Source organism: Ruegeria sp. SATB027, from assembly GCF_059613825.1.
On record NZ_JBXWTH010000032.1, the window covers coordinates 110,861 to 219,766 of the forward strand.

Annotated in this window: 112 protein-coding genes (1 of these 112 running past the window's edge); 54 read left to right on the forward strand and 58 right to left on the reverse strand. The window is 58.1% G+C overall.

What is annotated here, in order from left to right:
• The 3 genes in view from AC2FPW_RS08200 to AC2FPW_RS08210 are tightly spaced (each overlapping or abutting the next) and all read left to right on the forward strand, a layout consistent with a single transcriptional unit that may run on beyond the window.
• Positions 1–175: the 3' portion of a cell division protein FtsX gene (locus tag AC2FPW_RS08200; RefSeq protein WP_480483124.1), read on the forward strand. The gene continues 725 nt to the left of window position 1, outside the view; only the last 175 of its 900 coding nucleotides appear in the window; its start codon lies beyond the left edge, outside the window; its stop codon occupies positions 173–175.
• Complete coding sequence (locus tag AC2FPW_RS08205; RefSeq protein ID WP_267363220.1) at positions 175–915, forward strand: lysophospholipid acyltransferase family protein; 741 nt, start codon at positions 175–177, stop codon at positions 913–915. Before AC2FPW_RS08200 ends, AC2FPW_RS08205 begins: the two co-directional genes overlap by 1 nt.
• The gene (locus AC2FPW_RS08210; protein ID WP_480483127.1) at positions 902–1,507 is read left to right on the forward strand and encodes a pyridoxamine 5'-phosphate oxidase family protein; all 606 of its coding nucleotides are present in this window, start codon (positions 902–904) and stop codon (positions 1,505–1,507) included. Before AC2FPW_RS08205 ends, AC2FPW_RS08210 begins: the two co-directional genes overlap by 14 nt.
• A gap of 19 nt (positions 1,508–1,526) precedes the next feature.
• Here the strand turns inward: AC2FPW_RS08210 and AC2FPW_RS08215 are convergent, their stop codons facing one another.
• Complete coding sequence (locus tag AC2FPW_RS08215) at positions 1,527–2,120, reverse strand: NAD(P)H-dependent oxidoreductase (RefSeq protein ID WP_480483129.1); 594 nt, start codon at positions 2,118–2,120, stop codon at positions 1,527–1,529.
• Positions 2,121–2,222: 102 nt separating this feature from the next.
• On the opposite strand from AC2FPW_RS08215, the gene AC2FPW_RS08220 reads away from it, so the two are divergent.
• Positions 2,223–2,801, forward strand: a complete 579-nt coding sequence (locus AC2FPW_RS08220) for a TetR/AcrR family transcriptional regulator (protein ID WP_480483131.1) — start codon at positions 2,223–2,225, stop codon at positions 2,799–2,801.
• A 21-nt stretch (positions 2,802–2,822) separates the two neighbouring features.
• Here the strand turns inward: AC2FPW_RS08220 and lpdA are convergent, their stop codons facing one another.
• From lpdA to mdh, 11 genes are all read right to left on the reverse strand, one after another.
• On the reverse strand, positions 2,823–4,211 hold the full coding sequence (gene lpdA / locus AC2FPW_RS08225; protein ID WP_480585542.1) for a dihydrolipoyl dehydrogenase: 1,389 nt from the start codon (positions 4,209–4,211) through the stop codon (positions 2,823–2,825).
• 72 nt (positions 4,212–4,283) lie between these two features.
• On the reverse strand, positions 4,284–4,553 hold the full coding sequence (locus AC2FPW_RS08230) for a hypothetical protein (protein ID WP_480483134.1): 270 nt from the start codon (positions 4,551–4,553) through the stop codon (positions 4,284–4,286).
• A 2-nt stretch (positions 4,554–4,555) separates the two neighbouring features.
• Entirely contained in the window at positions 4,556–6,061 is a 1,506-nt protein-coding gene (gene odhB, locus AC2FPW_RS08235) for a 2-oxoglutarate dehydrogenase complex dihydrolipoyllysine-residue succinyltransferase (RefSeq protein WP_496813181.1), read from the reverse strand.
• Between the two features lie 3 nt (positions 6,062–6,064).
• Positions 6,065–9,022, reverse strand: a complete 2,958-nt coding sequence (locus AC2FPW_RS08240) for a 2-oxoglutarate dehydrogenase E1 component (RefSeq protein ID WP_496813182.1) — start codon at positions 9,020–9,022, stop codon at positions 6,065–6,067.
• Positions 9,019–9,561: a DUF805 domain-containing protein gene (locus AC2FPW_RS08245; RefSeq protein WP_496813184.1), complete on the reverse strand. Its 543-nt coding sequence runs from the start codon at positions 9,559–9,561 to the stop codon at positions 9,019–9,021. The genes AC2FPW_RS08240 and AC2FPW_RS08245 overlap by 4 nt, the downstream gene beginning before the upstream one ends.
• Positions 9,562–9,586: 25 nt before the next feature.
• Positions 9,587–9,940 carry a hypothetical protein gene (locus AC2FPW_RS08250; RefSeq protein ID WP_496813185.1) on the reverse strand — a complete coding sequence of 118 codons (354 nt, stop codon included), beginning with the start codon at positions 9,938–9,940 and terminating at the stop codon, positions 9,587–9,589.
• Positions 9,937–10,818 carry a succinate--CoA ligase subunit alpha gene (sucD, locus tag AC2FPW_RS08255; protein WP_209506539.1) on the reverse strand — a complete coding sequence of 294 codons (882 nt, stop codon included), beginning with the start codon at positions 10,816–10,818 and terminating at the stop codon, positions 9,937–9,939. Before sucD ends, AC2FPW_RS08250 begins: the two co-directional genes overlap by 4 nt.
• A gap of 13 nt (positions 10,819–10,831) precedes the next feature.
• Positions 10,832–11,659, reverse strand: a complete 828-nt coding sequence (locus AC2FPW_RS08260; RefSeq protein WP_496813186.1) for a glycosyltransferase family 25 protein — start codon at positions 11,657–11,659, stop codon at positions 10,832–10,834.
• A gap of 131 nt (positions 11,660–11,790) precedes the next feature.
• Positions 11,791–12,324: a hypothetical protein gene (locus AC2FPW_RS08265; protein WP_480506734.1), complete on the reverse strand. Its 534-nt coding sequence runs from the start codon at positions 12,322–12,324 to the stop codon at positions 11,791–11,793.
• Between the two features lie 79 nt (positions 12,325–12,403).
• A complete protein-coding gene (gene sucC, locus AC2FPW_RS08270; RefSeq protein WP_267363198.1) occupies positions 12,404–13,597 on the reverse strand; it encodes an ADP-forming succinate--CoA ligase subunit beta in 1,194 nt (397 codons plus the stop codon).
• Between the two features lie 308 nt (positions 13,598–13,905).
• Complete coding sequence (mdh, locus tag AC2FPW_RS08275; protein ID WP_267363196.1) at positions 13,906–14,868, reverse strand: malate dehydrogenase; 963 nt, start codon at positions 14,866–14,868, stop codon at positions 13,906–13,908.
• Positions 14,869–15,029: 161 nt separating this feature from the next.
• Here mdh and AC2FPW_RS08280 point away from each other — a divergent pair, with 161 nt between their 5' ends.
• The gene (locus AC2FPW_RS08280) at positions 15,030–15,785 is read left to right on the forward strand and encodes a sulfite exporter TauE/SafE family protein (protein WP_496813188.1); all 756 of its coding nucleotides are present in this window, start codon (positions 15,030–15,032) and stop codon (positions 15,783–15,785) included.
• Here the strand turns inward: AC2FPW_RS08280 and AC2FPW_RS08285 are convergent, their stop codons facing one another.
• Complete coding sequence (locus AC2FPW_RS08285; protein WP_496813190.1) at positions 15,786–16,091, reverse strand: hypothetical protein; 306 nt, start codon at positions 16,089–16,091, stop codon at positions 15,786–15,788. It abuts the gene before it with no gap.
• Between the two features lie 169 nt (positions 16,092–16,260).
• Between AC2FPW_RS08285 and AC2FPW_RS08290 the strand changes: the two genes are divergently transcribed.
• From AC2FPW_RS08290 to AC2FPW_RS08345, 12 genes are all read left to right on the forward strand, one after another.
• Positions 16,261–17,118 carry an HpcH/HpaI aldolase/citrate lyase family protein gene (locus tag AC2FPW_RS08290; RefSeq protein WP_496813191.1) on the forward strand — a complete coding sequence of 286 codons (858 nt, stop codon included), beginning with the start codon at positions 16,261–16,263 and terminating at the stop codon, positions 17,116–17,118.
• A 6-nt stretch (positions 17,119–17,124) separates the two neighbouring features.
• A complete protein-coding gene (locus AC2FPW_RS08295; RefSeq protein ID WP_209506524.1) occupies positions 17,125–17,679 on the forward strand; it encodes an NnrU family protein in 555 nt (184 codons plus the stop codon).
• Between the two features lie 12 nt (positions 17,680–17,691).
• Positions 17,692–17,898, forward strand: a complete 207-nt coding sequence (locus AC2FPW_RS08300) for a DUF1737 domain-containing protein (RefSeq protein ID WP_496813192.1) — start codon at positions 17,692–17,694, stop codon at positions 17,896–17,898.
• Positions 17,898–18,926: a MaoC family dehydratase gene (locus tag AC2FPW_RS08305; RefSeq protein ID WP_480483154.1), complete on the forward strand. Its 1,029-nt coding sequence runs from the start codon at positions 17,898–17,900 to the stop codon at positions 18,924–18,926. The genes AC2FPW_RS08300 and AC2FPW_RS08305 overlap by 1 nt, the downstream gene beginning before the upstream one ends.
• Positions 18,927–18,980: 54 nt before the next feature.
• Entirely contained in the window at positions 18,981–19,643 is a 663-nt protein-coding gene (locus tag AC2FPW_RS08310; RefSeq protein ID WP_480585574.1) for a DUF1194 domain-containing protein, read from the forward strand.
• 215 nt (positions 19,644–19,858) lie between these two features.
• Positions 19,859–20,245 (forward strand): succinate dehydrogenase, cytochrome b556 subunit, encoded by a 387-nt coding sequence (gene sdhC / locus AC2FPW_RS08315; protein ID WP_267363810.1) that lies wholly within the window; start codon positions 19,859–19,861, stop codon positions 20,243–20,245.
• Positions 20,246–20,258: 13 nt separating this feature from the next.
• The gene (gene sdhD / locus AC2FPW_RS08320; protein ID WP_267363812.1) at positions 20,259–20,630 is read left to right on the forward strand and encodes a succinate dehydrogenase, hydrophobic membrane anchor protein; all 372 of its coding nucleotides are present in this window, start codon (positions 20,259–20,261) and stop codon (positions 20,628–20,630) included.
• 18 nt (positions 20,631–20,648) lie between these two features.
• Positions 20,649–22,454, forward strand: coding sequence for a succinate dehydrogenase flavoprotein subunit (gene sdhA / locus AC2FPW_RS08325; RefSeq protein ID WP_496813194.1), 1,806 nt, complete (start codon positions 20,649–20,651; stop codon positions 22,452–22,454).
• A gap of 96 nt (positions 22,455–22,550) precedes the next feature.
• Positions 22,551–23,177: a sulfotransferase gene (locus AC2FPW_RS08330; RefSeq protein ID WP_496813195.1), complete on the forward strand. Its 627-nt coding sequence runs from the start codon at positions 22,551–22,553 to the stop codon at positions 23,175–23,177.
• A gap of 31 nt (positions 23,178–23,208) precedes the next feature.
• Positions 23,209–23,988, forward strand: coding sequence for a succinate dehydrogenase iron-sulfur subunit (locus tag AC2FPW_RS08335; RefSeq protein ID WP_152456842.1), 780 nt, complete (start codon positions 23,209–23,211; stop codon positions 23,986–23,988).
• A 122-nt stretch (positions 23,989–24,110) separates the two neighbouring features.
• Positions 24,111–24,251: a hypothetical protein gene (locus AC2FPW_RS08340; RefSeq protein ID WP_267363816.1), complete on the forward strand. Its 141-nt coding sequence runs from the start codon at positions 24,111–24,113 to the stop codon at positions 24,249–24,251.
• 290 nt (positions 24,252–24,541) lie between these two features.
• A complete protein-coding gene (locus tag AC2FPW_RS08345) occupies positions 24,542–25,405 on the forward strand; it encodes an urea carboxylase-associated family protein (protein ID WP_480585582.1) in 864 nt (287 codons plus the stop codon).
• A 24-nt stretch (positions 25,406–25,429) separates the two neighbouring features.
• On the opposite strand, the gene deoD is transcribed toward AC2FPW_RS08345, so the two are convergent.
• From deoD to AC2FPW_RS08360, 3 genes are all read right to left on the reverse strand, one after another.
• Positions 25,430–26,140 carry a purine-nucleoside phosphorylase gene (gene deoD / locus AC2FPW_RS08350; RefSeq protein ID WP_496813197.1) on the reverse strand — a complete coding sequence of 237 codons (711 nt, stop codon included), beginning with the start codon at positions 26,138–26,140 and terminating at the stop codon, positions 25,430–25,432.
• Positions 26,141–26,158: 18 nt separating this feature from the next.
• Positions 26,159–26,476 carry an H-NS histone family protein gene (locus AC2FPW_RS08355; RefSeq protein WP_496813199.1) on the reverse strand — a complete coding sequence of 106 codons (318 nt, stop codon included), beginning with the start codon at positions 26,474–26,476 and terminating at the stop codon, positions 26,159–26,161.
• A gap of 124 nt (positions 26,477–26,600) precedes the next feature.
• Positions 26,601–28,661 (reverse strand): methylmalonyl-CoA mutase family protein, encoded by a 2,061-nt coding sequence (locus AC2FPW_RS08360; RefSeq protein ID WP_496813201.1) that lies wholly within the window; start codon positions 28,659–28,661, stop codon positions 26,601–26,603.
• A 51-nt stretch (positions 28,662–28,712) separates the two neighbouring features.
• On the opposite strand from AC2FPW_RS08360, the gene AC2FPW_RS08365 reads away from it, so the two are divergent.
• The 6 genes from AC2FPW_RS08365 (at position 28,713) to AC2FPW_RS08390 (ending at position 35,620) form a co-directional block, all read left to right on the forward strand.
• A complete protein-coding gene (locus AC2FPW_RS08365; RefSeq protein ID WP_496813203.1) occupies positions 28,713–30,077 on the forward strand; it encodes a 1-acyl-sn-glycerol-3-phosphate acyltransferase in 1,365 nt (454 codons plus the stop codon).
• Positions 30,078–30,210: 133 nt separating this feature from the next.
• Positions 30,211–31,494, forward strand: coding sequence for a crotonyl-CoA carboxylase/reductase (ccrA, locus tag AC2FPW_RS08370; protein ID WP_480475116.1), 1,284 nt, complete (start codon positions 30,211–30,213; stop codon positions 31,492–31,494).
• A 367-nt stretch (positions 31,495–31,861) separates the two neighbouring features.
• Positions 31,862–32,581 carry a helix-turn-helix transcriptional regulator gene (locus AC2FPW_RS08375; RefSeq protein ID WP_209506490.1) on the forward strand — a complete coding sequence of 240 codons (720 nt, stop codon included), beginning with the start codon at positions 31,862–31,864 and terminating at the stop codon, positions 32,579–32,581.
• Between the two features lie 82 nt (positions 32,582–32,663).
• The gene (locus tag AC2FPW_RS08380) at positions 32,664–33,302 is read left to right on the forward strand and encodes an acyl-homoserine-lactone synthase (RefSeq protein WP_496813205.1); all 639 of its coding nucleotides are present in this window, start codon (positions 32,664–32,666) and stop codon (positions 33,300–33,302) included.
• 60 nt (positions 33,303–33,362) lie between these two features.
• Positions 33,363–34,904, forward strand: a complete 1,542-nt coding sequence (locus AC2FPW_RS08385) for an ATP-dependent DNA helicase (RefSeq protein WP_496813207.1) — start codon at positions 33,363–33,365, stop codon at positions 34,902–34,904.
• Positions 34,892–35,620, forward strand: a complete 729-nt coding sequence (locus tag AC2FPW_RS08390) for an SDR family oxidoreductase (protein WP_496813209.1) — start codon at positions 34,892–34,894, stop codon at positions 35,618–35,620. Before AC2FPW_RS08385 ends, AC2FPW_RS08390 begins: the two co-directional genes overlap by 13 nt.
• A gap of 3 nt (positions 35,621–35,623) precedes the next feature.
• Here AC2FPW_RS08390 and AC2FPW_RS08395 read toward each other — a convergent pair whose 3' ends face one another.
• The 14 genes from AC2FPW_RS08395 to trpS all read right to left on the reverse strand — a co-directional run bounded on the left by AC2FPW_RS08395 (position 35,624) and on the right by trpS (position 47,976).
• Positions 35,624–36,391 (reverse strand): TIGR02186 family protein, encoded by a 768-nt coding sequence (locus tag AC2FPW_RS08395; RefSeq protein ID WP_496813211.1) that lies wholly within the window; start codon positions 36,389–36,391, stop codon positions 35,624–35,626.
• 2 nt (positions 36,392–36,393) lie between these two features.
• Complete coding sequence (locus tag AC2FPW_RS08400; RefSeq protein ID WP_209506479.1) at positions 36,394–37,314, reverse strand: sulfite exporter TauE/SafE family protein; 921 nt, start codon at positions 37,312–37,314, stop codon at positions 36,394–36,396.
• Between the two features lie 91 nt (positions 37,315–37,405).
• A complete protein-coding gene (locus AC2FPW_RS08405) occupies positions 37,406–38,329 on the reverse strand; it encodes a sulfite exporter TauE/SafE family protein (protein WP_496752264.1) in 924 nt (307 codons plus the stop codon).
• A 90-nt stretch (positions 38,330–38,419) separates the two neighbouring features.
• Complete coding sequence (locus AC2FPW_RS08410) at positions 38,420–39,388, reverse strand: ABC transporter permease (RefSeq protein WP_267363835.1); 969 nt, start codon at positions 39,386–39,388, stop codon at positions 38,420–38,422.
• Entirely contained in the window at positions 39,388–40,482 is a 1,095-nt protein-coding gene (locus AC2FPW_RS08415) for an ABC transporter permease (RefSeq protein ID WP_267363837.1), read from the reverse strand. The genes AC2FPW_RS08410 and AC2FPW_RS08415 overlap by 1 nt, the downstream gene beginning before the upstream one ends.
• Position 40,483: 1 nt before the next feature.
• Positions 40,484–42,013: an ABC transporter ATP-binding protein gene (locus AC2FPW_RS08420; protein WP_480558831.1), complete on the reverse strand. Its 1,530-nt coding sequence runs from the start codon at positions 42,011–42,013 to the stop codon at positions 40,484–40,486.
• 95 nt (positions 42,014–42,108) lie between these two features.
• Positions 42,109–43,107, reverse strand: coding sequence for a BMP family lipoprotein (locus AC2FPW_RS08425; protein ID WP_480483186.1), 999 nt, complete (start codon positions 43,105–43,107; stop codon positions 42,109–42,111).
• Positions 43,108–43,265: 158 nt separating this feature from the next.
• Positions 43,266–43,664 carry a GNAT family N-acetyltransferase gene (locus AC2FPW_RS08430; protein WP_496813213.1) on the reverse strand — a complete coding sequence of 133 codons (399 nt, stop codon included), beginning with the start codon at positions 43,662–43,664 and terminating at the stop codon, positions 43,266–43,268.
• 11 nt (positions 43,665–43,675) lie between these two features.
• Positions 43,676–44,266 (reverse strand): tRNA (adenosine(37)-N6)-threonylcarbamoyltransferase complex dimerization subunit type 1 TsaB, encoded by a 591-nt coding sequence (gene tsaB, locus AC2FPW_RS08435; protein ID WP_496813215.1) that lies wholly within the window; start codon positions 44,264–44,266, stop codon positions 43,676–43,678.
• Positions 44,256–44,819, reverse strand: a complete 564-nt coding sequence (locus AC2FPW_RS08440; RefSeq protein WP_267366253.1) for a NifU family protein — start codon at positions 44,817–44,819, stop codon at positions 44,256–44,258. The genes tsaB and AC2FPW_RS08440 overlap by 11 nt, the downstream gene beginning before the upstream one ends.
• Positions 44,820–44,888: 69 nt before the next feature.
• Positions 44,889–45,482 carry a 2-hydroxychromene-2-carboxylate isomerase gene (locus AC2FPW_RS08445; RefSeq protein WP_496813217.1) on the reverse strand — a complete coding sequence of 198 codons (594 nt, stop codon included), beginning with the start codon at positions 45,480–45,482 and terminating at the stop codon, positions 44,889–44,891.
• Between the two features lie 9 nt (positions 45,483–45,491).
• Positions 45,492–45,947 (reverse strand): universal stress protein, encoded by a 456-nt coding sequence (locus AC2FPW_RS08450; RefSeq protein WP_267366250.1) that lies wholly within the window; start codon positions 45,945–45,947, stop codon positions 45,492–45,494.
• 77 nt (positions 45,948–46,024) lie between these two features.
• On the reverse strand, positions 46,025–46,888 hold the full coding sequence (locus AC2FPW_RS08455; RefSeq protein WP_496813219.1) for a branched-chain amino acid aminotransferase: 864 nt from the start codon (positions 46,886–46,888) through the stop codon (positions 46,025–46,027).
• A 59-nt stretch (positions 46,889–46,947) separates the two neighbouring features.
• Positions 46,948–47,976: a tryptophan--tRNA ligase gene (gene trpS / locus AC2FPW_RS08460; RefSeq protein WP_496813221.1), complete on the reverse strand. Its 1,029-nt coding sequence runs from the start codon at positions 47,974–47,976 to the stop codon at positions 46,948–46,950.
• An 86-nt stretch (positions 47,977–48,062) separates the two neighbouring features.
• On the opposite strand from trpS, the gene AC2FPW_RS08465 reads away from it, so the two are divergent.
• On the forward strand, positions 48,063–48,749 hold the full coding sequence (locus AC2FPW_RS08465) for a rhomboid family intramembrane serine protease (protein ID WP_480773313.1): 687 nt from the start codon (positions 48,063–48,065) through the stop codon (positions 48,747–48,749).
• Here AC2FPW_RS08465 and murJ read toward each other — a convergent pair whose 3' ends face one another.
• The 3 genes from murJ to AC2FPW_RS08480 are packed head-to-tail and all read right to left on the reverse strand — an operon-like array spanning position 48,750 to position 54,239.
• The gene (gene murJ / locus AC2FPW_RS08470) at positions 48,750–50,291 is read right to left on the reverse strand and encodes a murein biosynthesis integral membrane protein MurJ (protein WP_496813223.1); all 1,542 of its coding nucleotides are present in this window, start codon (positions 50,289–50,291) and stop codon (positions 48,750–48,752) included. It abuts the gene before it with no gap.
• Entirely contained in the window at positions 50,288–53,107 is a 2,820-nt protein-coding gene (locus tag AC2FPW_RS08475; RefSeq protein WP_496813225.1) for a [protein-PII] uridylyltransferase, read from the reverse strand. Before AC2FPW_RS08475 ends, murJ begins: the two co-directional genes overlap by 4 nt.
• Positions 53,067–54,239 carry a penicillin-binding protein activator gene (locus AC2FPW_RS08480; RefSeq protein WP_496813227.1) on the reverse strand — a complete coding sequence of 391 codons (1,173 nt, stop codon included), beginning with the start codon at positions 54,237–54,239 and terminating at the stop codon, positions 53,067–53,069. The genes AC2FPW_RS08475 and AC2FPW_RS08480 overlap by 41 nt, the downstream gene beginning before the upstream one ends.
• An 88-nt stretch (positions 54,240–54,327) precedes the next feature.
• Between AC2FPW_RS08480 and rsmI the strand changes: the two genes are divergently transcribed.
• The 3 genes from rsmI to gshB all read left to right on the forward strand — a co-directional run bounded on the left by rsmI (position 54,328) and on the right by gshB (position 56,552).
• Positions 54,328–55,185 carry a 16S rRNA (cytidine(1402)-2'-O)-methyltransferase gene (gene rsmI / locus AC2FPW_RS08485; RefSeq protein ID WP_480538969.1) on the forward strand — a complete coding sequence of 286 codons (858 nt, stop codon included), beginning with the start codon at positions 54,328–54,330 and terminating at the stop codon, positions 55,183–55,185.
• Between the two features lies 1 nt (position 55,186).
• Positions 55,187–55,558 (forward strand): YraN family protein, encoded by a 372-nt coding sequence (locus AC2FPW_RS08490; RefSeq protein ID WP_496813229.1) that lies wholly within the window; start codon positions 55,187–55,189, stop codon positions 55,556–55,558.
• Between the two features lie 61 nt (positions 55,559–55,619).
• Positions 55,620–56,552 carry a glutathione synthase gene (gene gshB, locus AC2FPW_RS08495; RefSeq protein ID WP_496813230.1) on the forward strand — a complete coding sequence of 311 codons (933 nt, stop codon included), beginning with the start codon at positions 55,620–55,622 and terminating at the stop codon, positions 56,550–56,552.
• On the opposite strand, the gene AC2FPW_RS08500 is transcribed toward gshB, so the two are convergent.
• The 4 genes from AC2FPW_RS08500 to cobU are packed head-to-tail and all read right to left on the reverse strand — an operon-like array spanning position 56,549 to position 60,149.
• Positions 56,549–58,063, reverse strand: a complete 1,515-nt coding sequence (locus AC2FPW_RS08500) for a YifB family Mg chelatase-like AAA ATPase (RefSeq protein WP_496813232.1) — start codon at positions 58,061–58,063, stop codon at positions 56,549–56,551. The genes gshB and AC2FPW_RS08500 overlap by 4 nt on opposite strands.
• 46 nt (positions 58,064–58,109) lie before the next feature.
• Entirely contained in the window at positions 58,110–58,994 is an 885-nt protein-coding gene (locus AC2FPW_RS08505; RefSeq protein WP_496813234.1) for a glutathione S-transferase, read from the reverse strand.
• Between the two features lie 58 nt (positions 58,995–59,052).
• Positions 59,053–59,631 (reverse strand): histidine phosphatase family protein, encoded by a 579-nt coding sequence (locus tag AC2FPW_RS08510; protein WP_496813236.1) that lies wholly within the window; start codon positions 59,629–59,631, stop codon positions 59,053–59,055.
• Positions 59,628–60,149 carry a bifunctional adenosylcobinamide kinase/adenosylcobinamide-phosphate guanylyltransferase gene (gene cobU / locus AC2FPW_RS08515; RefSeq protein WP_496813238.1) on the reverse strand — a complete coding sequence of 174 codons (522 nt, stop codon included), beginning with the start codon at positions 60,147–60,149 and terminating at the stop codon, positions 59,628–59,630. The genes AC2FPW_RS08510 and cobU overlap by 4 nt, the downstream gene beginning before the upstream one ends.
• A 100-nt stretch (positions 60,150–60,249) precedes the next feature.
• Here cobU and AC2FPW_RS08520 point away from each other — a divergent pair, with 100 nt between their 5' ends.
• The 6 genes from AC2FPW_RS08520 (at position 60,250) to AC2FPW_RS08545 (ending at position 66,820) form a co-directional block, all read left to right on the forward strand.
• A complete protein-coding gene (locus AC2FPW_RS08520; protein WP_267365420.1) occupies positions 60,250–61,128 on the forward strand; it encodes an RNA polymerase factor sigma-32 in 879 nt (292 codons plus the stop codon).
• A complete protein-coding gene (locus AC2FPW_RS08525; protein ID WP_496813240.1) occupies positions 61,125–61,949 on the forward strand; it encodes a ChaN family lipoprotein in 825 nt (274 codons plus the stop codon). The genes AC2FPW_RS08520 and AC2FPW_RS08525 overlap by 4 nt, the downstream gene beginning before the upstream one ends.
• 63 nt (positions 61,950–62,012) lie before the next feature.
• Positions 62,013–63,209 carry a bifunctional phosphopantothenoylcysteine decarboxylase/phosphopantothenate--cysteine ligase CoaBC gene (gene coaBC, locus AC2FPW_RS08530; RefSeq protein ID WP_496813242.1) on the forward strand — a complete coding sequence of 399 codons (1,197 nt, stop codon included), beginning with the start codon at positions 62,013–62,015 and terminating at the stop codon, positions 63,207–63,209.
• Between the two features lie 15 nt (positions 63,210–63,224).
• On the forward strand, positions 63,225–63,680 hold the full coding sequence (gene dut, locus AC2FPW_RS08535; RefSeq protein ID WP_267365417.1) for a dUTP diphosphatase: 456 nt from the start codon (positions 63,225–63,227) through the stop codon (positions 63,678–63,680).
• Entirely contained in the window at positions 63,680–64,729 is a 1,050-nt protein-coding gene (locus AC2FPW_RS08540) for a HesA/MoeB/ThiF family protein (RefSeq protein WP_496813244.1), read from the forward strand. The genes dut and AC2FPW_RS08540 overlap by 1 nt, the downstream gene beginning before the upstream one ends.
• A gap of 75 nt (positions 64,730–64,804) precedes the next feature.
• Entirely contained in the window at positions 64,805–66,820 is a 2,016-nt protein-coding gene (locus tag AC2FPW_RS08545) for a M3 family metallopeptidase (RefSeq protein WP_496813246.1), read from the forward strand.
• Between the two features lie 2 nt (positions 66,821–66,822).
• On the opposite strand, the gene AC2FPW_RS08550 is transcribed toward AC2FPW_RS08545, so the two are convergent.
• Genes AC2FPW_RS08550 through AC2FPW_RS08575 form a run of 6 tightly spaced genes read right to left on the reverse strand, consistent with a single transcriptional unit; the run spans position 66,823 to position 73,389 of the window.
• Positions 66,823–67,755 (reverse strand): 2-hydroxyacid dehydrogenase, encoded by a 933-nt coding sequence (locus AC2FPW_RS08550; RefSeq protein WP_496813248.1) that lies wholly within the window; start codon positions 67,753–67,755, stop codon positions 66,823–66,825.
• A gap of 15 nt (positions 67,756–67,770) precedes the next feature.
• On the reverse strand, positions 67,771–68,910 hold the full coding sequence (gene rodA, locus AC2FPW_RS08555; protein ID WP_209506418.1) for a rod shape-determining protein RodA: 1,140 nt from the start codon (positions 68,908–68,910) through the stop codon (positions 67,771–67,773).
• Positions 68,907–70,856: a penicillin-binding protein 2 gene (gene mrdA, locus AC2FPW_RS08560; RefSeq protein ID WP_496813250.1), complete on the reverse strand. Its 1,950-nt coding sequence runs from the start codon at positions 70,854–70,856 to the stop codon at positions 68,907–68,909. Before mrdA ends, rodA begins: the two co-directional genes overlap by 4 nt.
• Positions 70,853–71,389 (reverse strand): rod shape-determining protein MreD, encoded by a 537-nt coding sequence (locus AC2FPW_RS08565; protein WP_496768276.1) that lies wholly within the window; start codon positions 71,387–71,389, stop codon positions 70,853–70,855. The genes mrdA and AC2FPW_RS08565 overlap by 4 nt, the downstream gene beginning before the upstream one ends.
• The gene (gene mreC / locus AC2FPW_RS08570; RefSeq protein ID WP_209506411.1) at positions 71,382–72,284 is read right to left on the reverse strand and encodes a rod shape-determining protein MreC; all 903 of its coding nucleotides are present in this window, start codon (positions 72,282–72,284) and stop codon (positions 71,382–71,384) included. Before mreC ends, AC2FPW_RS08565 begins: the two co-directional genes overlap by 8 nt.
• A gap of 58 nt (positions 72,285–72,342) precedes the next feature.
• On the reverse strand, positions 72,343–73,389 hold the full coding sequence (locus tag AC2FPW_RS08575; RefSeq protein ID WP_039523195.1) for a rod shape-determining protein: 1,047 nt from the start codon (positions 73,387–73,389) through the stop codon (positions 72,343–72,345).
• Positions 73,390–73,544: 155 nt separating this feature from the next.
• Here AC2FPW_RS08575 and AC2FPW_RS08580 point away from each other — a divergent pair, with 155 nt between their 5' ends.
• Positions 73,545–74,330: a 23S rRNA (adenine(2030)-N(6))-methyltransferase RlmJ gene (locus AC2FPW_RS08580; protein ID WP_496813252.1), complete on the forward strand. Its 786-nt coding sequence runs from the start codon at positions 73,545–73,547 to the stop codon at positions 74,328–74,330.
• Positions 74,331–74,435: 105 nt separating this feature from the next.
• Here the strand turns inward: AC2FPW_RS08580 and AC2FPW_RS08585 are convergent, their stop codons facing one another.
• A complete protein-coding gene (locus tag AC2FPW_RS08585) occupies positions 74,436–76,004 on the reverse strand; it encodes a 2-isopropylmalate synthase (protein WP_267365497.1) in 1,569 nt (522 codons plus the stop codon).
• Between the two features lie 290 nt (positions 76,005–76,294).
• Here AC2FPW_RS08585 and AC2FPW_RS08590 point away from each other — a divergent pair, with 290 nt between their 5' ends.
• Entirely contained in the window at positions 76,295–76,960 is a 666-nt protein-coding gene (locus AC2FPW_RS08590; protein ID WP_496813254.1) for an SDR family NAD(P)-dependent oxidoreductase, read from the forward strand.
• A 4-nt stretch (positions 76,961–76,964) separates the two neighbouring features.
• Here the strand turns inward: AC2FPW_RS08590 and AC2FPW_RS08595 are convergent, their stop codons facing one another.
• Complete coding sequence (locus tag AC2FPW_RS08595; RefSeq protein ID WP_496813256.1) at positions 76,965–78,446, reverse strand: MORN repeat-containing protein; 1,482 nt, start codon at positions 78,444–78,446, stop codon at positions 76,965–76,967.
• Positions 78,447–78,599: 153 nt separating this feature from the next.
• On the opposite strand from AC2FPW_RS08595, the gene AC2FPW_RS08600 reads away from it, so the two are divergent.
• The 3 genes from AC2FPW_RS08600 (at position 78,600) to AC2FPW_RS08610 (ending at position 82,259) form a co-directional block, all read left to right on the forward strand.
• A complete protein-coding gene (locus AC2FPW_RS08600; RefSeq protein ID WP_480483248.1) occupies positions 78,600–80,258 on the forward strand; it encodes an NAD+ synthase in 1,659 nt (552 codons plus the stop codon).
• Between the two features lie 308 nt (positions 80,259–80,566).
• Positions 80,567–80,791, forward strand: coding sequence for a hypothetical protein (locus AC2FPW_RS08605; protein ID WP_245220582.1), 225 nt, complete (start codon positions 80,567–80,569; stop codon positions 80,789–80,791).
• Positions 80,792–80,927: 136 nt separating this feature from the next.
• A complete protein-coding gene (locus AC2FPW_RS08610; RefSeq protein WP_496813258.1) occupies positions 80,928–82,259 on the forward strand; it encodes an NAD(P)/FAD-dependent oxidoreductase in 1,332 nt (443 codons plus the stop codon).
• A gap of 4 nt (positions 82,260–82,263) precedes the next feature.
• On the opposite strand, the gene AC2FPW_RS08615 is transcribed toward AC2FPW_RS08610, so the two are convergent.
• A complete protein-coding gene (locus tag AC2FPW_RS08615) occupies positions 82,264–83,196 on the reverse strand; it encodes an MBL fold metallo-hydrolase (protein ID WP_496813260.1) in 933 nt (310 codons plus the stop codon).
• A 116-nt stretch (positions 83,197–83,312) separates the two neighbouring features.
• Here AC2FPW_RS08615 and AC2FPW_RS08620 point away from each other — a divergent pair, with 116 nt between their 5' ends.
• Together AC2FPW_RS08620 and gltX are read left to right on the forward strand one after the other, a co-directional pair.
• Positions 83,313–83,747, forward strand: coding sequence for a DUF1801 domain-containing protein (locus tag AC2FPW_RS08620; protein WP_496813262.1), 435 nt, complete (start codon positions 83,313–83,315; stop codon positions 83,745–83,747).
• Between the two features lie 75 nt (positions 83,748–83,822).
• Entirely contained in the window at positions 83,823–85,148 is a 1,326-nt protein-coding gene (gene gltX, locus AC2FPW_RS08625) for a glutamate--tRNA ligase (RefSeq protein WP_496813264.1), read from the forward strand.
• A gap of 47 nt (positions 85,149–85,195) precedes the next feature.
• Here the strand turns inward: gltX and AC2FPW_RS08630 are convergent, their stop codons facing one another.
• Positions 85,196–85,765, reverse strand: a complete 570-nt coding sequence (locus tag AC2FPW_RS08630; protein WP_496813266.1) for a gamma-glutamylcyclotransferase family protein — start codon at positions 85,763–85,765, stop codon at positions 85,196–85,198.
• 93 nt (positions 85,766–85,858) lie between these two features.
• Here AC2FPW_RS08630 and AC2FPW_RS08635 point away from each other — a divergent pair, with 93 nt between their 5' ends.
• Positions 85,859–86,305 (forward strand): RrF2 family transcriptional regulator, encoded by a 447-nt coding sequence (locus tag AC2FPW_RS08635; RefSeq protein WP_267366061.1) that lies wholly within the window; start codon positions 85,859–85,861, stop codon positions 86,303–86,305.
• Positions 86,306–86,307: 2 nt separating this feature from the next.
• On the opposite strand, the gene AC2FPW_RS08640 is transcribed toward AC2FPW_RS08635, so the two are convergent.
• Positions 86,308–88,836 (reverse strand): ABC transporter permease, encoded by a 2,529-nt coding sequence (locus tag AC2FPW_RS08640; protein WP_496813268.1) that lies wholly within the window; start codon positions 88,834–88,836, stop codon positions 86,308–86,310.
• On the reverse strand, positions 88,833–89,528 hold the full coding sequence (locus tag AC2FPW_RS08645) for an ABC transporter ATP-binding protein (RefSeq protein WP_496813269.1): 696 nt from the start codon (positions 89,526–89,528) through the stop codon (positions 88,833–88,835). The genes AC2FPW_RS08640 and AC2FPW_RS08645 overlap by 4 nt, the downstream gene beginning before the upstream one ends.
• A gap of 66 nt (positions 89,529–89,594) precedes the next feature.
• Between AC2FPW_RS08645 and AC2FPW_RS08650 the strand changes: the two genes are divergently transcribed.
• Positions 89,595–90,221, forward strand: a complete 627-nt coding sequence (locus tag AC2FPW_RS08650) for an arylesterase (RefSeq protein ID WP_496813304.1) — start codon at positions 89,595–89,597, stop codon at positions 90,219–90,221.
• 18 nt (positions 90,222–90,239) lie between these two features.
• Here AC2FPW_RS08650 and AC2FPW_RS08655 read toward each other — a convergent pair whose 3' ends face one another.
• Together AC2FPW_RS08655 and AC2FPW_RS08660 are read right to left on the reverse strand one after the other, a co-directional pair.
• Entirely contained in the window at positions 90,240–90,794 is a 555-nt protein-coding gene (locus AC2FPW_RS08655; RefSeq protein WP_496813271.1) for a L,D-transpeptidase, read from the reverse strand.
• 168 nt (positions 90,795–90,962) lie between these two features.
• The gene (locus AC2FPW_RS08660) at positions 90,963–91,169 is read right to left on the reverse strand and encodes a cold-shock protein (RefSeq protein WP_209506380.1); all 207 of its coding nucleotides are present in this window, start codon (positions 91,167–91,169) and stop codon (positions 90,963–90,965) included.
• 534 nt (positions 91,170–91,703) lie between these two features.
• Between AC2FPW_RS08660 and AC2FPW_RS08665 the strand changes: the two genes are divergently transcribed.
• Positions 91,704–92,141, forward strand: a complete 438-nt coding sequence (locus AC2FPW_RS08665) for a hypothetical protein (protein WP_496813273.1) — start codon at positions 91,704–91,706, stop codon at positions 92,139–92,141.
• A 136-nt stretch (positions 92,142–92,277) separates the two neighbouring features.
• Positions 92,278–92,877, forward strand: a complete 600-nt coding sequence (locus AC2FPW_RS08670) for an REP-associated tyrosine transposase (protein ID WP_496813275.1) — start codon at positions 92,278–92,280, stop codon at positions 92,875–92,877.
• A gap of 525 nt (positions 92,878–93,402) precedes the next feature.
• Here AC2FPW_RS08670 and ettA read toward each other — a convergent pair.
• Positions 93,403–95,070, reverse strand: coding sequence for an energy-dependent translational throttle protein EttA (ettA, locus tag AC2FPW_RS08675; protein WP_480604818.1), 1,668 nt, complete (start codon positions 95,068–95,070; stop codon positions 93,403–93,405).
• 137 nt (positions 95,071–95,207) lie between these two features.
• Between ettA and AC2FPW_RS08680 the strand changes: the two genes are divergently transcribed.
• The 3 genes from AC2FPW_RS08680 (at position 95,208) to dacB (ending at position 97,876) form a co-directional block, all read left to right on the forward strand.
• Positions 95,208–95,678: an MOSC domain-containing protein gene (locus AC2FPW_RS08680; protein WP_496813277.1), complete on the forward strand. Its 471-nt coding sequence runs from the start codon at positions 95,208–95,210 to the stop codon at positions 95,676–95,678.
• Positions 95,679–95,710: 32 nt separating this feature from the next.
• Positions 95,711–96,331 carry a nicotinate-nucleotide adenylyltransferase gene (locus tag AC2FPW_RS08685; protein ID WP_209507910.1) on the forward strand — a complete coding sequence of 207 codons (621 nt, stop codon included), beginning with the start codon at positions 95,711–95,713 and terminating at the stop codon, positions 96,329–96,331.
• Between the two features lie 66 nt (positions 96,332–96,397).
• Positions 96,398–97,876, forward strand: a complete 1,479-nt coding sequence (dacB, locus tag AC2FPW_RS08690; RefSeq protein ID WP_496813278.1) for a D-alanyl-D-alanine carboxypeptidase/D-alanyl-D-alanine endopeptidase — start codon at positions 96,398–96,400, stop codon at positions 97,874–97,876.
• Between the two features lie 26 nt (positions 97,877–97,902).
• Here dacB and AC2FPW_RS08695 read toward each other — a convergent pair whose 3' ends face one another.
• The 3 genes from AC2FPW_RS08695 to AC2FPW_RS08705 all read right to left on the reverse strand — a co-directional run bounded on the left by AC2FPW_RS08695 (position 97,903) and on the right by AC2FPW_RS08705 (position 99,536).
• Positions 97,903–98,325 carry a tellurite resistance TerB family protein gene (locus AC2FPW_RS08695; protein WP_496813280.1) on the reverse strand — a complete coding sequence of 141 codons (423 nt, stop codon included), beginning with the start codon at positions 98,323–98,325 and terminating at the stop codon, positions 97,903–97,905.
• A gap of 102 nt (positions 98,326–98,427) precedes the next feature.
• Positions 98,428–98,802 carry an EamA family transporter gene (locus AC2FPW_RS08700; protein ID WP_496813282.1) on the reverse strand — a complete coding sequence of 125 codons (375 nt, stop codon included), beginning with the start codon at positions 98,800–98,802 and terminating at the stop codon, positions 98,428–98,430.
• Positions 98,799–99,536, reverse strand: coding sequence for a class I SAM-dependent methyltransferase (locus tag AC2FPW_RS08705; protein ID WP_480506785.1), 738 nt, complete (start codon positions 99,534–99,536; stop codon positions 98,799–98,801). Before AC2FPW_RS08705 ends, AC2FPW_RS08700 begins: the two co-directional genes overlap by 4 nt.
• 388 nt (positions 99,537–99,924) lie before the next feature.
• Between AC2FPW_RS08705 and AC2FPW_RS08710 the strand changes: the two genes are divergently transcribed.
• The 6 genes from AC2FPW_RS08710 (at position 99,925) to AC2FPW_RS08735 (ending at position 105,876) form a co-directional block, all read left to right on the forward strand.
• The gene (locus AC2FPW_RS08710; protein WP_496813284.1) at positions 99,925–101,499 is read left to right on the forward strand and encodes a lysine--tRNA ligase; all 1,575 of its coding nucleotides are present in this window, start codon (positions 99,925–99,927) and stop codon (positions 101,497–101,499) included.
• 48 nt (positions 101,500–101,547) lie between these two features.
• Complete coding sequence (locus AC2FPW_RS08715) at positions 101,548–101,949, forward strand: DUF4864 domain-containing protein (RefSeq protein ID WP_496813286.1); 402 nt, start codon at positions 101,548–101,550, stop codon at positions 101,947–101,949.
• A gap of 138 nt (positions 101,950–102,087) precedes the next feature.
• Entirely contained in the window at positions 102,088–104,376 is a 2,289-nt protein-coding gene (locus AC2FPW_RS08720; protein WP_496813288.1) for a glycosyl hydrolase family 28-related protein, read from the forward strand.
• Between the two features lie 140 nt (positions 104,377–104,516).
• A complete protein-coding gene (locus tag AC2FPW_RS08725) occupies positions 104,517–104,843 on the forward strand; it encodes an antibiotic biosynthesis monooxygenase family protein (RefSeq protein WP_209507893.1) in 327 nt (108 codons plus the stop codon).
• 64 nt (positions 104,844–104,907) lie between these two features.
• Entirely contained in the window at positions 104,908–105,315 is a 408-nt protein-coding gene (locus AC2FPW_RS08730) for a universal stress protein (protein WP_267366111.1), read from the forward strand.
• 132 nt (positions 105,316–105,447) lie between these two features.
• Positions 105,448–105,876 (forward strand): excalibur calcium-binding domain-containing protein, encoded by a 429-nt coding sequence (locus AC2FPW_RS08735; protein WP_480558898.1) that lies wholly within the window; start codon positions 105,448–105,450, stop codon positions 105,874–105,876.
• 20 nt (positions 105,877–105,896) lie between these two features.
• Here the strand turns inward: AC2FPW_RS08735 and AC2FPW_RS08740 are convergent, their stop codons facing one another.
• The gene (locus AC2FPW_RS08740; protein WP_496813290.1) at positions 105,897–106,604 is read right to left on the reverse strand and encodes an ORF6N domain-containing protein; all 708 of its coding nucleotides are present in this window, start codon (positions 106,602–106,604) and stop codon (positions 105,897–105,899) included.
• 110 nt (positions 106,605–106,714) lie between these two features.
• Positions 106,715–107,506: a formate/nitrite transporter family protein gene (locus AC2FPW_RS08745; RefSeq protein WP_496813292.1), complete on the reverse strand. Its 792-nt coding sequence runs from the start codon at positions 107,504–107,506 to the stop codon at positions 106,715–106,717.
• A 256-nt stretch (positions 107,507–107,762) separates the two neighbouring features.
• Here AC2FPW_RS08745 and AC2FPW_RS08750 point away from each other — a divergent pair, with 256 nt between their 5' ends.
• Entirely contained in the window at positions 107,763–108,053 is a 291-nt protein-coding gene (locus tag AC2FPW_RS08750; RefSeq protein WP_209507883.1) for an antibiotic biosynthesis monooxygenase family protein, read from the forward strand.
• Positions 108,054–108,179: 126 nt separating this feature from the next.
• Here the strand turns inward: AC2FPW_RS08750 and AC2FPW_RS08755 are convergent.
• The coding region (locus tag AC2FPW_RS08755; protein WP_496813294.1) for a hypothetical protein at positions 108,180–108,906 on the reverse strand (727 nt) is incomplete at its 5' end.

Sequence of the window (108,906 nt, forward strand, 5' to 3'; positions counted from 1 at the left end):
AATGACTGGTGTCTTGCTTTTGCCCGAAGCTTCGGACGCGGGCGGATTTCTGACCGGAGTTGGATTTCAGGGTAAAGACTGGGTGTTGCCGGTTCTTATCCCCGTCCTTGGGGCAGCCGTTGCCTTTGTTGCCACATGGGCCGCAGCCCGACGCAAGTTGAAGGAGCTTTCCTGATGTTGATGGCAATTCAGTGGGTTCGTTCCCTCATCTTCATGATTGTGATCTATGCCTGGATGCTGATCCTTGGCATCGCGTTTCTTCCTTATGCTCTGTTTTCTAAAAACGGTGCGCTGAAAGCGTGTAAAACCTACGCCAAAAGCACCATGTGGCTGGCCCGGTGGATGGTTGGTATTCGCTGTGAGGTGCGGGGCAATGCCCCAACGAATGAAGTGGTCATCGGGGCCAAACATCAGTCGTTCCTTGATATCATCATGATTTTCGACGCCATTCCGCACGGCAAGTTTATCATGAAGCGCGAGCTGTTGTTCACACCGGTCATTGGCATGTATGCACGACGCCTTGGCTGTATCCCGGTCAATCGCGGCAAGCGCGGTGCGGCTGTGGCAAAAATGGTCAAGGACGTCTCAAAAGAGTTTTCCGAACCCGGTCAGCTGGTGATCTATCCGCAGGGCACGCGTGTGGCACCGGGAGTAAAGAAACCCTACAAGGTTGGTACAGCGGTCCTGTATGAAGGCCTTGGTTTTCCATGTGTTCCGGTTGCTACGAATGCTGGCGTGTTCTGGCCCCGCACAGGCGTGATGCGTAAGCCCGGCCTTGCCATTGTAGATTTTCTGGAGCCGATCAAACCAGGTGTTGCCCGCGATGAGTTCCTCGCGCGGTTGGAGGAAGTCATCGAAACACGCTCGAACGAATTGATGCGCGAAGTGGGGTTTGATCCTGATGGAATTCATTGAAAAAGTAGAAGATCTCGAGGCGTTGTACGGAACGCCGGGTGCTGCTTCGTTGCGAAAGGTCGTTCGACACTTAACTCCGCTCTATCGCAAGTGGATTGAAGCCGCGCGCCTTTGTGTTCTCAGTACAGTTGGTCCCGAGGGTGTGGACGGAAGCCCACGTGGGGACGACGGTGCTGTTGTGCGCGAATTGAACCCAAAAACACTGGCGCTGCCTGACTGGCGGGGAAACAACCGCCTGGACAGCTTGCGCAACATTGTTCGGGACCCGCGCGTTTCGCTGATGTTCTTTGTGCCGGGTTCTGACAATGTCGTTCGGGTTAACGGAACAGCCCGATTGACCGCAGACGCGGCATTGCGCAACCAGTTCGAAAAGGCTGGCAAGGTTCCGGCGACGGTTATCGTCGTGCAGATTGACGAGATTTACAGTCAGTGCGCGCGTGCACTGATGCGCGCCCGCACTTGGACTTGTGGCGACGAAAGCAAGGACCTTCCGACGATTGGGCAGCTTTTGTCGGAGGCGTCAGAGGGTGAAGAGGGCGGCGCGCAATATGACAAAGACTGGGCTGCACGCGCCGCCAAAACAATGTGGTAGGTAGCGGACGGTTGTTCAGTCAAGCTGCGGCGGCTCCGATTCTGGACACCTTTTTGATCCAGCGATCAACGCTGCCCGGTTTGGGATAGCTTGCGCCTGCAAAGTAAGTGAATCGCGTTGGTTTGAAGCCAACAAACCCGAGGATCTGGCCCCGAACCTGTCGAATAAGCGCTTGCCTGTACATCAGGCGCATGAACCAGCCCGGCGTATCTGAGGTCAGGATAACGCGTGCCGTGCGTCCGGTCAGCATCGGGGCTGGCAGGCCAGCCATCGTCGTGTTTCGGGTGTCGAATGTCCGCCCCGGTATGAACATCCGGTCAATCAATCCCTTGAGTTTTGCAGGCAGCCCGCCCCACCACATAGGTGTGGTCAGGACCAGATGGTCGCTCCATTCGAAGTCCTGCAACACGTGTTCCAGAACCGGTTCAAGCGGCTTGAAGTCGTGATAGTTGCCCTGACCGAAATCAAAATCGAATTGCAGGTCGCTCAGATGGACTATTCGGACATCATGTCCGTTTTTGCGGGCTGCCTCGCCATAGGTTTCTGCGAATGTGCGTGACAAGCTGCTTTCTGCCGGATGTCCATCGAGGATGAGGATTTTCTTGGGGTGCATCGGGGTTCTCCTAAAAATGACCGCGGTCAGTTTATAGAATCAAAAAATGACCACGGTCAATATTAAATTTGACCACGGTCAAAAAATGTGCGATTGGGCGTTATGCAAAAAACGATCCAGAAACGTACCATCAAGACCCGCGCCAAGCTTCTATCAGCTGCGGAAGAGGTTATCCGACATGGCGGATATGAAGCCTTGCGGGTGGATGAAGTTGTAAAGGCCGCGGGTGTTGCCAAGGGGACCTTCTTTGCACACTTCCGCGACAAGGATGCGCTGATGGAAATCTTGATAGCGGACAAGCTGAATGCTTGCCTGGATCAGGCCCAATCCGGTACCCCACCCAAAACGGTACCAGAGATTATCGCTTCGCTGGAACCGGTCCACGAATTCATGACGTCCGAACGGTACGTGTTCGATCTGTTGATCAGATACTCGGGGGCAACGGCTATCGCAGATATTGGGCCGATTGCCTATTGTTTTGAACGGTATTTCCGGGTCGTGATGATGTGGCTTGAAACCGCAGAGGTACGCAAGGATGTACCATCCGAGCTGTTAGCAGAAGGCGTGCAGGCCTTTGCCATTCAGGCCATGTCCTTACAGTATTGCGCGCTGCATTCAGCGACAACGTTCACAGACAGACTGGAAACATATCTGGATGCATGGCTGACCCCGGCAAGCTGATCGCCGCCGGGGTCAGGGGTGTTAGCTGTGGATCGGGCCGTCTCCGCAGGCCAGGGCAGCCTCGCGCACCGCTTCGGAATACGTCGGATGCGCGTGGCAGGTGAGCGCCAGATCCTCGGCAGAAGCACCGAATTCCATCGCCACACAGACCTCGTGGATCAGATCACCCGCGCCGGGGCCGATGATATGGGCACCCAGGATGCGATCAGTTTCCTTGTCGGCCAGAATCTTGACGAACCCGTCTGCCGCAAAATTCGCCTTGGCACGCCCATTGCCCATGAACATGAACTTGCCGACTTTATAGGCACGACCCTGTTCCTTGAGCGTCGCTTCGGTTTCACCGACATTGGCAACTTCGGGCCAGGTGTAGATCACGCCCGGAATCACGCCATAGTTCACATGACCGTGCTTGCCTGCAACCTGTTCGGCAGCGGCCATTCCTTCGTCTTCGGCCTTGTGTGCCAGCATCGGGCCTTCGGTCACGTCGCCAATTGCATAGATGCCCGGCACGTTGGTCTGCCAGTCGGCACCAACCTTGATCTGACCACGTTGGGTCATCTCGACGCCCAAAGCGTCCAGTCCCAGACCATCCGAATAGGGTTTGCGGCCTGTGGCAACCAGCACAGTGTCGGCGTCGATCACATGTTCACTGTCGTCTTTGAGCAGCTTGTAGGTAACTTTGGCCTTGGTCTTGGTCGCTTCGGTTTTCTGCACCGCTGCACCCATGATAAAGGTCAGGCCCTGTTTTTTTAGAATGCGCTGGAAGGTTTTTTGCACCTCAGGGTCCATGCCCGGCGTGATCTCCTTGAGGAACTCGATCACGGTAACTTCAGCGCCCAGGCGGCTGTAAACTGATCCCAGTTCCAGCCCGATCACACCCGCGCCGATCACAACCATTTTCTTCGGGACTTTGTTCAGCGACAAAGCACCGGTCGAAGTCACGACAACCTTCTCATCAACTTCAACACCGGGCAGGGAAGATGGTTCCGATCCAGAGGCGATGATAATGTTCTTGGTCTCGTGGACCTCATCACCCACCTTGACCTGACCTGCGGCTGGGATTGATCCCCAGCCTTTCAGCCAGTCGATCTTGTTCTTCTTGAACAGAAATTCGATGCCCTTGGTGTTGCCGTCGATGACCTCGTCCTTGTAGGCCTGCATCTGCTTCCAATCGACCGAAGGCGCTTTGCCCTTCAGGCCCATCTTGGCAAAGTTATGCTCGGCCTCGTGCAGTTGATGGCTGGCATGCAGCAGCGCCTTGGAGGGAATGCAGCCCACGTTCAGGCAAGTACCGCCCAGTGTTTCGCGCCCTTCGACCACGGCGGTTTTCAAACCCAGTTGAGCGCAGCGGATCGCGCAGACATAGCCGCCGGGCCCGGCGCCGATTACGATGACGTCATAATTTGCCATTACATTCTCCTAAATCGACCGGACGTTCCGGCGCTTCCCCGACCCGATTTGGCGGGTCGGAAATAGTCATTGTCAAACAGGTTCCAGCAGCTTGATCGAGATATGGGCAATTCCGCCCCGCTCGTGATGCATCGCCAATTCTTCGGAACCAAAGAAGGCTTTGGCCTTGTCCAGGTTTGTAACCTCGAACATCGCGATGGCGTGGTCTTTTTGGTCGGGGTCGCGCCAGACATGCAGGTCGCGGATACCCGCCGCCTTGCGCATCGGTTTGTCCTCGCGGAACACTTTCAGCCAGGCGTTGAAATCGGCCACGTCGGCTTGCCAAAGGACATGCGTTGCCATGCTTACAGGTCCATCAGCAGGCGGCGCGGATCTTCCAGCGCCTCTTTCACACGAACGAGGAAGGTAACGGCACCTTTGCCGTCGACAATCCGGTGGTCATACGACAGGGCCAGATACATCATCGGGCGGATCTTGATATCACCATTGATGACCATCGGGCGGTCCTGGATCTTGTGCATGCCCAGAATACCCGACTGAGGGGGATTCAGGATCGGCGAGGACATCAGCGAGCCATAGACACCACCATTCGAGATGGTGAAGGTGCCACCCTGCATCTCAGCCATGCTCAGCTTGCCGTCACGGGCGCGCTTGCCCTTTTCGGCGATGGCTTTTTCGATCGCGGCAAAGGACATGCTGTCGGCATCACGGATCACGGGAACTACCAGACCCTGCGGCGTACCGGCGGCAACGCCCATATGCACGAAGTTCTTGTAGACGATGTCGGTTCCATCAATCTCGGCATTGACCTCGGGCACTTCTTTCAGCGCGTGGCAGCAGGCCTTGGTGAAGAAGGACATAAAGCCCAAACGCACACCATGCTTCTTCTCGAACTGGTCTTTGTACTGATTGCGCAGGGCCATGACCTCGGTCATGTCCACCTCGTTGTAGGTGGTCAGGATCGCAGCGGTGTTTTGTGCGTCCTTGAGACGTTTGGCAATGGTTTGGCGCAGGCGGGTCATCCGCACGCGTTCTTCGCGGGCCTCGTCCTCGGCAGCCACAGGGGCGCGTGGGGCTTGGGCCACAGGGGCGGGCGCAGCCGCCGCAGGTACCGGGGCTGAAACTGCTGCAACGGCTTTGGCTACGTCTTCCTTCATGATGCGACCGTCGCGGCCTGTTCCGGTGACCTGATCAGCCGACAGTCCGGCTTCGGCCATTGCTTTCTGGGCGGACGGTGCGTTTGCGACGTCTTTTCCGGTGCTTGTTGCTGCGGGCGCCGCCGCTGCTGCCTGTGCCGGCGCGGCTGCTGCACCAGCGGCAGCTCCGGTGATGACGGCCAGCTTGGCAGCCGCATCCACGGTCGATCCTTCTGGAGCAACGATTTCCGCAAGAACACCCGAAGTCGGTGCGGGAACTTCAACCGAGACTTTATCGGTTTCCAATTCGCACAGCATCTCATCCTGCGCGACGTTGTCGCCAACCTTCTTGAACCAGGTCGAAACGGTTGCCTCCGTCACAGACTCACCAAGTGTCGGAACCATCACGTCAACCGACCCACCTGATGCGGCAGGTGCCGCTGCCGGGGCTGCGGCTGGCGCCGGGGCTGCGCCTTCGCCCGCCGCAATCGTTGCCAGCAAGGCGTCAACACCGACGGTTTCGCCTTCGGCTGCCACGATTTCACCCATGACACCCGCTGCCGGCGAAGGAACCTCGACGGTGACCTTGTCTGTCTCCAGCTCACACAGCATCTCATCCATGGCGACCGCATCACCGGGCTTTTTGAACCAGGTTGCAACTGTGGCTTCGGTGACCGATTCGCCAAGCGTGGGAACACGAACTTCAATCGTCATCGCTTACTTTCCTTCAATGCTCAGCGCTTCGTTAACCAGCGCTTCTTGTTGGGCTTTGTGTTGGCTGGCCAGCCCCGTTGCGGGCGAGGCCGATGTGGCGCGACCGGCATAGGTCGGGCGAGTGTGTTTAGCATCGATACGGGACAGGACCCATTCGATGTTGGGTTCGATAAAGGTCCACGCACCCTGGTTCTTGGGCTCTTCCTGACACCAGACCATCTCGGCATTCTTGAACCGTTCGAGTTCGTTGATCAGTGAATGTGCCGGGAACGGATAGAATTGTTCGATCCGCATCAGGTAGATGTCATCGATGCCACGCGCGTCGCGTTCCTCCAGCAGGTCGAAATAGACCTTGCCGGAACACATGACGACGCGCTTGATCTTGTCATCAGCCACCAGCTTGGTGTCAGAGTTGCCCTTCTGCGCGTCATCCCACAGCACCCGGTGGAAGCTGGAGCCTGTGGTGAAGTCGTCCGCCGTGCTGACGGCCAGCTTGTGACGCAGCAGCGACTTCGGTGTCACCAGGATCAGCGGTTTCCGGAAAGTCCGGTGCAACTGACGGCGCAGGATGTGGAAATAGTTCGCGGGTGTCGTACAGTTCGCCACGATCCAGTTGTCCTGACCGCACATTTGCAGGAACCGTTCCAGACGCGCTGACGAGTGTTCCGGGCCTTGCCCTTCAAAGCCATGCGGCAGCAATGTGACAAGACCGGACATCCGCAGCCACTTGCTTTCGCCCGAGCTGATAAACTGGTCGAACATGATCTGCGCACCGTTGGCAAAGTCGCCGAACTGCGCCTCCCACAGAACCAGAGCGTTCGGTTCTGCTAGCGAATAGCCGTATTCGAAACCCAGCACCGCGTATTCCGACAGCATCGAGTCGATGACATCGTATTGGGATTGCCCGGCACGGATGTTGTTAAGCGGGTAATACCGTTCTTCGGTTTCCTGATGAACAAACCCAGAGTGACGCTGGCTGAAGGTGCCCCGTGTTGCGTCCTGTCCGGCCAGACGCACGGGATATCCTTCGGTCAGCAACGAGCCAAACGCCAGTGCCTCGCCCGTGGCCCAGTCGAAGCCTGCACCAGTCTCGAACATCTGTTTCTTATGTTCCAGCAACCGCTCAACGGTTTTGTGCATTGCGAAATCGCCAGGAGCCTTGGTCAGCGCGGCTCCGATTTCTGCCAGTGTCTCTGCCGAGATCGCTGTTTCACCCCGGACATAGTCATCCTTGTTCTTGTCAAGATGCGACCAGCGCCCATCCAGCCAGTCGGCCTTGTTGGGTTTATAGTCTTTCCCGGCCTCGAACTCGTCGTTCAGGTGGGCCTGAAAAGCGGCCTTCATATCTTCGATCTCACCCTCGGGGATCAGCCCGTCCTTGACTAGCCGCTCGGTGTACAAGGAAAGCGTAGTTTTATGGGTTTTGATCTTCTTGTACATGATCGGGTTGGTGAACATGGGCTCATCGCCCTCGTTATGGCCAAACCGGCGATAGCAGAAGATGTCCAGAACCACGTCTTTATGGAACTTCTGGCGGAACTCGGTCGCCACCTTCGCGGCGTGAACCACCGCCTCGGGGTCGTCGCCGTTCACATGGAAGATCGGGGCCTCGACCATCAGCGCGATATCGGTCGGATAGGGGCTCGAGCGGCTGAAATGCGGCGCGGTAGTGAACCCGATCTGGTTGTTCACCACGATATGCATGGTGCCGCCGGTTCTGTGCCCTTTCAGGCCAGACAGGCCAAAGCCTTCGGCCACCACACCCTGACCGGCAAAGGCCGCGTCACCGTGCAGCAAAATGGCCATGACCCTTGTGCGATCTGTATCGCCCAGTTGGTCCTGCTTGGCGCGGACCTTACCCAGAACCACCGGGTTTACCGCCTCAAGGTGAGAGGGGTTGGCGGTCAGTGACAGGTGCACACTGTTGCCATCGAATTCGCGATCGCTGGAGGCGCCGAGGTGATATTTCACGTCGCCAGAGCCATCCACGTCTTCGGGCTTGAAGCTACCGCCCTGGAATTCGTTGAAAATCGCGCGATAAGGCTTGCCCATCACGTTGGCCAGAATGTTCAGGCGACCCCGGTGCGGCATCCCGATGACGATGTCACTAAGGCCAAGCGCACCACCGCGCTTGATGATCTGTTCCATCGCCGGGATAAGCGCCTCGCCACCGTCCAGACCGAACCGCTTGGTACCCATGTACTTGACGTGCAGGAACTTCTCAAAGCCCTCGGCCTCGACCATCTTGTTCAGGATCGCCTTGCGGCCTTCCTTGGTGAACTGGATTTCCTTGCCATAGCCCTCGATCCGCTCCTTCAGCCAGGCGGCCTCTTCCGGGTTCGAGATATGCATGTATTGCAGTGCGAAGGTGCCGCAATATGTACGTTTCACGATTTCAACGATCTGCCGCATCGAAGCGACCTGCAATCCCAGCACGTTGTCGATAAAGATCGGGCGATCCATGTCGGCATCGGTGAAACCGTAAGTCTTCGGGTCCAGCTCAGGATGTGTGCTGGCAGCACGCATGCCCAGCGGGTCCAGATCCGCGGCCAGATGGCCCCGGATGCGATAGGCCCGGATCAGCATCAGTGCCCGCAAACTGTCCAGCACGGCGCGTTTGATCTGGTCGTCGCTGACCTCAGCGCCTTTTTCAGCCGCCTTGTCCTTGATCTTTTTGCCCGCCGCTTTGGCGTCAATCTCGGCCCATTCACCAGTCAGCGCACCAGTCAGGTCGTCTGCTGGCATTGGCGGCCAGTCGGTGCGCGCCCAGGACGGACCGTCGGCTTCGCGTTGAACATCGGGTGCGGCATCGCCCATGGCATCAAAGAACGCGCCCCATGCGGCATCCACCGCCCCGGGGTTCTTTGTGTATTGCGCATAAAGCTGCTCTAGATATTCGGCATTATGCCCCTGCATGAAGCTTGAGGCATGAAAGGCGGAATTGGGCGAATGTTCGGTCATAGGGCTACCTCTGTTGGGTTGGGACCGTATTGATTGGTGCCTGGCTGGCTGGGGCGTGTCAGCCACCATAGAACCAGGAGGGGCGACACCACCAGTACCAGTAGTGTCGGAAGAACGATGAGCAACGTGGCGCGGGTGAACAGGATATCCAGCCTGCCGCCATGCTGGAAATGAGAGGCCAGGCCGATACCGAAAACGAGCACGGCTCCGGCGCCAAGGATCAACAGGATCGGCAGCAGAGCATACAGCCCGCTGCGACCGGTATCATGCATCCGTCGGAAAGCGACCGCCAAATGAGGAAAGAAGACAATCAGGCCGACAATGCCCTGCACCGGTTGTGAGGACGTGGCTGACACGGATTTCGAGGTTTCGGTTTCCGTCACCGCGACCTGCGTGAAGAACTGCCAATCAATGATCCCAGCGATGATGTTCCAGATAACGATGAACAGAAAAAAGAACCAGTATTCGGGCCGCGAAGCACGGCCCGAGAAGGTGAAAACCTGGGCAAAACAGGTGCGGATGGCGTCGGAGAAGGTCATTTGAACTATTCCGATATCCTCAAATCTATCCGGAGCAGCGCACGACCAAGTGTCGTGCTCCCGGCAACTCTTCTGGATGGTGCAAGTCGGTATCTTCTACTTCCACGACTTTGGCGCCTCTTGCTGCACATAATTTTGCTGGGGCAGCACTCAATTGCCTGCGGTCAATCTTGTCTGGATAATAAAACACTCCGACTTGCGAACCTAATCCAATAATCGCGGCGAGTGCTTCTTTGTCTAAGCCTGACACCGGCTCGGTTACTGCGGATTGCCCATCGTCAGCTTCGGAGGAGCGCTCGACCGACGTGTCGAGTTCGGAAGCACATCCTTGCAGCAACAGGGTCGCTGCAAGGGGCAGGATGAGCGCGGCCAGCTTCAACCAATCGCCTCCAATACAGCCTCACCCAGCTGCGCCGGGCTTTCGGCCACGACGATACCGGCCGAGCGCATGGCTTCGATCTTGTCCTCGGCACCGCCCTTGCCACCGGCGACAATCGCACCCGCGTGGCCCATGCGGCGGCCCGGAGGGGCTGTGCGGCCTGCGATGAAGCCTGCAACCGGCTTTTTGCGGCCTTTCTTGGCCTCATCGGCCAGGAACTGCGCAGCCTCTTCCTCGGCTGAGCCGCCGATCTCGCCAATCATGATGATCGAAGTGGTCTCGTCATCTGCCAGGAACCATTCCAGCACGTCGATATGCTCAGTCCCTTTGATCGGGTCACCGCCAATGCCCACACAGGTGGACTGGCCCAGTCCTACATCCGTTGTCTGTTTCACGGCTTCATAAGTAAGAGTACCCGAGCGGGAAACGACACCCACGCTCCCGCGTTTGTGAATATGGCCGGGCATGATGCCGATCTTGCAGGCGTCAGGCGTGATGACACCGGGGCAGTTCGGGCCGATCAGGCGCGACTTGCTGCCTTCCAGCGCGCGTTTTACCTTCATCATGTCCAGAACCGGGATACCTTCGGTGATGCAGACAATCACTTCCATCTCGGCATCAATCGCTTCGAGGATCGAGTCCGCCGCGAATGGGGGCGGTACGTAGATCACCGATGCGTTGGCTTCGGTCACGTGCTTGGCCTCGTGGACCGAGTTGAACACGGGCAGGCCCAAATGCTCCATCCCGCCTTTGCCGGGGGTTACGCCGCCAACCATCTTGGTGCCATAGGCAATGGCCTGTTCGCTGTGGAATGTACCTTGCGAGCCGGTAAAGCCCTGACAGATCACTTTGGTGTTTTCGTCGATGAGGACTGCCATTTTGTCCCTTTCTCTAGGCGGTGTTGGATTGATGGGGTTCAGCCGCTGGAAGAACCTGCGGCGCATAGGTAATTTTCTGAAGCGTGGCGCGACCAAAGGCCAGGTTGGCCATCGTGCGCAGGCCGCTGCTGATTTCGGCGACACCGCGCCTGATTTTTTGTCGGACCAGCGGCCAGCCCGTAGGGCGTGCGCGGGGGGCACCCATCTGGATTTCGCCCGGCGCTTCGTTGCCTTGCTCGACCATCGCAGGGACCACCTGATAGACATTGACCCGACGCGCCGCAGCCGAGGCTGACGGGTTGAACAACAGGCCATCCAGCGTGATGTCATAGGGCTTTTGCGCCAGGAAATGTTCTGCCGCATTTCGGGTCAACGCATATGCGGCACCGCCGGGGTGGCGTGAGTGCATCAGGCGCAGTTCCCGACCCAGATGGGATGAGCTTTTGCACTCAAGTGCGAGGTAAAGCTTTGTGCTGCGCCAGCGTTCGAACCGCACGATATCGGCATCCTCTGGCCACCAGGATGCATCGTTCAACCAATCCGCCAGTTCTGGCGACAGGAAAACATCATCCTCAAGTATCAAAGCCTGCTCCGCGCCAGAGGCGACAACGGCCTCCCACGCTTTGGCGTGACTGAGGGTGCAGGCCATGTCCTTGGTATGGAAATAACCCCAAGGTCCCTCAGACCGGCATTCACGCAGGAATTCCTCACGGGTGGCGGCGTCGCAATCAACAGCGTTGATGCGCGTTGCCGACAGGCCTGCCTTTTGCAGCTCCTGCGCCATCAAACGCGCCCGCCCGGTGGCGCGTTCTAGGCCTATGAGGAAGATGGGGATGGTCATGGGGTTACATTTCCAGTCAGATCAGGCAGTCTGTACCAACAGCGATTTGGTCCGCGAGCCGGTAGAGCCCTGACAGATCACTTTGGTATTTTCGTCGATGAGGACTGCCATTTTAGTGGCTCCTTCGCTTGCTATCTTATCTGTTGAAGTTCGATGGACGAGTATTGCTGTCCAGCGGGTTGTTTCGGAGGTTGCCCGGAGACGATGTAGACATTTCGCCCTGCAATGGGTTTGTCGGCTCTCAGCGTAGTTCTCGAAGAGCTTCTGGTCGTCTGATAAGTAGATGAACCATCGATGTGCTTTGCAGCCATCCGCTTTTGTATTTCTTCTACGTCAGTGGAAGTTAGGTTTTTCGACGCTATATAGCAGTAGTCATACTCGACCCTGCCCCTGGTTCCAAAATCAGAAGTTCTGGTTCCGGTGACTGCATAGATCCAATTCGGCTCACTGAAGAACCGAGTTCCTCCCTCGGACGTGTTAGAAATACGTTCAAGGCCTGAGTTCTCCAGCGTTTGAGTTGCTTGAGAAGGATTACCCAAGCTGGCCATGCAGACCGTTTCAAACAGCACACTCGCTTCTTCAATTGCACTGCTTCGTGTTACCGGCGCGTTCGTGCAACCAGCTAAAAGAATTGCGGTTGCCAAGGAGATCTTCTGGAAATTCATTCAATCGGCCTTTGAAAGTGATACTCATCCCGAGGACAGAGGAAGGTTTGCATTTCTGCAAATCTTCCTCCCAATCTGCTCAACCCTTAACCGCCTTCACGATCTTCTCGGCACCGTCTTTCAGGTTGTCCGCCGCGATCACGTCCAGACCCGAATTGTTGATGATCTCTTTGCCTTTCTCGACATTGGTGCCTTCCAGACGCACGACCAGCGGAACTTGCAGCCCGACCTCTTTCACCGCAGCCACCACGCCCTCTGCGATAACATCACAGCGCATGATGCCGCCGAAGATATTGACCAGAATGCCTTTGACCTGCGGGTCCGAGGTGATGATCTTGAACGCTTCGGTCACCTTCTCTTTGGTCGCACCGCCGCCCACGTCGAGGAAGTTGGCAGGCTCGGCCCCATAAAGCTTGATGATGTCCATCGTGGCCATCGCCAGACCGGCACCGTTCACCATGCAGCCGATCTCACCGTCCAGTGCGATGTAGTTCAGGTCGTATTTGCTGGCTTCCAGTTCCTTTGGGTCTTCCTCGGTCGTGTCGCGCAGTTCAGCGATATCCGGGTGGCGGTAGACCGCGTTGCCATCAAAGCCAACTTTGGCATCCAGCACTTTCAGGTCGCCGCTGTCGGATACGATCAGCGGGTTGATCTCGAGCATCTCCATATCCTTCTCGACGAAGGCTTTGTAGAGGATGCCCATAAGCCTGACACATTGCTTGACCTGCGCGCCCTCAAGCCCCAACGAAAACGCGATGCGGCGACCGTGGTAGGGTTGGTAGCCGGTGGCCGGGTCAACCGAGAAGGACAGGATTTTCTCGGGCGTCGCAGCAGCAACTTCTTCGATGTCCATGCCGCCTTCGGTCGAGCAGACAAACGAGATACGGCTGGTCTGACGATCTACCAGCAGGGCCAGGTACAACTCACGCTCGATGCCGGAACCGGCTTCGATATAGATGCGGTTGACCTGCTTGCCTGCCGGACCCGTCTGATGGGTGACCAGAGTGCGACCCAGCATCTTCTTGGCTTCTTCGGCCGCTTCCTCGACCGATTTCGTCAGACGGACACCGCCTTTTTCACCAGCGTCGGCTTCTTTGAAGGATCCTTTGCCACGGCCACCCGCGTGTATCTGCGCCTTGACGACCCAAAGCGGCCCATCCAGCTCACCGGCTGCGGTTTTGGCTTCCTCGGCGCGCAGCACGGCGCGACCATCGGAGACCGGAGCGCCGTAGCTGCGAAGAAGAGCCTTGGCCTGATATTCGTGAATGTTCATCGAAATTGTCCCGTCTGACTGCGTTTAACCGTTATAGGCGTGTCTAGCGGGTAAATTTAAAGGGTTTTTTGATCTGTGACGGGAAATTGCCGAAGATTTTCAACATTTGTGATCACGGGTTTTTAGGGTGTGATCACAAAAGCTCGAGTGTCATCAATTGATTCGATAATCCTGCACAGTTTTTTGAAATCACATTCGAAAAAAGGGATTTGCGACGTTTGCGCCAACATATGCGGCCGGGTTCCGCGGTGGCAAATGAAAACCGGCCCAGAATTGGGCCGGTCTCAAATTCAGATTGTCTGGCGGTTTTACGCCAGTGAACTGTCGATGCCTTTGCATGCCTCGATCAGGCCTTTCACGGCGTTGACCGAATTGTCGAAACCGGCTTGCTCGTCTTCGTTCAGCTTGATGTTTACGATGCGCTCGACGCCACCAGCGCCGATGACTGTCGGCACCCCGACATAAAGGCCGTTAACACCCAACTCACCGCTGCAGTACGCCGCACAAGGCAGAACACGCTTCTGGTCTTTCAGATAGGCTTCGGCCATTTCGATCGCCGAAGTGGCGGGCGCGTAATAAGCCGACCCGGTTTTCAGCAGGCCTACGATTTCCGCGCCACCATCACGGGTGCGCTGTACGATGGCATCCAGCTTTTCTTGCGAGGTCCAGCCCATTTCAACCAGATCAGGCAGCGGGATACCGGCAACGGTCGAATAACGAACCGACGGCACCATGGTGTCGCCATGTCCGCCCAATACGAACGCGGTTACATCGCGCATCGAGACGTTGAACTCTTCCGACAGGAAATGCGCGAAACGTGCTGAATCCAGCACGCCAGCCATGCCGCAGACTTTGTTGTGCGGCAGGCCCGAGAATTCGCGCAGCGCCCAGACCATGGCGTCCAGAGGGTTGGTGATGCAGATCACGAACGCATCGGGCGCATGCGCTGCGATACCTTCGCCGACCGACTTCATGACTTTCAGGTTGATGCCCAGCAGGTCATCGCGGCTCATGCCCGGTTTGCGGGCTACGCCTGCGGTCACGATGCAGACATCCGCGCCAGCGATATCGGCATAGTCGCTGGTACCTTTCATCGAAGCGTCAAAGCCTTCGGACGGGCCGGATTCGGCGATGTCGAGCGCCTTGCCCTGTGGCAATCCGTCAGCAATGTCAAACAGGACAACGTCACCCAGTTCTTTGACAGCTGCAAGATGCGCAAGCGTGCCGCCGATGTTCCCCGCGCCGATCAGCGCAATCTTGGGTCTGGCCATTTGGAATATCTCCGGTCGGTTTTGAAATCGCGGCTGTGCTAGTCGCTAAAACGGCATTAGGCAAGAGTTCTGCGACGTGGCATACAACCGCATACCGTTTGCGAGACCCCATGTGGTTGCGCTAAAGGGCCTTTGAGACAAGCCAAAACCGGGACCGGTGCATGTTTGAATTGAACCTGATGTTTTTTGCAGTGGCGATCCCGGCGGTGATATTTGCGGGTATCTCAAAGGGCGGTTTCGGCTCGGGCGTGGCTTTTGCGTCATCATCGATTCTGGCCTTGATCCTAACACCCGGGCAGGCCCTGGCCCTGATGCTGCCGATTCTGATGGTGATCGATGTGGCCACTTTGGGCCCTTATTGGAAGCGGTGGAGCTGGAGGGATGCGCGCCTGCTGATCCTGGGTGCTGTACCCGGTGTGGCAATGGGGGCATGGCTTTACCGTTCAACGGATGATGACCTGCTGCGCCTGCTGATCGGCGGCATCTCGGTCGGGTTCGTGATCTGGCACATCGCACAGTCAAAAGGCTGGGTGCGCGGATTTGCCAGACGGTTGCCACCCTCCGCTGGCCTGTTTGCAGGGCTGGTCGCGGGCTTCACCAGCTTCGTCAGCCATGCCGGAGGCCCTCCAGCTGCCGTTTACCTGTTGTCCCAACGGCTGACAAAGACCGAGTTTCAAGCCAGTACGGTATTGGTTTTCTGGGTGATTAATATCGCGAAGTTTGTACCCTACGCTTATCTGGGCATGTTCACGTGGCAGACGGCATGGGCCGATATGCTGTTAACACCGTTTGCTGTTCTCGGTGCGTGGCTGGGCGTCCGCGCACATTTCATGTTGTCCGAGCGCCTGTTCTTTGGAATTGCCTATGTGCTGCTGACCCTCACAGGCAGTAAACTGATCTGGGACGCACTTATCTGATTAGGCGTTCGGGGGCAGCGCTTCGGCTACAGCCTCAAAAGCTTGCCCCGAAGCGACAAGGCAGGTGACCCCGTTGGGCAAGGTCACCGTGATGGTCCAGCTGCCGCTTTGAGTTGAGGCGAAAAGTTCCATGACTGCGCCTTGCTGGGCCAGACCAAAGCCCCTGCGCGTTTCGCCATAAGTGTCGGTCAACCTTTTCAGCACATCCTCTCGCGGTGCGCAGTTTTGCCCCTGGGCCTGTACCTGTTGTGCCGCCAGAACCATGATCCCAAGTCCCATCGTCATCTCGAACATTGTCTTTCGCATCCCGAATCCTTTCGGTTCCCTCTGCTGGTCAGGGTGCGGCGTAGGCGCCGAAATTCAGTTAAGGCAAAGCACGTTGCGCCCTGTTTGCTGCGGTGCGGCAATTTTGGGCTTGAACTTTCCGGTAAAAAATGCCCCATTCCGCGCAACTTTATTTCAATGGGAGTGGTCCATGGATCCTCGTCAGCGCCCCTATCGTTCGGTTCTCTATATTCCTGGGTCCCGGGATAGGGCTTTGGAAAAGGCCCGCACTCTGCCGGTAGATGCAATCATCTTCGATCTGGAAGATGCGGTCGCGGCCGACGAAAAGGACAATGCGCGCGAAACGCTCAAGGCGGCTTTGGCTGCCGGAGGGTACGGGTCACGCGTCAAGATTGTCCGGATCAACGGGTTGGACACCGAATGGGGCCGTGCGGATGCCGAGGCTGTGCGCGAAATGGATGCCGACGTAGTCCTGTTGCCTAAGGTGAATTCGGCGGCTGACGTGGATGCGCTGGCTGCGATCACCGGAGATCTGCCGATCTGGGCCATGATGGAAACCCCGCGTGGAATGCTGAACGCGGCAGAAATCGCCGCGCATCCGCTGATGGCCGGATTCGTGATGGGAACAAATGATCTGGCGAAAGAGTTGCAAACCCGCTTCCGCCCAGATCGCCTGCCTATGATGGCCTCGTTAGGGCTGTGCTTGCTGGCCGCCAAGGCCGAAGGGCTGATTATCATCGACGGTGTTTACAACGCCTTCAAGGATGTCGAAGGTCTGGCTTTCGAATGTGCGCAGGGCCGCGATATGGGCTTTGATGGCAAAACGCTGATCCACCCGGCCCAGGTCGAAGTGGCAAATACTGCCTTCGCGCCATCGGATGACGAGATCGACCTGGCTCGCCGCCAGATCTCGGCCTTTGAAGAGACCGAGGCGCTTGGCCAAGGGGTCGCTGTTGTCGATGGCAAGATTGTCGAAAATCTGCACGTTGTAACTGCCCGCGAAATTCTGGCAAAAGCAGAGGCGATATTAGCTTTGCAAGCGGGGTAGGCCAGCATGGGCTTTGTTCTTCTGATCTTGGGTGTGGCGCTGTGGTGGGGGGCGCATCTGTTCAAACGTGTGGCACCTGAACGCCGCGCCGCAATGGGTGACGCGGGTAAAGGCGCTGTTGCCCTGGCTTTGGTCGCGTCGATCCTACTGATGATCTTCGGGTATCGCATGACCGACTTCATCCATGTTTGGGCGCCGCCAACCTTTCTGGTTCACGTCAACAACCTGTTGGTTTTGATCGCGATTTATATGATGAGCCCTGCGGGCACAAAAGGCCGGCTGCTGAACAAGCTGCGCCACCCGATGCTGGGCGGGTTCAAGCTGTGGGCTTTTGCGCACCTGTTGGTGAACGGCGATCTGGCCTCGATCATTCTGTTTGGTGGCCTTCTGGCCTGGGCGGTGGTCGAAGTCATTGTAATCAACAAGTCTGAACCCGAGTGGACCCCGGCAGAGCCTGGCACTTACGGCAAGGATGCGATGTTCTTTGTGGCTTCGATCGTTCTGATGGGAATTATCGGATACATCCACGGGCTGGTTGGCCCATCTCCGTTCGGCTCATAAGGATTTGATTTGATGTCGAAACTTTATCGCTTGCTGACCGAAGAAGACACTTCGGCTTTCTGTCACAAGGTGTCCGACGCCCTGTCAAAGGGATGGGAGCTGTATGGCGACCCGGCTTACGCCTTTGATGCCAAGGGCAACGTAATGCGTTGTGCGCAGGCCGTGACCAAAGAGGCCGAGGCCGACTATTCCCCCGACATGAAACTGGGACAGCAGTAATGGCGAAAACAAATCCGGGCCGATTTTTCGAGGACTATTCTGTAGGGCAGGTGTTGCAGCATGCAGTACCTCGCACCGTGACCGAGGGAGAGCGCGGCTTGTATCACGCGCTTTATCCCGCACGTCATGCGCTTTACTCTTCGGACGAATTTGCCCGGGACTGTGGGTTGCCGGAAAGCCCGATTGATGATCTGGCCGCGTTCCACATTGTGTTCGGCAAAACCGTGCCTGACATTTCCTTGAACGCGGTTGCCAATCTTGGCTATGCCGAAGGCCGTTGGCTGAAGCCCGTTTATGCTGGCGATACGCTGCGATCCGTATCAGAGGTTATCGGCCTGAAGCAGAATTCCAACGGAAAAACCGGTGTTGTCTGGGTTCGTACCCGCGGGTTGAACCAATTGGACGAGGTGGTTCTTGAATATGTGCGCTGGGTCATGGTGCGCAAGGCAAACATGGATGCACCCGCGCCCGAGACGGTTGTTCCTGATTTGAAGGCTGTACTTGATCCGCAGGACCTGACCGTGCCGGAAGGGCTCGATTTTGCAAACTATGATTTTGCCCTCGCGGGCGAGGCGCATCGCTGGGGCGATTATAAGATCGGTGAAACCATCGATCATGTGGATGGTGTCACCGTCGAAGAGGCCGAACATATGCTGGCCACACGTCTGTGGCAGAACACCGCCAAGGTGCATTACGACCTGACGTTCCGTCCGGAAGGCAGGCTCATTTATGGTGGGCATGTAATCTCGATGGCGCGGACATTGTCCTTCAATGGCCTTGCAAATGCGCAGATGATTGTCGGCTTGAATGGTGGTGCCCATGCTAACCCGTGTTTTGCGGGTGATACGATCAAGGCGTGGTCCGAAGTTCTGGACAAAGCGGAAACCGGGGTTGCCGGCATAGGCGCTGTGCGATTGCGTCTGGTCGCGACCAAGGGCGGTGATCCGTTCAAGCTGAAAAACGAAGAAGGGCGTTACCTGCCAGACGTTCTGCTGGATCTCGACTATTGGGCATTGATGCCCAAATAGGTGATCTGACGGATATGTGACGCCACGGCTTGCAAGGCGTGATAGGTTTGCACAATGAACCTGCTACGCGCGATATTGGCCAGCGTCACTCTGGCACCGGCGGCTCAGGCCTGCGATCTGGCCTTGGCTTTAGCCGTGGATGTTTCTGGTTCAGTCGATAGCAGCGAATATCGCATCCAGATGGATGGGTTGGCCGCAGGTTTGCGCGACCCGATCGTGTCCGAGGCGCTGGTGCGGGGGCAGGCGCGGCTGATGCTGGTGCAGTGGACCGGATCATCGCGCCAGCGGATCACTATTCCCTGGACCCGTATCGATAGCTTTGCCACGCTGGATCAGTTTGCAGACCAGGTTGCCGCCGATCCGCGCATCTGGCGGAATTTTTCGACGGCAATCGGTGAGGCGCTTCAAATGACCCTGAGTTCATTCGATTCGGTTTCAGACTGCCGACGGCACCTGATAGACCTGTCAGGGGACGGTGTGTCCAATGAAGGGATTGAGCCGACGCGGGTACATGCGGCCCTGCGCGCCGAGGGGATCGTTGTCAACGCGCTGGCTATTGAGGAAAGCGAACCGGATCTGACGGCGTATTTCTTTGAGAATGTCATCGTGGGCGAAGGTGCCTTTGTCGTTTCCGCCACCGGGTTCGCGGATTACCCGGAACGAATTCGCCGAAAACTGCTGCGCGAAGTGACGCAGCAAACAGCAGACCTGAAATGACGGCTTGAGAGATTCGTGATCACATCTCTTTGGCCTTGAAAACGCTAACATTGACAGCGCGGAATGTGATATGTGATCACGAGATTATTTTGTGTGATCACATATTTGAATTATCCGTGTAATTGAGCGCAATTTGATAGTTTTTGCACTCGCAGCACGTGACAGTGTCGCAAAAACCAGTAAAACGTTCGGTAGCCAACCGAAAAGGAGCCGCCATGGCCGATGTAAATCGGGGCAATCGCCCACTTTCGCCGCATCTGTCGATTTATCGCCCACAGTTGACGTCGATCACGTCCATCCTGACGCGCATCACCGGCAACGCCCTTCTGCTCGCAGCTCTGTTGATCGTCTGGTGGTTTCTGGCCGCAGCAACTTCGCCCGAGGCGTTTGCAGTAGCGAATGGGGTAATAACCTCGATGCTTGGAGACCTTGTGATGGCGCTATCCGTTTGGGGGCTTTGGTATCACACGTTGGCCGGTGTGCGGCACCTGATCTGGGACAACGCGGTTGGTCTGGACCTTCCGACGGCGACCAAGCTGGGTTGGGCTGTTGTTATTGGATCGGTCGTCTTGACCCTTCTGACCCTTGTCCTCGTCGCGTGATTGGAGGCCTGACATGCGTTATCTGACCGACCGCAAACGCGCCGCTGGACTTGGCTCGGCGAAATCCGGCACTGCCCATTTCTGGGCGATGAAAGTCAGCTCGGTTGCTTTGCTGATCCTTGTGCCGTTGTTTGTATTTACATTTGGTCCGATCCTGGGCCAGCCATTCGAGGTCGTTCTTGACTACTACTCGCGACCTTTCCCTGCCATCGTGGCAGCACTGACGCTGGCGGTTGGCTTCAAACACTTCGCGGACGGTGCGCAGGTGATGCTTGAAGACTATGTTCACGGCACGCTTGAAAAGGTCCTGATCATTCTGTTGACTTGCCTGTCCTACGGCGCAGCAGCGGCTGGTATCTTCGCCATCGCGCGCATTGCCCTTTAATTCCCGGAGCTGAAAGAAATGGCTGCATACGAATACGAAACGCATGAATATGACGTGGTCGTTGTCGGCGCCGGTGGGGCCGGTCTGCGGGCGACGCTGGGTATGGCGGAACAGGGTCTGCGCACGGCCTGTGTGACCAAGGTTTTCCCAACCCGTTCGCACACCGTAGCGGCTCAGGGCGGAATCGCCGCGTCGCTGTCAAACATGGGCCCCGACCATTGGCAGTGGCATATGTACGACACAGTGAAAGGCTCGGATTGGCTGGGCGACACCGATGCGATGGAATACCTCGCGCGGGAAGCGCCCAAGGCTGTTTACGAATTGGAACACTATGGCGTTCCGTTCAGCCGAACCGAAGAGGGTAAGATCTATCAACGCCCGTTTGGTGGTCACACTACTGAATTCGGCGAAGGCCCGGCGGTACAGCGCACCTGTGCCGCTGCGGACAGGACCGGCCACGCGATCCTTCATACGCTCTATGGCCAGTCGCTGAAGAACAATGCTGAGTTTTATATCGAGTACTTCGCTATCGACCTGATCATGTCCGATGACGGTCAGTGTCAGGGTGTTGTCTGCTGGAAGCTGGACGATGGCACGATGCATGTCTTCAATGCCAAGATGGTTGTGCTGGCGACCGGCGGGTATGGCCGCGCCTATTTCAGCGCGACCTCGGCCCATACCTGCACCGGTGACGGTGGCGGTATGGTGGCCCGCGCGGGCTTGGCGCTGCAGGATATGGAATTCGTCCAGTTCCACCCGACCGGCATCTACGGTTCGGGCTGCCTGATCACCGAAGGTGCGCGTGGTGAGGGTGGTTACCTGACCAACTCGGAAGGTGAACGGTTCATGGAGCGGTATGCGCCCCAGTACAAGGACCTTGCACCGCGCGATTACGTCTCGCGTTCGATGACCTTGGAAATCCGCGAAGGTCGTGGTGTCGGTGCGGAAGGGGATCATATTCACCTGAACCTCAGCCACCTGCCAGCCGAGGCTTTGGCAGAACGTCTTCCCGGCATTTCGGAAAGCGCCAAAATCTTTGCCGGCGTGGATGTCACCAAAGAACCGATCCCGGTTCTGCCAACCGTGCACTACAACATGGGCGGCATCCCCACAAACTATTGGGGTGAAGTTCTGAACCCAACAGCCGAGAACCCGACAGCTGTGGTGCCGGGCCTGATGGCAGTGGGCGAGGCCGGTTGCGCCTCGGTCCACGGCGCGAACCGCTTGGGCTCGAACTCGCTGATTGACCTTGTGGTCTTTGGCCGCGCTGCGGCGATCCGGGCAGGCAAAGTCGTGGATGCAGAAGCTGCGAACCCGGTTCTGAACCAGGCATCGGTCGACAAGGCCTTTGACCGGTTCGACGCGGTGCGTAATGCCAGTGGTTCCATCCCGACCGCCGAGTTGCGGCTTGAGATGCAGAAAACCATGCAAGCGGATGCTGCCGTGTTCCGTACCGCCAAGACCATGGCCGAAGGCGTCGAGAAGATGACGGCAATCGCTGCCAAGATGGACGATCTGAAAGTCACCGACCGGTCGCTGGTTTGGAACAGTGACCTGATGGAAACGCTGGAATTGACCAACCTGATGCCCAACGCGCTGGCCACGATCGTCGGCGCAGAGGCGCGCAAGGAATCCCGTGGTGCCCACGCGCACGAAGATTACTCTGCGCGTGATGATGAAAATTGGCGTGTTCATACGGTTAGCCGGGTCGAAGGCAACCAGGTCGAGCTTAGCTATCGTCCCGTGATCGTCGATCCGCTGACGACCGAAGACGAAGGTGGCATCAGCCTGAAGAAAATCGCGCCCAAGGCACGTACGTTCTAAAAGGCTCGGACAGCAGGCAATGGTGAGCAAGCGCCAAATACCCACGAAGACCGCAACGGCCATTGGCCAAGGGTCGGTCCGTGTCCGGTGTTTGTCATGACGGTCGAGGTCCTGCAATCCGGTTCAGGCGATCCCAAGATCATCCTGATCGGGCTGAACCGCTGTGCGACGACCTCGTTTCACAGGCTGTTTCAGAAAAGCGGGATACCGTCGGTTCATTGGGAAGATGACCAGGGCCGAAACCTTGCGCACCGCATGTTGACCAACATAGCCATGGGGCGACGACCATTGGACGGGTTCGGAGCGGTGCGGGCCTTCACTGACATCGCTTTTGTCAGTTCGCGCTTCATGTTGGACGGGGCGCGTTTCTTTCGTGAATTGCATGCAGCTTACCCGAATGCCTATTTCTTGCTGAACACGAGGGACAGGGATGACTGGATAGCTTCGCGCGCCAACCATTCCGGTGGCGGGTATCTGGATCGGTGCTGCAAAGCCAATGGGCAGAGTGCGGATGAAGTGAAACACGGCTGGGCGCATATGTATGATGTGCACCATGCCGAGGTAGAAACCTATTTCGACGGCAACCCGCGCTTCCTGCGCTTTGATATCGACTGTGATGATCCGCAGCGTGTTGCGGACTGGCTCGCGCCGGATTTTGACGTGAACATCGCCCATTGGGGGCATTATAACCGAGGGGCGTCCCAGCGCGCCCGGACAGGCTGAAAGGCGGCCTTGTGCTGAATGGAGAATTGACATGGTTCAACTGACCCTGCCCAAAAATTCCCGGATTACGACCGGCAAGACCTGGCCCAAGCCGGATGGCGCGACCAATGTGCGCAAGTTCCAGATCTATCGCTGGAACCCGGATGATGGTCAGAACCCCCGTGTCGATACCTACTTTGTCGATATGGACACGTGCGGGCCGATGGTTTTGGACGCGCTGATCAAGATCAAGAACGAAATCGACCCGACCCTGACATTTCGCCGATCATGCCGTGAAGGCATCTGCGGCTCGTGCGCGATGAATATCGACGGGATCAACACACTGGCCTGTATCTATGGCATGGATGAGATCAAGGGCGACGTGAAAATCTATCCGCTGCCGCATATGCCTGTGGTCAAAGATCTGATCCCTGATCTGACCCATTTTTACGCCCAGCATGCGTCGATCATGCCGTGGCTGGAAACCAAGACCAACCGCCCTGCAAAGGAATGGAAGCAGTCGATCGAAGACCGGAAAAAGCTGGACGGTCTCTATGAGTGTGTGATGTGCGCCAGCTGCTCGACCTCGTGCCCGAGCTATTGGTGGAACGGCGATCGGTATCTTGGCCCCGCTGCTCTGCTGCACGCATACCGCTGGATCATCGACAGCCGGGATGAGGCCACGGGTGAGCGCCTGGACGAGTTGGAAGATCCGTTCAAGCTCTATCGCTGCCACACCATCATGAATTGCGCCAAGACCTGCCCCAAAGGTCTGAACCCGGCCAAGGCGATTGCCGAGATTAAAAAGATGATGGTCGAACGCGCGGTATAATCACCTGTACCGAATTGCGGCAAACGCATGTCGATCTTGCAAAATAAGGCGATGTAGCCCCGGCTGCATTGCCTTATTTTTCGCTCAGGGAGGAGTGATGAGTTCGAGTCAGGAACACTCCAATGAATGCAAACACATCCAAACAAAAAATCGACGCTAAAGAGGCGCTGAAACTGCTGGAGCAGGCATGGGCCTACTACACGCCGGAACCGGTTAAAGCCGACAAAGAGCCCGAGCTGTTCGAATACGCAAACGCGGCCTGATCCAATACGACAGCCCTTGAAAAACTTCGGTCAATCGGCAAAGCAGAGGAATGCCTGTTCTTCTGCTTTTGTTGGCCGCCGGAGTGTTCGCCTATTTTTTCTGGCGCTCGCGCCATTCCACGCTGACACGGGATTGTCGTTGGCGACAGGACAGACGCCATGGCATCTGGCGGTGTAGCTTTTGTGGAGCGGCAGTCGCTGCGCCGGACCAACCTATGCGCTGTCTTAAGGCAAGTGATGGTGGAGAATAGGGCTTTTCGCGAGCCAGAGAATCCGCCACTCTGCACGCCATGACCGGTTCTGAGAATACTGCCCGCCCCCCAGAAGATGCCGAAGCCCGTCGTTCGGTCGCCCCTGTCATCTGTTATCCGAACGATGCCTTGCCGCGACCAGATTTGCCCTGGATCAGATCTGTACGCCAACGGGCAGTCAAAACCGGCGAAGTCCTGGTTCCTCCGCGTGAGGCGCGCTGTTTCGATGTACCTGCCGGGCATTTCTTTCGCATCACATCGGTTCAAGGCCCGCAGGTTGGCGATTTGAACCTGTGGAACCGCAATGATTTGTCCGAGCGCTTTTATTCCGGAAAAACGCGGGCTCTGCATGGTACGCACCTGACCACCGGAGAGCGGATGTGGTCCAGTTTCCCACATCTGCGCCCGATGGCCACGATCATAGCGGATACACTGGAATGGTACGGGATCGATACCCATGGGGGGTCGGTTCATGACGTGATTGGCACGCGTTGTGATCCATATACGGGCAATTTGCTGTCCGGCACGCAGTATCATCATTGTTGCCATTCCAACCTGACCCGCGCGTTGGCGGATCATCTGAATATCCCGATGGATGAGGCCGAACCCGCGGTGCACGACGTTCTGAACGTCTTCATGTGTACTGGTTTCACTCGGGATACTGGTCAGTATTTCATGAAGGCATCGCCCGTTCGCCCCGGCGACTATCTGGAATTCTTTGCCGAGATCGATCTGCTTGGTAATCTCAGCGCCTGTCCGGGTGGGGATTGCTCGTCCGAGCATTCCTCGGACACCGCCGCGTGTTATCCCTTGTTGGTCGAAACATTTGCCGCGACGGTCACAGACCTGGATGGTTGGGAAAGCCCGGCGCGCAATGGCTATGATCGCACGCACGGGCGTTAGGATCGGCGGGCACCCACCTTACTGTTAATTGCCCGGGAATGCGGCCTGTAGCGCGATTTCCACCATGTCTCCAAAGCTGCTTTCACGTTCCGAGGATGGCAGAGCTTCTCCCGTCAGAAGGTGATCGGAAACGGTGAGAACTGCCAGAGCACGACATTTGTGGCGCGCTGCCAGGATATAGAGCTCGGCCGCCTCCATTTCGACGCCGAGAATCCCGTGACGCACCATCTGTTCGTTCAGGTCCGGGCGCTCATCATAGAAAACGTCCGAAGAATAAATCCCACCGACATGGGTAGGGGTTCCTTTGGCAGCCGCCACCTTCGCGGCCGCCTGCAACAAACTCCAATTGGCGCAGGGCGCAAAATTCAGTTCTTTCATGATACCGCGTGACGGCGTACTCAGCGTCGTCGAGGTCATTGCCAGAATGACGTCTCGAATTTTGACACTGTCCTGCATTCCGCCACACGACCCAATTCGGATCAGGGTTTTTGCACCGTAATCGCAAATTAACTCGTTTACGTAAATGGAGAGCGAGGGCATTCCCATGCCGCTACCCTGTATCGTTACAGGATTTCCCTTCCAATTTCCGGTAAACCCAAGCATCCCCCGGACGTTATTGACCTGTTTCACATCGTCCAAAAACGTCTCGGCTGCCCATTTCGCCCGATAAGGATCTCCGGGTAATAGGACAGTGTCTGCAATTTCGCCTTTTTCAGCGCCGATATGAATTGTCATTGTTTTGATCCGCCCTGATCAGATTTCAAGATCGGAGATGTCGGCACCCGACTGCAACGCGTCATGCACCCATTTCGGTTTGCGGCCACGACCTGTCCAGGTTTGTTCCGGGTTGCCAGGATTGCGGTATTTTTCTTTTGCTTTCCTTTGCTTGGATGCGCGGGGTGCATCGCCTGAAAGTTCGGACAGCGAATACCCAAATTCTGCGGCAGCTTTTTCTGCGGCTTTCAAAGCCTCACGGCGCTCGCGTTTTTCCGCTCCTACCAAGGCTTTTTCGACATCGTCGCGCAATGCCAAAAGGTCTTTGCGCGACATCTGTTCAAGATTGAACCCCATCATTCATCTCCAATGGATATATTTTACGGTGCACTTGAGCGCGCACCGTAATTCTAGCGAATGGTTTATTCCATCCCAAATATCCAAAGGGAAGAAACGGGGAATTAAGGTTCTAAAACCTCAGTTACTCGGCTGCGAGGTTTTTGGGGTCAACCAGCGTTACAATATCGCTCATGATCGCATTAAGTTCAAAGTTTTTGGGGGTGTAAACCTTGGCTACACCCATGGCTTTCAATTTTGCGGCATCTTCATCCGGAATAATTCCGCCGACAACCACGGGAATGTGAGACAGGCCAGCCTTTTGCAGCCGATCCATTACATCTTCGACCAAAGGCAGATGGCTACCGGACAGGATCGACAACCCGATGACATGTGCGTCATCATCGCGGGCTGAGGTGACAATTTCTTCCGGGGTCAGCCGGATACCTTCATAGCTGATATCCATGCCGCAGTCGCGGGCACGGAACGCGATTTGTTCGGCGCCGTTGGAATGGCCGTCCAACCCCGGTTTTCCAACCAGGAATTTCAGGCGCCGCCCCAGTTTGTCGCTGACGGCATCAACCGCCGCGCGCAGATCATCCAACCCTTCGGTCTTATTCGAGACCGAACCGGAAACGCCGGTCGGGCCACGATAAGTGCCGAAAACCTTGCGCATCTCTTCGGCCCACTCCCCGGTTGTCACACCCGCCTTGGCAGCGGCAATGGACGGCTCCATGACGTTCGCTCCTGTCTGAGCCGCCTGGCGCAACGCAGCCAAGGTCGCTGCAACAGCCGCTTCGTCGCGCTCAGCCCGCCACGCGTTCAGGCGGTCGATCTGTTCCTGTTCTACCGCAGGATCAACGACCATGATGCCGCCATCTTCGGTCTGAAGGGGCGAAGCCTCGCCTTCCATCCATTTGTTCACGCCAACGACGACGGTTTCGTTGCGTTCGATCCGGTTCAGACGTTCAGCGTTGGAATCCACAAGGCGGGATTTCATATACTCGATTGATGCAACCGCACCGCCCATCGCATCCAGATTCGCCAGCTCTGCCCGCGCGCCTGCTTTCAATTCTTCGACCTTGCCATCAACAGCAGGGTTGCCATCGAACAGGTCATCGAATTCCAACAGGTCAGTTTCATAGGCCAGAATCTGCTGCATCCGCATGGACCATTGCTGGTCCCAGGGGCGTGGCAGGCCAAGCGCCTCGTTCCAGGCAGGCAACTGCACCGCACGGGCGCGTGCATTCTTCGACAGGGTTACGGCCAGCATCTCGATTAGGATGCGGTAGACATTGTTCTCAGGTTGTTGCTCGGTCAGCCCCAGAGAGTTCACCTGCACACCATAGCGGAAGCGGCGGAACTTTGGGTTCTCGACACCATATCGCTGTTGCAGAATTTCGTCCCAAAGATCGACAAATGCGCGCATTTTGCACATTTCAGTGACAAAGCGGATGCCAGCATTCACAAAAAACGAAATCCGGCCGCAAAGCGCGGGGAAATCCTCGGCAGGTACTCGTGGGCGCAATTCGTCCAGCACGGCAATGGCTGTTGCCAGCGCATAAGCAAGTTCTTGTTCCGGTGTCGCGCCAGCCTCTTGCAAATGATAGGAACACACATTCATCGGGTTCCACTTGGGAACATTGGAATAGCAATACTCGGCCACGTCCGCGATCATCTTCAGCGACGGTTTTGGCGGACAGACATAAGTGCCCCGGCTCAGATACTCCTTGATCAGGTCGTTCTGGACTGTGCCCTGCAACTTGGAAACGTCAGCGCCTTGTTCCTCGGCTGCGGCGATGTAAAGGGCAAGCAACCAAGGGGCGGTCGCATTGATCGTCATTGACGTGTTCATCTGTTCCAGCGGAATCTGATCGAACAAAACCCGCATATCGCCCAGATGGCAGACGGGCACCCCGACCTTGCCAACTTCACCACGTGCCAACGTGTGGTCACTGTCATATCCGGTCTGGGTGGGCAGATCGAAGGCTACCGAAAGACCGGTTTGCCCTTTGGCGAGGTTGCCACGATATAGCGCGTTCGAGGCCTTGGCGGTAGAATGACCGGCATAGGTCCGGATGAGCCAGGGGCGATCTTTCTGCATCTGCGTCATGAAGGGGCCTCGCGTTTCGGTGGGCAATAAAATTACGTCTATGGGTTCTAAAGCGCAATTTTCGGGACAAGTCAATTCGCTGCGTTGCGGCATCCTGCAATTGTTCAGATTGTGAGCAGCTGCGATTGGTGGCAAGGTGCGGCTATGACGCAAACCGTGGAACTTCCGCTTTGGCTTTTTGTGCTGATCGTGGTCTTTGCCATGGTTACTTTTGCTTCACATTTCCTGTTCCCGTCAGTCCGATGGTTCTTCCGCCGCCGGTTGGAACGTGCCGTGGCGCGTTTGAACCAGCGCCTGCAACGTCCGATCCAACCGTTCAAGCTGGCCCGTCGGCACGACATGATTCAACGGCTGATTTATGATCCGCAGGTTGGTAAGGCGGTCCAGCATCACGCCCTTGAAACCGGAATACCCGAAGCTGTCGCATCCGAACAAGCACGCCGCTATGCCCGCGAGATAGTGCCGTCCTTTTCCGCCTTCGCCTATTTCAGTTTTGCGATCCGTTTGGCCCGGCTGCTAAGCAACACGTTCTACGAGGTGCGGCTTAGCTACGAAGACGAAGACTCGGTCAGGACCATCGACCCTGATGCAACCGTTGTTTTTGTGATGAACCACAGAAGCAACATGGACTATGTGTTGGTTACATATCTGGCGGCCCCGCATTCTGCTTTATCCTACGCGGTAGGAGAATGGGCTCGGGTTTGGCCGCTCAGCCGGTTGATCCGGGCAATGGGGGCCTACTTTATCCGGCGCAAGTCAGGCAGCGAGCTCTACCGGCAGGTTTTGTCCACTTATGTGCGCCATGCGACCGAAGCCGGTGTAACGCAAGCCATGTTTCCAGAAGGTGGTTTAAGCCTGACAGGAGCGCTCGCCCGCCCAAAGCTTGGATTGCTCAAGTACATAATGGATGGGACGACGTCGCAGGGGCGTGATGTTGTATTCGTTCCCGTCGCTTTGAATTATGATCGCGTGCTTGAAGACACCATTCTGACCCGCGCGGCGTTGGGAACAGAACGCCGTTTCCGGGCGCGGATCGGGGTCATCACGCGTTGGATTCTCAAACAGATCTGGCGGCGAGTGATCGGGCGCTACAAGCGGTTTGGGCTGGCATCGGTCCGGTACGGGCTGCCGATTTCTCTGAAAGAGTTCCGGGCCGAGGGTAGTGACGACATGATGACCGATTTGGCGCGTACATTGATGCAGCGTATTCAGAACGCGATCCCGTTGGTCCCGGCCCCTGCGGCCTGTTTGCTGATACGTGACAATGGGCCGATGGAGGAACAGGAACTGCGGTCCTCTATTCAGGCGATGATGGAACGCGACGGTAAGCAGACCCAAGACAATGCGCCGGCCATATCAAGCGCTTTGGACCAGTTGATTGAACGACGGATTCTCAAGCGGCAGGGAGATATTCTTTCTGCATCTGGGCAACGCGGTGATCTGCTGGAGTATTATGCAGCATCTGTACCGGGTTCCGCGCGCCCCTCAAATTCTGCGTCTGCAAAATAATTTCTGCAACTGCTGGGTCATAAAATTACAATTTCTCATCGAAACAGGTTGCAATATTTCGCAGCGGCCAATATTTCATCTGATAAAGCACGCGATTCTGCGTCGCGGCAAAAGTATTGAAAAGGAGGCCAGCATGGCTTTGGACACCGAAACCGGTATCGCGTCGTATGAGGCACCCGAAAAAGACCTCTATGAAATGGGTGAGATCCCTCCGATGGGATATGTCCCGAAACAAATGTACGCCTGGGCCATCCGAAAGGAACGCCATGGCGAGCCAAACACTGCGATGCAGCAGGAAGTGGTCGATGTACCCACGCTGGACAGCAATGAGGTGCTTGTTCTGGTGATGGCTGCAGGCGTTAATTACAACGGTGTCTGGGCTGCACTGGGCCAGCCGATCAGCCCCTTTGATGGCCATAAGGCACCGTACCATGTCGCGGGTTCTGATGCATCGGGTATCGTCTGGGCCGTTGGTGACAAGGTCAAGCGGTGGAAGGTTGGCGACGAAGTTGTCATCCACTGCAACCAGGACGATGGCGACGACGAAGAATGCAACGGCGGCGACCCAATGTATTCGACCAGCCAGCGGATCTGGGGCTATGAAACACCTGACGGCTCATTCAGCCAGTTCACACGCGTGCAGGCTCAGCAGTTGATGCCGCGCCCCAAGCACCTGACTTGGGAAGAAGCGGCCTGCTACACGCTGACACTCGCGACAGCTTATCGTATGCTGTTTGGTCACGAACCGCATGACCTGAAACCGGGTCAGAACGTTCTGGTCTGGGGTGCCTCGGGCGGTCTGGGATCTTATGCTATCCAGTTGATCAACACAGCCGGGGCAAACGCGATCGGGGTGATCTCGGACGAAAGCAAGCGTGATTTCGTCATGGGTCTGGGCGCAAAGGGGGTTCTGAACCGCCGCGACTTTAATTGCTGGGGTCAACTGCCCACGGTCAATACGCCCGAATACGCCGAGTGGTTCAAAGAGGCCCGCAAATTCGGCAAGGCAATCTGGGACATCACCGGCAAGGGCAACAACGTCGACATGGTGTTCGAGCATCCGGGCGAGAGCACCTTCCCGGTCTCGACTTTCGTGGTGAAAAAAGGCGGCATGGTTGTGATTTGTGCGGGGACGTCCGGGTTCAACTGCACATTCGATGTGCGTTATATGTGGATGCACCAGAAACGCCTGCAGGGTTCGCATTTTGCCCATCTGAAACAGGCGGCGGCGGCGAACAAGCTGATGGTCGAGCGCCGCCTGGATCCCTGTATGTCCGAGGTGTTTGCCTGGAACGACCTACCGGAAGCACATATGAAAATGCTGCGGAATGAACACAAGCCGGGCAACATGTCTGTGCTTGTTCAGGCACCGCGTACCGGGCTGCGCACTCTCGAAGAAGTTTTGGACGCAGGCTGATAAAGTTTAGGACGTTAGACAAAAACCACCCGCGAATCGCACTGCCGGTTCGCGGGTGGTTTGCTGTTTGCAGACCTTTTTCATGGTTTCAAATGCTTGCGAATCTTACTCCCGCTATTTTTGGGGAGTAGAAACCGGTGAATAGGTCGAAAAAGATCATACATGTTATGGTTGTGTTAACGCTTCGTTAACTGTTTCAGAGAGACCCTGATGGCGCAAAATGAGTGGATATTGGACGTACTATCGGACCTCAATGCGTTCGCCGTTGCGAATGGGTTGAGCGCGCTTGCAGAACAGCTTGATGATACAAGACTGATTGCCGCGGCCGAGATTGCGTCCCTGAAGAACGAGGCACGGGCGCCCGCGGATGGGAACGAAAACCGATTTGGGTCAAATCCTACAGGATTTGGAAAACACCAGCACGCTTGAAGAGCTCAGCATCGTTGCCGAGTGTCTGCGAGACACTTTGAAGGTCGCACATCTGACATATCATTGGGTTGACGGCGCGGGGGACCAATACGGCTATACGACCTACTCAGACGCCTGGGACGAACGGTACAGGGAAAAAAACTATCATCGTATCGACCCTGTAATTCTGGGGTGTTTCCAGCGATTTCACCCAGTTGACTGGAAGTCTCTGGACTGGTCCAGCAAGGTGGCCAAATCATTCCTTCAGGATGCCCACGACCATGGGGTCGGCAATCAGGGATACTCGATCCCGATCCGAGGGCCAAACGGTCAGTTCGCTCTTTTTACCGTTAACCACAGCTGCGACGATCAAACCTGGCAGACCTTCATCTCGACCTACGGGCGTGAGTTGATTCTTGTTGCGCACTACATCAACCGCAAAGCGCTGGAGTTTGAAAAGGACAGGCAACCGGATGCCACGCGCGGCCTGTCGCCCCGTGAAATCGATGCCATTACCCTTTTGGCACTGGGTTACAGCCGTGCTCAGGTGGCGCATTCCCTGTCGATTTCCGAACACACGCTACGCGTTTACATTGAAAGCGCCCGGTCGAAACTCGGAGCCCTTAACACGACCCACGCAATCGCAACGGCACTCAGCCGGGGATTAATAGTCGTTTAAGGCCAGAGCGTCCTCAAAACGCAATATTAACCACGACTCTGTACCCCCTTCGTTCCTGCACAGGACGACAAGGGGAAAAGTCATGTTGCGTTATCTATATGCCGATGAGTTACACAGATTTCCGACTCTGGCTGAGGGGATGTTCAAGGATCGCGCAGATCAGTTCAAAACCCGGTTGGGGTGGGATGTCCATGTCAACAAAAAAGGAGAAGAGCGGGATGAGTACGACGACCTCAACCCGCTTTATGTCATCTGGGAAGAACCGGATGGCAGCCATGGCGGGTCGATGCGGGTATTGCCGACAACAGGCCGGGTAATGATCAATGAGGTGTTTGGGCATCTCAACGGCGGCAAGCCGATTTGCAACCCGCTGATCTGGGAGGTGACCCGGTTCTGCCTGTCCCGCACAGCCAGCCCGCACACTGCCGGGGCCATCATGCTAAGCGGGGGCGAGATGATGGAAGGCTTTGGCCTGACGCATATTGCCGGTGTTTTTGATGCCCGTATGATCCGGATCTATCGTCTGATCGGGTCGTCCCCCAAGGTTCTTGGAACCCAAGGCAAAGGGCGTGACCAGATCTCGGTTGGGTTGTGGCCCTATTCAGCGGATGATTGCAACCGCGTGGCTGAACGGGCAGGCATCCCGCGTGAGCTTTCGCGCATGTGGTTCAAGGCGGCTTTCGGGCGATCCAAACTGCACCGATTTGCCTTGTCTGCCTAAGGACCGGAAAACGCAATTCCGCATCTGGTGATGGTTGGCGCGGCCCTGTAGGGTCGCGCCATGTCTTTGCCCAACGTGACCTTCTCAGATGATCAGGCCGCCGCGTATGACAGCATCGCCGAGATGCTGCGCTCAGCTGGTGTCGACCTGGAGGACGATGCCCTTCTCAAACTGCCGGGGGCAGGGAAGTCTGGCGTGATGGCTGTCATCGGCAAGGCCGGGTCCGGCAAAACGTTGCTACTGGCCGAACTATATAAGGCGCTGGCGGAGACCGGCGTTCAGGTCGTGTCCGGCGATTACGAAAGCCGGAAATCCAGAGACAAGCGCAGCCTTGCCATTCTGGCCCCCACGAACAAAGCCGCAAGTGTTTTGCGCCTTCGCGGTGTTCCGGCAACTACTATTCACCGCATCCTTTATACGCCGGTCTATGACCCGGAATACGAGCGTATCGCCGAGTGGCTGGCCGGAAATGATGAACGCCCCGAGATCGAAGGTCTGACAGACGAAGCTTTGGACCGTGCTGCTACGTTTTATCGTAACAACAAATCGATCCCCGGAGCGCTGGCCGCAGCCGGATTGCGCGGTTCAGATTTCATCACTGGTTGGAAACGACGTGAGGAACCGCTGGATATCGGGTTTGTCGATGAGGCGTCGATGCTGGATGATCGTCAGTTCGAGGACTTGAAGGAGATATTCCCGACCCTTCTACTATTCGGTGATCCCGCACAGCTGGCTCCGGTCAATCAGTCCGGCAGCATGGTGTTTGAAGCCTTGCCCGAACCGCGAAAGCTGACGCTTCAGCGTGTGCATCGGCAGGATGCAGATAACCCGATCCTGGATCTGGCGCACGCTCTTGCCGATCCGTCGATGGGATTTGAAGAATTTGAGCGTCTGGTCGAAGACACTGCCCGGCGGGATGACAGGGTCGTTTGGGGGCAGCGGGTCGAAGTTGATCTGATGGCGCGCAGCCCGGTTCTGGTCTGGCGTAACGCCACGCGCATTCGTTTGATACAGGCGTTCAGGCAGGTTCATGGTGCACCGGATACGGAGCTTTTGGAAGGCGAGCCGCTGATCTGCGACGGGATCGAGTTGCCGTTGAAGCACCGCAAGAAGCGGTTGGATCTTGAGGCGCGCGGCCTGATCAAAGGGGCCCAGGTTGTTTATCTTGGTCCCGGTCGTAAGCCTGGGTTTTCGCGCTTGCATGTGATGGGGGCCGAAGACCCTCAGGTCAGCGCCGCGTCGATTGTCCAGATCGAAAAACCGGATGAGGAAGAGCCCTTCATTCCTTTTGCTGCCCGTATGGGGGCGACGTTTTTGCACGGGGCTGCGGTGACGATACATAAGGCACAAGGATCACAGTGGGACACGGTTCAGGTGTTTGCCCCTGACATTTACGCCGCGGCCCGTATGGGCCGTTCCGAGGCCGGGCAACCTTTGTGGAAGCGTTTGGCTTATGTTGCGATCACACGCGCACAAGAGCGTTTGATCTGGGTGGTTCGCAATCGATTGTCAAAACCCACCCACCCGTTGCAGATTGATGATTTGCGCGCGGTCCCCGCAGTTTCACTCACACTGGAGACAGAAGAGACATGGGTTCCATAATCGTAACTGGTGCAAGCTCTGGCATAGGTCGGGCCACCGCCGAGCTTTTTCTGGCGCAGGGCTGGACGGTCGGGCTGCTGGCGCGCAGCTCGGACAAGCTGAATGCCCTCGCGCAGGAATACCCGGCGGCCATAGCATTACCCGCAGATGTGACCGACCCGGACGCAGTCAAACGGGCGTTCCACGCCTTCATGGATCGGACAGGGCGACTTGATGTTCTGTTTAACAACGCTGGTATTTTTGCCCGCGGCGGCACAGTCGACGAAATCGCGTTGGACGATTGGTATCAAACTGTCAACGTCAACCTGAACGGTATGTTTCTATGCGCGCGCGAGGCCTTTGGGATCATGCGTCATCAAAGCCCGCAGGGTGGGCGGATCATCAATAACGGCTCGATTGCAGCGCATGTTCCGCGCCCGAATTCTGTACACTATTCAGCGACCAAACATGCCGTTACCGGGCTGACGCGCAGCCTTTCACTGGATGGGCGATCATTTGGAATTGCATGTGGTCAGATCGATATCGGCAATGCACGCACGCAGATGGTTCAGGATCTGGTGGATGCGGCGCAGGCGGCAGGCCGGACGCCGGACCCGACCATGGCGGTCGAGGATGCCGCTCGTTCCGTTCTGCATATGGCCACCTTGCCACCCGAAGCGAATGTGCAGTTCATGACGGTCATGGCCACGACCATGCCCTATATCGGCAGGGGGTGAGTGTCAGTTTTCCCGCAACAGACGGAACGCTGTCGACGCGCCCCAACCTGCGGCAATCGCGATAACCAATGACATCAGCCCGTACCAAACGGGTTGCTGACGGGACATGTTGTACAGAAACCGCTCCAACCCGACTTTGCGGACATCGATTGTGGTTTCGTATTGCGATACGACCTCTCCTCCTCGGGTCAGGAAGATCCGGGCGGAATAATCCCCTTCGGTGAGGTCCGCGGGCATGTCGATTGACGTCCGGAACAAGGTTTGTTCGTCGACGGCCACAGTGTTCTCGCGGATGGAATACAGATGTTCGGATTCACGGATACGGATTACGGCATCTGCAAAATCCTGAGCACCACGGATGTGCATTGCCGCTCCCACCGACCGGATCGCGCGTTCAATCGAAATGCGGTGACGCAGGTCTTCGGTATCGGTCAGAATTTGATCCAACGGATCGCTGGTGGCAACCGCGTAAAAGCTTGGTGCCAGGTCGACCAGAACGCTATCGGTGTTAACCCATATCCCCAGCTTTCGCTCTTTGCGGCGAACCGTAACCGGCTCGGACGGGCCTGCAACTGCGACGATAACCGCGACCGGTGGGCCTGGGGGAATAGGGGTTTCCCGTTTGATGGCCCCGAAAATGAGGATCTCGGACCCGTCAAAGTCGGCAGTGATCGCAACACGATCCTGGCTAAGGCCCAGGACGACCTGCTCTTCATCGGCAGCGGCTGGCAGGCTGAACAGGCACAAAGCGGCAAAGACATAGCGCAGCATTCTCAATGCCCCCCGCTGTTGCCAAGCGAATAAAGCTCGGATGGTTCAAGAAGCAAATCAAGGGCCAGCTTGCCGCAGACGACCAGAACCAGCGCCGCTAACAGAACGCGCAGCTGTTCAGCCGGCATGCGCGATCCGATTACGGTTCCGATCTGAGCGCCAACGACGCCTCCGACCAGCAGCAAAACCGCCAGGACGATGTCCACTGTATAGTTGGTGGTCGCGTGCAGCATTGTTGTAAATGCAGTTACAAAGATGATCTGAAACAACGATGTGCCGACAACGACTTTGGTAGGCATCCCCAGCAGGTAGATCATCGCCGGGACCATGATGAAACCGCCACCGACACCCATGATCGCGGACAAGACCCCGACGCTTAGACCAACCACAGCCGGTGGAATGACCGAGATATAAAGACCTGATGTGCGAAAGCGCATCTTGAAGGGCATTGAATGAACCCAGCCACGTTGGCGGCGCTTGGCTGGCGCTGCCCCGCCTTTTTTGGCTTTGCGCAGCGCCCTCAGGCTTTCGATGAACATCAGACTGCCAATGATACCAAGGAAGACCACGTAACAAAGGGTTACCAGAAGGTCGACCTGGCCCAGGCTTTTTAGGTAGTTAAAGACAACAACACCCAACGCAGCCCCGATCAGACCACCTGTTAACAATACCGTACCCATCTTGAGGTCTACGGTCTTTCGTCGAAAATGGGCCAGCACCCCGGAAAAGGACGAGGCAACAATCTGATTGGCCTCGGTCGCAACCGCAACAGCCGGTGGTATGCCAATGAAGAACAGCAGCGGCGTCATGAGGAACCCGCCGCCGACCCCGAACATCCCCGACAGAATTCCAACCATTCCACCCAGACCAAGGAGTAGAAATGCATTTACCGAGACTTCGGCTATGGGCAGGTAAATATGCATGATACCGTCACTTTGCGCTGGGTCTTGGCTTGCCTTCTATCACACTCGAGTTCAAGAGCGGTAATTGTCGCGTGGCGCGGATCAATCAACATCATACCCCTCCCGGTTCTGCCAGAGAAAAGATCTCTATTGGCGGCAACAGAAGGTCAAATCCGATCTTTCCGGCAACACTCATGACAAGAAGCGCGAGTAGAATGCGCAGCTGTTCTGCTTTCAGACGCGCACCGATCTGCGTCCCCAACTGTGCGCCCAGAACTCCGCCGGTCAACAGGAACAGGGCAAGGACTATGTCGACGCTGAAATTTGTCGACGCATGTATCATGGTTGTGAAACCGGCGACGAAAATGATCTGGAACAGGGATGTTCCGATAACCACTTTGGTCGGGATGCCAAGAACATAGATCATCGCGGGCACCATGATGAACCCTCCACCGACACCCATGATCGCGGACAGGATGCCAACGCCAAACCCGACCAGCGCAGGTGGTATAACCGAGATATAAAGGCTTGATGCCCGAAACCGCATCTTGAAGGGCAGTGTGTGAACCCATGTACGCTGGCGTCGCTTGGGGGCAGATTGAGTACCGGACTTGCTGGCCTTTCGGATGGCGGCAAGACTTTCGATGAACATGAGGGTCCCGATGGCCCCCAGAAACACGACGTAGCAAATCTGTACAGCCAGATCGACCTGACCGAGGTGTTTGAGAAAATTGAAAACCAGCATACCCAGGGCCGCGCCAAACAACCCTCCGGTCAGCAGAACGCTTCCCATCTTTAGGTCCACGGTCTTGCGCCTGAGATGCGCCAGCAATCCCGAAATAGAAGAGGCGACAACCTGATTGGCCGATGTGGCCACGGCAACCGCCGGGGGAATGCCGATAAAAAACAGCAGCGGAGTGATCAAAAATCCTCCGCCGACCCCGAACATGCCAGATAAGACACCGACGACCCCACCGATCCCCAACAGCAGGAATGGGCTGACAGAAACTTCGGCTATGGGAAGGTATACGTGCATACCCTCTTAGAACGGTTGCGGCATGCAAAATCAACTCTGCATGCCGCCTTGCAGCGAACAGGACCGAAACTCATTTCGGAACTGGCCTTATCAGCGCTCCTTGATGTAGGGCTCTCCGCCTGCACGCGGTGGTACGGCCTTGCCAACAAACCCGGCCAGAATAACCACTGTCAGAATATAGGGCAGGGCATCCATCACCTGGACCGGAATCACTATGCCGCCAAGATCGATGTTCTGGAACCGAAGTGCTACGGCCTGAAGCAGGCCAAACAGCAAGCAGGCCCACATGGCGTGCCACGGGCGCCATTTGGCAAAGATCAGGGCAGCCAGTGCAATAAAGCCGCGACCAGCGGTCATTTCCTTGACGAACCCAGCCTGCAAAGCCGTTGCCAGGTAAGCACCTGCAATACCACAAAGTACACCACAGATCGCGACGGCTGCGAAACGTAGGCCAACCACGGACACGCCTGCTGTGTCGACCGCTGCCGGGTTTTCACCCACAGCTCGCAGGCGCAGGCCGAACCGTGTGCGGAAGAGCACCCACCATGTCGCTGGGACCATCAGGAATGCGACATAGACAAGGATGGAATGGCCTGAGAGCAGTTCGGAATAGATCGGGCCGACAATCGGAACCCCTCCGAGCGCGTCGGAAAATGGAAAATTGATAGGCTCGAACCGGCCGCCACCAAAGAGCGAGGGCGTGCGACCGCCCTGCTGGAACCAGCTTTGGGCGACAAGCACCGTCAGGCCCGATGCAAGAAAGTTGATGGCGACACCCGAGATCAGCTGGTTGCCCCGGAAGGTTATCGATGCCAACCCGTGTAGTCCTGACAGAACCAGTGACGATCCGATACCAGCCAGCAGGCCCAGCCAGACTGACCCTGTAACCGCCGCGACAGCCGCAGAAAAGAACGCAGCTACCAGCATCTTACCTTCCAGCCCGATGTCGAAAATGCCAGCCCGTTCCGAATACAGACCGGCCAAACAGGCCAGCAAAAGCGGCGTGGAAAGGCGGATGGTCGAATCCAGAACCTGGATGAGGGTTACAAAGAAGTCCATTACTCTGCCCTCTTCCGCATACCAAGGAACAGTTTCTCAAGCGGCATCCGTACCATGTTGTCCAGTGCCCCGGTGAACAGGATCACCAGCGCCTGAATGACCACGATCAGTTCACGCGGGATCGATGCCCACAGCGCCAGCTCGGCCCCGCCCTGATACAGGAACCCGAACAAAAGCGCGGCCAGCAAGACGCCGAAAGGATGTGACCGCCCCATAAGGGCCACCGCAATCCCGATGAACCCAGCGCCCTCGGTCGAGTTCAGGACAAGGCGCTCCGCCTCGCCCATAACGTTGTTGATGGCCATCAGACCTGCCAGCGCACCCGAGATCAGCATCGCAACAATGGTAATGCGAACCGGCGAGATGCCGGCATAGACCGCGCCGGTTTCTGAGTGGCCGTAAGCACGGATTTCATAGCCCAGCCGGGTCCGCCAGATCAGCGCCCAGACGACGACACAGGCCAGCAAAGCGATGAAGAACGTAATGTTTACCGGAGCCCCCCGGAACACCACGTTCTCTGCGGTTGAGAACATTGACTGGAACGTTGGCAGATGGACGGATTCGGGGAACCGTGCGGTTGCCGGGTCCTGCGACCCTTGCGGGCGCATGACATTGACCAGCATGTAGTTCAGAAAGGCAGCGGCGATAAAATTGAACATGATCGTGGTGATCACGATATGGCTGCCGCGCTTGGCCTGAAGATAGGCCGGGATAGCGGCCCAAAACGCGCCGAACAGCATTGATGCCGCGCAGGCCGCAAGCAATGCAATGCTCCAATGCGGCCAGTCGACGTAAAGGCAAACCATTGCCACCCCAAGACCGCCCAACATCGCCTGACCTTCGCCACCGATGTTGAACAAGCGGGCGTGGAATGCGACGGCGACCGCAAGGCCGGTAAACATGAAGTTTGTCGCGTAATAGAGCGTATAGCCCCAGCCATAGGTTGACCCCAACGCGCCCGAAACCATCAGCTTAACAGCTTCGACGGGGTTTTCTCCGATGGCGAGGATGACCAGCGCCGACAGGATAGCGGCCAGCATCAGACTGATCAGCGGGATCAGAACGACATCGGCCCATTTAGGCATTTTTTCCATCCTACGCGGCCTCTCCTGCAACACCGGCCATCAGCAGGCCGAGTTCTTTTTCATCTGTTTCATTGGGCAGCCGTTCACCCATGATATGCCCGTCGAACATCACTGCGATCCGGTCGGACAGCGAGAATATCTCTTCCAACTCAACCGAAACCAGCAGGATCGCCTTGCCTTGATCGCGCAGGGCTACGATCTGCTTGTGAATGAATTCGATCGCGCCGATGTCAACGCCGCGCGTCGGCTGGCCGACCAGCAGCAGGTCAGGGTTTCGCTCGATTTCGCGGGCAACGACGATTTTCTGCTGATTTCCACCCGAAAAGCTCTTGGCTGCAAGCCAAGGATCCGGTGGCCGGACATCGAATTTCTCGATCTTGGCTTCGGTATCAGCACGCAACGCGGCATTGTCCATGAACAGGCCCCGCTGATAAGCGGGGTCCCGGTGATAGCCAAAGGCCACGTTTTCCCACGCGTGGAAATCCATAATCAGGCCTTCACGCTGCCGATCTTCCGGCACATGCGCTATATGCTGTGCACGACGCGCCTGACCGTCAGATCCGGCTCCGCTTAGGGCCAGCGGTTCGCCGTTCAGCTTGATCGAGCCTTGTCCCGGACGCATCCCGCCCAGAACCTCCAGCAGTTCCGACTGCCCATTGCCCGCCACACCGGCAATACCGACGATCTCACCGGCACGAACGGTCAGGTCGATACCTTTGACCCGTTCAACACCGGCGGAATCGAAAACGCTCAGCTTTTCGATCTCAAGGATGGGTTTGCCCGGCGTCGCAGGCACCTTGTCGACTTGCAGCAAAACCTTGCGGCCTACCATCAGCTCGGCCAGTTCTTCAGGGCTGGTGTCCAAAGTTTTCACCGTAGCTGTCATCTGCCCACGGCGCATGACCGAGACGGTATCGGTGTTTTCCATGATTTCGCGCAGCTTGTGGGTGATCACGATGATCGTTTTCCCTTCGGCCCGCAGACGATCCAGAATACGGAACAGCTGGTCAGCCTCAGCCGGGGTCAGAACACCAGTCGGTTCATCCAGAATCAGAATCTCGGCCTTGCGATACAATGCCTTCAAAATTTCGACACGCTGCTGCATCCCCACACCGATCTCATCAATGCGTTTGTCGGGGTCAACGAACAGTTCGTATTCTTCTTCCAGTTCTTTCAGCTCTTTGCGGGCCTTGGCCAGAGACGGAGCCAGAAGGCCGCCATCTTCAGCACCCAGAACGATGTTTTCCAGAACCGTGAAATTCTCCACCAGCTTGAAATGCTGAAACACCATCCCAATGCCCGAGGCGATAGCCGCCTGGCTGTCAGGGATTTCGGTCTTTGTTCCGTTGATCCAAATTTCACCTTTGTCGGCTTTGTAAAAGCCGTAGAGGATGCTCATCAGCGTGGATTTGCCCGCACCGTTTTCACCGATGATCCCATGGATCGTACCGGGGGCGACGCTGATTGAGATGTCTTTGTTGGCCTGAACCGGCCCAAAGGATTTGGAAATCCCTTTGAGCTCAATGGCGGGGACGGTCATGTCTTACCCTCAACTGCCGAAAAGCCCATCCGGCAGGTGGCACGGATGGCAGAGTGGATGGCAGGGCGGAAGGGTTCCTTCCGCCCCGCGCGGTATCAGAACTGCAGTGCGGGGCAGCTGTCGTTCTCGTAATAGCTGACAACGGTGATATCGCCGTTGATGATGGCTTTGCGGGCTTCTTCCACCGCATCGTTCATTTGGGCCGAAACAAGCTCTTTGTTGTTATCGTCCATGGCGACGCCAACACCTTCCTCGGCCAGACCCATTGTGAACACGCCGGTTTCTACGGCGTCACCTGCTTTCATCGCGTCATACACCGCGACGTCCACACGCTTCAGCATCGACGTCAGGACCTTGCCCGGATGCAGGTGGTTCTGGTTGCTGTCCACGCCGATCGACAGGATGCCTTCGTCAGCTGCCGTTTGCAGAACGCCTACACCTGTACCACCAGCCGCGGCATAGATCACGTCAGCACCCTGGCTGATCTGAGCTTTTGTAAGTTCCGAACCTTTTACAGGATCGTTCCACGCGGCAGGGGTGGTGCCGGTCATGTTGGCGACAACATTGATGTCCGGGTTCACGGCTTTGGCGCCTTGTGCGTATCCGCAGCCAAAGTGGCGGATCAGCGGAATGTCCATACCGCCGATAAAGCCAACGGTGCCCGATTTCGATGCCATCGCTGCCATCATGCCAACCAGGTACGATCCTTCATGCTCGGCAAAGCCGATCTGGCGGATGTTGGGGATGTCCAGCCAGTTCACGTCGACAGCCACGAATTTGGTTTCAGGATAGTCGCCTGCAACGGCCGACAATGGATCAGCCATACCAAAGCCCATGGTGATGATCGGGTTGGCACCTGATTCTGCGAAACGGCGCAGAGCCTGTTCGCGCTGTGCTTCCGACTGGATCTCGATCTCGCGGTATTCGCCGCCGGTCTCATCGGCCCAACGCTGTGCGCCATTATATGCGGCTTCGTTGAAAGATTTGTCGAACTTGCCGCCCAGGTCAAAGATCAGCGCCGGTTCAGCGAAAGCTGCACCTGCGGTCAGAGCGACAGCAGCGGCAGCACCCATCAAGGATTTCATCAGGGTCATTTAAGTCTCCCATTTTTTTTGTTGGCACGAAGTCAGATTAGCCCCGTTTACCCACTTTTAGCGAGCATAAGTGTTGTGATGGCGGGAATTAAGGACGTTTGCAACCGTCATGGTCAATTGATTTCTGACCAAATGGTCTAAAAAATCTTTGGTTGCCGTTAGGGCAGTGGGCGTTCCATCACAAGAGCATCGATATTTGGGCCTGTTTTTCTGGAATAATAACCCTTGCGCTGACCGCACTGGCGATACCCGCATCGCCCATACAGCGCGATTGCTGCAACATTGTCGGCTGCGACGTCCAGAAAAGCGCGGTTTGCCTGCAAAGTGACTGCCCGGTCGTGCCAGTTGCGCATGGTCTGAAACCCCAGACCTTGTCTTTGAAACGCGGGGTGAGTCGCAATCGTCAGCAACTCTGCCTCACCCGCGATCACCTGAAACAGGGCAAAGCAACGGTCATCCCCGACGCAGTCAGTGAACCGGTTCTCCAAAAGGCTGGCGAATTCATCGGCAGTCCATGGGCGTGACTGGGTGAATGCCGCTGCATGTGTCGCTGCCATCTCGTAAGGCGTCATTGGTCCAGCAACACAGGTGGCACATCTCGGGACGGGGCTGCGTCCGCAGGTCTGACATATAGCGGGGCCGGAGGTGCACTGACCTTGCGCCATCGTCTTGCGGCAAGTCTGGCAACGGCTTGTACCTGCAATGCGGGGTCGGAGCAGACATACAAAGGCCCATGCTGTTCGGCCTCGTCCCTGGGCAAAAGGCAAGGGCCGGTTCCGGGAAGTTGTACATACACCTGTTCGCGCGGCGCAGGGATGGCTGGTAGCTGTCCCTCTTCTGCCAGTTCAATCAGAGCATCGAATCCAGAAACGCCCACCGCCGGGACGCCAAGGCCCAAGGCAAGGCCCCGGGCGGCAGAGACCGAGATGCGTATACCCGTGAAATTTCCTGGCCCAATCCCAACACCGATAGCGTCCAGATCGGCCCATACGCAACCGGCCTCGGTCAGCACTTCTTGCAGCAAGGGCATCAATCGTTCGGCTTGACCCCGCGACATGCCTTCGACACGGGATACTGCGATCACACCGCCACGCAACAAAGCGGCCGCGCAATGCGCGGCCGATGTATCAAATGCCAGGATCGTCGAGTCAGACGGCAACTGGTCGAACCTCGGTCACTTCGGGGATGTAATGGCGCAGCAGGTTTTCGATACCCATCTTCAGTGTCAGGGTTGATGACGGGCACCCCGCGCAGGCACCTTGCATGTGCAGGTAGACGATGCCGCGATCAAAACCATGAAAGGTGATGTCGCCACCATCCTGTGCTACGGCCGGGCGCACGCGGCTGTCCAGCAGGTCTTTGATCTGATTGACGATCTCTGCATCTTCTCCGGTATGTTCGGCATGACCCGAGGCCGCTGCCGCGTCGGCACCCATGACGGGTTGACCGGATTGATAATGCTCCATCACTGCGCCAAGAATTGCAGGTTTGATGTGATCCCACTGAACATCGTCGGATTTGGTCACCGTGACAAAGTCGTTTCCAAAGAACACACCGGTCACGCCGTTTACGGCAAAGATTCGTTTGGCCAGTGGGGACTTATCACCAGCCTCGGCTGTCGGGAAATCCGCGGTTCCAGCCTCAAGAACCGTTTGGCCGGGCAGAAATTTCAACGTGGCCGGGTTTGGGGTGGATTCGGTCTGGATGAACATGAGGCAGCTCCGTCTGAGGTGTTCCTGATATGCGCTCAGGGGTCGGAGAAGTCAATATTTGGAACGATTCTAAATTGTGACCGCGTAACGAATCGCGTCATCCAGCCGGTCATCTCCCCAAAACAACTCTGTCCCTGCCACAAAACTGGGTGCGCCGAACAGGCCAAGTGCTTTTGCGCGCGCGGATTGCTCGAACAGCGCAGCCTTGATGCTCGGATCTTTTGCACGATTCATCACTGCCGCAGGCAGACCCGCCATCTTCAGGCAATCCTCAAGCACGTCTTCGTCAGAAATGTCCCTCCCGCCCCCGAATTCAGCGCTGAAGACAGCCTTTGCGAAGGCAACCCGTTCTTCGCCATGCTCAAGGGCCAGAGCCAGGCGTGCTGCGGTGAGGGAGTTTTGCGGGAATGGGTCAGGCCGAACCAACGGCAGCCCGCGTGCGCCGCATAAACGTTCCATGTCGCGCCACATATAGCGCCCTTTGGCCGGATACAGGTTGAACGGCGACGTGCGCCATCCCTGATCCGCGAAAATCGGACCCAACAGAAAAGGCTGCCATTCGACCGAGACGCCTTTGTCCTGCGCAGCCTGTTCGATCCGCATCGCGCTGAGATAGGAATAGGTCGAGGCGAAGTCGAACCAGAACTGCAACGTCTTCGCCATGTTCGATCCTCAGGTGATTTCTTCCAGCTTTTCCTTGCTCAGATCACCTGGAACAATCGTGATCGGGATCGGTAGGCTGCCAGAGTTTTTTGTGAGCTGGGTTACCAGCGGGCCGGGGCCTTTCTTGTCAGTCCCCGCCCCAAGAACAAGAACGCCGATCTCAGGGTCAGACTGAACGTGTTCGATGATCTGCGGCACCGGATCACCTTCGCGAATGGCCAGTTCAGGTTCTACATTCTGTTTGTCGCGCATCCATTTGGCGAAGACTTCGAAATGGGCATGGATACGTTCCCGGGCTTCTTCGCGCATGGTTTCGGCAACACCGATCCAGTGATTGAACTCGTCCGGCGGAATAACAGACAAGATCGTCACTCCGCCACCTGTATGCGCGGCACGCATCGCGGCGAACCGCATTGCGTTCAGGCATTCACGGCTGTCATCCAGAACAACTAAGAACTTACGCATGGGTGTCCTCTTCAATTTTAAGGGATCATGCCCGAGCGTTTGCGTACTGGCAACTCGGACACGTTCATGTCGATGTACTAGCGTTCGCTTGCAGCCCAGTCCCAGTAAAGTGCGCGGGCACGGCGGGCAATGGGACCAACCTGAAACTGTGTGTCCTCCAGCGCAGTCACCGGTGTGATCTTGCTCATATTGCCGGACATGAAAACCTCGTCCGCCTGGTGAAAATCCTCGAAACCCAAGACCGTTTCATGAACTGTAACACCATCCTCGCGCAGATTCTTGATATGTCGCGCCCGCGTGATCCCTGCCAAAAATGTCCCGTTGGGGATCGGAGTAAAGACCTCGCCATCCTTTACCATGAAGATGTTGGCCGTTGCCGTTTCGGCCACATTGCCCATCGCGTCAGCGACCAGAGCGTTCGAGAATCCTTTGGAGCGTGCCTCTTGCAACATGCGCGCATTGTTGGGGTAGAGGCACCCGGCCTTGGCATTGACCACAGCCGATTCCAGTACCGGGCGACGGAATCGCGTGGTCGCCAGCGTGGCCGAAGCCGTTTCAGGTGCCATTGGGATTTCTTCCAGACAGATGGCAAACCCTGTGCTGTTTTCCTGCGGAACGATTGCCGTGCTATCGCCGTCAATGCCCCAATACATCGGGCGGATATAGACAGCCGTGTCAGGGCTGTAGGCTTGCAACCCTTCATGCACCAATTCGACCATCTGCTCGGTTGTCATGGTCGGTGTCAGCATCAGGGCTTCGGCGGACCGGTTCACCCGGGCGCAATGCGCGTGCAGATCAGGGGCCAACCCGTCGAAATAACGGGCGCCGTCAAAGACCGAAGACCCTAGCCACGACCCGTGATCCGCTGCGCGCATGATGGGAGTATCCCCGTCATGCCATTGGCCCTGAAAATAGGTCCGGATGTTTTTGCCGGTTGCCATGACGCCCTCCTGTGGTTCAGGCAGACCCTAGGAGGGCGTCAGGCGAAGGTCCAGTGCATTCAGCGTGATGCTGATCCGACCATACCGACGATTTCATAGGTCTTTTGCAGGATCGGAGCGGCGATCTGACGCGCGCGCTCGGCTCCGTGAGCCAGAATCCGGTCAATCTCGGTCTGTTCTCCCATAAGGCGCGACATCTCAGTCGAGATTGGAGCCAGCTTGGCGACTGCCAGATCAGCCAACATTGGTTTGAAATCACCGAACTGCTTGCCCCCAACTTCGGCCAGAACCTGCGCTATGCTCTGTTCGCTGAGTGCTGCATAGATATTGACCAGATTGCGCGCTTCCGGGCGGCCCTCCAGACCTTCAACATCCGACGGCAAAGCGTCAGGGTCGGTCTTGGCCTTGCGGATTTTCTTTGCGATCGCATCGGCATCATCGGTCAGGTTGATCCGGCTCATGTCCGAGGGATCGGAGGACGACATTTTGCGCGAACCGTCCCTCAGGTTCATCACGCGCGGGGCAGGGCCGCCAATCACGGGCTCAGTCACGGGAAAGAAGTCGACGCCGTAGTCGTGGTTGAACTTGATCGCGATATCGCGGGTCAATTCCAGGTGCTGCTTCTGGTCTTCACCCACAGGAACATGTGTCGCGTGGTAGACAAGAATATCGGCTGCCATCAGGGCAGGGTACGCAAACAGGCCAAGCGAGGCATTTTGCGCATTTTTGCCCGCCTTGTCCTTGAACTGCGTCATCCGTTGCATCCAGCCCATTCGGGCGACGCAGTTGAAAATCCAGGCCAGCTGAGTGTGTTCGGGCACCTGGCTTTGGTTGAACAGGATTGATTTTTCTGGATCAAGACCCGCCGCGATAAAGCCCGCGCAAACCTCGCGTGTTTTTTCGCGCAGACGATCCGGGTCCTGCCATACGGTGATGGCGTGCAAATCGACCATGCAATAGACGGTTTCGAATTCGGGACCCTGCATATCGACAAAACGCTTGAGTGCACCAAGGTAGTTCCCAAGGTGCAGGTTTCCCGAAGGCTGGATGCCGGAAAACACGCGTGGCGTGAATTGGGTCTCAGTCATCAAAGGGAACTCCTGTCTGGAAAAATCAGCCCCCGTCGCTTACCCATGAGGCAAAGGGACGTCAACAGCCGCGAAAGGCCAGCCCAATGAGCAGTGAGCATTACACACCGCCTGTGAACCCTCTGCCACCTGCTGTGGTGGCGCTGGTTCTGTTCATCATCGGGATAGAAATTGCCTTCACGCTGGGATCACGCGGGCTGGTCGGAGGGCCAACAGCGGTGGGCTGGCGGCTGGATGCGATCCAGCATTATGCGTTCTCTGCCGATATTTTCGACTGGATGGTTCTGAACGGGCGCTGGCCATTCGAACATGTCATACGCTTCGTGACCTACCCCTTTGTATCCGCCAATTTCACGCAGGCGATTTTCGTCTGTGTTTTCGTGCTGGCGATGGGCAAAATGGTTGGCGAAGTGTTCGGCGGTTTCCCGATGCTGCTGATTTTTGTCGTGTCGGGCATTGGCGGCGCATTAGCCTACGCCGTGTTACTGGACCCGCGCTATCCGCTGATCGGAGGGTTCCCGCCGGTGTACGGTCTGATCGGCGCATTCACGTGGTTGTTGTGGCGCAAACTGTCACTTGTAGGTGCAAACCAAGCACGGGCATTTCAATTGATTGCCGTCCTTATGGGCATACAATTTCTTTTCGGCCTGATCTTTGGTGGCAACTGGGAATGGGTTGCTGATCTGGGTGGGTTTGCCACCGGTTTTGGCTTGTCTTTTCTTGTTGCACCGGGCGCGTGGTCCCGGATCGTCGGCCGCATTCGCCGGGATTGATCAGGACCGGCGCAGGGCGTGTTTGAACTCCGACAGTTTGAAAGCGCCGAAGATATGGCCCAAAAGGAAATATGAGACGGCAGCGACCATGATCAGGACCAGCAGTGCCAGATAGCGCCAGCCGGGAACATCCAATGCCCACCCGAACAGGTAGAGCGCCGCGTATAAGATCGCGCCCATCCCAAGCGAAGCCGCCACAATCCGGCCCGCGCGCTTTTTGAACCGGACATCAAAGCGCGCCTCTTCACCCATACGTCGTGCGCCGAAAGCCAGTAGCACCACCATCGCCCACCCCGCAGTCGATGCGGCAATTGCTGGCGCGATCCAGCCCACCAGTGGAAACAGACCAAACGCCAGAGCTGCGTTCACGATCATCGCAACAACCGCGTAGTGAAACGGGGAACGCGTATCCTCGCGCGCAAAAAACAGCGGTTGCAGCAATTTTTGCAACATGAAAGCCGGAAGCCCGACCCCGTAGATGGCAACCGCAAGGGCCGTGGCAGCCGTATCCTCGGGGCCGAACTGCCCACGTTCGAACAGCACCGATACGAGAGGGTATGGCATAACCACGAAGGCCACAGTCGAAGGCAGCGTTAGCAGAAGTGTGAACTCACCGGCCCGGGAAAAGGCATTGCGTGCGCCCTCTTTGTCCTCCGCACGCAAACGGCGGGACAGGTCCGGCAACAAGACTATGCCGACAGCAATGCCCACAACACCCAAAGGCAACTGGTAGAGCCTGTCTGCGGCAAAAAGCCAGCTGACGGCATTTTCGGTTTTCGATGCAACCAATTGCCCGACAACGAGATTGACCTGTGTGACCCCCATCGCCAGCGCGGCCGGGACCGCGATACTTACCATCCGTCGCATTTCGGGCGTCAGGCGCGGCATGCTGGGGCGGATGTGGATGTCGGCGCGTTCGGTTGCGATCCAGACCAGCGCCAGCTGCGCGACACCGGCGACCGGAATGACTGGGATCAACCACCGGATCACCTCGCCGCCGGACATGGCACCGGCGATCAGGGCGGTGCAGGCGAAAATGTTCAGCAGAACAGGTGCGGCTGCCGCCGCCGCGAACCGTCCGGTTGCATTCAGAACACCTGAAAACAAGGCAGCCAGAGACATGAACAGGATGTATGGAAACACAACATATCCATAGTCCACCGCCAGATCGAACCGTTCATCGCCGTAAAACCCTTCGGCGGTCAGCCACACCAGACCGGGCATGAAAACCATGGCCAGCCCGACCAGCGCAAGAACAGCCACGGCCAAAAGATTGAACGCGTCCTGCGCAAAACCCTGAGGGTCTTCGTCTGCTTCCAGTCGTTTGGAAAACATCGGCACAAAGGCCGCGTTAAATGCCCCCTCGGCGAAAAAGCGGCGGAACATGTTGGGCAGGCGAAAGGCAGCAACAAAGGCATCCATCACTGGGCCCGGTCCGATATAGGCCGTCAGCAGTATTTCCCGCAGAAACCCCAGAATTCGGCTGGCGAGCGTCCAGAAGCCGACCGTGAACAAGCCCGAGAACAAGCGTATTTGCTTCATGAGGCCGCACGCTCGGCGCCTTCGGTGATTGCCGTGCGCAGCTTCGCCTCAAGTCCGCGCTGCTTGCTTTCCGAGTAATACTTCAAGCCGAACATGTCCTTGACGTAGAACGTATCGACCACCTGCTCGCCATAGGTCGCAATTACGGCATTGGCGATATACACATTCGCCGCGGCCAGGGTCCGGGTCAGGTCAAACAGCAGGCCGGGGCGGTCGCGTGTGTCTACTTCGATGATCGTGTAGATTTCAGAGCCCTCATTGTCGAACGTGATATGTGTTGGCACGTTGAAAGCGCGTTCGCGTTTCTTGATCTTGTCACGTGACTTCAGTGCTTCCTTGGCGACGACTTCACCGCGCAGGGTCTTGTGAATCATCTGCGTCAGGCGTGGAAGGCGCGATGCCTCGAACGGGTGCCCCTCGGCATCCTGTATCCAGAACGCGTCCGTTACGTAGCCGTCTTTGGTGGTATAGCTGCGGGCATCGACGACATTCGCGCCAACCAGAGCCAGTGCCCCGGCGATGCGGGCAAAAATACCGGGGTGATCGCCCATCGCGAAACAGGCCCGCGTCGCATCACGGTCTTCATCAGGTTGCAGGCGAATTTCCATCGCGCCTGGATCGCCGCTTTGTTCCAGCGCGTGCAGCATCTCGGCAAATTCGATATGCGTCGCAAGATTCAGGCCCTGCCAATACGGGGCGTAGTGGCGCCCGGTCTCGACCTTGAGGTCAGCCTTGGACCAGTTGTCCAAAGCGCGGCGCAGCGCTGTTTTGGCCTCGGCCCCCCGATTTGCCCGGTTCAGATCTTCCATACCGGTTTCCAGTGCACGCTTTGTTTCAGCATGCAGGGCGCGCAGCAGAGTGGCCTTCCAGTTGTTCCAGGTGGTCGGGCCAACGCCACGAATGTCGCAAACCGTCAGAACCGTCAGCAGATCCAGCCGTTTGGTTGTCTGAACGGCCTTGGCAAAATCGCGCACTGTCCGAGGGTCGGAGATATCGCGTTTTTGGGCCATATCGGACATAAGCAAGTGATAGCGCACCAGCCATTCAACGGTTTCGGAATCCGATTTGTTCAGGCCGAGCCGAGGCGCCACCTTGCGCGCGATCTGCGCCCCGAGAATCGAGTGGTCTTCGGGGCGACCTTTCGCAATGTCATGCAGAAGAAGCGCGACATACAGCACCTTGCGATTGACCCCGCCTTTCAGAATCGAAGAGGCCAGAGGCAGAGATTCGACCAGCTCTCCGCGTTCGATCTGGGCAAGATTGACGATGCACTGGATCGTATGCTCGTCCACCGTATAGCTGTGATACATATTGAACTGCATCATTGCCACGATGTGCTCGAACTCGGGCAGGAAAGCGGACAGCACGCCCAACTCGTTCATCCGTCGCAATGCGCGTTCCGGGTTGCCGTGTTTCAACATCAGATCCAGGAAAATGCGCTGAGCTTCCTTGTCGCCGCGCATTTCGTCATCGATCAGATGCAGGTTCGCGCTCACCAGCCGCATGGCATCAGGATGGATCAGCATACCTGTCCGCAAACCTTCTTCGAACAGGCGCAGCAGGTTCATTTTGTCGGAGAGAAATTTCTCAGGTTCCACCAGATCCAGACGACCGTGAACCACCTTGTACCCTGCCTTGACCCGTCGGCGCCTGCGGAAAATGCGTTCCAGCAGCGGCGCACCTTTCATGTGCAGCGCTTCGAGTTTGGTCAGGAAGATGCGCGTCAACTCACCCACGCGGGTGGCTTCGCGGAAATACCGCTGCATGAACACTTCGACCGCGCGACGCCCGGCGCGGTCCTCGTACCCCATGCGTGCGGCGACCTCGACCTGCATGTCAAAGGTAAGCTGCTCGGTCGCGCGGCCGGTGACCAGATGCAGGTGCGAGCGTACAGCCCAAAGGAACTCTTCGGCCTGAACGAAGGTCTTGAACTCTTCGGGGGTGAACAAGCCCAAAGGCACCAGTTCGGCCACGTCCTGAACGCCATAGATATATTTCGCGATCCAGTAGAGGGATTGCAGGTCGCGCAGGCCGCCTTTGCCTTCCTTCACGTTGGGTTCGACCATGTAACGCTCGCCTTGTTTATGGTGGCGTTCGTCACGTTCGTGCAACTTGGCTTCGATGAACTCGCGTTCGGTTCCCTTGAACAGTTCGTCTTTCAGCCTTCGGTCCAACCCGTCCGCCAGTGCCTTGTCACCGGCCAGATAGCGTTGCTCCAACATCGCTGTGCGGATCGTGAAATCCTCGGCACCCAACCGCAGACAATCTTTGATCGTGCGTGACGAATGCCCGACCTTAAGCCGCAAATCCCACAGGATATAAAGCATCGACTCGATGACGCTCTCGGCCCAGGCGGTGATCTTGTAGGGGGTGAGGAACAGCAGGTCGACATCTGAAAACGGTGCCATTTCCCCGCGTCCGTAACCGCCAACAGCCAGAACGGCGATCTTTTCTCCTTGGGTGGGCGTTGCAAGCGGATGCAGGCGTGTGCTTGAGACCAGCATCGCCGTCCCAACCAGTTGATCCGTCAGGTATGTATATGAGCGCGTGAGTGCACGCGCGTCGAAAGGACGTTCGCCAAATGCCTCTGCAATGGCCGCGCGGCCAGACTTTTGAGCCTCGCGCAGAATGCGCACCGTCTCGGACCGCATTTTGGTGTTGTCCGGGCAGACCTCAAAGGCCTGAGCCAGCGCATCATTGACTGCAGTGCTGTCGAAGATGTCCCCAGCGGGGCAGATCAACGCGCTTTCGCGCACGTTGATCGCGCCCGTCAGATCAGAAACCGGCACCAGAGAAGCTTTGTGGGGCAGGGTCAATCACAACCACCTGTTTGTTCTGGATCGTGGCAACCGCCAGACCGCGTTCGTTGGTGCCGTCCGGGCGCAGACGGAAGATGCCGCCAACGCCCTGGAAACCGGCGTTCTGTGTCAGGGCCGAAGCGGTCAGGGCGTCTGATTTGCCCTGGCTGACCAAGGCGCCAATTGCGGCGATACCGTCGTAGGCCAAACCGCTGATCGGGTGCGGTGCTTCGCCGTAGGTTGCGTTGTAACGCTGACGGTAGGCTTGTGCCTTGGACGGGTCAGGCAGCGCAAACCACCCCCCCTGAACCCCCGGAAGCTCCAGAGTTTGCGGCGGGATATCCCAACGTGTCAGGCCAATGAATTGCGTGGTTGCCGGAGAAACACCGGCCTCTGGCAGCAATTGCGAGAACAGCGGCAATGCCCCCGCCGTGGTCGCCGTCAGGAAGATCGAATCCGCGCCTGTCGAATCGACAGTGGCCTTGATCGTGGGAACCGTATTGATGACGCCCTGTTGCGACCGGTCGTATGCGACGGTCCCTGCATTGTTGACCCGGCTGTTCGCTATGGCATTGGCGATTGCGGACCGGCCCAACTGTCCTGCGGCGTCGTTGCTGTGCACGACCACTGTGTTGACCTTGCCTTGGCTGCCCGCATAATTCACCAGCCGGTTGGCCGTGTTGTCAAAGGTCGGGCCTAAGACAAAGACGTTGCCGCCTGCAATGCTGGCGTTGTTTGAAAACGAAAGAACATTGATGTTCTTGCTCAGCACCGCCAATCCGGCAGCATTCGCTGCCTGGGCATATACCGGACCAATGATGATTTTTGCCCCGTCCGCAACAGCCTGTTGTGCAACGGCTGTCGCCGTGTTCGGGTTTCCGGCCGTGTCGTAAACGCGTAAGTCGATCTGGACATTTGGCAAATCCGACATCGCAAGCCGCGCGGCATTCTCAAGGCTTTGCGCCAGCGCTGCATCACCAGATTGCGCAGATCCTCTGGGAACCAGCAAGGCGACAGGAACCGGCTTTGCGGTATTGATCGAGGGACCTCCGCCAAGACCACCTGGTTCACAGGCAGCAAGAAACGCTGCGGTCGTCAGGGCAGCGGCGACTTTCGCCAGCTTGCTTACGGGCTTGCAAACGGTAAACATCTAAATGAAAACTCCCTGATCCGGCGGCTGCGAATGCTTCTGTTCTGTTGAGCCGCGATAATAAACGTCACGCTGTGAGGGTCCAGCTTTGAATTTCCAAAAGATCAAGTTGGCTGCGGGCCTGTATTTTGTTGCCACTCCGATTGGAACAGCACGCGACATTACGCTCAGGGCCTTGGATGTTTTGGCCTCAGCCGATGTGATTGCGGCAGAAGACACCCGCAGTTTACGTCGCTTGATGGAAATACATGGCATCCCGCTGGAAGGCCGACGAATCCAAGCTTATCACGACCACAGCGGCGCAGGCGCACGCGGCAAGATCATGGAGGCGCTGGCGCAAGGGCAATCGGTGGCCTACGCGTCCGAAGCAGGAATGCCGCTAATTGCCGATCCGGGCTATGATTTGGGCAAGCAGGCCGCCGAAGCCGGGTATACCGTGACCTGCGCCCCGGGCGCGTCTGCCGTTGTAACGGCCCTGACGTTGGCGGGGCTTCCCACGGACGCCTTCTTTTTTGCAGGCTTCCTTCCCAACGCATCCAAAGCACGCCGCACCCGTATCGAGGCGTTGAAGGACATCCCCGGCACATTGGTGTTCTACGAATCTCCGAAACGCGTTGCCGCCTGTCTGTCGGACCTGGCTGAATGCCTGGGGCCTGAACGGCAGGCTGCGCTTTGTCGAGAGCTGACGAAAAAGTTTGAGGAGGTCCGTCGCAGCAGCCTGTCCGAACTGGCAGAGGAGTATCGGGGCAAGACGGTCAAAGGCGAGATCGTCCTGCTGGTGGACCGCGGTCATTCGCAAAGTGTTAACGAATCCGATCTAGAAGAAGCTTTGAAACGGGCTTTGGAAAATCACTCGGTTCGGGATGCAGCGGATCTTGTATCGGAAATGTACGACCTGCCGCGTCGACCGATTTATCAGAAAGCATTGAAATTGGGCAAGGGATGACATGGGGCGGCGTGAACGACAGGGTTCGATCTCTTACCACGCCGGACAGGCCGCAGAGTCACAGGTCGCCGCAGATTACGAGCGTCGGGGCTTTGCCATAGCGCATCGTCGCTGGCGGGGCGCTGGCGGAGAGATCGACCTGATTGCACGCGACGGCGACGGGCTTGTGTTCATCGAAGTTAAAAGAAGCACCAGCTTTGAAAAGGCCGCTGCCCGGATCAGCCGCAGGCAGATCGAACGGATTTACGCCTCTGCCGCGCAGTTCTTGGAAAACGAGCCGGACGGGGAGCTGACAAACGTGCGCTTTGACGCGGCGCTTGTGGATTGTTCTGGCGCGGTTCAAATCATCGAAAACGCCTTTGGTTTTGGCTAAGCCCCATTGAACCCACAGGCGTGCTGGTCCATGTATCTGGCGGGAAACTGAGGGACATGCCATGAAAATCGCCTTTCAAATGGACCCGATCGGGGCCGTGGATATCAATGCCGACAGTTCGTTCCGTCTGGCGGAAGAGGCACAGGCGCGCGGGCATTCTTTGTTTTTCTATGGTCCGGATCATTTGGCCTATCAGCAGGGTCGGATCACCGCGCGAGGTCACGACATGACTGTGCAAAGGGTTGCCGGAGATCCTGCGGTTCTGGGTCCCGAACGTGAGGTGGATCTTGCCGATTTCGATGTCGTCTGGCTGCGTCAGGACCCGCCATTTGACATGCATTACATCACGTCCACGCATTTGCTGGACCGTCTCAAGGGTCAGACGCTGGTCGTCAACGATCCGTTCTGGGTGCGCAACTACCCGGAAAAGCTGCTGGTACTGGATTTCCCCGACCTGACCCCGCCAACAACGATTGCGCGTGATTTGCAGACGATCAAGGCGTTCAAGGAAAAGCACGGCGATATCATCCTCAAGCCACTTTACGGGAATGGTGGCGCGGGTGTGTTCCGGCTTGACGCCAATGACCGCAACCTGACTTCCTTGCATGAGCTGTTCACCGGATTCTCGCGCGAACCTTTGATCGTGCAGAAATTCCTACCGGATGTCAGCAATGGCGACAAACGGGTGATCCTGGTGGATGGAGAAGCGGTTGGTGCGATTAACCGGGTACCCGCCAAAGGCGAAACGCGGTCGAACATGCATGTTGGCGGACGTCCGGAAAAGATCGGCTTGTCTGACCGCGATCTTGAGATCTGCGCGGCGATTGGGCCTTTGCTGAAGGAAAAGGGTCAGGTCTTTGTCGGAATTGACGTTATTGGCGACTATCTGACCGAGATTAACGTGACTTCACCGACCGGCATTCAGGAGCTGGAACGGTTTGAGGGCATTAATATTGCTGAAAAGATCTGGCAGGCCATCGAGGCTAAGCTTTAGGCCATAACCCGGGCAGAGATCCGAAAACTCAGCGCTTCAGCCACGTGTGGGCGGCGGATATCGGTCGCGCCGTCCAGATCGGCGATGGTGCGCGCCACCCTCAGGATTCTATGGAAAGCCCGGGCTGACAGGCCGAAACGATCTGCGGCTTTCAACAGCAGCTCTTTTCCTTCGGCATCGGGCGTGGCGATCTCTTCCAGTATTTTACCTTCTGCATCAGCGTTTTGTCGTAACTCCGGCGTGTCACAAAACCGGTCTGCCTGAATGGCACGCGCCCTTTCGACACGTGCTGCAACCGTCGCCGAACTGTCGCCCGAAGGGGGCAGATCGAGGTCGGTAAAGCCCACGGGCGGAACTTCGATCCGCAGGTCGAACCTGTCCATCAACGGGCCCGAGATTCGGTTCAGGTAATCTTCGCCACATCCCGGTGCCCGCGAACAGGCACGGGACGGATCGGTCAGATAGCCACATTTGCAAGGGTTGGCGGCGGCGACCAGCATGAAACGACAGGGGTATTTCACATGGGCGTTCGCGCGCGCCACCATGACTTCGCCGGTTTCAATGGGTTGCCGCAGGGTTTCCAGAACGGTGCGTGGAAATTCGGGGAATTCATCCATGAACAGCACACCATTATGGGCCAATGAGATTTCGCCCGGTTTGGCCCCTTTCCCGCCACCAACTATGGCCGCCATCGAGGCCGTGTGGTGCGGTTCGCGGAACGGGCGAGTGCGGTTTATTCCGCCTTCATCCAGTAACCCACATAGCGATTGGATCATCGACGTCTCCAGGGCTTCCACGGCAGTAAGCGGCGGTAAAATTCCGGGAAGCCGCGCCGCCAGCATGGATTTGCCCGATCCCGGCGTGCCGATCATGATCAAGTGGTGACGTCCGGCGGCGGCGATTTCCAGGGCGCGTTTGGCGCGCTCCTGCCCTTTCACATCGCGCAGGTCGCGGTTGGACGGTGTCAGGTTCACTTCGCCAGCTTGCGCCGCTGGCAAAGGGGATTGGCCCGAGAAATGGCGCACGACCTCTCCAAGTGATCCGGCGCCGATCACTTGAGTGGCATCTACCCAGGCCGCCTCGGCGCTGGAGGCGCGCAGACAAAGCAATGCGCGGTCTTCTGAAGCTGCCGTCATGGCGGCAGGCAAGGCACCGACAACCGGAACCAGAGAACCGTCGAGCGACAACTCTCCCAATGCAACGGTGCTTTCTGCGGCATCGGCTGGGATGATATCGAGCGCGGACAAAAGCGCCACCGCAATGGGCAGGTCGAAATGGCTGCCTTCTTTGGGAAGGTCAGCAGGGGACAGGTTGATGGTGATCCGCTTGGACGGCAGCGCGATGGCCATCGCGTTCAGCGCGCTGCGGACGCGGTCACGCGCCTCGGACACGGCTTTGTCGGGCAGGCCCACGATGGAAAAGGCTGGCAGTCCGGGTGAGACCGCGCATTGCACCTCGACCGGGCGGGCATCGACCCCTTGAAAAGCAACGGTGTGGGCGCGGGCGACCATGGCAGTCCTGTTTTGGTTAACAGGACGTTGCTGCCACGGTTCTGGTTTAAGAGTCGTTAACGGCTGCGCGCATGGCCGCGAATTTGGGCCATGCTTCGGGGTCGGCCACAGTTTTGTTCCGGCAGAATGGGTTGCAGAACCCCCAGCATTGCCCGTCAAGCTCCAGGAAATCGGTGACAGGCTGGCCGGAATACGGGCAGGCGGCGTTGATTGACGGACCACCTGAAACCGGCTTCGCAGCAGAAACACCCCCGACTGGCCAAGGGCTGGACGGCAAATCCTGCGCGTAGGGGAAGGTGTCGTACTCAACGGTCAATCCCATGGCGCGCCACTGTCTGACGATGGGATCAGAGAGCAATTCCATGCAATAAGCCCGGTTCACCTCTGACACCGGCAGCCCATATCCGACGATCCGCGCTGCGACAGGTGTGTAGAAGACGTCTGCCAGTGAATAGGTACCAAATAACGGGCCTTGGTCTGCCCCTGACACGCTCCGCGCATGTGCCCAGAGTGTTTCAACCCGCTCAAGGTCTGACAAAGTCGCCTCAGACGGCGTAAAACCTTGCCACACGTTGCGCAGCTGCATGGCGCATTCTCCACGCAGGGCGCTGAATCCGGCTACCATTTCGGCGCATAGCCAGCGGGCGGTAGCCCGGGCAGCGGCATCCGAAGGCCACAACCCGGCATCGGGGTGGCGTTCGGCCAGGGTTTCGGCCATTGCCAGGCTTTCCCCCACAACCGTTCCATCCGGCAGCCGCAAGGCGGGAACAAGGCGAGCAGGGGCCAGCGGTTCCATGTCTTGCGCCATAGTGCCGGAATAGAGGCCGATCATGTGGCTGCGATAGGGCAGGTTGAATTTCTCAAGCATCAACCAGCCGCGCATTGACCAGCTGGAGAAGAGGCGATCGCCGATATAAAGGTCATAAGTCATGCGCGGACGATGCCTCAGCTTTGCGGACCGGTAAATCAGTGATTTGTGTTGGACCTGTTCACGGAAGGTGATTGATCGACCCGACAGTCCACGCCCCGCCGTTGACAGCGATATCCGTCACCGAAAGGTTGTCGATCCGATGCGCAAAGGTCTGCTGCCCGTCCAGACCAAGGGCGCGCTGCACTTGTGTCAGGATCACGCCGAAATGCGCGACGATCACCAGATCGCGGCCCGTATGCGCGGACATAAGCGCGTCGATCGCGGAATCGACCCGGTCGCGAACCTCATTCCAGCTTTCACCTTGCGGTGGGCGGACATCACCGGGGTTGTCCCAATAGGCAAAAGCCAGCTCGGGGTCTTCGGCTTCAATATCGGCAAACCCGCGAAGCTCCCACTGACCGAAATGGATTTCCCGCAGGTCTGGATGATGTGGCAGACGGTGACGCTGGCCCTGAATGGCCGAAGCAGTGTCAATCGCGCGCGACAGGTCGGACGAAATCACAAGTGCATCGGATGGCAAATGGTCGTGCAGGCGCTTCAGCGCCGCTGTATCGCTTAGATCAGCAGGCAGATCGGACCAGCCAACCATCGTCTTTGCATGCGTGGGCCCGTGGCGAACAAGATGCAGTCGTGTCACGGTAGCTGCCCTTTCAGGATCAACGGCAACCCGGCGGTCACTTGCACCACCAGATCAGCCTGCGCCGCAAGTGCGATGTTCAGCCGACCCTGCGCTTCGCGAAAGCGGCGGGCAAGCGCGTTATCCGGAACAATACCGTGCCCGACTTCGTTCGACACGATCACAATCTGCGCGGGGCATGCACGCAGGGCCTTTAGCAGGTCAGTTTGGACTGCGCCCAGATCGGTTTCGGCCAGCAAGTGATTGCTGAGCCACATGGTGGCGCAATCGACCAGACACACCTGATCCGAGGAGAGGCTGGACAGCACCGGCCTCAGGTCAAGGGGCTCTTCAATCGTGGTCCAACCGCCGCCCCGCTGTTCCAGATGGCGATCAACCTTCTGCCGCATCTCGTCATCAAACACTTGTGATGTCGCTAAATAAACTCGATTTTTCCCTGTGGAAACAACGAGGTCCTCGGCAAATGCCGACTTGCCCGAAGCAGCTCCGCCCAGAATTAAGGTTAAATCTGACGCCACAGTACTTACCTAAAGATGATCCAATTGGTGCTGTTTTGCGTATCGATCATAGGTCGGCATGGCAAGCCCGGCCAACGCCTGCAAATCAGGGGAGAGGTTTATGGCACTGGACAACGCGACAGATTTTTCGATGTCCCGGCAAGCGATGAAGGCCGAGTTGCTGGATGCGGAAACGGAACTGAGGCTGGCCTATGCCTGGCGTGACCAGCGTGATGAACAGGCGCTGCACCGCCTGATCACAGCGTATATGCGGCTGGCAATTTCGATGGCGGCCAAGTTCAAACGCTATGGCGCGCCGATGAATGACCTTATCCAGGAGGCCGGTCTGGGTTTGATGAAGGCCGCAGACAAGTTCGACCCTGATCGCGGCGTGCGGTTTTCGACTTATGCAGTGTGGTGGATTAAGGCGAGCATCCAGGACTATGTGATGCGGAACTGGTCCATGGTGCGAACGGGGTCCACCTCGGCGCAGAAATCGCTGTTTTTTAACATGCGTCGGGTTCAGGCCCGGCTGGAACGCGAGGCCGCGACCGAAGGTCTTGAACTGGATCGCCACCAGTTGCATCAGATGATCGCCACAGAGATTGGCGTTCCTCTGCGCGATGTGGAACTGATGGAAGGTCGGCTGTCAGGGTCGGATTTTTCCCTGAACGCGGTGCAATCCGCCGACGAAGACGGGCGTGAATGGATCGATGCGCTGGAAGATGAACGCGAACAGGCCGCCGAAGCAGTTGAACACACCCACGACACCGAACAGTTGCGCCAGTGGTTGCTGATCGCGATGAACGCACTGAATGACCGCGAGCGGTTCATTGTGCGCGAACGCAAACTGCGCGAGCCTGCGCGGACACTGGAGAGTCTCGGCGTCGAGTTGGGACTGTCCAAGGAGCGGGTGCGACAGCTTGAGGCCGCAGCGTTCGCAAAAATGCGCAAGAACCTTGAAGCCCAGTCGAACGAGGTGCAACACTTCATCGCATGAAACAGCTTGCGATTCTTGCGTGTGTTCTGGGCCTTACGGTTACAGCGGCGCGACCCGGACTGGCGGAAGGTCTTATTTCCGATGATGCGGCTCTCGCGATGCGGGATGCAGATGTGGTAATTCTGGGAGAGGTTCACGACAATCCCCGCCACCACCTCATTCAAGCCGAAGCGATAAAGGAAATCTCACCCTCGGCCGTTGTCTGGGAGATGGTCACCGAAGAAGGCGCGCAACGGCTGGCGCAAAAAGCCGTCTCCAACCCGGAAGAGTTGAGCCGTATTCTGCAATGGGCAGAAAGCGGTTGGCCACCGCTCAGGCTGTATTATCCGGTGTTCAAAGCCTCAGGCGCGCCGGTTTACGGGGCCATGGTGCCGCGTGCTGCCGCCCGGGCCGCGATGGAACGCGGGGCCGCCACGGCGCTGGGTGCAGACGCGGCGCGCTATGGTTTGACTGTGCCGCTGACGCCCGAGGAGCAGGCGGCGCGCGAGGCGGATCAAATGGCCGCGCATTGCGATGCTCTCCCGCCGGAAATGTTACCCCAGATGGTCGCGATCCAGCGTTTGCGCGATGCGGTTCTGGCCCGTGCGGTGATGCGCGCGATGGAAGAAACCGGCGGCCCGGTTGCCGTGATCACTGGGAACGGACATGCGCGCAAAGACCGAGGTATCCCGACATTTCTTGAACGCCTTCAACCCGGGTGGAAGGTGGTCTCGGTCGGACAGTCCGAGGACGACATCATCGACGGTGACTTTGATATCGTAATCGATAGTCCCACAGTTGAGCGTGAAGACCCCTGTGCGGCGTTTCAGGTTCAGAATTAATCGCTGGAACAACCTGATGGCCTTGCCTAATGTCGGGGCCGACCGGGACAGGAAGGGCTGAACATGCTGTCATCCAAACGCATTCTGCTGATCATCGGCGGCGGCATCGCGGCCTACAAGTCGCTGGACCTGATCCGCAGGCTGCGTGAACGCGGCGCAGCTGTGACGCCTGTGCTGACGCGTGCGGCAGAGGAATTTGTAACACCTCTGTCCGTGTCTGCCCTTGCCTCAGAAAAGGTCTATGGCGATCTGTTCGATCTGACCGCCGAGGCCGAGATGGGTCATATCCAGCTGTCACGCTCTGCCGATCTGATCGTCGTGGCCCCCGCAACGGCGGACCTGTTGGGCAAGATGGCCGGGGGGTTGGCAAATGATCTGGCATCGACCCTTCTCATGGCGACAGACACGCCTGTTCTGTGTGCGCCCGCGATGAATGTACGCATGTGGGAACACCCGGCGACACAACGCAACCTGATGCAGCTTCAAGCGGATGGCGTACGCTTTGTTGGCCCAAACGAAGGTGATATGGCCTGCGGTGAATATGGGCCGGGACGCATGTCGGAACCGCTGGAAATCGTCGCGGCGGTTGAGGCGCAGCTTGCGGCAGGACCCTTGGTGGGAAAGCGCGTGCTGGTAACTTCGGGCCCGACGCATGAGCCGATTGATCCGGTCCGGTATATCGCGAACCGCTCTTCCGGGGCGCAGGGCTCGGCCGTGGCACAGGCGCTTGCGGATTTGGGGGCCGAGGTGATCTTTGTCACGGGCCCCGCAGGCGTACCGCCTCCGGCGGGTGTGCAGGTCGTGCCGGTCGAGACCGCGCAACAGATGTCGGACGCGGTTGATGCGGCGCTTCCCGTCGACGCGGGCGTGTTTGCGGCTGCGGTGGCAGATTGGCGCGTGGCCAGTGCGTCGGACAAGAAACTGAAGAAAAGCCGCGACGGTCTGCCGGTTCTGGAATTTGCCGAGAACCCCGACATTCTCAAACGCGTCTCGCGGATGGAAAATGGGCGCCCACCTTTGGTTGTCGGCTTTGCGGCCGAGACCGATGACGTGATTGAACACGCCACCACCAAGCGACTGCGCAAAGGCTGTGACTGGATTGTCGCCAACGATGTCAGCCCTTCCACCGGGATCATGGGCGGGTCCGAGAATGCGGTTATCCTGATCTCGGACAGCGGAGCCGAGGAATGGCCGCGTATGGGCAAGACCGAGGTTGCGCGGCGGTTGGCAAGCAGGATCGCAGACGCGTTGGCGGGCTGAAGGAAAGGCAAAACCATGGTTGCAATTCGAGTGATCCGCGAAGACGGGGCAGACCCCGCCGTGGCGCTTCCGTCCTACGAAACTGCGGGTGCTGCTGGCGCGGACGTGCGTGCCAACTTGCCCGAGGGGGCTTCGATCATGCTGGAGCCCGGACAGCGGGCGCTTGTGCCGACCGGACTGCGCATTGAAATCCCGCAGGGATACGAGGTTCAGGTTCGGCCCCGCTCGGGCCTTGCACTGAAACACGGGATCACGCTGCCCAATACGCCGGGCACTATTGACAGTGACTATCGCGGACCTCTGGGGGTGATCGTGATGAATGCCGGTCAGGAACGGTTCGAGATTGCCCATGGTGATCGTATCGCGCAGCTGGTAGTTGCCCCTGTCGTGCAGGCGGCATTCGAACTGGCTGAGGCATTGGGTGAAACAGATCGCGGGGCTGGCGGTTTCGGCTCGACCGGGCGCGGCTGATGCTGCTGGTTCTTGTTCTGGCAGCGGGGTTATGGGGCGTTGGCTATATCGCCGGCACGTCTAAATCGGCGCGCGTGGTGTCGGTGAGTGTGTTGTTGGTCGGGGTGATCCTGTCTCATCTGATCTTGCCGGATGGGCACCCCCTGCGCGAAGCAACCGGTGGGTCTGCGGCGCTGTGGCTGATCCTTGCGGGATTCGCGGCCATCGTTTTGCTGTATGGCCGTGTGTTGAAGGTCCTGCGCAACCGAGCGGTGCAGGCCTCCAAACCGGAAACCACCATGCCCTCTGACCGTTTCACCGAAACCGAACTGAACCGGTACGCCCGTCACATTGTGCTGCGCGAATTGGGCGGGCCGGGTCAGAAAAAGTTGAAACAAGCCCGTGTTCTGGTGATCGGCGCGGGAGGTTTGGGCGCCCCGGCGCTGCAATATCTGGCGGCCGCAGGTGTGGGTACAATCGGGGTCATTGACGACGACATAGTCGAGAATGCGAACCTGCAGCGGCAGGTGATCCACCGCGATGCAGATATTGATATGCCCAAGGTCTTTTCCGCCCAGCAAGCGATGGAGGCGCAGAACCCGAATGTGGTAGTTCGGCCCTTTCATCGCAGATTGAGCGATGAAATCGCGGCAGAACTTTTTGCCGACTTCGATCTGATCCTTGACGGTACGGACAATTTTGAGACCCGCTATCTGGCCAACCGGACTGCCGCCGCGCTGGGCAAGCCACTGATTTCGGGGGCCTTGTCGCAGTGGGAAGGGCAGCTCAGCGTGTTTGACCCAGTCAATGGCAGCCCGTGCTACCAGTGTATCTTTCCCGAAGCCCCAGCCCCCGGTCTGGCCCCGTCCTGTTCCGAGGCAGGTGTGATTGGCCCGTTGCCGGGTGTTGTTGGATCGATGATGGCGGTTGAGGCGATAAAGGTGATCACGGGCGCTGGCATGGCGCTGCGGGGCGAGATGCTGATCTACGACGCCCTATACGGTGAAAGCCGCAAGATCACGCTGACCCGCCGTGCCGATTGCCCCATTTGCGGTGCCGCAAGCAATTAACCTTTCTTAACGTGGGCTGGGGGTTCTGGAACACCCGGCCATGGCGAACTAGCTATTGGGTCAAAGGAGATCCGCATGACCAACCCGATCCTGTCCAACTGGACCACCCCATTCGAAATAGCCCCTTTCGCCGATATTTCGGACGAAGATTTTGCACCGGCTTTGGATCAGGCGATGACTGCGCATAACGCGCAGATCGACGCGATTGCAGCAAATGCAGAGGCCCCTACTTTCGCTAACACGGTCGAAGCCCTTGAGGCTGCGGGCGAGCAGCTGGACAAGGTTCTGTCGGTCTTCTTCACTGTTGCAGGCGCAGACAGCAACCCCAAGCGGGAAGAGTTGCAGCGCACGTTTTCCCCCAAGCTGTCGGCGCATTTCTCGGGAATTTCTTCGAACAAGGCGCTGTTTGAACGCGTTGCAAACCTTTGGGCGCGGCGCGAAAACCTGAACCTGACCGAGGAGCAGGCACGCGTTCTGATGCTGACCCATCGGGGTTTTGTTCGTGCAGGCGCGGCGTTGGACGGGGACGAAGACGCTCGTATGCAAGAAATCAAGTCGCGCCTCGCCTCGTTGGGGACGTCCTTTACCCAGAACCTGCTGGCGGATGAGCGGGATTGGTTCATGGATCTGACCGAACAAGATCTGCAGGGCCTGCCGGATTTCGTTGTGAATGCGGCACGGGCTGCTGGTGCGGAAAAGGGCGCCTTGGGGCCGGTTGTTACCCTCTCCCGGTCGCTGATCGTGCCGTTTCTTCAGTTTTCACCCCGTAGGGATCTGCGCGAAAAAGCCTATCGCGCCTGGGCTGCCCGCGGGGCGAATGGTGGCGAGACCGACAATCGCGACATCGCGGCTGAGATTCTGGGTTTGCGTGAGGAACGCGCCAAGCTGTTGGGCTATGACAACTTCGCCGATTACAAGCTGGAAACTGAAATGGCTCGTACTCCGGACCGGGTACGTGAGTTGTTGATGCAGGTGTGGGAACCTGCCAAGGCCCGCGCCGATGCGGACGCGGAAATCCTGACCCGGATGATGCAGAAAGACGGTGTCAACGGCCCGCTGGAAGCATGGGACTGGCGCTATTACGCTGAAAAGCGGCGCAAGGCGGAACATGATCTGGATGAGGCGGAACTGAAACCCTACCTGCAACTGGACCGGATGATCGAGGCATCGTTTGCTTGTGCAAACCGCCTGTTCGGGCTGGAATTCAAGCCTTTGAACGTGCCGCTTTATCACCCGGATTGCCGCGCGTGGGAAGTTACGCGCAACGGTCGGCATGTCGCCGTGTTCATCGGTGACTACTTTGCACGGGGGTCAAAGCGATCAGGTGCCTGGTGCAGCGCGATGCGGGCACAGGCCAGATTCCCGAAAGAACAGGCACCGATTGTCATCAATGTCTGCAACTTCGCCAAGGGTGATCCGGCGCTGCTGTCTTATGACGATGCACGCACCCTGTTCCACGAGTTTGGCCACGCCTTGCACCAGATGCTGTCCAACGTGACCTATGAAAGCATCTCGGGGACTTCGGTTGCGCGCGATTTTGTCGAACTGCCCAGCCAGCTTTATGAACACTGGTTGGAAGTGCCCGAAGTTCTGGCCGAGTTTGCCACCCATGCCGAAACGGGCGAACCGATGCCGCAGGTGATGCTTGAAAAAGTGCTGAATGCCGCCAATTTCGACCAGGGATTCCAGACGGTTGAATATGTCGCCTCGGCCCTTGTTGATCTGGCCTTCCACGATGGCGACGCCCCGGCAGACCCGATGGCAAAACAGGCCGAGGTTCTGGCCGGGTTGGGGATGCCGCAAGCCATTGGAATGCGCCACGCCACGCCCCACTTTGCGCATGTTTTCGCAGGCGATGGCTATAGCTCGGGCTACTACAGCTATATGTGGTCCGAGGTGATGGATGCTGACGCCTTTGCGGCCTTCGAAGAAGCAGGTGGTGCCTTTGATCCTGAACGGGCCAAAGCGCTGGAAGACAATATCTTGTCCACCGGCGGTTCGCGCGAGGCAGAGGATTTGTATCTGGCGTTCCGGGGGCGATTGCCGGGCGTGGATGCCCTGTTGAAAGGCCGCGATCTGATTGCGGCGTGACGTCAGTAGCCCAGCGTGCGGTCGACAAGGTGCACAAAGGGCTCGCCGGATTCCCCGCGCCGGATGTTTTCGCAAATGACCTGTGCGGCAGTGATCGGGCGGGTCTCGGACGCGATATGCGGGGTCACGGTGACATTCGGATGCGCCCAATAGGGGTGATCGGTGGGCAAGGGCTCGACACGGAACACATCCAGCGTTGCGTGGCCCACCTGGCCCGAGTTCAGGGCATCCAATAGCGCATCATCATCAATCAGCGGCCCGCGTCCCGGGTTGATGATACGCGCACCTTTGGGAAGCAGGGCCAGCGTTTCCGCATTCAGCGCGTTTTCAGTGGCAGGTGTATCGGGCAGCAACAAGACTACGATTTCGGCGTGAGAAAGCGCCTGGCGCAGCCCTTCGGCACCATGCAGGCAGGTTACGCCGGGGATGTTCTTGGCTGTACGGCTCCAGCCAGAGACCCGAAACTCAAGCGCGGTCAGCGCGCGGGCCACGGCTTCGCCCAATGCTCCAAGCCCCAGAATACAAACGTTGCGCTCTTGCGCCAGCGGTGGGATATCTGGGGTCCAGACACCGTCCTGTACCGTGATGTGCCGGTCCATCCCCAGATGGTAGCGCAACACGTGGCCAACCACCCACTCGATCATGCCTTGCGTCAGGCCGTGATCCACCATCCGCGCCAATGGAACGGTCAGTGTTTCGTTACCCACGATTTTTTCGACCCCGGCCCAAAGGCTCAGCACCGCTTTTAGGCGCGTGAAAGGTCTGAAATCCTGTACCCCTCCGTTTGGGGCATAAACAACATAATCGACCTGATCCGGCGCGAACTCGGTTCCAAGCTGGACGTCCAGACCCGCCTCATCAAGATATTGTGTCAGCAGCGGCTGATACACCGGCCAAAGGGCAGGGCGTGCGGAAAACAGGACGTTCACAGACATCAGAGCCCTTTCAGATCAACGGGGGCGGTGAATATGGGCGCTTTGGACGATGCCAAAGGCTGCCATCAGAACCAGCATGGCCGAGCCACCATAGCTGACCATTGGCAGTGGTACACCCACGACAGGGGCCATACCCATTACCATCGACATGTTGACGGCGAAAAACAGGAAGAAGTTCAACGCGATACCCAGCGTGACCAGAGATGAAAACCGGTCCTTGGTTGCCAGGGCCGTGACCATGCAGAAAACCAGAATCAAGGCATAAAGGGTCAACAGGGTCGTTCCCCCGACAAATCCGAACTCTTCGGCCAACGTCGTGAAAATGAAATCGGTATGCTTCTCGGGCAGGAAGTTCAGGCGGGACTGCGTGCCTTGCATGAAACCACGCCCGTTCCATCCCCCGGACCCCAAGGCAATCTTGGACTGGGTAATGTGGTATCCGGCCCCCAATGGGTCGGTGGACGGGTCCAGAAAGGTGTCGATGCGCCGAAACTGATAGTCCTTCAATAATTGCCAGTCGGTCCCACGGCTGTTGAACACAGCGGCGATCAGGCCCACGACAGCAGCAATAACGGCGGCAAAATAGGCCCAGTGAACCCCTGCCAGAAACATCAAACCACCTCCTGCGGCCAGAAGCAGGATGGATGTGCCAAGATCGGGCTGTTTCAGAACCAGCAAGGTAGGCAGGATGATCAGGACAACCGGGATAAGAACCCAAAGCGGACGAGACGTTTTGTGCGAGGGAAGCCAGTCGTAATAAGCTGCAAGCAACATGACCAGCGTGACTTTCATGACCTCTGAGGGTTGCAGGCGCATAAACCCAAGGTCGATCCAGCGCTGCGCACCCATGCCGATGGTGCCGAACAGTTCAACAAATACCAGCAAAGCCACCGAGCCGAGATAGGCCAGCACCGACATGTTGCGCCAGAACCAGATCGGAACCAGTGCGATGATGAACATCACTGTCAGGCCAAGCCCGAAACGTTCCATTTGCGGCTCGGCCCAGGGCGTCCACGAACCGCCCGCAACAGAATACAGCATCAGAAAGCCCGCGCTGGCGGTGCTGATCAGCAGCAACGTCAGCGGCCAGTTCATATACAGGAACTTGCGAAACCCCGACGGCGTGGATTTGACGGCATATTCAAGATAGCTCATGCACGGTCCTTTCCATCCGGTCGCGCTTTGGGGCGCTTGTCACCCTCCAGCCGTTTTTGCTGTTCCTTGATGCGTTCGCGGTCGGCAACCGGGTATGCCTCAAGCGGCGGAGTGCCGTCATAAAGAGCTTGCAGCATGATGTCGCGTGCAACCGGGGCTGCGGCTGTGGACCCGCCGCCGCCATGCTCAACAACCACGGCCACGGCATATTTTGGGTTGTCATACGGTGCGAAGCAAACGAACAGCGCGTGGTCGCGACGCTCCCACGGCAAGTCCTCGTTTCGGATCACGCCTGCGGCCCGTTCTGCTTTGGTGATGTTTCGAACCTGGCTGGTTCCGGTTTTCCCCGCCATCCGGAACTCATCCGCGATGATGCGGCTTCGATATGCCGTTCCCCGCCTGTCATTCGAGACCGAGAACATAGCCTTGCGGACCTGTTCCAGATTGTAGGAATTAAGGCCCAGTGGTTCTCCGGCGCCCGAGGGTTGTTCAACACCGTCGATCGAGCGCACCAGGCGCGGCGTAACCGCGCGACCAGTGGCGATGCGGGCGGCCATCACAGAAAGCTGCAGCGGTGAAGCCAGCATGAATCCCTGGCCGATGGACGCGTTTGCCGTATCGCCAACAAGCCACTCCTGACCGTGCGCGCGCTGCTTCCATTCCTGATTGGGGGCCAGCCCATCCGCCACCGCCGACATCGGGATGTCATGCTTGACCCCCAGTCCCAAAGTGCGGGCCATGTCAGAGATCTTGTCGATGCCAACCCGCAGAGCCACTTCATAGTAATAGACATCGCAGCTGCGTTTCAGCGAAAGGTTGAGGTCGACCGTCCCGTGTCCGCCACGCTTCCAGCAATGGAAGCGACGGCTGCCGACCTTCAGGTGTCCGGGGCAGTACACGGTGTTGCCGGGAGAGACTACGCCAGCTTCCAACGCGGCCAGCGCGGTGACCATCTTGAAGGTCGATCCCGGAGGATAAGTTCCTTGCACGGATTTATTCGCCAGCGGACGGTACTTGTCTTCTGTCAATGCCCGGTAATCGGCGACCGAAATGCCACGAACAAACAGGTTCGGATCAAAACTGGGTGCCGAGGCGACCGCACGCAAGTCACCGGTTTCGCAGTCTATGACAACTGCGGCTGCACTTTCGCCCGCCAGTCGCGCCTGTGCATATTGTTGCAGATCAGCGTCGATGGACAGTTGCAGGTCTGCGCCGGGTTGTCCTTCCTGCCGGTCAAGCTCGCGCATGACGCGGCCCGTCGCGTTGACCTCGACCCGCTTTGCACCGGCCTTGCCGCGCAGTTCGATTTCCTGCTTGGCCTCAAGGCCAACCTTTCCAATCTGGAACCTTGGAATGCGCAATACCGGCTCAGGGTCTTCTATCTTGCTGAGGTCATAGTCACTGACCGGGCCAACATAGCCGACGATATGTGCGAAATCCTCGTATCGTGGGTATTGCCGTGTCAGGCCGACCTCGGGCGTTACGCCCGGCAGCGCCGGAGCATTGACCGCAACCTTCGAGATATCCTCCCATGTGACCTGATCCGCCAGCGTCACCGGCAGAAACGGCGCCGAGCGGCGCATTTCAGTCCTGGCGCGCTCGATCTCATCTTCGTTCAGAGGGATCAGCTCTGACAGTTTGGCGATGACTTTTTCCACGTCATTGGCGTCTTCACGAACGATGACGATGCGATAGGAAGGTGAGTTCTGGCCGATGATCTGGCCGTTCCGGTCATAGATACGCCCACGGGTCGGCGGGATAAGCCGGATGTTGATACGATTTTCTTCGGCCAACAGGCGGTATTCGTCGGCCTGTTCGACCTGCATGAACCGCATTCGTGCGGCCAAACCGCCTATGAACACCGCCTGTAGACCACCCAGCAACAGCGCTCTGCGTGGCAGGCGCTTATAGGCAAGGCCCTGGGATTTGGGTTTAAGCTGTTTCATGCCCGGCTTCCCAAAGCGCTGACATCAGCAGCGGATATGCGGCGAACCCCCAACGCGCTTTGGCTAAGCATCACGACCAACGGGTAGACAGCGACCGTCAGCACAAGCTGAATCACAACCGGCCCCAATGCGGCCTGTTGCACGGACATCACCGATAGTACGACCCTGTTCATCAAAATGACCGCCGTGATCACAATGCCGACAGACATCCATTCTCCGGCAAATCCCGCATCCCTCATACCCAACGCCGCTGACCGCAGATAGGCTGACCCGACTACGGTCAGCGCGGCCAAAAGGCCCGGTGGACGTTGCAGTAGAAAGTCGGCCATCAGCATGACAAGCGCAACCAATACAGTCGGGACGTAATCGGGCCGCCGCAGCACCCAGGCAAAAGTCAGGGCAATCAGTACGTCGGGAAAAGGCCAGCGATCGGGTTGAGCGTCCAACGGCAACAGATGCAGAAACAGCACAGCAAAAGCCAGCAAGGCATAAAGGCTGCGCATGGCCCAGATTTGCGAGGCCGGTCTATCCATCGCTGACCTCATCCGGGGTCAGCGCCGCCTCTGGGCGGGTGGGCCCGACTATACTGCCCGGATCCTGAATGGGCGGAGCCGAGTGAAACCGCAGAACCCTGAGAAATTCGAGCCTTTCGAAATCTGCCGACAGGCGGACCCGCAGGCGCCCTCCGGGATCTGCCGCGATTTGACCGATCAACAGGCCCGCAGGAAACACGCCACCATCACCCGAAGTGATCACCCGGTCGCCGGGGCGAACCAGCTCGCGGTTTTCAAGAAACTCCACCGCGGGCGCGGGGTTGTTGTCGCCTTTGATCAGCGCGGTCTGGCCAGAAGGTTGAATGGTTGCGGGAATCGCGCTGGTGGCATCCGTCACAAGGATCACGCGTGCTGTGTCAGGGCCAACACCTGATATCCTGCCGACCAGGCCAATGCCGTCCATCGTGGCCCATCCATCCACGATCCCGTCACGCTCTCCGACATTCAGCAGAACGGATTGCCGGAATGGCGACCCGCTGTCGGCCATGACAACGCCGGTGATATAAGTCAGACGCGGGTCAAGGCGGACATTGTTCAAATCCAGCAGTCGCGCGTTTTCCTGTTCAAGCTGCAAAGCAGCCTCTTTCCAGGCGCGCATCAGGCGCAGTTCGCTACGCAGTTCCCGGTTCTGCTCGCTCAGGCGCTGATAGCTTTGGAAGTCACGCACCAGATTGACGGCGGCAGTCACGGGGACCATGGCCCATTCCATCGACGGTACAACCGTATCCACGATCCGCGCGCGGAACCGTTCTACGCGCGGGCTGTCGATGCGCCACAGAAGGAAGATACCAAGCAGGCACAGCACAACGATCCCCAGCAACAAGCGTCGCAGTGGGGTCGTGTACTCATCGCGCTGTGATCGGTCTTTTGCCACAGGTTACCTTCCCGTGCTGCTCGCGCCGACATAACCCTATCTTCCGAGGGTGCGCGCCTTAGCTTTCGTAGTCAATCGCGTGGCGCAGCTGTTTTTCATATTCCAGTGCTTTGCCGGTGCCCAAAGCCACACAATTCAGGCTTTCGTCCGCAATGGATACCGCCAGGCCGGTCTGTTCGCGTAGGGCCAGGTCCAAATCGCCCAGCAGCGCGCCGCCGCCGGTCAGCATCACACCACGGTCGACAATGTCCGCAGCCAAATCGGGGGGCGTTGTCTCAAGCGCGGTCATAACCGCCTCGCAGATCTGTTGCACGGGCTCTGACAGCGCTTCGGCCACCTGGGCCTGGCTGATCTCGATTTCCTTGGGCACGCCGTTCAACAGATCGCGCCCCCGGATATGCATCGACTGACCGCGCCCGTCGTCGGGCATGCGGGCGGTACCAATGGTTGTCTTGATGCGTTCAGCCGTGGATTCACCAACCAGAAGGTTCTGTTGGCGACGCAGGTAGGAAATGATGGCCTCGTCCATCCGGTCACCACCAACGCGGACCGAACGGGCATATACGATGTCACCCAGCGACAGAACAGCAACCTCGGTGGTGCCACCGCCAATATCGACAACCATGTTGCCGGTCGGGTCGGTGATCGGCATGCCGGCCCCGATCGCGGCTGCAATCGGTTCGGCAATCAGGCCCGCGCGACGGGCACCTGCTGACAGGACCGACTGCCGAATTGCACGTTTTTCGACCGGGGTTGCGCCATGAGGAACGCAGACAATGATCTTGGGTTTCGAGAAGGTCGAGCGTTTGTGCACCTTGCGGATGAAGTGCTTGATCATTTCTTCGGCAGTATCAAAATCCGCGATCACACCTTCGCGCATGGGGCGGATGGCTTCGATCGAACCGGGCGTCCGACCCAGCATCAGCTTGGCATCTTCGCCAACTGCCAGAACTTTCTTCACACCGTCCTTGACGTGATAGGCCACAACCGAAGGTTCAGACAGGATGACACCGCGCCCCTTGACGTAAACCAGCGTGTTTGCTGTTCCAAGGTCGATAGCCATGTCCGCTGTGAACAGGCCGCCCAGATTGCCAAAGATCCCCATGTTTTCCCTGATCCTGTAATGTCGGTTTTCTACTGCCCGCGACTCGACGGTTCCGGGACGGATGACTTATAGGGTGCCATCACGCCCGGTAAAAGGGCTGATTCCGCGACAATCAGCACCTTTCCGCCTTATTGAATGGGACTTTAGAAGGCAAAATGCTCTCTTATCAACACATTTACCACGCCGGGAATCTGGCGGATGTCCAAAAGCACGCTTTACTGGCGTGGGTGCTGGATTATCTGACACGCAAGGACAAGCCGCTCAGCTATATCGAAACGCATTCCGGGCGTGGGTTGTACCGGTTGGATGCAGACGAATCCATTCGGACAGGAGAGGCAGAGGCAGGGATCGGTCGCGCACAGCGGGAAGGGTGGTTCGGGCCCGACCACCCGATGGCGCAGGTCCTGAAGCAAGTACAGGCCCGGTACGGCGACATGGCCTATCCGGGATCGCCGATGATTGCTGCGACTATGTTGCGGGAACAGGACAGTTTGCACCTCGCGGAACTGCACCCACAGGAATTTGCGGCCCTGTCGTTGGCGATGTCGCCGTTTGGGGCGAAAGTCTATCAGCAGGATGGGTTCGATCTGGCGCAGTCCTTGCTGCCTCCGGCCCCGCGCCGGGGTATGGTGCTGATTGACCCCAGTTACGAGGTGAAAGCCGATTACGACCGCTTGCCCGGCATTATCGCCAAGTTGCACCGCAAATGGAATGTGGGCGTGATTGCCCTTTGGTACCCGATCCTGACGGACAATCGACATGCTGGGATGACTGCGGCTCTCAAATCGCGAAACTACCCCAAAGCCATTTGCCACGAAGTGACATTCCCGCCTGCGCGTGAGGGGCACCGGATGATTGGGTCAGGTATGTTTGTTGTGAACGCGCCGTTCGGTATCGGCGACGAAATGAACCGCCTTTCCAAGCTTTTCGCGCAGCTTTAGCAGCAGACGAGACGCTGGTCGGGATAAAGCACCCAATCCATCACCGTGGGTCGTGTTGGATTTTCCGGGCAACCAAACTTGCGGTTGCCCGGATGATTTATCCAATCACGTCAGGTCTTTATAGCTGATCTCGCGCGCATCCGCGCCTGGTCCAGCTTTTTCACGGCGCACAATCAGGCGGTTGAGAGCGTGGATATAAGCCTTTGCTGACGCCACGACGGTGTCGGTGTTTGCCGACTGGCCGGTTGCGATCATGCCATCCTCTTCCAGGCGCACGGAAACCGTCGCCTGTGCGTCCGTGCCCTCGGTTACGGCATGAACCTGATAAAGCTGAAGGCGTGCCGTGTTGGGATAAATCGCACGGATCGCCTTAAAGGTCGCATCCACCGGGCCGTCGCCATGTTCGGTGGCGGTTTTGTCCACGCCTTCAACCTCCAGCTCGACCGTCGATTCCGCCTGACCACCCGTGCCGCAAGTCACCTTCATCGAAACCAGTTGCAGGTGGTCGTCAGCCTCGTCCAGCGTCATCAGTGCAATGAGATCGTCGTCGAACACCTCTTTCTTGCGATCTGCCAGATCCTTGAACCGGACGAAGATATCCTTGAGCTGGTTGTCGCCCACCTCAAACCCCAGCGTTTCGAGCTTGTCGCGCAAGGCTGCGCGGCCCGAATGTTTGCCAAGCGGCAAGGATGTTCCCGAAAGACCAATGTCCTCAGGACGCATGATTTCAAAGTTTTCGCGGTTTTTCAGCATCCCGTCCTGATGGATGCCACTTTCATGGGCAAAAGCGTTCTTGCCGACAATTGCCTTGTTGAACTGCACCGGAAAGCCCGAGACCGTCGCAACCCGACGCGAGATGTGCATGATCTTGGTGGTGTCGATGCCAGTGTGCCACGGCATGATATCGTTGCGCGTGCGCAGTGCCATGACAACTTCTTCCAGCGCCGTGTTGCCAGCGCGTTCGCCCAGACCGTTGATGGTGCATTCAATCTGGCGGGCACCGCCTGCGACAGCGGCCAGCGAATTCGCGGTCGCCATGCCAAGGTCGTTGTGGCAGTGGGTGGCAAAGATGACGTCATCCGCCCCCGGCACCGTTTCGATAAGACGCTTGATCAGGTCCGCGCTTTCCACCGGAGCGGTATAGCCCACCGTATCCGGGATGTTGATCGTGGTTGCCCCGGCCTTGATTGCGATCTCGATCACACGGCAAAGGTAATCCCATTCGGTTCGCGTCGCGTCCATCGGAGACCACTGCACGTTTTCGCACAGGTTGCGCGCGTGGCTGACCGTTTCGTGGATCTTGTCGGCCATCTCGTCCATGGTCAGGTTCGGGATGGCGCGGTGCAGCGGCGAAGTGCCGATGAACGTGTGAATGCGGTTCTTCTCGGCGTGTTTTACCGCCTCCCAGCAGCGGTCGATATCGGCAAAATTTGCACGGGCCAGACCGCAGATGCGGCTGTTTTTCGACCGCTGTGCAATTTCGGTCACAGCCTTGAAATCGCCTTCGGACGCGATGGGGAAACCGGCCTCGATAATATCGACGCCCATGTCGTCCAGCAGCTCGGCGATTTCGAGCTTTTCGTCATGGGTCATGGTGGCGCCGGGGCTCTGCTCGCCGTCGCGCAAAGTGGTATCGAAGATCAAGACGCGGTCTTGGTCGGTCACGTTGGTCATGGGGTTCTCTTTCTTCTTCTGTCCTAAAGCCTATGGCGCGCTGGCGTCCTCCTCTGAGCGGGCGCGCCGGATGGCACGCTCAGAGGCGGATTAGGATCAGTAGGCCACGCAGCGACGCACCGCGAAGGGCGGTGTCGACACAAGGGATATCTGCGCGGTTGATCATGGGATTGAGGTTATACAGAGCCCGCCGGGAATGAAAAGAACCAATTTGCAATACGCGAACTTCTGGCAACTGCCCTTATTTCGACCGCCTTGATTGTTTGTACTGCGCCGCTAGCTGATCATGGATGGAAACTGCATTGATAATTGGTGCTTCTGGCGGGATAGGCGCAGCTGTTACCAGGCGGCTGGTTGAGCAGGGCGTTTCGGTCACGCGGTTGTCCCGGTCGGAGGACGGCTTTGACCTGACCGATCCGGACGGGGTGATGCTGAAGCTTGAAAACCTACCAGGTCAGTTTGATCTGATTCTGGTGGCTTCGGGCGCCTTGGAGATAAACGGCGCAGTGCCAGAAAAAACTCTTCGGGCGATTTCAGCCAAAGCCATGATGGATCAGTTTGCGTTGAATGCCGTTGGTCCGGCATTGGTGCTAAGCCGCGCGTATCAGCTGTTGCCGCGACATAGACGATCTGTATTCGCGGTGCTGTCGGCGCGGGTGGGATCAATCGGGGATAATCGGATAGGTGGTTGGATCAGCTACCGTGCGGCCAAGGCAGCGGTTAATCAGGTCGTCCATACCGCCGCAATTGAATTGGCCCGAACACATAAACAGGCGATTTGCGTCGCCCTTCACCCCGGCACGGTAAAAACAGAGTTCACGAACAAATACCTGGGTCGACATCCTGCCGTCGAACCTGAAGCAGCCGCCAGCAACCTGTTGAACGTGATACGCGGGTTAACGCTCGCTGATACCGGAGGGTTCTATGATTGGGCCGGTAAGCCAGTCCCGTGGTGAGCCTTCACCCGTCCGAGGTTCCGGTTGCCTCGGAGTTCGCATCTGGGGCGGGTTGCGGGGCGACGGTGTCAGCGTCACTCTGCTGGTCCGAGGTCTGATCCGGCAACACGCCGTTTTCCCAGACACCGCTTTCCTTCTGGCCATTGGCATAGCGCATCGTTCCACTGCCCTGCCGTTTGTTGTCGACAAAGCTGCCCTCATACACATCCCCGTTCGAGTAGGTGGCGGTACCCACGCCGTTGATTTTTCCGTCCGACCAGTCGCCCGTATACTTGAACCCGGCAGGGGTTACGATTTCCCCTTTGCCGTGCCGTTTTCCGTTCAGGAAATCACCGGTGTAGACCGTGCCATCGGAATAGGTCGCCTTGCCTTTGCCCTGACGCACGCCTTCAACCCAGTCGCCGTCATATACCGAGCCATCTGCGCGCGTAACCACACCCTTGCCGTGGCTTTGCGCGTTTTTGAATTGGCCTTTGTAAATCATACCATTGGTATAGGTGGCCGTGCCCTGACCCTCGATAACACCCGCGATCCATTCGCCTTCATAGGTCGATCCGTCCGGATAGGTGATGCTGCCGTTTCCTTCGGCCAGATCGGCAACAAAATCGCCGACATAGACAGAGCCATCCGGATAGGTCACTTCGCCAAGACCTTCAATCTGCCCGGCGTTCCAGTCGCCGGTATACACAAAGCCGTCCGTTCCGGTGAACGTTCCTTTGCCGTGGCGACGGTCGTCGACAAAATCGCCTTCGTACACATCCCCTTGGGCGTGGGTCACTTTGCCCTTGCCGTGGCGGCGCCCTTCTTGAAGTTCGCCTTCGTATACATCGCCATTGGAATAGGTCAGGCTGCCCGTCCCGGTGATCTGGTCCCCGGACCAATCCCCTGAATACACCATTCCGTCGGGCGTCGTCTGCGTGCCGGTGCCATCGCGCATGCCTGCGCTGACGTCGCCCTCGTAAACGCTGCCATCGCCATAGGTGATCCTTGCTTTGCCCTGCCGCTCACCGTCGACCCAGTCGCCGTCATAGATATATCCGTCGGGAAAACTCAGCACGCCCTTGCCATGTCGCTGGGCGTTCCTGAATTCACCCTCATAGCGCGTGCCGTTCGTGAATTCAGCGATGCCGGTGCCGTTGATTGACCCGTTGGACCAATCGCCCTCGTAGCTGCTGCCATTGGCATAGATAATCTTGCCGCGCCCTTCGGGCTGACCCTTGGCGAACATGCCTTCGTAGACTGACCCGTCGGGGTAGTGTGTCGTACCCTGACCCTGAATCTCGCCTTCTACCCACTGCCCCGTGTACTCAAACCCATTCGGCAGCCGATACGTTCCTGTCCCGTGCCGCAACCCGTTCTCGTAAGTGCCTTCATAGACACCGCCAACTTCATCATCCTTGACGATGACGGTCCCGTCCTGCGCGAAAGCAGTGGCAGCTGTCAGGCTCATCCCCGCCGCCAAAATAGAGTTTCGGATCACGTTCATTTCTGGTCCTGTCTGCCCGGTCGTCGCTGGTGATATCTCTTTCGCAAAACTAAGGTACCGTTGCGGGCAGAGCAACGGCTTTTGCCGCATTGGTCTTTTACTCGCGCAGTGATCTGCTAAATGGCAATAGGACTTACGAGGCAAGAGGGCAGCATGGCCGACCGTTTCCGCATCACTCTGGCGCAACTGAACCCGACCGTTGGCGATATCGAAGGCAACGCGGCCAAGGCCGTTGCGGCATGGGAACAAGGCAAGGCAGCGGGCGCGGATCTGGTGGCCTTCCCAGAGATGTTCATCACCGGCTACAACACGCAGGATCTGGTTCTCAAACCGGTATTCCACCGCGCAGCCATGGCTGCGGTCGAAGCGCTGGCCGCAAAATGCGCTGAAGGTCCTGCAATTGCCATTGGTGGTCCCTGGGTCGACGATGGAAAGCTGTACAACGCCTACCTGATCCTGAAGGGTGGCCGGATCACCAGCAAGGTTCTGAAGCACCACTTGCCGAATGAGACGGTGTTCGACGAAGTGCGCTTGTATGATGCGGGTCCATTGGGTGGGCCGTATTCGGTAGGGAATTTCCGGATTGGCAGCCCGATCTGCGAAGACAGCTGGCACCCGGACGTGGCAGAAACGCTGGAGGAAACCGGGGCCGAGTTTTTGTTGATCCCAAACGGGTCGCCCTATTTTCGGGATAAATACGATGTGCGACTGAACCATATGGTCGCGCGCGTGGTCGAAACCGGCTTGCCGCTGATCTACTTGAATATGGTTGGCGGGCAGGATGATCAGGTCTTTGACGGTGCCAGCTTTGGCCTGAACCCGGGCGGGGAACTGGCGTTCCGGATGCCTGTTTTTGACGAGCTGCTCTCGCAAGTCGATCTTGAGCGCGGCGAAGACGGTTGGCGGATCGCATCAGGTGAAATCGTGCCCCAACCGGATGAGTGGGAGCAGGATTATCGCGCAATGGTGCAGTCCCTTCGCGACTATATGGGAAAAACCGGTTTCAAGAAGGCGCTGCTGGGCTTGTCCGGTGGGGTCGATTCTGCGCTGGTTGCGACCATTGCGGTCGATGCCATCGGGGCCGAAAATGTCCGCTGCGTGATGCTGCCGTCGGAATACACCAGTCAGGCCTCGCTTGACGATGCCGAGGCGGTCGCCAAAGCGCTGGGCGTGCATTATGACTACGTGCCGATCTCGGATAGCCGCGCAGCCGTCACCAGCACTTTGGCACCGCTGTTTGCAGGGCTGGATGAAGGGTTGACCGAAGAAAACATTCAATCCCGCCTGCGCGGGTTGCTGTTGATGGCGATCTCGAACAAGTTCGGCGAAATGCTGTTGACCACCGGCAACAAATCCGAGGTCGCCGTGGGCTATGCCACGATCTATGGCGACATGAACGGCGGCTATAATCCGATCAAGGATCTGTACAAGACCCGTGTGTTCGAAACCTGCCGCTGGCGCAATGCCAATCACCGAGACTGGATGATGGGCCCTGCAGGCGAAGTGATCCGTCCCTCTGTCATCGACAAACCGCCCAGTGCGGAACTGCGCGAAGATCAGAAAGACAGCGATAGCCTGCCGGATTACCCGGTGCTGGACGGAATACTTGAGATCCTGGTCGATCAGGACGGATCGATCGCAGACTGTGTCGCCGCCGGGTACAACGAAGCAGATGCTCAGCGGGTCGAACATCTGGTTTATATCAGCGAGTATAAACGGTTTCAGTCCGCCCCCGGCACGCGCCTGAGCAACCGCGCGTTCTGGCTGGACCGGCGGTATCCGATTGTGAATCGCTGGCGTGATCGCCCTTGATTGCCGCAATTCGTGCGCTGACTTGGAAACAGTAAAGTTTCCCTCCCTTTGATTGTTTTCCGATTTCTCGTTATGGGCCTGCCACGGGCGCTAAAACCGGCCTCTGACTTGTTGTGACGCCAACTTTCTGCCACATTTTAGCTTGAAAATTGCCCTATGTGGGGCGGGTGCGACGCAATTCTCAAAGTCGCGAATTGATTTTGAAGAAGTGTGACGCATCCGGGGTTGGATGTCTGAGTAAATGGTTTGGTTTTGACATGTATGAGGAATATCAAGGATCGCATCATGCTCTTTTGAAACGGCGGACGATGGAATCTCCGCCGCAGGAGCTGGATGAGGAAAAGCTGGAAGCGGCGATTGCCGGTGTCCTGAATGAACAGCGCCTGTCCGACGAACAGGCAGCAGCGTCGCTTCGGGCTGAGTTTCCAAGCTTGTTGCCGCAGAAGGACGTAACCGCGCAGACCGTGCAAAAAGACACCGGATTGACCGCGAAGCTGCGTCAGAAATGGGCGGAACTGTCCGGCGCAGCGTGATGTGCTGAGGATTTTCGTTGCCATTGGCGTCTGGGCCACAGGCGTAAAAATAGTGCCGACGTTGTGACAATTCGTGTTGCCAAACTTCTGGGTCTTGGTCCCCATACGGGTTCAGGCGACAGAGTATTGCGTATTTATGACGGCACCAAAACCGAACCCCGTAGAATCCGATCTTGCCCTTCCCAAATCTGTTGATGTTGTCGTTGTTGGCGGCGGCATAATCGGCGTTTCAACCGCGCTGGAACTGGCTGAACGCGGCGCTTCCGTCCTTTTGTGCGAAAAGGGGCAGATTGCAGCTGAACAAAGCTCGCGCAATTGGGGGTGGGTGCGTTTGGGCATGCGTGACCCCCGCGAAATTCCCCTGATGCAAGAGGCGTTGCGGATCTGGCAGACCCTTGATGCCCGCCTGGATGGCAATACCGGCTATGCGCAATCCGGCATTCTTTTCGGCGCGTCCGGCAAGCGAGGAGAAGTCAACCTGAAGCGTTGGATGCGCCATGTGGAAGGATTGCAGACCGGAGCAAAAATGGTGTCGGGACGCGAGTTGGCAGAGTTGTTGCACGGGCACGAAACCGGCCTGACATCTGCCCTGTACATGCCGCAGGACGGGCGGGCTGAACCGCAATGGGCCGCCCCGGCCATCGCCGAAGCCGCACGTCGTCTAGGTGCTGTGATCATGACAGGCTGTGCTGTGCGAAGTGTGGACATTCAGGATGGGCGTATTGCTGGTGTATTCACCGAACGCGGCAAGGTCGCCTGCGGGCGCGTGGTTTTGGCGGGGGGTGCGTGGTCGCGTCTGTTTGCGGGTAATGCAGGTATCAACCTGCCGCAGCTTAAGGTTCTGAACACAGTTCTGCGGACCTCTCCGGTGAAAGATGGGCCCGAAACTGCGCTATGGTCGGATGATTTTGCGATCCGAAAGCGCGAAGATGGCGGGCACACCATCGCGTCCGGGCATCAGAACACGGTCGATATCGTGCCAGACAGTTTCCGGCTGGGGTTGCAGTTTCGTTTTGCCTTTGCGCATGAATGGAAATCCCTGCGTTTTCGCTGGTCAAAACAGTGGGCTATCGAGGCCCGTCAGAACAGAAAATGGTTGCCGACCGACGTGACCCCGTTCGAGCTGTGCCGGGTTTTGGATCCTGAACCTTCGCAGAAGTTTTTGCGACAAGCCTGGGCCAGTGCACGAAAAGGATTTCCTGCCTTGCAGGACAGTGAAATCGTCCAAAGTTGGGCGGGTATGATTGATGTCACCCCCGACGCCATTCCCGTAATCTCGGGCGTGGATGACATGCCGGGTATGTATATCGCCACGGGCTTTTCCGGCCACGGCTTTGGCATCGGGCCAGGCGCCGGTCGCCTGACAGCTGACCTTGTCACTGATTCAACCCCTTGTGTGGACCCGACCGCGTTCCGCCTATCTCGGTTCACCGACGGCTCAAAGGTGCGACCGGATCCGGGTTACTAGGGGCTTAGCCCATCATCTGATAGCTGACCGGAACAAAGCGGAAGCCCTCGCCCCGTGTCTCGACAAAGCCCGCGGCAGGGAAGGGCATGTGATAGCCGACCATCGGCATCTTGTCGGCTGCCAGCATGCCAAGAACTTTACGGCGCGCGGCTGTTGCGGCGGCCTTGTCCATGTCAAACCGAACCTCCCATTCCGGATGGGCAAAGGACCACACGTAATGGTTGGCCAAATCCGCTGTCAGCAAAAGGCGCTGTCCGTTGCTTTCCAGATGATAGACCGTATGGCCCGGAGTATGGCCGTGGGCCGCAACCGCAGTTATGCCCGACGCCACTTGCTCTCCATCACCGATAAAGCTCATCTTCTCGGCCAGCGGCGTGACTTTTGCGGCCACAAGATCACCGACATTGTTTCCGGCCTCTTGCGCGGACCAGAAATCGTATTCCGTTGCCGAGGTCACATAGCGTGCGTTGGCAAAGGTCGGTGCGCCATCCGTTGTCATGCCGCCTATATGGTCTGGATGCATATGGGTCAGCACGACAACGTCGATCTGATCCGGGCTGACACCTGCATCGGCCAAAGCGGCTTGAATGCCGCCTTGCCCCAGACCGGTGTCGAACAACACCAGTTCCGATCCGGTGTTGACCAGTGAGGGGGTAAAGAAGAACTGGGCAGTGTCGGCGGGAATAAAGTTCTCAGCCGAAACCTTTGCAAAGTCTTCATCAGACGCGCCACCGCCAAAGATATCCTTGGCGCCGTCACGCGGCAGGCTGCCATCCAGCAGGGTCGTGACGGTAAAGTCGCCGACCTTGAAGGATTTGGCGATGGTCGAGTTGGCCTTGGCGTCAGAGCCTGCGGCCAATACCGGCGCTGCTGCCGTGGCAAACGGCAAGGCGGCAGCAGTTCCCAAAGCGGCGCGGCGCGTAAGTTTGATCGTCATTATCGTTCTCCCTGTCAGAACACCTTAGAAAAAACTAGAACGGTTTGAGATTCTGACCAGATGTTACGACATCCACGTAGGGTGCATGGATGAACAATACGTGTTAATTTTTGTTCATGCCGCGATCGCAGAACAAAACCGTTCCAACGGATCAAAGTGTAGAAGATTTCCTTAATTCGGTCCAATCAGAACGTCGGGCCGAGGAGGCGCGCGCTCTGGATGAACTGTTTCGGGCCACCACCGGGTTTGATCCGGTCATGTGGGGCCCGTCGATGGTCGGGTATGGCCGTTATCACTATCGCTACGCCTCGGGCCGAGAGGGCGATTTTCTTGCAACCGGATTTTCCCCGCGCACGTCGGCGCTGGTGATCTATATCATGCCGGGTTACGCGGATTTTAGCGGCATTCTGGCCCGGTTGGGCAAGCACAAGCTGGGAAAGTCCTGCCTGTATGTGAACACGCTGGCGGATATCGACATGCAGGTTCTGTCGGAACTCATCCGCGCCGGGTTGGACGACCTTGGCAGGATATGGCCCGTGGAACCGCGTTGAATCACCTGAGGGATCAAGCGGCGGCTGGACAAAAACGCGCCCATGTGACAAGAGCCGCGCCAACAGGAGACACCCATGACAACCACCCGTTTCGCCCCGTCGCCCACCGGTTACATCCATGTGGGCAACCTGCGCACCGCCCTAATGAACTATCTGATCGCCCGCAAGGCGGGTGGTACGTTCATCCTGCGCATCGATGACACCGACCCCGAACGCTCGAAAGAGGAATATGTCGATGCCATCAAACAGGATCTTGAATGGCTGGGTTTGCACTGGGATCGTGTCGAGCGTCAATCCGAGCGTTTGGACCGCTACGCCGAAGCGGCTGACAAGTTGCGCGCGATGGGGCGGTTCTATGAAGCGTTTGAGACGCCGACCGAGCTGGACCTGAAGCGCAAGAAACAGCTGAACATGGGCAAGCCACCGGTTTATGACCGCGCCGCGCTGACCCTGTCGGATGCCGAGAAGGATGCCCTGCGCGCGGAACGTGGCAACGGTGTCTGGCGTTTCAAGCTGGATCACGAACGGATCGAGTGGACCGACGGAATTCTGGGCGACATTTCGATCGATGCGGCCTCGGTCTCTGATCCGGTGCTGATCCGAGGTGATGGGCAGGTTCTTTATACGATTGCGTCGGTGGTGGATGACACCGAAATGGGCGTGACAGATGTCGTGCGCGGCTCGGACCACGTGACCAACACTGCGACCCAGATTCAGATCATCAATGCACTGGGCGGGGATTGCCCGCGCTTTGCGCATCACTCGCTGCTGACCGGCCCGCAGGGCGAAGCACTGTCGAAACGCCTTGGTACGCTGGCCCTGCGCGATCTGCGTGAACAGGGTGTGCAGCCGATGGCACTGCTGAGCCTGATGGCGCGTCTGGGTTCGTCCGTTCCGGTCGAGCTGCGCTCGGATATGGCCGAGTTGATCGACGGCTTTGACGTGAGCCGGTTTGGTGCCGCGCCGACCAAGTTCGACGTGCAGGACCTGTTCCCGCTGACCGCCAAATACCTGCAATCTCTGCCGCTGGCGAATGTGGCCGGTGCTGTCGCGGATGCCGGGGTGCCTGCTGAGTTGGCCGAGCCGTTCTGGGCCATGGCGCGGGAAAACATCACCACTTTGGCCGACCTCAAAGGGTGGTGGGATCTGTGCCGTGATGGTGCTGAGCCGTTGGTTGCGGATGAAGATCGCGAGTTCATCGCTCAGGCCATGTCGCTGCTGCCCGAAGGCCCGTTTGATGGCGACACCTGGGGGGCCTGGACCAATGCCGTGAAAGAGGCAACAGGCCGCAAAGGGAAAGGTCTGTTCATGCCGCTGCGCAAGGCGTTGACCGGTGCAGAGCGTGGCCCGGAAATGGCTGCGTTGCTGCCGTTGCTGCAGGTGATCCGCGCGCGCGGGTAAATCGATACTATTCCAGCAAAAAGGGTCGTGCCCAGGCGTGGCCCTTTTTATTCCGGCTGTTCATTCCGGGCCGACAAACTGGTCAGGCGGTCATCGACAAAATCACGCTCAGCAGGTTTGAGTTGCTGGTGGCGCGGATAGCGCGGTTCGGCGCGATCATTCAAGATCGGGGCGTTCCAGCCGGTCGTGGTCTCAAAGAAACGATCCGCTCCGTCTTCTCCGAACGCCCGCAAGTAACCCTGAACAACAACATCGATGTAGCTGAGTAGCAGGGGGTGGTGGTTGCTGGGCTCGTTATGCCGATCCTGTGGGACGGCGTAGACCGCAATTTCAACTTCATGTGTCAGTGGATGTGAAATCGAATGCGTCGCAGGAATTCGGTCGTACGCCCATTCCCGTTCATCCAGTGCGGCCCAGTCGTTCCTTGGGACATGCGCGATCATTCCCTCAATTTCAGACTCCGGGTCCGGGACAGCTGTCAGGAACGCGACCGGACGCAGATCGGTATGACGCCATGCGCGTTTCCAACCCTTCAGCTTTGCCGGGCGGGGGTCGGGGAAATCATGTGTGGCGAGGTTCACAAGGCTTCCATAGCCAAAGAAATAGGGGTCGGCCATGCGAGAGGTGTCCTTTGGGTCGATTGATGTATGTCAAACCGCTTTTTTCCGCGACATGCAATAAGGCTTCATCTTTTATTCAGGGAGGCCCTCATGCGGATTACCAAACGGACGAATATCGCTGTGCGCCTGTTGATGTATTGCGCCGCACACCCGGACCGGCTGGTCACCAAAGCCGAGATCGCCGAAGTCTGCAACATCTCGGAAAACCATCTGGCTCAGGTGATCAACCAGTTAAGCCAGTTGAATTACCTGAGCACTCAGCGCGGCCGCAACGGCGGTATGTCGTTGGCACGCCCGGCAAGCCAAATCCGGATCGGCGCGGTGTTTCGGCATGTCGAAGGGGCCTTGCCCATCGCCGAGTGTTTTGCGGATGCGGATAACACCTGTCCTTTGACCGATGCCTGTAGGCTGCGGCTGGCATTACAGGATGCGGCGGAAGTTTTTTATGCGTCTCTGGACGAAGTGTCGTTGGATGCGCTGGTTTGTGACAACGACCCGTTGCTGAAGCTGTTGCAGCCGGTGGCCTGCGTACGCTGACCTTAGTCGCTGGCCCGCAAAATGCGGGCTGGCCGGGCAGAGAGAGGGCGCAGTGCGAAGGCGAAACCTGCGCAGAGCGTAACGCCGATACCGGCCAGAACAATGCCAAAGGCCGAAGACCAGATCACAGTAAAACCTGTGTCGAAGATGTACGTGGCCACAGCCCAGCCGCCCAGGATGCCGACCAGCAAGGCGACGCAGCCCGCCGCGGCGCCCAGCAAGACCGAGCGCAGCCCAAAACTGCGCAAGATGCGGCTACGGTCAGCCCCCAACGTCTTGAGGATTGCCGCCTCGTATCTGCGGGCGGGTTCACCGGCGGCTGCCGCCCCGATCAGAACCAGAAATCCGGTCAATAACGATACGCCCGCGCCGTACGAGGTTGCGGCGGCGATCCCTGCCAAAAGGCCCGAAACCCGGTCAATGGCATCGCGCACTCGGATGGCCGTGATGTTGGGGAACTGGCCTGCAAGATCTCGCAGAATGGCGGCCTCGGCCTGTTCTTCTGCATATACCGTCGCAATAAAGCTGTGTGGCGCGCCCGCCAGTGCCGACGGGTTCATCGACATGACAAAACCCATACCCGCTGTGGAAAAATCCACCTCTCGGGTTGAGGTCAGCTCTGCGGTGATATCCCGCCCCAGGATGTTGACAGTTATCTGATCACCGAGTTTCAGACCCATCTCTTCGGCTTCTTCGGCTGCAAAGCTGATCTGTGGTGCACCAGAATAATCCTCTGCCCACCATTCCCCCGCTGTCACCCGCGTATTTTTCGGGGGGAGGGCTGAATAGGTGACGCCGCGATCGCCCTCCAGTACCCAATGATCTCCGGCTACCTCGCGCGCGGGGCGGCCGTTTATCTGAGTGATGATCCCTCGCAGCATTGGTGCGCTTTCAATGCGGCTGACAGCCGGATCGGTTTGCAGCCGTTCGGTAAAACCCGGCATCTGGTCTTTTTGAATATCGACAAAGAAGTATGAGGGCGCGACATCAGGCAGATTGCCGGAGATCGCATTGCGCAGCGTGCCGTCGATCTGCCCAACCGCTGCCAGCACTGACAAACCCAGACCAAGTGACAAAACCACCGACCCCGCGCCTTCACGCGGATCAGAGATGGCGGACAAGGCCCATCGCAGGGCAGGGCGGCCCCGCACCAAAGGTGTTCCGGCCCGTGCCAGTTTGCGAATAGCATAGGCTGCGAGCGCCAGCAGGATCAGTGCGCCCGCCAGTCCGCCACTGGTCCACAGGGTTAGGCGAGTTGACCCGCTGAACCAGGACGCAATCGCGATCAGGGACGCCAATCCAATCCCGGTTGCCACGACGTAAACCGCGCGTGGGATGGGACGAGCTGCGCTCAGCGCATCGCGAAACAGGGTTGCGGCGCGCACATCTTCGGTTCTGGCCAGCGGCCAGAGCGTGAACAGAAATGCTGTCAGCAAGCCATAAAGTGCGGCCTCGATCAGTGGTCGCGGATAGAGCGAGAACACCGCCGGAACCGGCAACCGGTATTCCAGCAGCGGCGCCAGCAAAAGCGGAGCCACCCCGCCCAGCACCAGCCCAATTACAATGCCGGTCAGGGACAGCACTCCGATCTGAACCAGGTAAGTTTGAAAAATGGTAGCGCGATCCGCACCCAATGTCCGCAATGTCGCAATGGTTTCCGTTTTCTGGCTCAGATAGGCCCGCACGGCGGCGGACACACCGATGCCACCGACGGCAAGCCCTGACAACCCGACAAGGACCAGAAAGGCACTCAGGCGGTTGACGAATTCCGATATGCCCGGCGCGCCGTTGCGTGCATCGCTCCAGCGCATCCCCGAGCCCTCAAGCGCCGCGCTGGCACGTGCGGCTACCTCCGACAGGTTCGCGTTTTGGGGCAAGGTCAGTCGGTACCTGGTCGAAAAAAGCGTTCCGGGTTCCAACAGGCCAGATGCCTGCAACGCTTGGGTACGCACCATTGTACGAGGCCCCAAGGCAAAACCAGCCGCGGCGCTGTCGGGTTCATTCCGAAGTGCGGCCATCAGAATGAACTCTTGCGTGCCTAGCGCGAAGTGATCACCGACCGACAAACCAAGCCGGTCTATCAGAACGGGTTCCATGACGGCACCGGGCAATCCGGCCCTGCCGTTCAGGGCGTCGTCCAGCGTGATGTCCGGCTCCAGCTTGACCGATCCGACCAGCGGGTAAGCCTTATCCACAGATTTGACCTGGGTCAGTGCACGTTCGGGTCCAGCCGCTCGGGGCACAACCGCCATCGAGCGGAAATCGACGATCTCGGAAACCTGCTCGGATGCCTGTTGCATCCAGAGGCGCTCGGCCTCAGTGGCAAAACGATAAGTGAACTCAAGCTCGGCATCGCCGCCCAGCAGGGATGCCCCTTCGCGGGTCAGCCCGGTCTGAATCGCCTGACGCACCGATCCGACGGCTGCGATGGCTGCGACGCCCAAGGCCAGACAAGCCAGAAAGATGCGAAACCCGCGCAGGCCCCCGCGCAGCTCTCGACGGGCCAGCCGCGCGGCGAGCCGAAGGCTCATTCTGCGGCCTCCTGCCGGGTCTCGTCGGCAATCCTGCCGTCGCGCAGCCGGATCACACGGTCACATCGTTCAGCCAGCGAACGGCTGTGCGTTACAAGAACCAGCGTCGCATCATATTTGCGCCGAAGCCCGAACAGCAGATCGACAATCGCGGCACCGTTTGTTTCGTCCAGATTCCCGGTTGGTTCGTCCGCCAGCAAGATCTTGGGGCGTGGTGCCGATGCACGCGCCAAAGCAACTCGTTGCTGCTCGCCACCCGACAACTGTGCTGGGTAATGATCGCGGCGATGCGATAATCCCACGGCATTCAGTTCAGTTTCGGCCCGGTCGAACGCATCTTTGTGCCCTGCCAGTTCCAGCGGTGTCGCCACGTTTTCCAGCGCAGTCATCGTCGGGATCAGGTGGAAATTCTGAAACACGACGCCCATGTTGTCGCGCCGAAACCGCGCCAGGGCGTCCTCGTCCATGCTTGTCAAATTCTGATCCAAGGCCAAGATTTGACCGCTTGTTGCCTGTTCCAATCCACCCATCAGCATCAACAATGACGATTTTCCCGACCCCGATGGCCCGATCAGCCCCAGCGTTTCCCCCCTGTTCACGTTCAACGTAATGTCATGCAAAATATCGACCCGCCCGGCATTGCCATCCAGCGATAAAGCGGCATTTTGAAGAGCGAGAACAGCAGGCGTCATGGGTCTTCCCGGTAAAGGAGCGGTTTTTTGGGATATGGAGTGATCACCGTATTGCGCAAGGTTTTGATGGCAAGCCCATTTGTGTTCTGCGGTTTTGCGGCCACAGCCGATCAGGTGGCGATTGCAGCCCTTGGGGACTCGCTGACACAGGGCTACGGGCTGGTGGAAGAGAATGGGTTTGTTCCCCAGCTTGACCGTTGGCTACAGGCGCAGGGCGCAGATGTTCGCGTAATCAACGCCGGTGTCTCGGGTGATACAACGGCGGGTGGTGCCGCGCGGGTGGAATGGACCCTGACACCCGATGTGGACGGAATGATTGTTGCCTTAGGCGGGAACGACGTGTTGCGCGGGATCGATCCTGCTGTTTCGCAAGCCAATCTGCGCAAGATCCTTGAGGTTGCGCGAAAAGCGAAGGTTCCGGTCTTGTTGATCGGAATGCAGGCGCCGGGCAACTACGGCGCTGAATACAAGCAGGCATTCGATGGCATGTACCCCGCACTGGCGCAGGAGTTCGAAGTTCTGTTTTTCAGCAGTTTCTTCGAGGGGCTTGCAGCGGAGGGTGATCCCGCAGCCGTATCGCAATTCATGCAATCGGACGGCATTCATCCAAATGCGGCAGGGGTGGCGAAGATCGTCCAAGCTGTGGGTCCGTCCGTGTTGCAACTCGTGACGCAGGCGGGCGGGGAAGGTTAGCCATCCCCGTGATAGCGATCAGACGACCGTAACTACCGTTCCGATGGGGACCCTGTTATACAGATCGATGACATGTTCATTCAGCATCCGGATGCACCCGTTTGACACCGCCCTGCCTATGGTTTGTGGTTGGGTCGTGCCATGGATTCGGAAATAGGTATCGACACCGTTCTGGAACAAGTACATCGCGCGCGCGCCGAGGGGATTATCCCCACCTCCTGGCTGCACATAGTCATTGTCCTTGAATTTTGCATAGGCCACCGGATCGCGCTGGATCATCTCTTGGGTCGGGCGCCAGGTCGGCCATTCCTTTTTCACATCAATGGTAGCGGTGCCGGTGAATTCCAGACCAGCCTTGCCGACGCCGCAGCCATAGCGGATCGCTTTGCGTGGTTCGGTGACATAGTAAAGATAGAATGAACGGGGGGCGACCAGCAGCTGTCCGGGCAGGAACTGCTTTTTGATGCGCACGAATTGCGGTGTCGGATCATACTCGACCGCTTTCTTGGCGTTGGCAATGCCCGGCAGCAGCGTGGCCGCTGTTCCGGCCAGAAAAACTCGGCGTGTAAACATCGAAACCCTCATCAATTGACCAATGAAACCTAAGAGCCAGTTTCATCATGATATGTTATTTGGTCAATTCTGGGGCAAGCATCACGCATCCGTGATGTGATCAAACAGCCACCGAAACGGCAGCGGTTGAACAAAAGGGTGAGGGATTTCCCTCACCCTTTCAACAGCTTATGCAAGCTGGATGTTGTCGGCGCTTTCGCGGCCGTCACGACCCGAACGCAGTTCGTACGTGACTTTCTGGTTGTCGGCCAGACCGGTCAGGCCCGAGCGTTCGACGGACGAGATGTGGACGAAGATGTCCTTGCCGCCATCTTCGGGCGCGATAAAGCCGTAGCCTTTGGTGGTGTTGAACCATTTTACGGTGCCTGCTGGCATATCCGTGTCTCCTGTTTGGTGCTGCCCACGGAGTTGCGGCAGCCTGGCGTCGTAGGTCTGGATCGATAGACTGAGCGCCGTAGAAGGAGACAGTAGGTCGAAATAGAAAAACGTTAGCACCTTGCATATGGCATTGAGGTAAGCCTGTGGCAAGAGTGGTTTGTACGGATTGTACAGGGGCCAGAAGGCAGAAAGCCCAATTTGTACAAGAATCCGCTGATGGGTTTCAGGCGGATTTGGCGGTGATTGACAGCGTCCCGAGCGCTCTGACCACCCTGTCTGTTGATACGCGCGACGGCGGTGAAAAACCCGGACCCACACGTTCCCGGTCAGCCATCCAGAGCGGTCACCACGGGCCACGCCTGCGCTCTGGAGGGCGACACTTTTTGGTTGCAGGCACGTGTTCAGAACCAGTGTTGCTCTGACCGGTTGAGCGGGGGGTCTTCTCACAACTGACGGTTATTATTCATCAATCACTATGTTTGGAAAATCTGCGATCCGGTGCTATACTTTCAGGCAGCCGTGGGGGCGGATATGAAAGTTGTCTGTACGATAACCTTGTTGTGCTGGGCCGGAGCCGCGCAGGCCCTGACTGTTCCGTTTGGGACAGAGGGTTCGATGCCGGGCGCGCGTGAAGGCGGGCTCAAATTCGGCAGCATGTTCGAATTTGAACACGAGTTGAAGACACCTGTCTTCGCGAAAGAGAATCCGCGCCGTAAGGAAAGACGTCCTCGTTTGGCTGAACGTGGAAGGCCGAAGCATTGGCTGGAGGTTTTGGCTGAACGGACGGAGGTCGAGGAGGAATCCGGGCCAGAATTCTGCGAGCAGTGGTGCAATGAGCCCGGGTCCGAAGAAACGCCGGTGGACGTGAACGTCTCGGCTGTGCCGCTTCCGGCCAGTTGGCTGCTGCTGGTTGGGGCGCTGACAGGGCTGTTCGGCGTCGGGCGGCTGCGTGGCAACCGGTTCGGATAAGCGCTGCACCTGCAATCATCCTTGAATGCTGTGATATGGGACACCGAAGGTTGGTGGGACTGCCGACCTGCGGCAATGGCCTGCAAAGGCGTGTTTGTTAACCACTTGGTAGTCATACCTGCGCCACCTTGCGCGCATGAGTGATTATCGCCGCGTCCGCATTCCCGGAGCCAGATATTTCTTTACGGTTTCGCTGGCCGACCGGTCATCGGACCTGTTGATCCGCGAGGTTGCACATCTGCGCGCGGCTTTTGCCGAAGCGCAGCGGGAGCGTCCGTTTTGGTGCGATGCGCTTGTGGTGTTGCCCGATCATCTGCACGCGGTGTGGACCTTGCCGCCGGGCGATGCGGATTATTCCACGCGGTGGGGTGCGATCAAGGCGCGGTTTACCATGCGCGTGAACAAGACAAACCGTAGGCCGGGCTTCAGCCCGGCACCCGTACCAGAACATCTACCTGTTGTGACATCCGGCAGATATGCCGGGCTGAAGCCCGGCCTACGGGCCAACAAACGCGAAGGGGCGGTTTGGCAGCGTCGGTTTTGGAAGCATACCATTCGGGACGAACGGGATTATCGTAATCATATGGCGTATTGTTGGAGGAACCCGGTCAAGCACGGGTTGGTGGAGCATCCAACCGATTGGCCGTATTCGTCGATTCATCGTGATATCCGCGCAGGCCGGGTTGATCCGGAATGGAGCGGCGGTGTGACAGACGGCGCGTTCGGAGAGCCGTAGGGTCAAGGAACACCCCCCGTAGGCCGGGCTTCAGCCCGGCATTCACCATTCCCCTCAGAGCGATTGAAGGGTTTTGAGGCCATTCATCGGCGGATGTTGGTAAAGATGTGGGTGTTTCGAGTGGTGCCGGGCTGAAGCCCGGCCTACCAGTTGGCGTGAAGGGAGCGAGCACTCAACTTTCGCTTGCTAAGCTTGTTTGGATTTGTCGGTTCTCAGTAAAGTTTGGTCACCCCAATAGGTAACCTTGGCCACTGAGCCTACTTCCAACTCGAACCAACAGTCGGTGTATTCCGCGCCAGGAACGCTGAATGCAAATCCATGCAACTGCAGCAATTCTCCATTTGTTTTGACAATTTCCACGATCCAATCTTCGGTTCGGCTGTCATCCGCGAAAAGCAGCTTGTTGGGCGAGAGAGGTCGAAGTGTCAACGAATATTCGTATTCGCCTATGACGAAATCAATCGTTCTCTCGCCGTCCAGAAAGGGGACGTCTTCAGGTATTCTTTCCCAAGTTCTTGACAAAGTTTACCGCGCGAACTTCTTATGCTTCAACCGCTTGGGCTCAAGCGCGTCCGGTCCGAGCCTCCGCTTTTTGTCCTCTTCGTAATCCTCGAAGTTGCCTTCGAACCATTCCACATGCGCGTCGCCTTCAAACGCCAGAATATGCGTGCAAATCCGGTCGAGGAAGAAGCGGTCGTGTGAGATGACGACGGCGCAGCCGGCGAAATCGACCAGCGCGTCTTCCAGTGCGCGCAGGGTTTCGACGTCGAGGTCGTTTGTGGGTTCGTCGAGCAGCAGGACGTTGCCGCCCTCTTTCAGCAGGCGGGCCATGTGGACGCGGTTGCGCTCGCCCCCTGATAGCAGCGAGACCTTTTTCTGCTGGTCGCCGCCCTTGAAGTTGAAGGACGAACAATAGGCGCGGGAATTGACCTGCGCGTCGCCCAGCTGGATGATCTCGGCACCGCCGGTGATCGCCTCCCACACTGTGTCGTTGTCTTTCAGGTCGTCGCGGGACTGGTCGACATAAGACAGCTCGACCGTGTCGCCCAGCGTGATGGTGCCGCTGTCGGGCTGTTCCTGACCGGTGAGCATCTTGAACAGCGTCGATTTACCGGCACCGTTGGGGCCGATGACGCCGACGATGCCGCCGGGGGGCAGGGCGAAGTCCAGCCCTTCGATCAGTTGCTTGTCGCCCATGTGTTTCGACAGGCCTTCGACCTCGATCACCTTGCCGCCAAGGCGCTGGCCGTTGGGGATGACGATCTGGGCGCGGGTCAGCTTTTCGCGTTCGGACTGTTCGGCCAGCTCGTTATAGGCGTTGATCCTGGCTTTGGATTTGGCCTGACGGGCCTTCTGGCCCTGACGCATCCATTCCAGTTCGCGCTGCAGGGTCTTCTGCTTGGACTTGTCCTCGCGGGCTTCCTGTTCCAGCCGTTTAGCCTTTTGTTCCAGCCATGCGGAGTAGTTGCCCTCGTACGGAATGCCGCGGCCGCGGTCGAGTTCGAGGATCCAGCCGGTGATGTCATCCAGGAAGTAACGGTCGTGGGTGACGATCAGGATGGTGCCCTTGTAGTCGATCAGGTGCTGTTGCAGCCATGCGATGGTTTCGGCGTCCAGGTGGTTGGTCGGTTCGTCCAGGAGCAGCATGTCGGGCGCTTCGAGCAGCAGCTTGCAGAGCGCCACGCGGCGTTTCTCACCCCCCGAGAGGTTGGCGATATTGGCATCATCCGGCGGGCAGCGCAGCGCCTCCATGCTGACGTCGATCTGGCTGTCGAGGTCCCAGAGGTTTTCCGCGTCGATCGCGTCTTGCAGGGTGGTCATTTCCTCCATCAGCTCGTCCGAATAGTTCTCGGCGATCTCCATGGCGATCTCGTTGAAGCGGTCAACCTTGGCCTTTTTCGCGGCCACGCCCAGCATCACGTTTTCTCGGACGGTGAGCGTTTCATCCAGCTGCGGTTCCTGCGGCAGGTAGCCGACCTTGGCACCTTGGGCGGCCCAAGCCTCGCCGGTGAAATCGGTGTCGAGGCCGGCCATGATCTTCATCAGCGTCGATTTACCCGCGCCGTTGACGCCGACAACACCGATTTTCACGCCGGGCAAAAAGCTGAGGTGGATGTTTTCAAAGCACTTCTTGCCACCGGGATAGGTCTTGGAGACACCCTGCATGTGGTAGACATATTGATAGGCGGCCATGTCGCGTCCTCTGGGTCGGGAAATTGGGTTGGAACGCTGGATATCCGAGCGGGGCGGGCGGGGCAAGCTGGTGGTTTTGTGAATTTCGTCCCGTATCTGCATGGGCTAGGTTTGCCGGGCTGTATGAGGGGCATGAAGTGGTGGCACTAGCGGAACTGATATCAGGCTGGGCGCAGCCAGGACGTGTCGAATGGATAGGCGTCCGGCCCGAGCGGCGGGTTGGGGTGGAGGTTGTGAGGGAGGCGGTGGTCTCCCCCAATGGCCTCGACGGCGACCGGGGCCGTGCGGGCAAGCGGGCGGTTTCTCTGATCCAGCAGGAGCATCTGGCGGCGATTGGGTCCTATCTGGGGCGGGGGCCGGTTGCGCCCGAAATCCTGCGGCGCAATCTGGTGGTTTCGGGGATCAACCTTGCCGCGCTCAAGGGGCGTGAGGTGCAGGTGGGCGAGGCCGTTTTGCGCTTTACCGTGATCTGTGCGCCGTGCAGTCGGATGGAGGAGGCGCTGGGCAAGGGCGGCTATTCTGCCGTGCGGGGGCATGGGGGATGGTGTGCCGAAGTTGTCAGGCCGGGGCGGGTTGCGCTGGGTGACGCCTTGCAACCGATTGATTGACAACGCGGCCCGGTTCTGAACATCAGCAGGTTATGGAGCGGTACGACATCCCATACGCGCGGCCCGGGCAGGTCGTTGGGCTGTTCGGCGGGTCATTCGATCCGCCGCATCGGGGCCATGTGCATGTAACGCGTGAGGCGATGAAGGCCTTTGGTCTGGATCGGGTGTGGTGGCTGGTGTCACCCGGCAATCCGTTGAAAGAGCGGGGGCCTGCACCGATCGCGCGGCGGATGGCGGCGGCGCGTCAGGTGATGCAGCATCCGAAGGTGGATGTGACGGATATCGAGGCGCTGGTCGGTACGCGGGCGACGGCGGACACTCTGACAGCGCTCAGGCGGCTTTACCCGCAGGTACGGTTTGTCTGGCTGATGGGCGCGGATAATCTGGCGCAGTTTCATCGCTGGAAAGACTGGCGGCTGATCATGGACACTGTGCCGGTGGGCGTGGTGGCGCGGCCGGGCGAGCGGATCTCGGCCCGGATGTCGCCTGCGGCGCGGGTTTATGCGAAGTACCGGATCGACGGGCAGGCGCGGCATCTTCTGGGGCAGGCACAGGCCCCGGCGTGGTGTTTCGTGAACGTGCCGATGATCGATGTCAGTTCGACCGAACTCCGGACGCGCGGCGAATGGGGCGCAGAAGTGTTGCCGGAATAGCCCCAACGGGCGCATAATCTAACACAGTGGTTGTGTGCTTTTGATCTGTGGGATTTTAATTCGGCTATGGCTGGTCGTTTTTCACGTCGTTTGTTTCTGGGGGGATTGGGGGCGTCCCTGATCCCGGCAGCGGGCCTTGCGCAGGCACCGCTTGTATCGCTGAGGCCGCAGGCGCGTGGGGTCATATTAAGCGGTGCCGAGCGATTGGTGGCCGCAGCAGGCCTGAAAGGCGAAGTTGTGTTTGCGGTTGCGGATGTGGCGACCGGGGCGCAGCTGGAAGTGTTTGGCGACGGCGCAAGTCTGCCCCCGGCCAGCGTTGGAAAGGCAATGACCGCGCTTTATGCGCTGGATGTTCTGGGGCCGGAACACTGGTTCGAGACTCGGCTGGTGGCGGATGGCCGGGTCGAGAAGGGCGTTCTGCACGGCGATTTGATTCTGGTTGGGGGCGGCGACCCGCTGCTGGATACGGATGCGCTGGCCGCGATGGCGGCCAATTTGCGCGAGGCCGGGATTATCGAAGTGCGCGGCGCGTTCAAGGTTTATGACGGGGCGTTGCCTTATGTGTTCAGCATCGATCCCGAACAGCCGGATCATGTGGGCTATAGCCCGGCCGTCAGCGGCATTTCCCTGAACTTCAACCGCGTCCATTTCGAATGGAAACGCGCAGGCAATGGCTATGACATAACCATGGATGCCCGCAGTGAGCGTTATGTGCCTGCAGTGGATGTCTCGGCCATGCGGGTCGAGGATCGCAGCCTGCCGATCTATACCTATCAGGCAAGCGCGCGGCAGGATCGCTGGACCGTGGCCAAGGGCGCGCTGGGCAATGGCGGGGCCCGCTGGTTGCCGGTGCGCAAGCCCGCTTTGTACGCGGGCGATGTGTTTCGCACCTTGGCGCGGTCGAACGGGATCGTTTTGAAGCGTGTTCAGGTGACACGCCAGAGCGTACGGGGTGTTGATCTTGTGGTGCATCGCAGCGACAGCTTGGATCATGTCCTGCGTGGGATGCTGAAATACTCGACCAACCTGACGGCCGAGATGGTCGGGCTGGCCGCGACCAGGGCGCGCGGTGTTGACCCGCACACCCTGGCGGAATCGGCAGCCGAGATGAACCGGTGGGCCGCCAGTCGTTTCGGCGTGACCGGAATCGCCATGGTCGATCATTCGGGACTGAGCGATGCCTCGCGAATGTTACCGGCGGATTTGGTTGCGGCCCTTGTTGCAACACAGAAATCGGGGATGTTGCGACCCCTGATGAAACCTTTTGCACTGACCGACCGGGACGGGCGGCCCGTCAAGAACCACCCAATCAAGGTTGATGCCAAGACAGGGACATTGAATTTTGTATCCGGGTTGGGCGGTTTCCTGACAACTGCGGACGGGGTCGATCTGGCATTCGCGATATTCACCGCCGACGTGGACCATCGCGCAACGATCCCACGCGCGCAGCGTGAGCGCCCGGATGGCGCACGCAGCTGGAACAGCAGATCACGGAAATTGCAGCGCGCCTTGCTGGAGCGCTGGGGATCACTTTACGGAAGCTGAAACCTGAAACCGGCCTGAAGCGGGTGTCAGACGCTGTGGCGCGCCCGGGCCCCGCGCTCGATCGCGGCCGCGTGCAGGCGGTCGATGTTCAGCTCGTACCGGATTTCTTCCAGCAGGCGCAGTTCGGATTCGGCCAGCGTTCCGTCAGCGGCGGCGACGTCACAGGCCAGAGCATAGGCCGTTTCGTTCAGGCGTTCGGGCAGGTTGTCCCGGATCAGGCCAAACAGCGCATCCAGCCCGTCTTCCTGTTCGAACAGGTCAAACACGACCTGCGACACGTGGCGCATCCGGTCGATGTCGTACCCGGCGAAAACCGGCAACATGTTCACGGCGACCTCGATCTTTACCAGCTCGGCGGTTCGGATGGTTTCGTCGGAGGCCGAGATCGCAACCATGATCGCCACAAGGCAATCCTGTGGGGACATCGGGTGGGGAACTTGCTCGGTCATTCGGGGCATCCTGCTTGGGGTTCGTCAATGGCGCAGGATAGAAGGGGGGCAGGGCAGGTTCAACATCTTGTTTTGCACGCATTGTGCGGCAGGTTGAACCGGTCAGGTGTTCATAATCGCCATACCGCTGAGCAAAAGGCCCGCCCCGATCCAATAGCGCAGCCCCAGCGTTTCCCCGAAGAACAGCCACGAGGCGAGGGGAACCAGTACGAAGCTGAGCGCCATGAAGGGATAAGCCTGCGACAGCGGTACATGCCTGAGGACGTAAATCCAGAGTATCGTTGCTGTGCCGTAAATCGCCAGAGCGACGAGCAAGAAAGGATCGAGCAGGGTATGCAACACCCCCATCGCCCCGGTCGCGGTGCGGCCGTCGATCCGCCCGCCGGCAAGTTTGAACAGCACCTGTCCGAACGAAATCATGACAGGTGTCAGAAGCAGCCCGGTCCAGATCAGCGCTGTGGGTGCGGTTGCGCTCATGCAGCCTGATCCTTGAGGGGCTTTTCGGTGGGTTCCTCGGCCGGGCGATCCTCGCAGTAATAGATGTCACGCCCGATATCCTCGCAGGTGTGAAACCTGGGGCTAGGATGCACGGCGCGCAGAAAGCTGTGGGTGTAGGGAAAGAAATTGAAATGCGGGTTGAAGCTGTAGCGATATTCCCGTTCGCGCGGGACCACGATGATGACCCGCTTGCGCGCGACCCGGCGCAATTCAGCGATGGCGCGGCGGTAATCCAGCAGATGTTCGATCACATGGGTGCAGATGACCGTGTCGAAACTGTTGTCCTCAAAAGGCAGGTCTTCGATCCGGGCGGCAACATATCTGATGTTTTCGATGGCCTCAGCGTCATCGACAACGAAATCGACGCCGGTCATGGCCGTGATGTCCGGGCGAAGGGAGCGGATGCGTTGCAGCAGGGCCCCGGTGCCGCAGCCGACGTCGCAGATGCTGTCGCCAACAATGTCGCTGGCGATCCGGTCGATGCAAGCGTCGGAATTGTCGGTTCCGTCATGCACGCGCGGGTGTTCCCGGTAGAGCGTTTCGTATTCTTCGTCCGTCAGAAAAGGCGCGCGTTCGCGGAACGCCGCCAGCCGGGTAATGTGTTCCCCCCAGACACGGCGCGCAAGCCAGTGAAAGGCGGCGCTGTCGCGCAGGATCGGCGGAACGATATCCTCGAGCACAAAGCGGATCAGGTTGGTGGTTTCGCGTCGCATCTCGTTTCCTTTGGTCCGGGGAGGTTTCCCGGCGTCTTTCCATCGTAGCACCGCAGTGCAAACACGCGAAATATCCGGATCAGGTCAAAGCCTGTCGCCCGTGTCTTTTATGTTTCGCGCGCCAAATCCACCCCATGAGTGTGGCTGGAGTAAGGCCTGCGGATGGAAAAACCGGTGCGGGATGGCGGACGCAGGGGGCGTGGATCAGAGGCTGAGGGCGGGCAGAACAGTCAATTGGCGGCAAAACCCCGTGACAAGGTGGTTTTCCAGGGTTCCGGGCGGTGAAAACACCGGTGCTTTATTGACTCATGCTGCACTGGCACAATAGGAGGGGCCGGTCGGGTTGCGTGGTGCAGCCGCGACCGTTTCCCCAATGGAGCACATTGAAATGTCTGAACTGCGCGAAACCGCGATGTCGTCCAAGGCCTGGCCCTTTGAAGAGGCGCGCCGGTTGCTTAAACGCTATCAGAAAGGTGCTCCGGAAAAGGGGTATGTGCTGTTTGAAACCGGATATGGCCCGTCGGGCCTGCCGCATATCGGCACGTTCGGTGAGGTGGCGCGGACCACGATGGTCAAGCGTGCCTTTGAGGCGCTGTCGGACATCCCGACCAAGCTGATCTGTTTCTCGGACGATCTGGACGGGATGCGCAAGGTGCCCAGCAACGTGCCGAACCCCGAGGCGTTGGAAGAGCATTTGCAGCGCCCGCTGACCTCGGTTCCTGATCCGTTTGGCGAGTATGACAGCTTTGGCGAGCACAACAACGCGATGCTGCGCCGGTTCCTTGATACCTTCGGGTTCGAATACGAGTTCTATTCGGCGCGCGACTTTTATCGCTCGGGCCAGTTCGACGAGATTCTGAAGCGTGCGGTTGAACGCTATAACGACGTGATGGCCATCATGTTGAAAAGCCTGCGGGAAGAACGCCAGCAGACCTATTCGATCTTCCTGCCGATCCATCCGGAAACCGGGCGGGTCCTGTATGTGCCGATGAAAAAGGTCTGCGCCGAGACCTATACCGTCACCTTCGATGATGAAGACGGTAAGGAATGGACCGTTCCCGTCACCGGCGGCAACGTGAAGCTGCAATGGAAGCCGGATTTCGGGGCACGCTGGGCGGCACTGGGCGTTGATTTCGAGATGTACGGCAAGGAACACGCGACCAACGAAAAGATCTATGACGGGATCTGCCGGGCCTTGGGTGGCCGCGCGCCCGAGCATTTCAGCTATGAGCTGTTTCTGGACGAGAACGGACAGAAGATTTCGAAATCGTCGGGCAATGGTGTCTCGATCGACGAATGGCTGACCTATGCGCCGACCGAGTCGCTGGCTTATTTCATGTACCAAAAGCCCAAGACGGCTAAGCGGATGCATTTCGACGTGATCCCGAAAGCCTATGATGAGTATCATCAGCAGCTGCGCGCCTATCCGGGGCAGGACCTGAAGGCACAGTTGAACAACCCGGTCTGGCATATCCACGGCGGCGACGTGCCGGAATCGACCCTGATCGTTCCCTTTGCGATGCTGCTGAATCTGGCATCGGTATCCGGTGCCGAAGACAAGGAGGCGCTGTGGGGCTTTATTCGCCGCTATGCGCCCGAGGCAACGGCAGAGAGCCATCCCGATCTGGACAAGGCAGCCGGTTTTGCCGTGCGGTACTTCAACGATTTCGTCAAGCCGACGCGCAACCATCGCGCGCCGACGGATCAGGAGCGCGAGGCGCTGGAAGCGCTGAAGGCGGCGCTTGAGGCGTATGATGGCCCGACCGAGGATGAAGCGTTGCAATCGGTGGTCTATGCCATCGGACGCGAGCGGTTTGATCCGATGAAAGGGTGGTTCTCGGCGCTTTATGAGGTGTTGCTGGGGGCCTCGCAAGGGCCGCGTTTCGGGGGCTTTATCGCGCTTTACGGCGTGCCCGAGACCATCGCGCTGATCGACAAGGCACTGGCCGGAGAGCTGGTCTGATTTGACCTGAACCGGCATGGGGCTATCCTTGGAACAGGAGGTGGCCCCATGCGTCGACTACTGCTTGCATTATCCCTGAGCGCCGGGCTGGCGTCGGGCGCATTTGCGCAGAGTGCCGAGATCGAGGCCAATATCGCGGCGCAGATACAGGCCTTCCGGGCGGATGATTTTGCGACCGCCTTCACCTTTGCCAGCCCCAACATCCAGCGTCTGTTCCGAAACCCCGACAATTTCGGCGCGATGGTGCGCAATGGCTATCCCATGGTCTGGCGTCCCGCCGATGTGCGTTTTCTGGAACTGCGCGAGGTCGATGGCGCGCTGTGGCAGAAGGTGATGATTACGGACAGTAACGGGCGGGTGCATCTTCTGGACTATCAGATGATCCCGCTGACGGAAGGCTGGAAGATCAACGGGGTGCAACTGTTGGGTGCCGCTGACCCTGCGGCCTGAGGCAACACCACCGTCACGGTGAGATGAGCCGTGGTTAATTCCTTTTCGATATCCAGACTGTCGCGTTCGGGGCGGACCTGAACACGGGGTTTGAACGCGTCGCCGGATTTGCGCGGCGCGATTGGGAAAGGGTTTTCAATGAACAAGGCAATCACCGACGGCATCGTGTTCATGCCGCCTCAATTCGCGAATGGTCTGACGGTCTGGTCTGCGGGGGACGGAACGCCCGGGTCGCCCACATATGGCGGGTCCGGCACCGGGGTGTTTGTTCCGGCGGATGCGGATTTTGCCGGTTGCCTTGAAATCCTGAAGGTCAACACAACGCAGCAACTGCGTTACATGGGGCAAACGCCGATCCTGCCCGGTTGCTATTTGCAGATCAAAGCCCGGGTCAAGGCGATCAGTGGCCCGTTGCCGTCGGTACGCATTGCAGCCTGGGCCGGTGGCGCGGGCGATGTGCATGTGGCCGGTCTTGTGGAACAGGGGCCTGCCACCCAGCTGTCGGGCTATGGCACGGTTCAGGAGATCACCGCGATTGTCGGCACCGGCCAGCGCCCGGGCGTGGACATGCCCTGGGGGCTGGCCGCCCTTTACGGGCATTTCGGCCTGGATATCGAAGGGGCCAACGGCGCGCTGGTGCGTGTCGATGATCTTGAGATCACCGATGTCACCGGGTTTTTTCTGCGCGAGATGATCAGCCTGGTCGATGTGCGCGACTTTGGTGCTGTTGGTGATGGTGTGACGGATGACTCGGTTGCGTTTGAGGCGGCGGATCAGGCGGCCGGTGGCCGCCGGGTCTTTGTTCCGCAAGGCATCTATCACCTTGCGGAAAACACCAGCATCGATGCGGAGATTGAATTCGAAGGCACCGTCACCATGCCGGATGACAAGATGCTGTTGCTGACCAAGGATTTCCATCTGCCCGCATATATTGAGGCGTTCGGAGATGAGGAGTTGGCCTTCAAGAAGGCGTTTCAGGCGCTGCTGAACAACTCGGACCATGACTCGCTGGATCTTGGCGGGCGCAAGATTTCCGTTTCCGCGCCGATCGACATGGCCGCTGCGGTTCCCAACAAGCAAAGCGGCTTTTCCACGCGCCGCGTGATCCGCAACGGGCAGTTCGATGTCAAAAGCGGTACCGCCTGGGACACCGAAACCTTCACCTCTGTCGCTACTTATGACCCCTTGGACAAGACACGCCTGACCAATGTCGCCAATGTGGCCAATATTCCGGTAGGATCGCTGGTTGAGGGCAGTGGTGTCGGGCGTGAGGTTTACGTGCGCTCGAAAAACATAGGTGCCGGTGAGATGACCCTGAGCGCGCCCATCTATGACGCCGCCGGTACCCAGACCTTTACCTTTCAGTCGTTCAAATACCTGCTGGATTTCAGCGGTTTCGATACGCTGCGGAAATTCGGCATGGAACAGATCGAGTTTCAGTGCAACAGCCGGTGCAGCGGTATTCGTCTGGCGGCCTCGGGCAGTACGTTTTCGTTGAAAGACTGTTTTATCAGTCGCCCGAAGGATCGGGGCCTGACCTCGACCGCGACGGGGTGCAAGGGGCTGCTGATCGATAATTGCCAGTTCCTGTCCTCAGAAGAAGCGCTTGACGTGACGGACCGGAATTCCATCGGGCTGAACACCAACTCGAACGATGTGAAGCTGCGTCACAATCGGGCGGTGCGGTTCAAGCATTTTGCCGTTCTGGGCGGTGGCACCAATTTGGTTCTGGGCAACCATTTCTTCCAGGGCGACGGCATCCCGCAAGGGGTCCGTACCGCGGGGCTGATCATGATCGGCACCTACAACACCTCGACCATTGCCGAGAACTATGTCGACAACTGCTTTATCGAATGGACCAATGAACGCGATGCGGCACCCACCTATACCAGCGGGTTTTCGTTCAGCTCGATGAGCATCACGGACAATATCTTTTTCTCGAGCGATGCGCCGGCCTGGTTCAGCTATATCATCATCCGCCCCTATGGCGCTGGCCATTACCTGAATGGTGTGACGGTGACCGGGAACAAGTTCCGCGCCACCAGCGGTTCGATCGACCGGGCGGAACGGGTCGATACGTCTTTTGCCGATCTGGACAATAACAGGCATTCGAACGTGACCTACGAGAACAATACCTATCACGGGATTGGCAAGAGATCCTCGAACCCGCTGCGCATCCGCAGCCAGCAGAACTCGGTCGCGAATGTCTGGACCGTTTCGGCAAACGGCGAATTGCCATTTGGCGGCAAGGCGCGTGGCTGCGACGGGGTCACTGCCATCGGGTCGCTGACCGGGGTGTTCAACAACCTTGTCTATTCGGCCCCTCATGTTCTGACGGAACAGGGGGCCAGTGGCGACAGTCTTATTCTGCGCTGGCCGGATCACCTGAAAGGCGAAGTCTCGGTCACGATGCGCATGGAGCGTTGAAACAGCGGCTGGCCGCCCATACCGGGTTGCCAGCCGTCTGACAAACGGGCGCAGAAAAGCGCCGATTGGCGCAGCGGTAAGGAAATAGGCGACGTTTCAATCTGATGTGCTAGGCTTGGGGAAAGAAATGGAGAATCCCGATGCCGAAAATCGCCAAAAACGCCAGTGTTCAGACAGTTATCACCACGTTTGAAATGACGCCCGGCACCTGTCAGGACCTTTTGGAGGCGCTGACCGACGCCTATTCAGAGTTCATCTCGAAGCAGCCCGGCTTTGTTTCCGCGGGGCTTCATGTGAATGATGCGCAAACCCGGATCGCCAACTATTCGCAATGGCAACGCCGCGAGGATTTCCTGGCCATGCTGCGGACCCCCGAGATGCGCGACCGCAACCGCAAGATCAACGAGCTATGCAAGAGCTTTGAGCCGGTCATGTATGACGTTGCAGAGACATTTGGCTCTACCTGACCTGAATCAAAGCCTGCCGTGCATGTCTGTTTCAAAGTAAGTCTGCAAAACGGAGGCGCATGCTATGTATCACAACATTCTCGTTCCGATCTCTTTCGATGCTGAAAGAGACACGTCCGGGCCGTTGAAACTGGCCCGGGTTCTGGCCACGCCGGACGCGCAGGTCACATTGCTGCATGTGGTTGAGCATATTCCGAATTATGCAATCTCGTACATGCCGGCGGAATATCTGTCCGAGGCCCGAAAGGCGATTCAGTCAGAGCTGGATACGCTGGCGTCGCAATTGCCGAATGCAACGGGCATGGTGGTCGAAGGGCATTCCGGCCGGACCATTCTGGACTGGGCCGAGGCACATCACCCGGACCTGATCATCGTGGCCTCGCACCGGCCGGGGATGCAGGATCTGCTGTTGGGGTCCACTGCGTCCCATATTGTGCGCCACGCCCCTTGTGCGGTGCATGTGGTCCGGTGACGGCCGGGCATCACTGGCAGTAAGCAAAATTGTGCCTGTGCGGGCGGTGGTTTCGGGCCGGGCCAGATTTTTTGAACCCGGTGGAACTGTGTTGCCTCGGCTTTGCCACATATTGCCCTTATGGGTCGGGGTATGTTGTTCAAGAAACCAACGCAGGAAGCACCTGATCTGAACCCGCGCTCGGCCAAACGGCATCTGCGCGCCGAGGCGGCGCGGCGGCAGGCGCTGTCCCCGCTGCGGATACTGATCATGGTTCTGCTGCTGCCGCTGACGACCGCGCTAATTGCCACGGGCGTCTTTCTGCGCACCTCGGGCTATGAGCGGGACGAGGCGGTGATCCACCTGATCGCGCTGGCGGGATGTGATGCGACACAGGCCATGGGGATCGGGCCATTCCGCGCAGGGCAGCCGGGCTATCATGAGCGCAACGACCCGGATGGTGACGGGGTGGCCTGCGGGTATGCCGAGCTGGAGCTGCCACGCGCGACCACCGTGCAGGCACAGGACCAGCCGAAGCCGCGCGAACGGTCAGTGGGAAGCGCCAAGTTCGTGCGCCCCTGAATTCTCGGGGCGGGAAAGGGCTAACCTTTCATCGCCTGTAGCAGTTCCAGCAACCCTTTGCGGTCGTCGTCACTGGCATAATCGCCGGTGGCCAGCCGTTCGGCGATACGCAGGCGCAGGCGTTCCTGTTGGGTGCGGACCTCTTCCCCGGCGGTTTCGGCCAGCGTCTTCATGATCACCGCCACGGCCTGTTGGCGCTTGGTGGTTGGGTTGGCGATGTAATCGACAAGGCTCTGCTGGCCGGAATCGAGGATGTTTTCGGCCAGTTCACGCAGTTGGTCGCCATTGGGCAGCAGCGGGGTGGGTGCATCCTCGGGCGGCAGGATTTCCGGCAGGTTGCGCGGGGTCTCGGCCAGGGCGTTCGCGCCATCGACAAAGGCTTCGGTGATCATCCGCGTGATCTTGATCGCGCGCGGATCCTTGAACAGGGCCGAGGCGATGGCCACGCCGTAATCGGTATAGACCCACGGATTGACCCTCCGCCCGCCGCGGCCTTTGGGTTTTGATATCACATTCTGTGATTGCAAATCGGCAACCTCGGCATCGGTCAGCTGAAAGCGGTAGCCTTCGAACAGGTCGGTGTTTCGCGAGACGGCCTGATTGAAGGCACTGACGGATTTTCCGTAGAACTGCGCCAGATCCTCGGCCAGCACCACACGGGTGCCGCGCACCCTGTGAATGGCGTTTTGCACCTCATGCGCGCTGGGCAGGTTTTTCGGGTTTGTCATGGCAACCGTTTGGAATCACAATTTGTGATTTCAAACGTGGAGGAGGGTGGGGCGGGGTGCAAGGGTGGAGTGTGGGGATCTCCCTGCCCTAAACCTGATAAACCGCGTGCTCAGCCGGGCGTATTGCGCAGATAGGCAAAGCGATAGGCAAGCGCGACGCCGCCTGCGCCGCCGACAATATTGCCGATCGTGACCCAGAACAGGTTGCCCATGGCCGCGCCCAAACCGAAATCGGCGCCGGCAAGCGCGCCCTGCGGCAGCAGGTACATATTGGCGACCGAATGTTCGAGCCCCAAAAGGACAAACGCCGCAATGGGCCAGAGTACTGCCATGATCTTGCCCGCCGCTGTTCTGGCCGCAAAGCTCAGCCAGACGGCAAGGCAGACCAACGCGTTGCACAGAACGCCGCGCGCAAACGCCTGGGTGGCCGAGAGGTCGATCTTGCCATTTGCGATTGCTGATGCGGTGGCCCCCATGGGCCCGTCCAGCAAGCCGGTTGCAGCGAAGGCCAGAGCCAGTGCGATGGCCCCGACCAAATTCCCAAGGTACACGAGGCCCCAGTTGCGCAGCAGGGCGCGCGGCGAGATTTTCCGATCCACCGCCGCGATGGTCATCAGGGCGTTTCCGGTGAACAGCTCGGCCCCGCCGACGACCACAAGGATCAAGCCCAGCGAGAACACGACGCCACCCAGAAACCGGGCCGGTCCGAATCCGGTGTCAACGCCGGTCATGACCATGGTGAAGGCGGCCCCGCCGAAGCCGATGAACACGCCCGCGAGTATCGCCAGAGTCAGCGTCTGACCGACCGTGAGATGTGCCTTGGCAACGCCAGCGGTTTCAACCAGCTCGGCGATCTGGGCGGGTTTGTAGGCGTCTATGCCGGTTGGGTTCTGTGTTTGCATGGGACCCACTTTGCCGACGCATTCGCGTTTCGACATTGATTGGGATCAAGCATCCATCGGTGCAAAAACAACCGCACTGGGGGCGAGGCTGCAACCCTGAAGGGACAGCCGCCCGGATGCAGTGCGGTGTATGGTTGAAAATCGGCGCAAATCGCCGGTATCAATGCGAGATTTCGGGCCGTCGTGCTAGGGTGCGCGCGGCGGGGCCGTTCCGGCCGTGTTACATGGCAATTACGCCAAACGACGGAGGAAAGTGATGTTTGCACGTATTACCCAATACAAAATGAAGCCCGGTACGCGCGAGGCGGCGACGGCGAAGATGAATGAATTGAAATCCGACATCATGGGTATGCCCGGCATGCACAGCTTTACCAACGTGATGAACGAGGATGGTTCAGGCTATGTGATTTCGGTGGTCGAAAGCGAAGCGACCTCGAACGCAAACGCGCCCAAAGTGGCCGAACTGTGGGGTCATTTCGCCGAATTCATGGAAGGCCCACCGACGCCGGTTGGGTACGACGTGATTGCCCATTGGGATAAGGGGTAACAGTTCGGGCGGGGGGTTCCCGCCCTCTTTTTCCGTTACAAAGCGGTGTAGGATGGGGTTATATCCCATCATGCGTTTAGGTGGCCAAAGGAGTGATGGGTTGGAAACCCATCCTACGCTTGTTCGCTAATGTGTGAAGTGTTCTATGAGTCTTTCTTGTCTAGTCTCATGAGAAATGTCATCCCGCAGTACGATATCGTCAGCCAATTGGTAACCGGACAGGGTTAGTTCGTTGTCGAATTCTCGTAGGTAATTCAGCTTCCTAAATTTATCTAAGATTCCCTTTAATTCCAACAATCGTCTGTGAGGCAAAATAAACTCGATGCCCCCGGCAATGAAGCGGTAACCCTCACTAATCTCAAAAACCCCGACAAATCCATTTCCATCTTTTGCAATAATGCAAATGAGATCGCGCTCTGCCACAGTCAGAGCGGTAAAGTTGGTCGCTGAGTTGTCAGTTGCTTGACGATCATCGATAATATTTTCAGCGAGGTTCTCGTCAACCTTCTGCGCCCGATCCAAGCGCTCTGCCGCAGCGATTTTTGCTTCTTCGCGAGTCTTATCGAGTTCGGCTCGCAGCTCCTCTTCTTTGATTTGATGACTTAATTGGTAAATCCGCTGGTTATGCAAAACATCGCTGTGGTGTTTTTTTAGTCGTTCAATCGGCTGTCTCGCCAAAATTGCCCCAGCCAACTGAATCCATGGCAAAGCAAGGGCTAAGCCGAGACCGAGCACAAGCGGGTACACGAACAGCGTCCAAAAGTTTGTATTACAATGGCTCTGTTGCACAAATCGGATTTTGAGCGCAGTTCCCCTTTCCCCGGACGGACTTATCCTACGGGCTCTGTGACAG

Excerpts from the sequence above, each read along its gene's own strand:
- gshB (WP_496813230.1), top strand. The coding sequence starts at position 55,620 with ATGAAAATCGCCTTTCAAATGGACCCGATCGGGGCCGTGGATATCAAT.
- AC2FPW_RS08450 (WP_267366250.1), bottom strand. The coding sequence starts at position 45,947 with ATGCGTAAGTTCTTAGTTGTTCTGGATGACAGCCGTGAATGCCTGAAC.
- AC2FPW_RS08385 (WP_496813207.1), top strand. The coding sequence starts at position 33,363 with ATGTCTTTGCCCAACGTGACCTTCTCAGATGATCAGGCCGCCGCGTAT.
- AC2FPW_RS08355 (WP_496813199.1), bottom strand. The coding sequence starts at position 26,476 with ATGGGGTTCAATCTTGAACAGATGTCGCGCAAAGACCTTTTGGCATTG.
- AC2FPW_RS08290 (WP_496813191.1), top strand. The coding sequence starts at position 16,261 with ATGGATCCTCGTCAGCGCCCCTATCGTTCGGTTCTCTATATTCCTGGG.
- AC2FPW_RS08245 (WP_496813184.1), bottom strand. The coding sequence starts at position 9,561 with ATGACCTTCTCCGACGCCATCCGCACCTGTTTTGCCCAGGTTTTCACC.
- AC2FPW_RS08480 (WP_496813227.1), bottom strand. The coding sequence starts at position 54,239 with ATGTTTACCGTTTGCAAGCCCGTAAGCAAGCTGGCGAAAGTCGCCGCT.
- AC2FPW_RS08415 (WP_267363837.1), bottom strand. The coding sequence starts at position 40,482 with ATGGAAAAAATGCCTAAATGGGCCGATGTCGTTCTGATCCCGCTGATC.
- AC2FPW_RS08550 (WP_496813248.1), bottom strand. The coding sequence starts at position 67,755 with ATGTCTGTGAACGTCCTGTTTTCCGCACGCCCTGCCCTTTGGCCGGTG.
- AC2FPW_RS08505 (WP_496813234.1), bottom strand. The coding sequence starts at position 58,994 with ATGACTTATGACCTTTATATCGGCGATCGCCTCTTCTCCAGCTGGTCA.
- AC2FPW_RS08490 (WP_496813229.1), top strand. The coding sequence starts at position 55,187 with ATGGGGCGGCGTGAACGACAGGGTTCGATCTCTTACCACGCCGGACAG.
- AC2FPW_RS08455 (WP_496813219.1), bottom strand. The coding sequence starts at position 46,888 with ATGGCAACCGGCAAAAACATCCGGACCTATTTTCAGGGCCAATGGCAT.
- AC2FPW_RS08620 (WP_496813262.1), top strand. The coding sequence starts at position 83,313 with ATGCCGCGATCGCAGAACAAAACCGTTCCAACGGATCAAAGTGTAGAA.
- AC2FPW_RS08420 (WP_480558831.1), bottom strand. The coding sequence starts at position 42,013 with ATGACCGTCCCCGCCATTGAGCTCAAAGGGATTTCCAAATCCTTTGGG.
- AC2FPW_RS08715 (WP_496813286.1), top strand. The coding sequence starts at position 101,548 with ATGCGTCGACTACTGCTTGCATTATCCCTGAGCGCCGGGCTGGCGTCG.
- AC2FPW_RS08725 (WP_209507893.1), top strand. The coding sequence starts at position 104,517 with ATGCCGAAAATCGCCAAAAACGCCAGTGTTCAGACAGTTATCACCACG.
- AC2FPW_RS08265 (WP_480506734.1), bottom strand. The coding sequence starts at position 12,324 with ATGAATTTCCAGAAGATCTCCTTGGCAACCGCAATTCTTTTAGCTGGT.
- AC2FPW_RS08745 (WP_496813292.1), bottom strand. The coding sequence starts at position 107,506 with ATGCAAACACAGAACCCAACCGGCATAGACGCCTACAAACCCGCCCAG.
- murJ (WP_496813223.1), bottom strand. The coding sequence starts at position 50,291 with ATGAAGCAAATACGCTTGTTCTCGGGCTTGTTCACGGTCGGCTTCTGG.
- AC2FPW_RS08540 (WP_496813244.1), top strand. The coding sequence starts at position 63,680 with ATGCTGCTGGTTCTTGTTCTGGCAGCGGGGTTATGGGGCGTTGGCTAT.
- gltX (WP_496813264.1), top strand. The coding sequence starts at position 83,823 with ATGACAACCACCCGTTTCGCCCCGTCGCCCACCGGTTACATCCATGTG.
- AC2FPW_RS08600 (WP_480483248.1), top strand. The coding sequence starts at position 78,600 with ATGGCCGACCGTTTCCGCATCACTCTGGCGCAACTGAACCCGACCGTT.
- AC2FPW_RS08295 (WP_209506524.1), top strand. The coding sequence starts at position 17,125 with ATGGGCTTTGTTCTTCTGATCTTGGGTGTGGCGCTGTGGTGGGGGGCG.
- AC2FPW_RS08205 (WP_267363220.1), top strand. The coding sequence starts at position 175 with ATGTTGATGGCAATTCAGTGGGTTCGTTCCCTCATCTTCATGATTGTG.
- AC2FPW_RS08525 (WP_496813240.1), top strand. The coding sequence starts at position 61,125 with ATGAAACAGCTTGCGATTCTTGCGTGTGTTCTGGGCCTTACGGTTACA.
- AC2FPW_RS08565 (WP_496768276.1), bottom strand. The coding sequence starts at position 71,389 with ATGGATAGACCGGCCTCGCAAATCTGGGCCATGCGCAGCCTTTATGCC.
- AC2FPW_RS08330 (WP_496813195.1), top strand. The coding sequence starts at position 22,551 with ATGACGGTCGAGGTCCTGCAATCCGGTTCAGGCGATCCCAAGATCATC.
- AC2FPW_RS08240 (WP_496813182.1), bottom strand. The coding sequence starts at position 9,022 with ATGACCGAACATTCGCCCAATTCCGCCTTTCATGCCTCAAGCTTCATG.
- AC2FPW_RS08425 (WP_480483186.1), bottom strand. The coding sequence starts at position 43,107 with ATGACCCTGATGAAATCCTTGATGGGTGCTGCCGCTGCTGTCGCTCTG.
- odhB (WP_496813181.1), bottom strand. The coding sequence starts at position 6,061 with ATGACGATTGAAGTTCGTGTTCCCACGCTTGGCGAATCGGTCACCGAA.
- AC2FPW_RS08700 (WP_496813282.1), bottom strand. The coding sequence starts at position 98,802 with ATGAGCGCAACCGCACCCACAGCGCTGATCTGGACCGGGCTGCTTCTG.
- dacB (WP_496813278.1), top strand. The coding sequence starts at position 96,398 with ATGGCTGGTCGTTTTTCACGTCGTTTGTTTCTGGGGGGATTGGGGGCG.
- trpS (WP_496813221.1), bottom strand. The coding sequence starts at position 47,976 with ATGACTGAGACCCAATTCACGCCACGCGTGTTTTCCGGCATCCAGCCT.
- AC2FPW_RS08395 (WP_496813211.1), bottom strand. The coding sequence starts at position 36,391 with ATGCTGCGCTATGTCTTTGCCGCTTTGTGCCTGTTCAGCCTGCCAGCC.
- AC2FPW_RS08635 (WP_267366061.1), top strand. The coding sequence starts at position 85,859 with ATGCGGATTACCAAACGGACGAATATCGCTGTGCGCCTGTTGATGTAT.
- sdhC (WP_267363810.1), top strand. The coding sequence starts at position 19,859 with ATGGCCGATGTAAATCGGGGCAATCGCCCACTTTCGCCGCATCTGTCG.
- AC2FPW_RS08230 (WP_480483134.1), bottom strand. The coding sequence starts at position 4,553 with ATGGCAACGCATGTCCTTTGGCAAGCCGACGTGGCCGATTTCAACGCC.
- AC2FPW_RS08365 (WP_496813203.1), top strand. The coding sequence starts at position 28,713 with ATGACGCAAACCGTGGAACTTCCGCTTTGGCTTTTTGTGCTGATCGTG.
- AC2FPW_RS08390 (WP_496813209.1), top strand. The coding sequence starts at position 34,892 with ATGGGTTCCATAATCGTAACTGGTGCAAGCTCTGGCATAGGTCGGGCC.
- AC2FPW_RS08575 (WP_039523195.1), bottom strand. The coding sequence starts at position 73,389 with ATGGGGATCTTTGGCAATCTGGGCGGCCTGTTCACAGCGGACATGGCT.
- AC2FPW_RS08410 (WP_267363835.1), bottom strand. The coding sequence starts at position 39,388 with ATGGACTTCTTTGTAACCCTCATCCAGGTTCTGGATTCGACCATCCGC.
- AC2FPW_RS08220 (WP_480483131.1), top strand. The coding sequence starts at position 2,223 with ATGCAAAAAACGATCCAGAAACGTACCATCAAGACCCGCGCCAAGCTT.
- AC2FPW_RS08660 (WP_209506380.1), bottom strand. The coding sequence starts at position 91,169 with ATGCCAGCAGGCACCGTAAAATGGTTCAACACCACCAAAGGCTACGGC.
- AC2FPW_RS08310 (WP_480585574.1), top strand. The coding sequence starts at position 18,981 with ATGAACCTGCTACGCGCGATATTGGCCAGCGTCACTCTGGCACCGGCG.
- AC2FPW_RS08685 (WP_209507910.1), top strand. The coding sequence starts at position 95,711 with ATGGAGCGGTACGACATCCCATACGCGCGGCCCGGGCAGGTCGTTGGG.
- deoD (WP_496813197.1), bottom strand. The coding sequence starts at position 26,140 with ATGACAATTCATATCGGCGCTGAAAAAGGCGAAATTGCAGACACTGTC.
- AC2FPW_RS08280 (WP_496813188.1), top strand. The coding sequence starts at position 15,030 with ATGTTTGAATTGAACCTGATGTTTTTTGCAGTGGCGATCCCGGCGGTG.
- AC2FPW_RS08440 (WP_267366253.1), bottom strand. The coding sequence starts at position 44,819 with ATGTTCATCCAGACCGAATCCACCCCAAACCCGGCCACGTTGAAATTT.
- AC2FPW_RS08650 (WP_496813304.1), top strand. The coding sequence starts at position 89,595 with ATGGCAAGCCCATTTGTGTTCTGCGGTTTTGCGGCCACAGCCGATCAG.
- AC2FPW_RS08400 (WP_209506479.1), bottom strand. The coding sequence starts at position 37,314 with ATGCATATTTACCTGCCCATAGCCGAAGTCTCGGTAAATGCATTTCTA.
- dut (WP_267365417.1), top strand. The coding sequence starts at position 63,225 with ATGGTTGCAATTCGAGTGATCCGCGAAGACGGGGCAGACCCCGCCGTG.
- AC2FPW_RS08615 (WP_496813260.1), bottom strand. The coding sequence starts at position 83,196 with ATGACGATCAAACTTACGCGCCGCGCCGCTTTGGGAACTGCTGCCGCC.
- AC2FPW_RS08720 (WP_496813288.1), top strand. The coding sequence starts at position 102,088 with ATGAACAAGGCAATCACCGACGGCATCGTGTTCATGCCGCCTCAATTC.
- AC2FPW_RS08665 (WP_496813273.1), top strand. The coding sequence starts at position 91,704 with ATGAAAGTTGTCTGTACGATAACCTTGTTGTGCTGGGCCGGAGCCGCG.
- AC2FPW_RS08645 (WP_496813269.1), bottom strand. The coding sequence starts at position 89,528 with ATGACGCCTGCTGTTCTCGCTCTTCAAAATGCCGCTTTATCGCTGGAT.
- mrdA (WP_496813250.1), bottom strand. The coding sequence starts at position 70,856 with ATGAAACAGCTTAAACCCAAATCCCAGGGCCTTGCCTATAAGCGCCTG.
- sdhA (WP_496813194.1), top strand. The coding sequence starts at position 20,649 with ATGGCTGCATACGAATACGAAACGCATGAATATGACGTGGTCGTTGTC.
- AC2FPW_RS08695 (WP_496813280.1), bottom strand. The coding sequence starts at position 98,325 with ATGACCGAGCAAGTTCCCCACCCGATGTCCCCACAGGATTGCCTTGTG.
- AC2FPW_RS08585 (WP_267365497.1), bottom strand. The coding sequence starts at position 76,004 with ATGACCAACGTGACCGACCAAGACCGCGTCTTGATCTTCGATACCACT.
- sucD (WP_209506539.1), bottom strand. The coding sequence starts at position 10,818 with ATGGCAGTCCTCATCGACGAAAACACCAAAGTGATCTGTCAGGGCTTT.
- AC2FPW_RS08735 (WP_480558898.1), top strand. The coding sequence starts at position 105,448 with ATGTTGTTCAAGAAACCAACGCAGGAAGCACCTGATCTGAACCCGCGC.
- ccrA (WP_480475116.1), top strand. The coding sequence starts at position 30,211 with ATGGCTTTGGACACCGAAACCGGTATCGCGTCGTATGAGGCACCCGAA.
- AC2FPW_RS08430 (WP_496813213.1), bottom strand. The coding sequence starts at position 43,664 with ATGGCAGCGACACATGCAGCGGCATTCACCCAGTCACGCCCATGGACT.
- AC2FPW_RS08375 (WP_209506490.1), top strand. The coding sequence starts at position 31,862 with ATGGGAACGAAAACCGATTTGGGTCAAATCCTACAGGATTTGGAAAAC.
- AC2FPW_RS08360 (WP_496813201.1), bottom strand. The coding sequence starts at position 28,661 with ATGCCGCAACGCAGCGAATTGACTTGTCCCGAAAATTGCGCTTTAGAA.
- AC2FPW_RS08500 (WP_496813232.1), bottom strand. The coding sequence starts at position 58,063 with ATGGTCGCCCGCGCCCACACCGTTGCTTTTCAAGGGGTCGATGCCCGC.
- AC2FPW_RS08595 (WP_496813256.1), bottom strand. The coding sequence starts at position 78,446 with ATGAACGTGATCCGAAACTCTATTTTGGCGGCGGGGATGAGCCTGACA.
- AC2FPW_RS08345 (WP_480585582.1), top strand. The coding sequence starts at position 24,542 with ATGACCGGTTCTGAGAATACTGCCCGCCCCCCAGAAGATGCCGAAGCC.
- AC2FPW_RS08465 (WP_480773313.1), top strand. The coding sequence starts at position 48,063 with ATGAGCAGTGAGCATTACACACCGCCTGTGAACCCTCTGCCACCTGCT.
- coaBC (WP_496813242.1), top strand. The coding sequence starts at position 62,013 with ATGCTGTCATCCAAACGCATTCTGCTGATCATCGGCGGCGGCATCGCG.
- AC2FPW_RS08260 (WP_496813186.1), bottom strand. The coding sequence starts at position 11,659 with ATGACCATCCCCATCTTCCTCATAGGCCTAGAACGCGCCACCGGGCGG.
- sdhD (WP_267363812.1), top strand. The coding sequence starts at position 20,259 with ATGCGTTATCTGACCGACCGCAAACGCGCCGCTGGACTTGGCTCGGCG.
- sucC (WP_267363198.1), bottom strand. The coding sequence starts at position 13,597 with ATGAACATTCACGAATATCAGGCCAAGGCTCTTCTTCGCAGCTACGGC.
- AC2FPW_RS08640 (WP_496813268.1), bottom strand. The coding sequence starts at position 88,836 with ATGAGCCTTCGGCTCGCCGCGCGGCTGGCCCGTCGAGAGCTGCGCGGG.
- rodA (WP_209506418.1), bottom strand. The coding sequence starts at position 68,910 with ATGAGCTATCTTGAATATGCCGTCAAATCCACGCCGTCGGGGTTTCGC.
- AC2FPW_RS08580 (WP_496813252.1), top strand. The coding sequence starts at position 73,545 with ATGCTCTCTTATCAACACATTTACCACGCCGGGAATCTGGCGGATGTC.
- AC2FPW_RS08750 (WP_209507883.1), top strand. The coding sequence starts at position 107,763 with ATGTTTGCACGTATTACCCAATACAAAATGAAGCCCGGTACGCGCGAG.
- AC2FPW_RS08710 (WP_496813284.1), top strand. The coding sequence starts at position 99,925 with ATGTCTGAACTGCGCGAAACCGCGATGTCGTCCAAGGCCTGGCCCTTT.
- AC2FPW_RS08380 (WP_496813205.1), top strand. The coding sequence starts at position 32,664 with ATGTTGCGTTATCTATATGCCGATGAGTTACACAGATTTCCGACTCTG.
- AC2FPW_RS08335 (WP_152456842.1), top strand. The coding sequence starts at position 23,209 with ATGGTTCAACTGACCCTGCCCAAAAATTCCCGGATTACGACCGGCAAG.
- AC2FPW_RS08405 (WP_496752264.1), bottom strand. The coding sequence starts at position 38,329 with ATGCACGTATACCTTCCCATAGCCGAAGTTTCTGTCAGCCCATTCCTG.
- AC2FPW_RS08730 (WP_267366111.1), top strand. The coding sequence starts at position 104,908 with ATGTATCACAACATTCTCGTTCCGATCTCTTTCGATGCTGAAAGAGAC.
- AC2FPW_RS08305 (WP_480483154.1), top strand. The coding sequence starts at position 17,898 with ATGGCGAAAACAAATCCGGGCCGATTTTTCGAGGACTATTCTGTAGGG.
- AC2FPW_RS08520 (WP_267365420.1), top strand. The coding sequence starts at position 60,250 with ATGGCACTGGACAACGCGACAGATTTTTCGATGTCCCGGCAAGCGATG.
- AC2FPW_RS08210 (WP_480483127.1), top strand. The coding sequence starts at position 902 with ATGGAATTCATTGAAAAAGTAGAAGATCTCGAGGCGTTGTACGGAACG.
- AC2FPW_RS08285 (WP_496813190.1), bottom strand. The coding sequence starts at position 16,091 with ATGCGAAAGACAATGTTCGAGATGACGATGGGACTTGGGATCATGGTT.
- AC2FPW_RS08655 (WP_496813271.1), bottom strand. The coding sequence starts at position 90,794 with ATGTTTACACGCCGAGTTTTTCTGGCCGGAACAGCGGCCACGCTGCTG.
- mdh (WP_267363196.1), bottom strand. The coding sequence starts at position 14,868 with ATGGCCAGACCCAAGATTGCGCTGATCGGCGCGGGGAACATCGGCGGC.
- AC2FPW_RS08590 (WP_496813254.1), top strand. The coding sequence starts at position 76,295 with ATGGAAACTGCATTGATAATTGGTGCTTCTGGCGGGATAGGCGCAGCT.
- ettA (WP_480604818.1), bottom strand. The coding sequence starts at position 95,070 with ATGGCCGCCTATCAATATGTCTACCACATGCAGGGTGTCTCCAAGACC.
- lpdA (WP_480585542.1), bottom strand. The coding sequence starts at position 4,211 with ATGGCAAATTATGACGTCATCGTAATCGGCGCCGGGCCCGGCGGCTAT.
- AC2FPW_RS08670 (WP_496813275.1), top strand. The coding sequence starts at position 92,278 with ATGAGTGATTATCGCCGCGTCCGCATTCCCGGAGCCAGATATTTCTTT.
- AC2FPW_RS08705 (WP_480506785.1), bottom strand. The coding sequence starts at position 99,536 with ATGCGACGCGAAACCACCAACCTGATCCGCTTTGTGCTCGAGGATATC.
- AC2FPW_RS08545 (WP_496813246.1), top strand. The coding sequence starts at position 64,805 with ATGACCAACCCGATCCTGTCCAACTGGACCACCCCATTCGAAATAGCC.
- AC2FPW_RS08605 (WP_245220582.1), top strand. The coding sequence starts at position 80,567 with ATGGAATCTCCGCCGCAGGAGCTGGATGAGGAAAAGCTGGAAGCGGCG.
- AC2FPW_RS08610 (WP_496813258.1), top strand. The coding sequence starts at position 80,928 with ATGACGGCACCAAAACCGAACCCCGTAGAATCCGATCTTGCCCTTCCC.
- AC2FPW_RS08340 (WP_267363816.1), top strand. The coding sequence starts at position 24,111 with ATGAATGCAAACACATCCAAACAAAAAATCGACGCTAAAGAGGCGCTG.
- AC2FPW_RS08740 (WP_496813290.1), bottom strand. The coding sequence starts at position 106,604 with ATGACAAACCCGAAAAACCTGCCCAGCGCGCATGAGGTGCAAAACGCC.
- AC2FPW_RS08445 (WP_496813217.1), bottom strand. The coding sequence starts at position 45,482 with ATGGCGAAGACGTTGCAGTTCTGGTTCGACTTCGCCTCGACCTATTCC.
- AC2FPW_RS08215 (WP_480483129.1), bottom strand. The coding sequence starts at position 2,120 with ATGCACCCCAAGAAAATCCTCATCCTCGATGGACATCCGGCAGAAAGC.
- AC2FPW_RS08630 (WP_496813266.1), bottom strand. The coding sequence starts at position 85,765 with ATGGCCGACCCCTATTTCTTTGGCTATGGAAGCCTTGTGAACCTCGCC.
- AC2FPW_RS08300 (WP_496813192.1), top strand. The coding sequence starts at position 17,692 with ATGTCGAAACTTTATCGCTTGCTGACCGAAGAAGACACTTCGGCTTTC.